General features: G+C 50.5%; 92 protein-coding genes, 1 tRNA gene and 1 pseudogene (1 of these 94 running past the window's edge). 36 read left to right on the forward strand and 58 right to left on the reverse strand.

Going from position 1 to position 115,343, the window contains the following annotated elements; translation table 11 throughout:
• A partial coding sequence (locus tag NATSA_RS13015) for a hypothetical protein (RefSeq protein WP_210513042.1) occupies positions 1–189 on the reverse strand: 189 nt, incomplete at its 3' end.
• A gap of 103 nt (positions 190–292) precedes the next feature.
• On the opposite strand from NATSA_RS13015, the gene NATSA_RS13020 reads away from it, so the two are divergent.
• A complete protein-coding gene (locus NATSA_RS13020; protein WP_210513043.1) occupies positions 293–1,792 on the forward strand; it encodes an acyl-CoA dehydrogenase family protein in 1,500 nt (499 codons plus the stop codon).
• A 64-nt stretch (positions 1,793–1,856) separates the two neighbouring features.
• Here the strand turns inward: NATSA_RS13020 and NATSA_RS13025 are convergent, their stop codons facing one another.
• Positions 1,857–2,309 (reverse strand): OsmC family protein, encoded by a 453-nt coding sequence (locus tag NATSA_RS13025; protein ID WP_210513044.1) that lies wholly within the window; start codon positions 2,307–2,309, stop codon positions 1,857–1,859.
• Positions 2,310–2,394: 85 nt separating this feature from the next.
• Here NATSA_RS13025 and NATSA_RS13030 point away from each other — a divergent pair, with 85 nt between their 5' ends.
• Positions 2,395–3,108: an SIR2 family NAD-dependent protein deacylase gene (locus NATSA_RS13030; RefSeq protein WP_210513045.1), complete on the forward strand. Its 714-nt coding sequence runs from the start codon at positions 2,395–2,397 to the stop codon at positions 3,106–3,108.
• 107 nt (positions 3,109–3,215) lie between these two features.
• A complete protein-coding gene (locus NATSA_RS13035) occupies positions 3,216–4,106 on the forward strand; it encodes an SGNH/GDSL hydrolase family protein (RefSeq protein WP_210513046.1) in 891 nt (296 codons plus the stop codon).
• A 46-nt stretch (positions 4,107–4,152) separates the two neighbouring features.
• Here the strand turns inward: NATSA_RS13035 and NATSA_RS13040 are convergent, their stop codons facing one another.
• From NATSA_RS13040 to NATSA_RS13065, 6 genes are all read right to left on the reverse strand, one after another.
• Complete coding sequence (locus tag NATSA_RS13040) at positions 4,153–4,776, reverse strand: hypothetical protein (protein WP_210513047.1); 624 nt, start codon at positions 4,774–4,776, stop codon at positions 4,153–4,155.
• Positions 4,777–5,114: 338 nt separating this feature from the next.
• Positions 5,115–5,810, reverse strand: a complete 696-nt coding sequence (locus tag NATSA_RS13045) for an SDR family NAD(P)-dependent oxidoreductase (protein ID WP_210513048.1) — start codon at positions 5,808–5,810, stop codon at positions 5,115–5,117.
• Between the two features lie 20 nt (positions 5,811–5,830).
• On the reverse strand, positions 5,831–7,168 hold the full coding sequence (locus NATSA_RS13050; RefSeq protein WP_210513049.1) for a M23 family metallopeptidase: 1,338 nt from the start codon (positions 7,166–7,168) through the stop codon (positions 5,831–5,833).
• Between the two features lie 152 nt (positions 7,169–7,320).
• Positions 7,321–9,342 (reverse strand): tetratricopeptide repeat protein, encoded by a 2,022-nt coding sequence (locus NATSA_RS13055; protein ID WP_210513050.1) that lies wholly within the window; start codon positions 9,340–9,342, stop codon positions 7,321–7,323.
• Between the two features lie 30 nt (positions 9,343–9,372).
• Entirely contained in the window at positions 9,373–9,915 is a 543-nt protein-coding gene (locus NATSA_RS13060; RefSeq protein WP_210513051.1) for a cob(I)yrinic acid a,c-diamide adenosyltransferase, read from the reverse strand.
• Positions 9,916–10,066: 151 nt separating this feature from the next.
• Positions 10,067–10,651 (reverse strand): IMPACT family protein, encoded by a 585-nt coding sequence (locus tag NATSA_RS13065; RefSeq protein ID WP_210513052.1) that lies wholly within the window; start codon positions 10,649–10,651, stop codon positions 10,067–10,069.
• A gap of 127 nt (positions 10,652–10,778) precedes the next feature.
• On the opposite strand from NATSA_RS13065, the gene NATSA_RS13070 reads away from it, so the two are divergent.
• From NATSA_RS13070 to NATSA_RS13090, 5 genes are all read left to right on the forward strand, one after another.
• On the forward strand, positions 10,779–11,114 hold the full coding sequence (locus NATSA_RS13070; protein ID WP_210513053.1) for a gamma-butyrobetaine hydroxylase-like domain-containing protein: 336 nt from the start codon (positions 10,779–10,781) through the stop codon (positions 11,112–11,114).
• A 6-nt stretch (positions 11,115–11,120) separates the two neighbouring features.
• Positions 11,121–11,741, forward strand: coding sequence for a TetR/AcrR family transcriptional regulator (locus tag NATSA_RS13075; protein ID WP_210513054.1), 621 nt, complete (start codon positions 11,121–11,123; stop codon positions 11,739–11,741).
• Between the two features lie 88 nt (positions 11,742–11,829).
• Positions 11,830–13,413, forward strand: a complete 1,584-nt coding sequence (locus tag NATSA_RS13080; RefSeq protein ID WP_210513055.1) for a TolC family protein — start codon at positions 11,830–11,832, stop codon at positions 13,411–13,413.
• A gap of 275 nt (positions 13,414–13,688) precedes the next feature.
• Entirely contained in the window at positions 13,689–14,765 is a 1,077-nt protein-coding gene (locus NATSA_RS13085) for an efflux RND transporter periplasmic adaptor subunit (RefSeq protein ID WP_210513056.1), read from the forward strand.
• Between the two features lie 67 nt (positions 14,766–14,832).
• Positions 14,833–18,651: an efflux RND transporter permease subunit gene (locus NATSA_RS13090; protein WP_210513057.1), complete on the forward strand. Its 3,819-nt coding sequence runs from the start codon at positions 14,833–14,835 to the stop codon at positions 18,649–18,651.
• A 97-nt stretch (positions 18,652–18,748) separates the two neighbouring features.
• On the opposite strand, the gene NATSA_RS13095 is transcribed toward NATSA_RS13090, so the two are convergent.
• The 5 genes from NATSA_RS13095 to NATSA_RS13115 all read right to left on the reverse strand — a co-directional run bounded on the left by NATSA_RS13095 (position 18,749) and on the right by NATSA_RS13115 (position 22,181).
• Entirely contained in the window at positions 18,749–19,111 is a 363-nt protein-coding gene (locus NATSA_RS13095; protein WP_419539894.1) for a PaaI family thioesterase, read from the reverse strand.
• A gap of 93 nt (positions 19,112–19,204) precedes the next feature.
• Positions 19,205–20,140, reverse strand: coding sequence for a PhzF family phenazine biosynthesis protein (locus NATSA_RS13100; protein WP_210513059.1), 936 nt, complete (start codon positions 20,138–20,140; stop codon positions 19,205–19,207).
• A gap of 32 nt (positions 20,141–20,172) precedes the next feature.
• Positions 20,173–20,955: an FKBP-type peptidyl-prolyl cis-trans isomerase gene (locus NATSA_RS13105; protein ID WP_210513060.1), complete on the reverse strand. Its 783-nt coding sequence runs from the start codon at positions 20,953–20,955 to the stop codon at positions 20,173–20,175.
• A 155-nt stretch (positions 20,956–21,110) separates the two neighbouring features.
• Entirely contained in the window at positions 21,111–21,968 is an 858-nt protein-coding gene (locus NATSA_RS13110; protein WP_210513061.1) for a Gfo/Idh/MocA family oxidoreductase, read from the reverse strand.
• Positions 21,969–21,998: 30 nt separating this feature from the next.
• On the reverse strand, positions 21,999–22,181 hold the full coding sequence (locus NATSA_RS13115; protein WP_210513062.1) for a PspC domain-containing protein: 183 nt from the start codon (positions 22,179–22,181) through the stop codon (positions 21,999–22,001).
• A 156-nt stretch (positions 22,182–22,337) separates the two neighbouring features.
• Here NATSA_RS13115 and NATSA_RS13120 point away from each other — a divergent pair, with 156 nt between their 5' ends.
• Complete coding sequence (locus tag NATSA_RS13120) at positions 22,338–23,918, forward strand: cryptochrome/photolyase family protein (protein ID WP_210513063.1); 1,581 nt, start codon at positions 22,338–22,340, stop codon at positions 23,916–23,918.
• A gap of 123 nt (positions 23,919–24,041) precedes the next feature.
• Positions 24,042–25,610 carry a hypothetical protein gene (locus NATSA_RS13125; protein WP_246481830.1) on the forward strand — a complete coding sequence of 523 codons (1,569 nt, stop codon included), beginning with the start codon at positions 24,042–24,044 and terminating at the stop codon, positions 25,608–25,610.
• Here the strand turns inward: NATSA_RS13125 and NATSA_RS13130 are convergent.
• From NATSA_RS13130 to NATSA_RS13195, 14 genes are all read right to left on the reverse strand, one after another.
• The gene (locus NATSA_RS13130; protein WP_210513064.1) at positions 25,605–26,465 is read right to left on the reverse strand and encodes a purine-nucleoside phosphorylase; all 861 of its coding nucleotides are present in this window, start codon (positions 26,463–26,465) and stop codon (positions 25,605–25,607) included. The two genes, NATSA_RS13125 and NATSA_RS13130, sit on opposite strands and share 6 nt — an antisense overlap.
• Positions 26,401–27,204, reverse strand: a complete 804-nt coding sequence (locus NATSA_RS13135) for an MBL fold metallo-hydrolase (protein WP_210513065.1) — start codon at positions 27,202–27,204, stop codon at positions 26,401–26,403. Before NATSA_RS13135 ends, NATSA_RS13130 begins: the two co-directional genes overlap by 65 nt.
• Positions 27,205–27,206: 2 nt before the next feature.
• Positions 27,207–28,145 carry a PhoH family protein gene (locus tag NATSA_RS13140; RefSeq protein ID WP_210513138.1) on the reverse strand — a complete coding sequence of 313 codons (939 nt, stop codon included), beginning with the start codon at positions 28,143–28,145 and terminating at the stop codon, positions 27,207–27,209.
• A 71-nt stretch (positions 28,146–28,216) separates the two neighbouring features.
• A complete protein-coding gene (gene rpe / locus NATSA_RS13145; protein WP_246481831.1) occupies positions 28,217–28,918 on the reverse strand; it encodes a ribulose-phosphate 3-epimerase in 702 nt (233 codons plus the stop codon).
• A gap of 33 nt (positions 28,919–28,951) precedes the next feature.
• Positions 28,952–29,866: a PASTA domain-containing protein gene (locus tag NATSA_RS13150; RefSeq protein ID WP_210513066.1), complete on the reverse strand. Its 915-nt coding sequence runs from the start codon at positions 29,864–29,866 to the stop codon at positions 28,952–28,954.
• A 24-nt stretch (positions 29,867–29,890) separates the two neighbouring features.
• Positions 29,891–30,937: a DUF5683 domain-containing protein gene (locus NATSA_RS13155; RefSeq protein WP_210513067.1), complete on the reverse strand. Its 1,047-nt coding sequence runs from the start codon at positions 30,935–30,937 to the stop codon at positions 29,891–29,893.
• Between the two features lie 46 nt (positions 30,938–30,983).
• Positions 30,984–34,700 carry a PD40 domain-containing protein gene (locus NATSA_RS13160; RefSeq protein ID WP_210513068.1) on the reverse strand — a complete coding sequence of 1,239 codons (3,717 nt, stop codon included), beginning with the start codon at positions 34,698–34,700 and terminating at the stop codon, positions 30,984–30,986.
• Positions 34,697–37,897, reverse strand: a complete 3,201-nt coding sequence (locus NATSA_RS13165) for a T9SS-dependent M6-like inactivated metalloprotease (RefSeq protein WP_210513069.1) — start codon at positions 37,895–37,897, stop codon at positions 34,697–34,699. Before NATSA_RS13165 ends, NATSA_RS13160 begins: the two co-directional genes overlap by 4 nt.
• A 37-nt stretch (positions 37,898–37,934) precedes the next feature.
• Entirely contained in the window at positions 37,935–39,050 is a 1,116-nt protein-coding gene (gene porV, locus NATSA_RS13170; RefSeq protein WP_210513070.1) for a type IX secretion system outer membrane channel protein PorV, read from the reverse strand.
• 48 nt (positions 39,051–39,098) lie between these two features.
• Positions 39,099–43,046, reverse strand: a complete 3,948-nt coding sequence (porU, locus tag NATSA_RS13175; RefSeq protein ID WP_210513071.1) for a type IX secretion system sortase PorU — start codon at positions 43,044–43,046, stop codon at positions 39,099–39,101.
• 230 nt (positions 43,047–43,276) lie between these two features.
• Positions 43,277–44,455, reverse strand: coding sequence for an acetyl-CoA C-acyltransferase (locus NATSA_RS13180; protein WP_210513072.1), 1,179 nt, complete (start codon positions 44,453–44,455; stop codon positions 43,277–43,279).
• 54 nt (positions 44,456–44,509) lie between these two features.
• Positions 44,510–45,124 carry a hypothetical protein gene (locus NATSA_RS13185; RefSeq protein WP_210513073.1) on the reverse strand — a complete coding sequence of 205 codons (615 nt, stop codon included), beginning with the start codon at positions 45,122–45,124 and terminating at the stop codon, positions 44,510–44,512.
• A 14-nt stretch (positions 45,125–45,138) separates the two neighbouring features.
• Positions 45,139–46,326: a cystathionine gamma-synthase gene (locus NATSA_RS13190; RefSeq protein ID WP_272491785.1), complete on the reverse strand. Its 1,188-nt coding sequence runs from the start codon at positions 46,324–46,326 to the stop codon at positions 45,139–45,141.
• Between the two features lie 245 nt (positions 46,327–46,571).
• A complete protein-coding gene (locus NATSA_RS13195) occupies positions 46,572–47,900 on the reverse strand; it encodes a tetratricopeptide repeat protein (protein ID WP_210513075.1) in 1,329 nt (442 codons plus the stop codon).
• A 500-nt stretch (positions 47,901–48,400) separates the two neighbouring features.
• Here NATSA_RS13195 and NATSA_RS13200 point away from each other — a divergent pair, with 500 nt between their 5' ends.
• A complete protein-coding gene (locus NATSA_RS13200; protein ID WP_210513076.1) occupies positions 48,401–48,781 on the forward strand; it encodes a RidA family protein in 381 nt (126 codons plus the stop codon).
• Here the strand turns inward: NATSA_RS13200 and NATSA_RS13205 are convergent.
• The 4 genes from NATSA_RS13205 to rplU form a co-directional block, all read right to left on the reverse strand.
• Complete coding sequence (locus NATSA_RS13205; RefSeq protein ID WP_210513077.1) at positions 48,759–50,879, reverse strand: M23 family metallopeptidase; 2,121 nt, start codon at positions 50,877–50,879, stop codon at positions 48,759–48,761. The two genes, NATSA_RS13200 and NATSA_RS13205, sit on opposite strands and share 23 nt — an antisense overlap.
• Positions 50,880–50,888: 9 nt before the next feature.
• Positions 50,889–51,551 carry a fumarylacetoacetate hydrolase family protein gene (locus NATSA_RS13210; protein WP_210513078.1) on the reverse strand — a complete coding sequence of 221 codons (663 nt, stop codon included), beginning with the start codon at positions 51,549–51,551 and terminating at the stop codon, positions 50,889–50,891.
• Between the two features lie 123 nt (positions 51,552–51,674).
• On the reverse strand, positions 51,675–51,929 hold the full coding sequence (gene rpmA, locus NATSA_RS13215; protein WP_210513079.1) for a 50S ribosomal protein L27: 255 nt from the start codon (positions 51,927–51,929) through the stop codon (positions 51,675–51,677).
• Between the two features lie 11 nt (positions 51,930–51,940).
• A complete protein-coding gene (gene rplU / locus NATSA_RS13220; protein ID WP_210513080.1) occupies positions 51,941–52,255 on the reverse strand; it encodes a 50S ribosomal protein L21 in 315 nt (104 codons plus the stop codon).
• A gap of 208 nt (positions 52,256–52,463) precedes the next feature.
• Here rplU and NATSA_RS13225 point away from each other — a divergent pair, with 208 nt between their 5' ends.
• A complete protein-coding gene (locus tag NATSA_RS13225; protein ID WP_210513081.1) occupies positions 52,464–52,730 on the forward strand; it encodes a hypothetical protein in 267 nt (88 codons plus the stop codon).
• Positions 52,731–52,832: 102 nt separating this feature from the next.
• On the opposite strand, the gene lexA is transcribed toward NATSA_RS13225, so the two are convergent.
• Positions 52,833–53,489 (reverse strand): transcriptional repressor LexA, encoded by a 657-nt coding sequence (gene lexA, locus NATSA_RS13230; protein ID WP_210513082.1) that lies wholly within the window; start codon positions 53,487–53,489, stop codon positions 52,833–52,835.
• 302 nt (positions 53,490–53,791) lie between these two features.
• On the opposite strand from lexA, the gene acs reads away from it, so the two are divergent.
• Positions 53,792–55,711: an acetate--CoA ligase gene (gene acs, locus NATSA_RS13235; RefSeq protein ID WP_210513083.1), complete on the forward strand. Its 1,920-nt coding sequence runs from the start codon at positions 53,792–53,794 to the stop codon at positions 55,709–55,711.
• Between the two features lie 112 nt (positions 55,712–55,823).
• On the opposite strand, the gene NATSA_RS13240 is transcribed toward acs, so the two are convergent.
• The 6 genes from NATSA_RS13240 to NATSA_RS13265 form a co-directional block, all read right to left on the reverse strand.
• On the reverse strand, positions 55,824–56,720 hold the full coding sequence (locus tag NATSA_RS13240; RefSeq protein WP_210513084.1) for a universal stress protein: 897 nt from the start codon (positions 56,718–56,720) through the stop codon (positions 55,824–55,826).
• A 63-nt stretch (positions 56,721–56,783) separates the two neighbouring features.
• Positions 56,784–57,659, reverse strand: coding sequence for a universal stress protein (locus tag NATSA_RS13245; protein ID WP_210513085.1), 876 nt, complete (start codon positions 57,657–57,659; stop codon positions 56,784–56,786).
• Between the two features lie 136 nt (positions 57,660–57,795).
• Positions 57,796–60,045: a patatin-like phospholipase family protein gene (locus tag NATSA_RS13250; RefSeq protein ID WP_210513086.1), complete on the reverse strand. Its 2,250-nt coding sequence runs from the start codon at positions 60,043–60,045 to the stop codon at positions 57,796–57,798.
• A 242-nt stretch (positions 60,046–60,287) separates the two neighbouring features.
• On the reverse strand, positions 60,288–61,343 hold the full coding sequence (locus tag NATSA_RS13255) for a 2-oxoacid:ferredoxin oxidoreductase subunit beta (RefSeq protein WP_210513087.1): 1,056 nt from the start codon (positions 61,341–61,343) through the stop codon (positions 60,288–60,290).
• A 107-nt stretch (positions 61,344–61,450) separates the two neighbouring features.
• Complete coding sequence (locus NATSA_RS13260) at positions 61,451–63,313, reverse strand: 2-oxoacid:acceptor oxidoreductase subunit alpha (RefSeq protein WP_210513088.1); 1,863 nt, start codon at positions 63,311–63,313, stop codon at positions 61,451–61,453.
• Between the two features lie 301 nt (positions 63,314–63,614).
• Positions 63,615–64,778 carry a 23S rRNA (adenine(2503)-C(2))-methyltransferase RlmN gene (locus NATSA_RS13265; RefSeq protein WP_210513089.1) on the reverse strand — a complete coding sequence of 388 codons (1,164 nt, stop codon included), beginning with the start codon at positions 64,776–64,778 and terminating at the stop codon, positions 63,615–63,617.
• Between the two features lie 329 nt (positions 64,779–65,107).
• On the opposite strand from NATSA_RS13265, the gene NATSA_RS13270 reads away from it, so the two are divergent.
• Positions 65,108–65,500, forward strand: a complete 393-nt coding sequence (locus NATSA_RS13270) for an ankyrin repeat domain-containing protein (RefSeq protein WP_210513090.1) — start codon at positions 65,108–65,110, stop codon at positions 65,498–65,500.
• 46 nt (positions 65,501–65,546) lie between these two features.
• Here NATSA_RS13270 and NATSA_RS13275 read toward each other — a convergent pair whose 3' ends face one another.
• The 5 genes from NATSA_RS13275 to NATSA_RS13295 form a co-directional block, all read right to left on the reverse strand.
• The gene (locus NATSA_RS13275; protein WP_210513091.1) at positions 65,547–66,368 is read right to left on the reverse strand and encodes an SAM-dependent methyltransferase; all 822 of its coding nucleotides are present in this window, start codon (positions 66,366–66,368) and stop codon (positions 65,547–65,549) included.
• Positions 66,365–66,853 (reverse strand): hypothetical protein, encoded by a 489-nt coding sequence (locus NATSA_RS13280; protein WP_210513092.1) that lies wholly within the window; start codon positions 66,851–66,853, stop codon positions 66,365–66,367. The genes NATSA_RS13275 and NATSA_RS13280 overlap by 4 nt, the downstream gene beginning before the upstream one ends.
• Positions 66,854–66,908: 55 nt before the next feature.
• Positions 66,909–67,616 (reverse strand): cytidylate kinase-like family protein, encoded by a 708-nt coding sequence (locus NATSA_RS13285; RefSeq protein ID WP_210513093.1) that lies wholly within the window; start codon positions 67,614–67,616, stop codon positions 66,909–66,911.
• A gap of 92 nt (positions 67,617–67,708) precedes the next feature.
• The gene (locus NATSA_RS13290) at positions 67,709–68,935 is read right to left on the reverse strand and encodes a hypothetical protein (RefSeq protein ID WP_210513094.1); all 1,227 of its coding nucleotides are present in this window, start codon (positions 68,933–68,935) and stop codon (positions 67,709–67,711) included.
• A 17-nt stretch (positions 68,936–68,952) separates the two neighbouring features.
• Entirely contained in the window at positions 68,953–69,207 is a 255-nt protein-coding gene (locus tag NATSA_RS13295) for a hypothetical protein (protein WP_210513095.1), read from the reverse strand.
• Positions 69,208–69,361: 154 nt separating this feature from the next.
• On the opposite strand from NATSA_RS13295, the gene NATSA_RS13300 reads away from it, so the two are divergent.
• The 5 genes from NATSA_RS13300 to NATSA_RS13320 all read left to right on the forward strand — a co-directional run bounded on the left by NATSA_RS13300 (position 69,362) and on the right by NATSA_RS13320 (position 74,547).
• Positions 69,362–70,534, forward strand: coding sequence for an anhydro-N-acetylmuramic acid kinase (locus tag NATSA_RS13300; RefSeq protein ID WP_210513096.1), 1,173 nt, complete (start codon positions 69,362–69,364; stop codon positions 70,532–70,534).
• Positions 70,535–70,536: 2 nt separating this feature from the next.
• The gene (locus tag NATSA_RS13305; RefSeq protein WP_210513097.1) at positions 70,537–71,442 is read left to right on the forward strand and encodes a UbiA family prenyltransferase; all 906 of its coding nucleotides are present in this window, start codon (positions 70,537–70,539) and stop codon (positions 71,440–71,442) included.
• An 84-nt stretch (positions 71,443–71,526) separates the two neighbouring features.
• A complete protein-coding gene (locus NATSA_RS13310; protein ID WP_210513098.1) occupies positions 71,527–72,129 on the forward strand; it encodes a thioredoxin family protein in 603 nt (200 codons plus the stop codon).
• Between the two features lie 70 nt (positions 72,130–72,199).
• Entirely contained in the window at positions 72,200–73,417 is a 1,218-nt protein-coding gene (locus NATSA_RS13315; protein ID WP_210513099.1) for an aspartate aminotransferase family protein, read from the forward strand.
• Between the two features lie 56 nt (positions 73,418–73,473).
• Complete coding sequence (locus NATSA_RS13320; RefSeq protein WP_210513100.1) at positions 73,474–74,547, forward strand: PA0069 family radical SAM protein; 1,074 nt, start codon at positions 73,474–73,476, stop codon at positions 74,545–74,547.
• Positions 74,548–74,582: 35 nt separating this feature from the next.
• Here NATSA_RS13320 and NATSA_RS13325 read toward each other — a convergent pair whose 3' ends face one another.
• On the reverse strand, positions 74,583–75,671 hold the full coding sequence (locus NATSA_RS13325) for a DUF4097 family beta strand repeat-containing protein (protein ID WP_210513101.1): 1,089 nt from the start codon (positions 75,669–75,671) through the stop codon (positions 74,583–74,585).
• Positions 75,672–75,871: 200 nt separating this feature from the next.
• Between NATSA_RS13325 and NATSA_RS13330 the strand changes: the two genes are divergently transcribed.
• On the forward strand, positions 75,872–77,941 hold the full coding sequence (locus tag NATSA_RS13330) for a TonB-dependent receptor family protein (RefSeq protein ID WP_210513102.1): 2,070 nt from the start codon (positions 75,872–75,874) through the stop codon (positions 77,939–77,941).
• A 108-nt stretch (positions 77,942–78,049) separates the two neighbouring features.
• Positions 78,050–79,000, forward strand: coding sequence for a tRNA modification radical SAM protein MnmL/YtqA (mnmL, locus tag NATSA_RS13335; protein WP_210513103.1), 951 nt, complete (start codon positions 78,050–78,052; stop codon positions 78,998–79,000).
• Here mnmL and NATSA_RS13340 read toward each other — a convergent pair.
• The 4 genes from NATSA_RS13340 to NATSA_RS13355 form a co-directional block, all read right to left on the reverse strand.
• A complete protein-coding gene (locus NATSA_RS13340) occupies positions 78,966–81,878 on the reverse strand; it encodes a zinc-dependent metalloprotease (RefSeq protein ID WP_210513104.1) in 2,913 nt (970 codons plus the stop codon). The two genes, mnmL and NATSA_RS13340, sit on opposite strands and share 35 nt — an antisense overlap.
• 14 nt (positions 81,879–81,892) lie before the next feature.
• The gene (trmB, locus tag NATSA_RS13345; protein ID WP_210513105.1) at positions 81,893–82,603 is read right to left on the reverse strand and encodes a tRNA (guanosine(46)-N7)-methyltransferase TrmB; all 711 of its coding nucleotides are present in this window, start codon (positions 82,601–82,603) and stop codon (positions 81,893–81,895) included.
• A 4-nt stretch (positions 82,604–82,607) separates the two neighbouring features.
• Entirely contained in the window at positions 82,608–84,332 is a 1,725-nt protein-coding gene (locus tag NATSA_RS13350) for a golvesin C-terminal-like domain-containing protein (protein WP_210513106.1), read from the reverse strand.
• An 80-nt stretch (positions 84,333–84,412) separates the two neighbouring features.
• A complete protein-coding gene (locus NATSA_RS13355; protein WP_246481832.1) occupies positions 84,413–84,967 on the reverse strand; it encodes a thioredoxin family protein in 555 nt (184 codons plus the stop codon).
• Positions 84,968–85,132: 165 nt separating this feature from the next.
• Here NATSA_RS13355 and NATSA_RS13360 point away from each other — a divergent pair, with 165 nt between their 5' ends.
• From NATSA_RS13360 to NATSA_RS13370, 3 genes are all read left to right on the forward strand, one after another.
• Entirely contained in the window at positions 85,133–85,882 is a 750-nt protein-coding gene (locus tag NATSA_RS13360) for a YjjG family noncanonical pyrimidine nucleotidase (RefSeq protein WP_210513107.1), read from the forward strand.
• A 30-nt stretch (positions 85,883–85,912) separates the two neighbouring features.
• Positions 85,913–88,162, forward strand: a complete 2,250-nt coding sequence (gene purL, locus NATSA_RS13365; RefSeq protein ID WP_210513108.1) for a phosphoribosylformylglycinamidine synthase subunit PurL — start codon at positions 85,913–85,915, stop codon at positions 88,160–88,162.
• A gap of 115 nt (positions 88,163–88,277) precedes the next feature.
• Positions 88,278–89,000 (forward strand): SDR family oxidoreductase, encoded by a 723-nt coding sequence (locus tag NATSA_RS13370; protein ID WP_210513109.1) that lies wholly within the window; start codon positions 88,278–88,280, stop codon positions 88,998–89,000.
• A gap of 314 nt (positions 89,001–89,314) precedes the next feature.
• Here the strand turns inward: NATSA_RS13370 and lat are convergent, their stop codons facing one another.
• Complete coding sequence (gene lat, locus NATSA_RS13375; protein WP_210513110.1) at positions 89,315–90,661, reverse strand: L-lysine 6-transaminase; 1,347 nt, start codon at positions 90,659–90,661, stop codon at positions 89,315–89,317.
• A 238-nt stretch (positions 90,662–90,899) separates the two neighbouring features.
• On the opposite strand from lat, the gene NATSA_RS13380 reads away from it, so the two are divergent.
• Positions 90,900–90,972, forward strand: a tRNA-Met gene (locus NATSA_RS13380).
• Positions 90,973–91,137: 165 nt separating this feature from the next.
• Here NATSA_RS13380 and NATSA_RS13385 read toward each other — a convergent pair.
• The 3 genes and pseudogenes from NATSA_RS13385 to NATSA_RS13400 all read right to left on the reverse strand — a co-directional run bounded on the left by NATSA_RS13385 (position 91,138) and on the right by NATSA_RS13400 (position 95,101).
• Positions 91,138–91,593 (reverse strand): annotated as a pseudogene (locus tag NATSA_RS13385) (SRPBCC family protein).
• Between the two features lie 59 nt (positions 91,594–91,652).
• Positions 91,653–94,547 (reverse strand): serine/threonine-protein kinase, encoded by a 2,895-nt coding sequence (locus NATSA_RS13395; RefSeq protein WP_210513113.1) that lies wholly within the window; start codon positions 94,545–94,547, stop codon positions 91,653–91,655.
• The gene (locus tag NATSA_RS13400) at positions 94,547–95,101 is read right to left on the reverse strand and encodes a sigma-70 family RNA polymerase sigma factor (protein ID WP_210513114.1); all 555 of its coding nucleotides are present in this window, start codon (positions 95,099–95,101) and stop codon (positions 94,547–94,549) included. Before NATSA_RS13400 ends, NATSA_RS13395 begins: the two co-directional genes overlap by 1 nt.
• Before the next feature lie 471 nt (positions 95,102–95,572).
• Here NATSA_RS13400 and NATSA_RS13405 point away from each other — a divergent pair, with 471 nt between their 5' ends.
• Complete coding sequence (locus tag NATSA_RS13405) at positions 95,573–96,100, forward strand: hypothetical protein (RefSeq protein ID WP_210513115.1); 528 nt, start codon at positions 95,573–95,575, stop codon at positions 96,098–96,100.
• Between the two features lie 188 nt (positions 96,101–96,288).
• Here the strand turns inward: NATSA_RS13405 and NATSA_RS13410 are convergent, their stop codons facing one another.
• Together NATSA_RS13410 and NATSA_RS13415 are read right to left on the reverse strand one after the other, a co-directional pair.
• Complete coding sequence (locus NATSA_RS13410; protein WP_210513116.1) at positions 96,289–97,950, reverse strand: electron transfer flavoprotein-ubiquinone oxidoreductase; 1,662 nt, start codon at positions 97,948–97,950, stop codon at positions 96,289–96,291.
• 6 nt (positions 97,951–97,956) lie between these two features.
• Positions 97,957–100,071 (reverse strand): FAD-binding protein, encoded by a 2,115-nt coding sequence (locus NATSA_RS13415; protein ID WP_210513117.1) that lies wholly within the window; start codon positions 100,069–100,071, stop codon positions 97,957–97,959.
• Between the two features lie 687 nt (positions 100,072–100,758).
• On the opposite strand from NATSA_RS13415, the gene NATSA_RS13420 reads away from it, so the two are divergent.
• Complete coding sequence (locus NATSA_RS13420) at positions 100,759–101,001, forward strand: hypothetical protein (protein ID WP_210513118.1); 243 nt, start codon at positions 100,759–100,761, stop codon at positions 100,999–101,001.
• Between the two features lie 200 nt (positions 101,002–101,201).
• On the opposite strand, the gene NATSA_RS13425 is transcribed toward NATSA_RS13420, so the two are convergent.
• Positions 101,202–102,077: a polysaccharide deacetylase family protein gene (locus tag NATSA_RS13425; protein WP_210513119.1), complete on the reverse strand. Its 876-nt coding sequence runs from the start codon at positions 102,075–102,077 to the stop codon at positions 101,202–101,204.
• Between the two features lie 178 nt (positions 102,078–102,255).
• Between NATSA_RS13425 and NATSA_RS13430 the strand changes: the two genes are divergently transcribed.
• On the forward strand, positions 102,256–102,399 hold the full coding sequence (locus tag NATSA_RS13430; protein WP_210513120.1) for a hypothetical protein: 144 nt from the start codon (positions 102,256–102,258) through the stop codon (positions 102,397–102,399).
• Between the two features lie 89 nt (positions 102,400–102,488).
• Here the strand turns inward: NATSA_RS13430 and NATSA_RS13435 are convergent, their stop codons facing one another.
• The 3 genes from NATSA_RS13435 to NATSA_RS13445 form a co-directional block, all read right to left on the reverse strand.
• Positions 102,489–102,869 (reverse strand): hypothetical protein, encoded by a 381-nt coding sequence (locus NATSA_RS13435; protein WP_210513121.1) that lies wholly within the window; start codon positions 102,867–102,869, stop codon positions 102,489–102,491.
• 171 nt (positions 102,870–103,040) lie between these two features.
• Entirely contained in the window at positions 103,041–104,210 is a 1,170-nt protein-coding gene (locus tag NATSA_RS13440) for a trans-sulfuration enzyme family protein (protein WP_210513122.1), read from the reverse strand.
• Between the two features lie 45 nt (positions 104,211–104,255).
• Positions 104,256–104,672, reverse strand: a complete 417-nt coding sequence (locus tag NATSA_RS13445) for an OsmC family protein (RefSeq protein ID WP_210513123.1) — start codon at positions 104,670–104,672, stop codon at positions 104,256–104,258.
• Between the two features lie 226 nt (positions 104,673–104,898).
• Here NATSA_RS13445 and NATSA_RS13450 point away from each other — a divergent pair, with 226 nt between their 5' ends.
• The 8 genes from NATSA_RS13450 to NATSA_RS13485 all read left to right on the forward strand — a co-directional run.
• Complete coding sequence (locus NATSA_RS13450) at positions 104,899–106,365, forward strand: sodium:solute symporter family protein (RefSeq protein WP_210513124.1); 1,467 nt, start codon at positions 104,899–104,901, stop codon at positions 106,363–106,365.
• Positions 106,366–106,381: 16 nt separating this feature from the next.
• The gene (locus NATSA_RS13455) at positions 106,382–106,834 is read left to right on the forward strand and encodes a GNAT family N-acetyltransferase (protein ID WP_210513125.1); all 453 of its coding nucleotides are present in this window, start codon (positions 106,382–106,384) and stop codon (positions 106,832–106,834) included.
• 2 nt (positions 106,835–106,836) lie between these two features.
• Complete coding sequence (locus NATSA_RS13460; protein WP_210513126.1) at positions 106,837–107,907, forward strand: alanine racemase; 1,071 nt, start codon at positions 106,837–106,839, stop codon at positions 107,905–107,907.
• Positions 107,908–107,945: 38 nt separating this feature from the next.
• Entirely contained in the window at positions 107,946–108,581 is a 636-nt protein-coding gene (locus NATSA_RS13465; protein WP_210513127.1) for a peptidoglycan DD-metalloendopeptidase family protein, read from the forward strand.
• A gap of 68 nt (positions 108,582–108,649) precedes the next feature.
• On the forward strand, positions 108,650–109,819 hold the full coding sequence (locus NATSA_RS13470) for an amidohydrolase (RefSeq protein WP_210513128.1): 1,170 nt from the start codon (positions 108,650–108,652) through the stop codon (positions 109,817–109,819).
• A gap of 114 nt (positions 109,820–109,933) precedes the next feature.
• Entirely contained in the window at positions 109,934–111,094 is a 1,161-nt protein-coding gene (alr, locus tag NATSA_RS13475; protein WP_210513129.1) for an alanine racemase, read from the forward strand.
• Positions 111,095–111,234: 140 nt separating this feature from the next.
• Positions 111,235–112,338, forward strand: a complete 1,104-nt coding sequence (locus NATSA_RS13480; RefSeq protein WP_210513130.1) for an efflux RND transporter periplasmic adaptor subunit — start codon at positions 111,235–111,237, stop codon at positions 112,336–112,338.
• A protein-coding gene (locus NATSA_RS13485) for an efflux RND transporter permease subunit (RefSeq protein ID WP_210513131.1) crosses the window boundary here: on the forward strand, positions 112,335–115,343 show its 5' portion. It continues 99 nt past the right edge of the window; the window shows 3,009 of its 3,108 coding nt (coding positions 1–3,009); it begins with the start codon at positions 112,335–112,337; the stop codon falls past the right edge of the window. The genes NATSA_RS13480 and NATSA_RS13485 overlap by 4 nt, the downstream gene beginning before the upstream one ends.

Below are 115,343 nucleotides of genomic sequence, written 5' to 3' on the forward strand. Positions count from 1 at the left end.
AGGTGGTCGCCTCATCTCTTTTTTTATCTTTACCCCCCTCAGCGGGGCGCTCAACGGTCCTCCATAACCACGGCGTCCCGCTTTTTTTTTATCCCAATCCCTGGCATCCTTTTGACGTTTTTTTTGTGGAATGTTTGTACCGAATTGATCGTTGTCTACAAAACGACAATTCAAAATGACAAATAGCATACAAATCAGTAAATTAGCTCTTTGTCACTGAAAAAAACAACCATTACAAAAAACTGTTTTGCAGTACACAAACCCACCAACTGACGTTACAGCGGAAAACAGGATGAATAACAATCAGGATTCTTCCTTCAGCCGTTTCATAAAAGAGTATGAAAATGTGTTGCACCGGGTCTTCCGGGATTCACAAAATCATAAAAAAGTAAGTCTCCACAGAAGCATACCTCCCATGTTGATGAGGGACATTATGCAGTGCAAGCCCCTGAATGTATTCATCGGAAAAGAACACGGAGGCTTTGGAGGCAATGTAAGTCAATGCCTCAAAATGCTTGAAGCATCCTCTTATGAATCCCTGCCGCTCTCTTTGATGATGGGGATCAACGGTGCCCTGTTTATCCAACCTGTAAGCCGGTATGCTGACAAAAAAGTAGCAAAAGATGTGCTATGGCAGTTTGTGAATGATCAGGCAATGGGCGGATTGATGATAACCGAACCTGGATACGGATCGGATGCCTTGCATATGCAGACTGCTTACCAGGAGGCACAGAATGGTTACAGAATCAAGGGGACAAAGCACTGGGCAGGTTTAACCGGATGGGCGGATTACTGGCTTCTTACGGCCAGAAAAAGGAAAAAAGACGGTACGCTTGCACGTGACATTGATTTCTTCATTCACGACAACAGAAACTCCGGAATTGAAGTTGAAGAATATTTCGAGAATCTCGGTCTCTATATGCTGCCCTATGGCAGAAACAGTATTGATGTCACCGTTCCTGCTGATTATAAACTTGATTCAGGCTCTACAGGTATAAAGCTCATGCTGGATATGCTTCATCGCAGCCGCATGCAGTTTCCCGGTATGGCAATGGGCTTTTTGCGAAGAATTGCTGATGATGCTCTAACGCATGTCACAAACAGAAGTGTCGGCGGAAAAAGTCTTTTTTCATATGACCAGGTTAAGGAAAGGATGGTAAGACTACAGTCATGGTTCACATCCTGTTCGGCTATGTGCGCCTATACCAGTGCGCATGCTCCGATATCCAAAAACCTGTCAACCGAAGACATTCCGGCAAATGCCATCAAATCGATTGTTACAGATATGATGCAGGATGCCGCCCAGTCATTTCTGCAGCTTACCGGAGCGCAGGGGTACAAACTGGACCATATGGCCGGACGGGGAATTATCGACAGCCGGCCGTTTCAGATATTTGAAGGGTCCAATGACATTTTGTACCAGCAGATAGCCGAGTCCTTTATCAAAAGGATGAGAAAAGCCAAAATATCGGTGCTCTATGATTATCTGAAAAGTTACGAGTTAACTCAAAAAGCATCTGAATATCTGGAAAAGGATACCAATATTTCTGTTTCTGCCGATATGGCCCAAAGAAAGCAGGTTGTTCTCGGCAAAATGCTTGGTTATGTCGTAACCATGAACATGGTTCTGGACCTGGGTGAAAAGGGATTTAACAATGAGCTTATCGGGAATACCCTGAATGTTCTTTCCGTGGAAATAAAGAAGTTTCTCAATGTTCTGCACGAACTGCCGGAATCATTTCCAAGTGAAGACATTGAGAGCAGTGCAAACTGGGCTGATTTCACCAGCTGATGATAACAGACCGCACACAAAGTGCAGAAAAAATACCATTCCTGAAACGTAATCCTCTTTACTACTATTTGCCGTTTAATACCTTTATTTCGTGTGTGATCCAGGCCCCGTGCTTAAGCATTTTGTGAACCGGGCATTTTCCTGCGATGACATCAAGCTTTTGTATGTGCTCAGCATCAAGATTTCCGGATACAGAAATAATAGCATGAATGAACCGGACTTTACCCTTGTCGATCATCTGAGGTTTATCCCTGAACCGTTCATCACTGTCTTTGACAGACTTTTTTTCAGCTTCAATCGTGATCTCAACACTTTCCAGGGGGATTTTTTTATGATCGGCATACATGCGGAGGGTTATGGAAATACATGCGGCCAACGCCGAATAAACCGCTTGTACAGGTGTTGGTCCCTGATTGTTGCCACCCAGTGATACGGGTTCATCCAGAATCTGAATATGGTCACCGGTTTCAATAGTTGTGAGATACTTTGGTTCCGGGTTGAGTTTGGACTTTATCATGTAGTTCGTAGCGTTTAAAAATGATTTTTTCTATTCTGACTGTATTATTTCAGTGTTATTTGCAATAATAATCATATATAAATATATGAATTTATATAATAAAGAAAAAGCCGTTGCATTGACAGGTGCAGGGATGAGTGCGGACAGCGGTATCACCACTTTCAGGGACTCCGGTGGCCTCTGGGAAGGTGTGGATGTGATGGAGGTAGCTTCGATTGAAGGTTGGAACCGGGATCCTGAAAAGGTTCTTGAATTCTACAATTCAAGAAGGAGACAATTGAAGGAAGTTCAGCCGAATGCAGGACACCTGGCTCTGAAACAGCTGGAGAAATACTATGATGTAACAATAGTGACTCAAAACGTGGATGATCTGCATGAGCGGGCCGGTTCTTCCCGAATAATCCATTTGCATGGTGAACTGACCAAGGCAAGACCCGTAAATGCGGATGGTCCTGTGAAAGATATTGGATATGATGATATAAAACCGGGTGACAAGGACAGTGAAGGCCGGCAGCTCCGGCCTAATATCGTATGGTTCGGAGAGATGGTTCCCATGATGGAAACAGCTGCAAGGGAAGTTGCCCGGTGTGATATCCTGCTTGTCATCGGGACGTCTCTGGCCGTTTATCCGGCCGCTGGTCTGGTAGATCTCACGCAGCCCGGCACTCCCGTATACGTCATAGATCCGAAGCAGCCGGAATTCAGGTTTCAATCCAATGTTACTTTTATTCAAAAAACGGCTGCGGAGGGAACCCCAGAACTGGTTCAGGATCTGATTAAGAAGAAAAAAGAGCATTGACCGGTTTCTGTACAACGGTTTACGGATTGGTACCGTTATGAAGTCCGGGATGAAATACTCCGTGATGATATGCGAATATTGAAAAACATTAAATCAATTCATTGGTAATGAAACAGGAAGAAAAAGAAGCGTTGCTCGAATATCTGGTCCAGTTTTCAAATATTGAAAAACGGTTTCCTTTATTTCAGGGCATCAAAGATGCTGAAGCAGTGGCCGACTTCATCGGTCTGGACTCAGATCAGTTTCAGAGTATAAGAAATCACTTTGATGAGCAGGCAAAAAAGGCTGCTGAAGAGATACTCAAAGACGAAAAAATGCTGGAACTGATTGAGAGCCTGCCAATTGAGGCGGATGCTACCATAGCGGTTGTAGGTGACGCAATTACGGATGACAGGCAGGGTTGGTTTCAAATATTCCGGAACGTACTTGAAATGGCTGTTCCGAAGGCAAATTACCGGTTTATCGATGCCAGTTTAGGTGAGTCATTATCTTCGGATGCACTCCGCAGGCTGGAACGGGATGTTATTGCCCATAAACCGGACTGGATATTTGTTGCACTTGGAAGCCAGGATGCACAACGGCTGCATTTGACAACAGGACGAACACTGGTTTCTCTTGCCGAGTTTTGGGAGAACATCAATGCCATTGAATCGGCTATACTTCAAAACTGCGACAACCCGCCTGTGTGGATTACTCCACCACCGGTCATATCCGAACTGATGCAGCAAATGCCTCTTCATGCCGGTGTCGTACTTGAGGAAGACCTGAAAGAGTTCAGGGAAGTGATATCGGGTAAATCCGGTTACATAGTAGATCCCGCCGGAAAACGCATGGGTTCACCACCTGATGCCTGGAATTTTCTCAATGACGGCTTCCATCCATCACTCGCAGGGAATACTGAGACCGTAAAAAGTATCATTAAAACATTTGCTGAAGCTGAGAAGCAGGATAAGGGAGAAAATGACGGCAACGAACCAGGCGGCCCGGATGACGGATAAACCGGTCACCGTTAATCTTCTCATTGCTGCATTGGATGTCATTTAGCTAAAGAGATATGCTGATACGGGTAAATTCAACTCCCAAACTGGTTTTACCGGTAATATCATTTCCGGGACTGAAATCGACTGACTGATACATCATGGGATTCAGAAGGCCGACAGCAAAACGATCTTTGTCATCTTTAAGCTGAATAAATCCGGCAGTTGCAGGGTTCGACATGCTGCCGGATGCGTTTGTATAGTCATCGTAAAAACTGTCATATCCGCTTTGCGAGCTGAGCACAAAGGCATCAAACAAACCGAATGCAAATCCGACCCAGGCTCCGGTAGCACTGCCAAATTGCACACCTTTGACAATTTTTGATTCTGTCATCAGACTTACAGCCGTCCCGACAATCGCACCGGTAGCAGCCCCGTAAAATGTATCCAGTAAAATAAGGGTGCCGGTTGTTCCGGTTGAACTTATGGCACCGTCGACGTAGTATCCGTCTCCGGCAGCCTGAGACCAATCGTAAAACCCGGTGCCAACACCCATAATGGTCCCCATGCCAATGCCGAACCGAAGGGGATAATAGTCGATGTCACTTTTGTTCTGCAATGCTATAGTTGCACCGCCAAGAGCCGCGCCGGTTACGGCACCTGTGAACGTATTGACAGCAACGATACGCAAAGGCTGTGATTCAACTGTCCGGACTGCGGTCAGAACAATCAATAAGAGAAGTAAAACGGGGAGGCTTTTTGAATTGAGCATGGTAAATAGTTATAAAAGTACTTTGAGGAGTGACCTTTGAGGAGTGACTGTTGGAATTTATTGAATTCACGGTTTATGCCAAAATAATCGAAGTCAATTGGCATCCTGTACACAAACTGCAACGACTATGCCATCCTGTTTGTGATCTTTTCAGAACAGGAAAATGGTTGCCGCAGCAATATATTGAATAATCTGCAATGCGGTGAAAATGATTCAGGGCTTGGTTCAGTTGCCGGAAGTGACGGGATGAACAGGGTTCACGGATCACCGGAAGTGACGGGAAGCACTTTGCCATTCATGAATTTGTGAGCTTTCATTGCAAAATCTCCGATATATTCACCGATGTCTTCAGGTTTCAGCGGTGCCTTTACGCCCGGAAAAGCGGCAGAGAACATTTCTGTCTGGACGGCACCCAGGCACAGGCAGTTGACAGAGATGTTATCATCCTTCAGCTCTGCAGCCATAGCCTCTGTCCAGATACTCAGTGCACCTTTACTGGTGCTGTAGGCCGACAAACCCGGGAATTTGGAGCTGCCCTGGTATCCCCCCATGCTTCCGATAGTGACAATGTGAGCTCCTTTTGCAAAGAAAGGAAACAAAGCGCGCAGCAAACGGACAGCAGACATGACATTCATGTTCCACATCGTATTCCAGTCATCATCGGTGAGTTCCATGAAGTTTTTTTTGATGAGACCGCCTGCATTATGAACAAGTGAAGTGATCTGCAGATTCTGATCGCGGACTGCATCCACAAGATTCTGAATGGAAGAGGAGTCCAGCAGGTCGCAGGCAACGGTTTCAATTCGTTTCGGTGCTTTGGACTTCAGTTCTTCTAGCCGGTCTTTGCTCCGGGCGACGGCCAGAACATGTTTTTTTTCACCTGCAAGATATGCTGCTGTTGCATATCCGATGCCTTTGCTTGCTCCTGTGACAAGAATGGTTTTTTGAGCCATATTGGACGTAGCTAATTGGTCTATAATTCAGTAGAGTCTTCCTGCGCGGGAGATCCGGAGAGAATTCCGGAATAACCGATATCTGGTGCGAATGCAAAAGGTCTTTGAATTACGGTATCCGGATCAATATCCATCCTGGTCAGCAAATCTTCTTTTCTGGAAAGAAATGCAACCCGGTGCTCCGTCTGAATCGGGTCTGCAGGGGGCAGGTCAATTCGCTGCGGATCAACGGGTTCGCCATGTTTCCAGAACCGGAAACAAAGGTGAGGGCCGGTAGCCGTTCCCGTCGCCCCGACGTAGCCGATTATCTGGCCCTGCTCGACTTCCGTTCCGGCGCTTATACCATCAGCAAATCGTGACATATGAAGGTATCCTGTTTCGTAAATACTGTTATGTCTGATTCTGACGAAGTTTCCGTTATTTCGTCCGTATCGGGCTGCGGTAACGACACCATCCCCCACGGCTCTGATGGGAGTACCCGTAGGAGCGGCATAATCAGTTCCGTAATGCGGCATATGGCGCCGGTGTACGGGATGATACCTGTTGTGTGAAAACCGGGAGCTGATACGATTGTATTCCAGCGGAGCGGCCATGAACTGACGTCTCATGGACTTCCCGTTTTCGTCATAATACTCATCCATTCCGTTTTGTCTGTAATGAAAAGCGTAATAATTGTTGCCCCGGTGATTGAATACGGCTGCTTTTATACGGCCAATACCGGTACGCTGTCCGTCTACATATTTTTCCTCAAAATAGACCTCAAAATGATCTCCCCGCTGGATACGGTAAAAGTCTACCTGCCAGGCGTAAACTTCGGCGAGGCGGTGTGTAAGCTGCTGATCAACACCGAGTGAGCGAAGTGCCTGATATAATGAACTGTTGATTTCCCCGCTTACCAGCCGGGTGCGTGTTTCCTGAGGTTTTGAACCCCTTTCGACACTAACGGAATCACCAAGCTCAAACCGGATGAAATCTGTGCTGTTCTCCTCATAAACAATATACCGGGGTTTTGCAGCCCCGCCGGTAGTGTCTGACTGAGTGTAAATGTGAAGAGGCCGTCCGGCGCGTATCCTTCGCACATCAAAAATTCCCGAGGAAGCCTGAACAATTTCATGCACGTTACGGGGTGTGAGTCCATTATTTCTGAGTATGAAAGACAGCGACTCATTTCTTCTGATTCTGTGAGTTGTGGCTTCCAGCTCTTTGTTGATCCCAAATACATCCAGTTCAGGCTGTATTTCAACTTTTTCAGAAACAGGTTCTGCCGTGTCTGAAGTGTCATAGCTGCTGTCATCTTGGAAATGGCAGGCATTCAATGTTACAATCAGGAGCAGTGATGGCAGAATAGCGCGATGCATAAAAATGTATAAGTTGCTGAGAGTTATATAAATGGAAATAACGTTTTAATCTTTTCCCGTGTTCCCGGAATATACTTTCAAAATACACAAAGTTGCATTACCGGAACAGTATAGTTACAAACTGATTTATTTTTTAACATCATCTGGTTTCATCACTGATTCTCAGGGGAATGCTGCTGTCTTTGCCGTTCAAGCTGCCACAACCATGAGTCCAGTCCGGGGAAGCCCGGCTGTACCTGTCTCAGTTTCATTGCTGTTTCGTAAGCAGTTTCAAGCTGGCCATTCATGGCCTGGGCGCCCGACAAGTTAAACATGGCCTGAACGTCTCTTTCATTAAATTCGAGGGCCTGTTCCAGAAGGGAAATTCCCCGTTCGTAGTTGCCGTCATTTACTTCGATGGAGCCGAGCATGCGCGCGTTGTAATTGGATGGCTTCATACTCCACGCTTTTTCGAAATGGGGCCGCGCCCGGTCGAAATCGTTCATGTACTGCAGAAGCAGGCGCCCTGCAAACTGATAGGGTGAATGGTTGTACGGCTGATCCCTTATAAGACCTTTGTATTCGCTGAGAGCCTTTTCAAAGGCCCCGTTTTCGGTGTAATATTCGGCGATACTCAGCTTGGCCTGATCCCATCTTTTGGCAGTGTGAACGACATCAAAAGCCACATCATCTATAAAACCCTCCGGCTCATAGCCGTAAGGGTAACCATACGGATCCGGTTCGTCTTTAAAGGGCCATCCACCGGTAAGAAGCTGAATTCTGTGGTATGCGATCCGGTCATCAAGCTCAGAGAGCTTCATGGCATCAAAATAGTGCTCCCAGTCGCGCAGCTCAGTTAATTCAAGTTCATTTTCCAATATTCCGCTTTCCGCAAATGACTCAAAAAAGGATTTTCCGATGTGAAAATATCCGGGCTGATTTGCATGAAGGTGCTCCAGCATGAAATCAAAACCGATAATACCGTTTATGCTGTTTGCCTGCAGGCTTTCATATGCCGGGACATAATGGGCATTGTGTATTTCTGCTTTCTTCCGGATGATTTCATTGAAAATTTCAGGTGCTCTGAACTTCAGGGCATCAAGGTCTTTGGCATATTTGAATTTTTCGTAAGCATCCTGATAGTTGCCTGCCTGATAGTGTTCTTTTGCCCTTTGAAAAACTTCTTCGGCCGGGGGATGCTTGTCAGAACGGATTGAAACGAAGGGTTTCTGATCTTTCAGATTGCTTGCAATGCTTGAGATGAAAACCGGAATATCATTCTTATCGAATCGTGACAAAATTTTGTCAAGATTGCTTTCAAACTGGTTCTTGCCGAGAAGAAAAGCGTCACTGTCGAGCGTGATGGTCTGATCCTGAACCATACGCTGCATGAGTGTTCCGTCACCGGCCGGAAGCCGTTCATCGGCCATTGTTGTTGCAATCCAACCTGAAACTGTTGCAATGAAATCCCGGATAAGCATGAATGTTTTCAGACGCTGCAGTCTGAGGTAGGTGCGTACAAATCCGGGGAATGCACCGAATTGTTCGCTGGATCCGACTCCGAGGGCACCGTAGTATTCATTGTGGCCGGTATATATGAAAATGGCATCGGGTTCTTGTGCGAGAATTTCGGGAATCTGATCGTACAGTGTGTAGGTATTGACCGCGGCAGCCCCGATATTCACAACCTCAATGAGCCGGCCGGGCATAACATCTTTCATTGCATCAGCTGTTACCCTGGAAAATGTGCCGTTAAAACCGTAGGGATACCCGGCAGTGGATGAACCACCCATGACAAATACCCGAAAAGAGGTGTCGGGTTTATCAGCAAGAAAGGCATCGTTGGAAAAACCGGGGAGGTTGGCTGTATTGAAAAAATAACGTGCATTGAAGTTTCTGTTAGGCAGTCCGTACTCACCTTTAAAGTACTCTTCCGGAAATTCGAAAAGACTGGTATCTCCCCTGTAGTTGAATAACCGGAGTGAGCTTTCAAGAATCACAAAAAACAGCACCGGAATCATCAGGGTAATGGCAAGAAAAATGAGCTTTTTCCTGCCATCGGCAGTTGGCTGCAGAGTTTCAATATAGGCAGCAATGTCGTCCGGGTCTGCCTTGATCTCACGTGCGAGCTGACCGGAACTTTTTTTTCTGTACTGCTCCCGGATGTAGTTTTTCTGTTTGTTGCTTAAGCCCATGCAGCTGAACCGTTAAAGCCTGTTGAAGTTTTAGGGTGCCTGCCATTTCACGTCATCGATTCTTTTTGCCTTATTCTGAAAGCGAGCCATCACAAAAAGCAAGTCGGAAAGTCGATTCAGGAAAATAAGAGCTTCCTGTGAAATAATCTCGGACTGTTTGCATGAAAAGCAGATTCTTTCCGCCCGCCGGCAAACGGTTCTTGCATGGTGCAGATAGGCGGAACAGGAGGAACCTCCGGGCAGGATAAAAGAAGTCAGGGGTTCAAGAGATTTTTCAAGGCGGTCGATGGATTCTTCCAGAAGAGACACCTGGTCGTTGCCAACACGTTGTACCCTGCTGCTTTTTTCAGGAGGTGTAGCCAGGTCGGCACCAAGGACAAAGAGCTCATTTTGCAGCTGATCCAGTAATTGTTCAATCTCCGGTACCGGATCTGCCGTGCGGGCTATTCCGATTATGGTATTGAGCTCATCAACAGTGCCGTACGCATCAATACGGGAGTGGTTTTTTGACACCCGCTGTCCCCCGAACAGGGAAGTTTCCCCGTGATCGCCGCTTTTTGTGTAGATTTTCATGTGTTTAAAATTTTGGATTTATATGGTCAGATGAACCGAAGGTCACGTAGTGAAATGCCATGACCGTATTTAATCATACGCCTGTTTGTCCGGGCGCCAGCCCGGTCATGGACATTTCATGTGTTTTAATTTTCCTTTTTCGTTTGGGATGCTATGTAACAGGAAGATACCGGTCTTCTTTTCTTTCAAACTCAATTCCAAGGTAGGAGTGATGTTCGAGCATACTCTGCAGATCATCAGTATGTTCAAAAGGACAACGGACTGTAATAGTTACAGTTTCAAGATATAGTTCATCTTGTTTTTTCATATTAAACCTGTTCATCATTTCCCGGATCCGGTTTTCCTGGTCGTATGGATACTCAATTCTGAACCCGGAATATAGTCCAAGTGTCTTTTTTCCGGAGTGTTGCACAGAGCGTAGTGCTGATTCTCTGTACGACTGAATAAGCCCCGCTTTGCCGAGTTTCGTTCCTCCGAAATAGCGAACCACGATTATCAGCACGTTGATCAGCTCCTCTGATTTGATGACACCGAGAATAGGCACACCGGCTGTTCCTCCCGGTTCACCGTCATCCTGCGCAAATTCCTCAGGGTGAAACGGGTTTACACGCCATGCAAAACAGTGGTGGGTGGCATAAGGATGCTCCTCCCGGACAGCCTTTCTTTTTCCGGTGATTTCATGCATGTCTGAAACGGGAAAAGAAAACGAGAAAAAACGGGATCCTTTTTCTGTCAAAACTCCTTTTCCAGCCTGTGTTATCGTTTTAAGTGTGTCAACCGGCATGAAAAAAATGAATTCTGAAGTGAGAATTTCAATAATAAGGCCTTATCTTAGTGTAATTTAGCAGATCGTGTCTAAGGCCATGGAAAAAAAGTATCAGATACAAAAGATAACGGTTAATTCCGAAACAAGAGAATTGCAGGTTGGCTGGGCTGACGGGCACCACAGCCGGTATCCGATGGAAGGTCTGCGTCGTGCCTGCCCGTGTGTTTACTGTCAGGGGGGACATGAAAATATGGGAAAAAAAGTGGATCCCGAAATTTTCCTGCAGCCATCGGGCCAAAATCGAACAATATCAAAAATTTCTCAGGTCGGGAATTATGCCGTTCAGATTATCTGGAGTGACGGACATCAGAACGGCATCTACCGGTTTGATGCATTGCGTGATATGTGCCCTGTGGAAAATGGTGTTTTATAACCGCAAATGTCAGATAAAAAACAAAAAATACTTGATGTGGCGGAGAAGCTGATAGCCGCTCACGGATACCGGAGTACAACTACCAGAATGATTGCCGAGCACGCCGGGGTGAATGTGGCCATGCTTGCCTACTACTTCGGGTCCAAAGAGTTGTTGCTCCGTGAACTCCTTGACAGGCATACGGCAGCCGTTAAAGAATTGCTTGATGTAATCAGCAGTGAAAAGGCACCTGCTGCGGAAACGTTCCGAAAGTTTCTGTTTTCCTATGTGGATTACTCCTTTCAGAATCCGCGTCCGGTAATAATTGCCATTCGTGAAATAGGTCTTCTTAATCAAAGACCGGAGATCATGAGGAACCTGCAAAAGACCATGCTTGAAGTCCATGGCATGTTTATTGAAGTTCTCGGGACTGCAATGAAAACCGGTGAGCTCCGAAACATTGATATTGAATTATCCGTATTAACGTTCAGCTCTACGATTGAGAGCTATGTGGTCAATGCCTTCATGTTTGATGAAGCGTTTCCGTTTCTGGGTATAGAGCAACGGTCACCGGATATCATGAAAGAAAGACTCAAGTCACATTTATCAATGCTGCTGGAAAATCTTATGAAAGAATCTGAAAGCTGAAACGTTGCTTCCGGAACGGATGTTAATCAATCGTTTGATAAACCCGGTTGGTTCGTCTTATCATTTTACTCGCACACATGCTATGTTATTGAAATCAAAAAAAATAGGGATAAAAGTCTGTCGGTCGGTTTTACTTTTTTCTTTTCTGCTGCTTGCAACTTTTTCAAACGCCCATGCTGACGCACGTGGTGATACGTTGTCACTTACGCTGGATGAAGCGGTCCGCATTGCCCTGGAAAACAACTTCGGACTTCGTGATGTTATGCTGGACCGGGAGATGGCCGATCAGCAGGTCCGTGAAGCCTGGGGCAGCGTTTATCCTCAGATTAATGCCACCGGAAATTTCACACGTAACGTGGTAACGGCCAATCCTTTTGCCGGTAGCGGAGCTGAAGATCTCTTTGCAGACTTCGGGGCTATCGGGTGGCTTCGCTACAATGAAGAGGCCCGGCTGGCCGGGGAAGAGCAGCTGACGTTTGAAGAGTTTCTTGAAAGGCAGAGGCAAGGGTACGAACAGGCGGGTATCACTCCGCCAACGGAAGAGGATGATCCCTTCAGTGTTGACAATCAGTTCTCAATGTCTCTCGGAATAACACAGACACTGTTTAACGGTTCGGCATTTGCTGCTATAAGAGGCGCTGAGCAATTTAAAAAACTGAGTGAAGATGCCGTTCACAGGGAGCGGCAGGTTGTTATCGACGAGGTGCGTCAGGCTTACTTTTCTGCATTGCTGGCCTGGCAGCAGGTCGAAGTCCTGCAAAAAAGTGTTGAAAGGCTGCGCAAGACTGTAGAAGATACGGAGCGAACCGTCGAGCAGGGGCTGGCCTCCAAATCGGAAAGGCTGAGCGCCGAGGTTGAGCTGGTCAATCTTGAAACGGAAATGATTGAAGCGGAAAATCAGGCGGAACTTGCAAACAAAAGCATCAATCTCCTGCTTGACCTGAGGGCCGACAAACCCATCAGGCTTGACGGAGACCTGACCATGACGGCTATGCAGCCGATTGGTGACATTCCCCTGGAAGAAGCTGTACGAATTGCCAAGGAACATCGTCCGGATCTTGAACAGGCTGAAGGGTTTATTGAAGTGAACAAGATCAACGAGCGGATAAACAGGTCTTCATACAAGCCAGTTGTCAACGCTTTTGCCAATATCGATTATGTGGGAAGGGTGCCTGACAACCGGACTATTATTACGCCGGATCCTGATGATCCTGACAACCCGTTCCGGTTTGAAAGTGAAACCCGAAGTTTTTTTGACGACACCTACTGGAACCCCAATGTTGCAGTGGGTATCAACATCAGCTGGAGTATTTTTTCCGGATTTCAGAACCGTGCCAGGGTTGAGCAGAGCAGGATAGATACCAGACGAAGCCAGTTGCAGTACGAAAATCTGACCAGTGCTGTCGAAATTGAGGTAGAGCAGGCGCTGAGAAACCTGAGAACGGCCGAACGCAGAATCACAAGTCAGGAACGTAATACCGAACAGGCTCAGGTCAATTATGATTTTGCCAGGACCCGTCTGCGTGAAGGTGTGGGGACAAGCCTGGAAGAGCGTCAGGCATCCATGCTGCTTGATCAGAGTCAGCTCAGCTATCTTGCTGCCATTCATGACTATCTGATTGCAGTCAGCAACCTTGAGCTTGCACTTGGTACTTCAGTGGATCAATTGTGATCAGCAATGAAATTAAACTTCGTACTCCGGGATTTGCCAGTCCGGCTCTTTGAGTATCTCTTATCATAAATCGAAAAATTTAAACACATGAAATACCCATGGCGGCTTACCGTCACACAGGAGCATGATTATAGCCAACATGGGTACTACATGTGACTTCAGAATCATAAATTATAAACACATGAAATACCCATGGCGGCTTACCGTCACACAGGAGCATGATTATAGCCAACATGGGTACTACATGTGACTTCAGAATCATAAATTATAAACACATGAAAGCATTAAAATATGTGACACCGTTATTACTTTTTTCATTCGTCTTATCCGCCTGTGATCAGAACGGTGATGAAAATAATAATGAGCAACAGCGTGCACGTGAAGTTGTTGTAGAGGTTCTTGATGTGGACCCCAGAGCCTTTGAGGAGCGTGTCCGGGTTACCGGGACCGTTGAAGCGCTTGAGGATGCGACCATATCGGCGGAAGTGTCAGGAAGAGTCCATACCATTGCAGAAAGGGGAACGACAGTAGAACGGGGGTCGGAGCTTGTGAGCCTGGATGACCGTGTCGTCCGGTCTTCACTTGAAATGGCCCGTGCCAATTTTGAATTTGCCGAAGACGCACTTGCCAGGCAGGAACCGTTGCTGCGGGATTCTATCATCAGCACCCTGGAATTTAATCAGGCCAGGTCACAGCGTGACCAGGCGAAGTCACAACTTGAGCAGGCTGAAAAACAGCTGGGTGACTCGCGCATTCAGGCTCCGTTCCGGGGACGTGTGGAGGAACGCATGGTGAAGTCCGGAGAGCTTGTCAATCCCGGAATGCCGGTTCTGAGGCTTGTAAATACCGACAAAGTACGCATAAATGCCGGAGTGCCTGAACGATATATCAATGATATCGACGAAGGGGCTGCTGTTACAATCAGTCTCGGAACTTATGGCAGAGAAGAGTTGAAAAGCACAATTCGTTATGCCGGAAGTGTCATCGTACCCGAGACTCGTACATTTCCCGTTGAGGTAGTTATGGAGAACACCGGGAGGTTGCTGAAGCCCGAAATGACCGTCAACTTGTCGATTGTCAGAGACTTTTGGGATGATGCACTTGTTGTGCCGCGAACCGCTCTTGTCCGGGATGAAGACGGGCTCCGCCTGTTTGTCACAACAGAAGATGAAAATGGAAGAAAAAAGGCGGAAGCAAGAAGGGTCAGGACCGGTGCAGCGTCCGGTTCACTCATTGTTATTGAGGAGGGCATTGAACCGGGTGATCAGGTGATCGTAACCGGTCAGACAAATGTCAGTGACGGTGATCTGCTGCGTATCCAAAACACACGCACCTACGACCATTACAAGTAATACGGCACCTCCATCTTTGTATCCATTTACTGCAACAGTTTTTCCTGCATAATATGTCTGATTTTACATGAAAGTAATAGAACAAGCAATTAAGAACAGGACGCTCATTGTAGTCCTTGCCGGCGTGCTCATCGTTTCCGGGCTCTATTCCTATATTACCATACCGAAAGAGTCGGCTCCGTCCATCGATATTCCGTTGTTCATAATTACAACGATATATCCGGGCATCGGTCCTTCCGACATCGAATCACTGGTGACCCAGCCGCTGGAGCGGGAGCTTCAGGGTATAGAAGGGGTCAGTGAGATCCGTTCTACATCGTTTGAGGGGTTCAGCAGTATTGTCGTGGAGTTTGATCTGGATGTCGAGAACATAGAAGCCAGCCAGCGGGTACGGGAGCAGGTGGACCTGGCCCGGTCCGAGCTGCCTTCAGACGCCGAAGAACCTGTGATCACCGAGTTTAATATTGATGATTTTCCGATTATGACGGTAAATCTTGGTGCCGATTATTCGATGGCACAGCTCACCCAGATTGCTGAACGCCTGGAGGACGAACTTGAGACGATATCCGGGGTTCGCGAAGTGGATGTTATCGGCGGACTTGAACGGGAGGTGCAGGTAAATGTGGCACTTGCCGCTTTGAAAGGTCATAATATCTCATTTCAGCAGATCATAGGTGCCATTCAGGGACAGAATGTGACGATCCCGGGAGGCAATGTGGATGTGGACCGACTGTCGTACCTGCTCAGGGTCTCCGGAGAGTTTGAACATCCGGATGAAATTGAGGACCTGGTGGTTTTTGCACCGCCTGCCGGCGGGGGTGGCGGTGACAACGATCAGCCCGCTCCTTTGGGCATGATATACATGCGGGATCTGGCCGAGGTGATTTATGGATTCAAGGACAGAGAGAGCTATGCCCGTCTGACGGCATACAAGGTTGAGGACGACAACGGCGATCTGATTCCGGTTCCCTATGAAGAAGTGGCTGAAAATCAGGTAGTCAGTCTGGATATCAAGCAGCGCTCGGGTTCGAACATCCTTGAAATATCGGAAGATGTAAACAGGGTGCTGGAGGAGTTCGGCTTTCCTTCCGGCACACAGATTGTTATGACCAATGATGCCAGCGAAGACATTCAGAACCTGATCAGCGATCTTGAAAACAGCATCATCAGCGGTATGCTGTTTGTTGTGCTGGTGCTGGTATTCTTTCTGGGTATACGCAATGCCCTGCTTGTCGGAACCGCGGTACCCCTGGCAATTTTTGTCGGTTTTCTTGTCATGACAATAATGGGGCTGACACTCAATTTTGTGATTCTGTTCAGCCTTATTATTGCACTGGGTCTGCTGGTAGACAACTCCGTTGTTATTGTTGAAAATATTTACCGTTTTCGGGAAAGGGGAATGGAACGTTTTGATGCTGCCAGGGAAGGTGCCAACGAAGTCGGCTATGCATTGCTGGCATCCACAGCTACACTGGTTGCCGCTTTCCTGCCCCTGCTTTTCTGGCCGGATATCATCGGGGAATTCATGAGTTATCTTCCCATGACCCTGATTATTGTACTGCTCTGCTCGCTTTTTATCGCGCTGATTATATATCCGTCACTGACCGGCTTTTTTGTCAAACTGCCGACAGAGAAAAAAAGGCGCAAAAGTCTGTTAACGAAAATATCCATATGGACCGGTGTTGTACTGGTTGCAGCAGTGGTAGGTCTGACAAACTACATCACTTTGATCGTAGGTATACTCATTGTTCTGTTCTTTGTTGTTACTTACAAGCTTTTTGTCAAACCATTGAGCGATATATTCACCGGGCAGCTGCTGCCTGCTTTTATCGAAGGCTATAAATCGTTTCTGACATGGATGCTCCAGCGCAATTACAAGGTGAGATGGGCATATTGGCGGAACATGTTCAGTCTTTCGGCATTCACGGCAGGATTTCTCCTGCTTGTTCTGAGCGGTGCACTGTCTCTTTTCCTTGGCGCTGCAGCGCTTCCGGTTGCCATTCTCGGTGGTATCGCTCTTGTGATCGGTTCGCTTGGTGTTATCTTGCATACGTTTGAATCAGTAATCCTTGGTGGTATTCGCAGTGTTATCGGCGGACTGGTAGTGGCAGTGGTATTTGCACTCACATTGTTTGGTTTCAGCTTAATGAGTGCGGAACTGACATGGCGTATTTTTCTGATAGTGATGGGTATTCCCGGGTTGGTCGTAGTGCTTGGATTTCTGGGAATGTTCCGTACACGCAAAAGCCCGATAATTCTCACCGATAACAGGTCTCGTCTGCTCAATTCAACTGTAGGCGCATTATTTGCCATACTGGTGGTCTTTTCTCTTGTACCTACCGGTGTCAATTTCTTTCCGGAAACCGACCCTAACCGTATCGACATCAACATCGAGGGTCCGCTGGGCATGAATATTGATGCCAGCAACGAGATGGTCAGGGAGATTCAGTCACGCCTGAACAGTCTTATTGATGAAAGTGATGATACACGGGGGAGCATTGAAAATGTTCAGGTTAATGTGGGAATTGCTGCAACGGGAGGATTCGGCGCCGGAATTCCAAGTCCGGAGCGGGCCCGAATATCGTTGAATATGGTTGATTTTGCCGACCGGTATGAGTCCAGCAGTGTTACCATGACAAAAATCCGGGAAGCCATCGGCGAAGTTCCGGATGCACTGATCCAGGTGGAAGGCCAGGAGATTGGGCCACCGACCGGTTCCCCTGTTAACATTGAGATATCCGGCGATGACTTCAGGCAGGTGGAACGCATCACCAGTGAAGTCAGGCAGAGACTGCAGGATGCTGAATTTACCGGGTCCATTCCCGGACTTGTAGATGTACGTGACAATGTCAGCGGCGGGCTGCCTGAGTACAATCTGAGGATTGACCATGAAAAAGCCAGAAAATTCGGACTCACACTTTCCGATATTGCCCAAACCGTGAGAATTGCTGTTAACGGACTGGATGCCAGTACGTTCCGCGACGGGGAAGACGAGTATGACATTGTAGTGAGACTGCGGGAAGAGGATCGTGATGATCTGGACAAGCTGCGTGATTTAACCATTAATCAGGCCGGAATGCAGGTTCCGCTGGTTTCTGTTGCCGATTTTGAAGAAGCAGCGGGACCCGGTTCGATATCACGTCTTAACCTGCAGCGTACGGCTGTTGTAGAGGCGGATGCCGCCGCCGGTTTCAGCGGGCCACAAGTGCTCTCTCAGGTTCAGGACTATCTTGCTGACTACCGCCAGGACCTGCCGGCAGGGTATACCATGGAGTATACAGGAGAGAGTGAAGATCAGGAAGAAAGCTTCAGCTTTTTGACGACCGCTTTGGTTATCAGTTTTGCACTTATCTTTCTGGTGCTGCTTGCCAAGTTCAACAGTCTGATCATTCCGTTCATAATATCCATTGCTGTCGGCCTGAGTCTGATCGGTGTATTCCTCGGACTGATTGTCACGCGAACCGAGTTCAATGTCATGGTTTTTGTCGGGATCATCAGTCTGGCAGGAATTGTTTGTATCAACAACATCGTCCTGGTGGAATATATCAAGCAGATGCTTGATTCCGGAAAGTCAAAAATGGATGCCATCGTTGAGGCGGGCGCCATCAGGCTTCGTCCCGTACTGCTGACAGCACTTACCACTATTCTTGGTCTGGTTCCGCTGACATTTGGTATAGACATTGACTATATCGGCTTGCTGACACAATTTGACCCTGCCTTTCAGCTTGGAACAGAGAGCACCCAGTTCTGGGGGCCGATGGGGATTACAATTATCAGCGGACTGATGTTTGCGACATTCCTTACCCTTGTTATTGTTCCCGTGATGTATTCGGTGTTTGATTCACTTTCAAAGAGTGTCGCAGAAGCGTACCGATCCAGGGACTGACGGGTGGTTTGACACATTGATGTCGGAGCGATATCTGGTGCGGATTCAGCAACAGATGCTTTTTCAGGAATTGCGGTCTGTGAGACGGACCTGATGGTCAGTGGTTCGACAGGATGGCGGTAGTGCATCTGCTGATGCAAACCAGCTCACTATCGTCATTTCGTATCTCTGTCTGCCAGACATGGGTTTTACTGCCATGATGCAGAATTGTGGCTGTTGCGTACACACTGCCTGTCCTTACGGGCCGAATATGGTTGGCATTGATCTCAAGTCCGACTGCTTTTTGATGATCCGTGTCGATGAGCATCCAGCTGCCCAGAGATGACACGGTTTCGGCAAGTGCAACCGAAGCACCCCCGTGAAGCAGTCCGAAAGGTTGTTTTACCGCCGGGCTGACCGGCATGGAGGCCTCGATGCATCCATGATCAATTCTGGTGATTCGGATGGATAAAGCTTCCATCAGTCCGGGCTGACCGATAGATGAAAGTTGTTCCCATTTATCTTTCAGGTCGTCGGCAATAATCATGAGGTGCCATGTTTTAGCGGGGCTTGATCAGAAACTGCCATCAGACTGGCCCCGCAGTCTCATATTGCCGTCTATCACTGTTATGGCTTCTCCAGCGATTTGTATAAGGGAAACCTTGCCGTCTTTAACGGCCATATTGACATGCACTATTCCGGGGCGTTTGATATTCTCACCCTGCAGCGCGCGGAAGGAGAAAACCTTCTTGTTTTTATCGAGAAATCCATTCTCCCACAGAAAAGCGGCCATAGGACCGTTTGCTGTTCCGGTAACCGGATCTTCCAGGATGCCCAGCGACGGGGCGAAAAATCGCATGACCCAGTCCTCGTCAAGATCACCGGTATCGGTGGTGACAACAGCAAATCCGCTCAGATCATGCCTGTCATTGAGCGTGCGAAGCAAGTGCTGGTTGGGTTCCAGCGTCTCCAGGCTTTCAAGATTCCGGACAGGCACGTAGCAAAATCCGTTTCCGGTAATCTGAGGTGCAACCTTTTGACTGAGTTCAATATCCGAGAGCCCGAGCGCCCCGCACAGATATCTGGTATCACCCGGATATGGGAAAAATTGGGGTACCGGAAGCGAAAATTTCACATAAGGCCTCAGGTCAAACCATTCCACGTCAACGGTAAGCACACCCGCCCGTGTTTCCACAAGAAAAGATTGCGGCTCATTTACCTCAAGGTCGAAAGCGCCGTCTTCAGCCAGTATGTGAAATGCAGCGACGGTTCCGTGTCCGCAAAGATCCACTTCCTGGGTAGGGGTGAACCAGCGCAATCTGAGATCATGGTTTTCATTTTCAGCAGGAAGTACAAATGTGGTTTCCGAGGCATTTATTTCCCGTGCGATATTCTGCATATCGGAGCTGCGCAGATGCTCCGCATCGGTAACCACACCCGCGGGGTTTCCGGAAAAAGGTTTGCGGGTAAAAGCATCAACCTGACGAAATCGAATAACAGAAGCAGGCATAAAAGTGTCTTATGAGCTTTATGTTCCGGCTATCAGTTGACAGAAAGCAGTTCTACGTCAAAAACCAAGGTAGCATTGGGAGGAATGACGCCTCCGGCTCCGGACTCACCGTATCCCAGCTCAGGCGGAATAACCAGCGTCCTTCGTTCACCAACGTTCATGTCGAGCAGGCCTTCATCCCATCCCGGAATAACCTGACCTTCTCCCACGGTGAATTCAAACGATTCGTCCCTGAGAGTGGAACTGTCAAACATGGTGCCGTCTTTCAGGAAGCCGGAGTATTCAACGGTAATCATGTCACCGGCTTCCGGTGAGGGGCCGTCGCCTTCTTCGTGGACAAAGTATTGCAGACCGCTTTCAGTGGATTCCAGTGCCGCATCATCATAGTCCCATGGTTGCGGAGGCTTGGTGATGGAAATCAGCTCAATATCCATGTATACATTTTCCCCGCCGGGGATGAACCCTTCGATTCCCTCATCACCGAATGCAAGATTCGGAGGGATTACAAGTGATCGCTTTCCGCCTTCACGCATGCCTATCATGCCTTCATCCCATCCCTGCATGGGAAGCTGTCCGGCTCCGACCTGAACAACGATGGGCTCATCACGTTCGTAGGTAGATTCAAAAACCTCACCATTTTCAAGTGAACCTTCAAAATGAATAGTCAGAAAATCCATGGATTCGGCCTCGGCACCGTTGCCGACTTCGGTGTCGGTGATCTCCAGTCCGTCATCTGTTACTGTGGTATCATTTCCGCAGCTCCAGGTAAAAAAGACCAGTGCAGCAACAATGTAAGAAAATGTTTGGTATCTCATGATCAAAAAAAAGTTTGAAAATTGTAAAACCGGGTTTGCATAAAGTTCTGGTAGAAGGATAGCAGATTTTCGGCCAATTTCATAGCCCAAAAACATTAGTACTTTATAACGCAGAAATCTGAAATAACTTGCTTTTATGGCAGGAGCCGCCACAACTACCGGTGTGAAAAACGATCCATTCTTGAGATCAGATGATCCAGTTCCGTGATTCCGAAAGCCGGTTTTTCTCCGTTTTGCACGCATCTGATAAAACGGGAAAGCAAGTGCTGTGCGGGTTCGCTGTAGTCGAACCGCATGATGTGAGGGGTTTTTTGCTGCTCATCTCCGAGCAGCCATTTCTTGACGATATGATCGTTGATCTGGCAGACGGCAGCCAACTTTTGTCCGATTGCAAAACGGGAGTGACGGTTCTCAAGACCGAAAGGGTTCATGAATATGGATGCGGAACTTCCGTTTCCGAACTTCATATGGAGAAGATGCATTTGCTGCTCCTGGTCATCAGCCAGGTTGCCGAATGGCAGGTCACCTTCAAGTTGTACTGGCTCGCTTTTGCACCATTCAAGACATATGGAGATCTCTTCGAGCAATATCCGGTTAAGGGTCTGCACGTCGGGCGTATGCTTCGGTCCGGACCACTCTCTGTGAATGTGAATTTTTTTCGGGGATGCAATATGGCTGAACAGCCACTGGGTTGCCGTGGAGTAGTATGACCACATGGCAAACATCACGACCATGCCGCTTTCTTCGGCAATATCAAGGCATGACCGGACATCAGCGGCGTTCAACGGAGGCGGAGCGACCCACAGAACATGGTAGCCGCTTTTGAGTGCATCCTGCAGCAATCCGGTCTGACGGCCGGGCTCATCGCCGCTTCCCGGAATGATAACGGCATCCACATGCTGCAGCATGCTGATCCGCGGAGTGATCACCACTTCGTGCACTCCTGCCGTGCGCCTGAGGTGTTGTTCCCAGGTTGCGGCCATACTGCCCGGACCAATGATCCCGAACTTCATAAATTAATGACTTGGTGAACGCCGGATGCATCATCTTGGCATGATTACAGCCAGTACCAGATACAACAGAGCGAAGGAACTGAAACTGAATATGGTTGCAACTATGAATATAACCCGGACAAGCGTGCTGTCCCACCCGAAATATTCGGCAATTCCTCCGCAAACACCAAACAGTATGCTGTCCGTTGCTGATTTTGTCAATCTCTTAGTCATGGTCATGATGGTATTTTTTATGGGTTGAGGATGGATTTACTTTTTTCATACGCCGGCAGAAGCGCTATGTTTCAGAAAAGTACAGGGAACGATACAATCCGGACTTTACTTTTGGCTTGTGATGTCCGCACACAGTATTATCAATCATCCCGTTTTGTGAGAAAACTCCTTTACATTCACCAGGATCAGCTCAATCTGAACTGTTTTCCGGAAGAGCTTTCTTCCGTGGATGCCGTTATCATGGCTGAATCGGTCGCCGATGCCTCCATCCTGCCTTTCCACAAGAAGAAGCTTGTGCTGGAATGGAGTGCACGAAGGCATTTTGCATCGGAACTTGAAAAGGATGGTTATGATGTTATTCTCAGCCAAACGGAAAAAACGTCAGCAGGTTTTCTGAGAGAGTATCTTGAAAGCCATCGCGATGCTTCAATTGTAATCATGGAGCCGGCGGAGTGGACGCCGAGAATGGAAATGATGAAACTTGCGGACGCATTTGGCGAGCGCATCCGGATCATCCCCAATACATTTTTTCTGGCAGATGCTGGATCCTGGACGGACACCGTGCGCAACGGCTACCGGATGGAGTTCTTCTACAGGGAAATACGTCGTCAGACCGGTTACCTGATGGATGACGGCAAGCCCGAAGGAGGGGAGTGGAATTACGATGACCGCAACCGGAAATCGCTGCCTGATGATGAGAACGTGCCTGAATCTCCCTCATTCACTCCCGATAAGATCACTCAGGAGGTGATGGCGGATGTCAACCGTCTTTTTCCCGATCATTTCGGGTCGACTGAGGGATTTGCCTATGCTGTCACAAGAAAAGATGCATTGCAGGTGTTCAGGAATTTTCTGGATGTCAGACTGGAAAACTTTGGCCCGTATCAGGATGCAATGGCCGACGGAGAGCCGTTTTTGTTTCATTCACTGATCTCGCCATATCTGAACATCGGTCTGCTGACTGCCCGCGAGGTTTGTGAGGCTGCAATCGAAGCATATGACGCATCCAAAAAGCAAAAAACAGACTCCGGCAAAAAGGGCGGGGGCAGCGATGGCAATGACGAAGGCGATGACAGCAAAACACTTCCCCTTAATTCGGTTGAAGGGTTTCTGAGGCAGATCATCGGCTGGCGTGAGTATATACGGATTTATTACGAAGCAATGATGCCTGATGTCCGGGAAGCCAATCATTTTTCTTACGGTGAGGAGCTGCCCGACCTGTACTGGTCGGCAGATACTGATATGAACTGCCTGAGTCAGGCAACCCAAAGTGTTTTGGATCACGGTTATGCTCATCATATTCAGCGGCTTATGATCCTGAGCAACTTCAGCAATCTCACCGGATCAGATCCGCGCCGGCTGCTGGACTGGTTCTGGTTTGCGTTTGTCGACGCGCATGAATGGGTGGTGCTGCCCAATGTTCTGGGTATGTCCACCTTCGCCGATGGTGGTGTGCTGGCATCCAAACCTTATGTCGCGGGCGGCAATTACATCAACAAGATGAGCAATCACTGCAAGAGCTGCCGCTACAATGTAAAAGCAAGGACCGGCGAATCTGCGTGTCCGTTTAATTATCTGTACTGGAATTTTGTCGACAGGGAACATGACAAACTCAAACAAAATCCAAGGATCGGGTTTATGATCCGCACCTGGGATAAAAAAGGGGAAGAAGAGAAACAGAATATTCGTGAACAGTCAGAGGTGTTTCTGGCAGAGTTGAAGAGGTATAATTCATAGCGTGCTATTGAATCCCGCAAATATGAAATTACCATGACCGGGTATGATTCCGGAGTGACAAAAGCAGTGTTAAACAAGATTGCGGCAACAGAGCAGTCATTAAAAATCGAAAAAGTTTTTCAGATGAAGAATATTAACAGTTTCCGAAAGAACGTCCGCATTGCCGGTCCGCACGACAGTTCGGCTCATTCAGACGGTAAAGCCCGGGCAGATACCGGGAAAAGCCGGGTAAAGATCGCCTCCAGACCGATTTCGGAGGGGGATTATGTGCTGTACTGGATGCAGATCAACCGCAGGCTTCAGTATAACTTTGCACTGGAGTATGCCGTTGCCTACGCCAACAAAACCGGCAAGCCGCTTGTGATTCTGGAAGGGCTGGCCTGCAACTATCCATGGGCATCGCAGCGCACAACAGCCTTCATCCTGGAAGGTATGGCCGAGCATGCCGCGGAACTTCCTGATGTGCAGTCGCTCACCTATATTCCTTTTCCGGAAAAAGAGCCCGGCAGCTACATGCGTCTGGTGAAGGACTTATGCCGCAATGCCGCTATTCTGATATCTGACGAATATCCGGTCTTTATTATGAGAGAACGAAACCAGCAGCTGCAGGAGGAGCTGGATATCCCGTTTCATACCATCGATGCCAACGGTATTATTCCCATGGCACTCTCCGAAAAAGCGCCCTATTCTGCCTTTGTTTTCCGGCGGATGATGCAGAAAAACTTTCTTGCCTGCTGGGAACAGCCACCGAATGCACATCCACTCAAAGGGCTGGCGGATCATGGCAGTCCGGGTTTGCCACAGGAAATTTGCAGCAAACAGGCAGCCGGATTTGAGCGTTTGAAGTCCGCAGAGAGAATCGCCTCATTTACTGCCGGATTGAAAGACCTGGATCAGGATATCGGGCCTGTTTCCATGACGGGAACGCGAAAGGCAGGGCTTGAGCGGCTTGATGATTTTGTCGGAAATGATCTTTTGCGTTATGATGATGACCGGAATGATCCGGATAAAGAGCGGACCAGCAGGCTGAGTCCGTGGCTGCACTTCGGAAAGATTTCGTCTTTTGAGGTGGTAAGCAAAGTGTTTGAAATGCAGCCGGATGGATGGGATGTGTCGGGTGTCCGGCCGGTTAACGGAAAAAGATCCGGTTTTTTCGGAGGGCACAGCGCTGCGGAATCCTTCCTGGATGAAGTCATCACCTGGCGGGAAACCGGGTTTCATTTTGCCTGGCATACGCCGGGTTATGACCAGTTTGACTCCCTTCCAAACTGGGCGCGTGAGACATTGTCGGATCATGCCGATGACCACAGGGATTATGTGTACTCGTACGAAGAGCTTGCCGCATCGAAAACCCACGATCCCATCTGGAATGCCGCTCAGACCCAGCTGAGGGTGGAAGGCCGGATTCACAACTATATGAGGATGCTCTGGGGTAAAAAAGTACTGGAGTGGACACCGGATCCGCAAACGGCACTGGCTTACCTCATTGATTTGAATAACTACTATGCCATTGACGGAAGAGATCCGAACAGTTATTCCGGGATTTTCTGGATATTCGGCCGATTTGACAGAGCCTGGGGGCCGGAGCGTCCGATATTCGGAAAAATTCGGTACATGAGCAGCGAGAGTGCACGCAAAAAAATCAAACTCGACAATTATTTGAAAAGGTACTCCGGAACATCAATATTATGACATGCTCCCGTAGATGGGGCTGTTTTCATCGGACATGATTCTGGAGATCAGTGCGATGATGTCTTTTTCCCTCAGGGTTGCCGCCTCTTTTATCTCGCCATGATCCAGTTTTTCCTTGCTGACACCGGTGGCCTGATTGGTGATAAGTGAAATCCCGAGGCAGGTCATGTCAAGCCGGAGTGCTTCATTCAATTCCGCGGCCGTAGACATTCCCACTGCGTCGGCGCCCATGATGCGGAATGAGCGGATTTCCGCTTTGGTTTCATAACTTGGTCCCTTTGCATACAGATAAGTGCCGCGCGTTACTGCAATGCCCTCTTCGGCGGCCATGTGAGTAATCCGGCTCACCATTCTGTCGGCGGCGTAGCGTTTGTTGATCGGGCTGTTATGGGGACTGACAGATATCAGCGGATACAGCAGATCATCAATAAGCATCAGATCACCGACCTGAAAGCGGGTGTTGATTCCACCGGCGGCATTGGTTACCAGAAGGGAGTTGCAGCCCAGCGCTTTGGTGACCCGGACGGGAAGGATGGTCCGTTCAAAAGGATGGCCCTCGTAGAAATGAAATCGCCCGGACCAGGCCAGTATCGATTTTTTGCCCAGCTGACCAAAATGCAGCGCACCGTCATGTCCGGCAACACTGGTTTCGGGGAAACCGGGGATTTCAGAATAGGGTACCACCACACTGTTTTTCAAAAAACCGGTCAGGGCACCAAGGCCGGAACCGAGTATGATGGCACAGTCCGGTTTGCCGATACCCTTTTCCTGAAGCAATGCAACAGTTGTGTCAGGAAGCGTTGCCGAGACGTCCTGATGTGATGTGCTGTATGTCGTATCCTTTTTTGCTGTCATACCCTGTTAATCTCAAAATGGCTCCGTTTCCACCGTGATACGTCAGAATAAAGTACTCTTCTTGCAGTGCCATTTGCAAATACTTATTTCTCATTTCCTGACTTTTCGCTCCGTCGAAGTCAAATTTGGCTGAAAACTTCCGGTTGACGGCTTCCGGACGTCCGAGAACATCTCCGAGCATCATGGCTTTGCCTTCCGGGCCGTCATAAAAAATACCCTGATGATAGCGGGTATGACCGCCGATGGTTTTCATTTCAATCTGATCTGTTCCGGGAGATTCCTCGTCAGCAAACCGGAGCTCTGCATGTGTTTCCAGAAACAGCGCCCACCGGGAAGTGGCATCGTGCCCTTTTTCCTCTGCATTTGCCACAAAACGTCTCCAGTCTTCACCGGAAAGCCAGATTTCAGCATTTGGAAAGGTCAGCGCAAATGCTCCGAACTGCTCATGAAGCAGTCCGCCGATATGATCCATATGCAGATGGCTGAGAAAAACCTGCTGAATATCATCCGGGGCAAGTCCGTGCTCTTCCAGGTTCCGGTTCAGCAGTTCGTAATGATCGAGGGGGCCGAACGGACCCGGCCCGGCATCAATAAGAGCCGTAAGGTTATCATTGTGAATGAGAAAAGGATTGAGAGCCAGTTTCAGGGCACCACGTTCAGGCTGGTCGCCCGGATCTATGGGCACAAATTTCTCGTCCCTGCCGACAGAGAAGGTGCCCTCATGAAGAGATGCAATCATGTTTACTTTTTATCTTCGTAACGTTCGTAAGCCTCGATGATATCACGGATCAGTTTATGACGGACAACATCATTCTGATCAAGGTAGACAAATGAAATGCCTTTGATTTTTTCGAGGATATGCTGAATGGTCATCAGCCCGGAGTGCTGGTTTTTGGGGAGGTCGGTCTGGGTCAGGTCGCCGGTGATGATGGCTTTGCTGTTAACGCCAAGACGGGTCAGGAACATTTTCATCTGCATTTGCGTGGCGTTCTGGGCTTCATCCAGTATCACAAATGCATTATTGAGGGTGCGGCCGCGCATGTAGGCGAGCGGTGCTATTTCAATGATGTTCTTGTTTATATTCATTTCCAGCTTGTCGAAATCAAGCATCTCCTCAAGGGAATCGTAAAGCGGTCTGAGGTAGGGGTCAATTTTGTCCTTAAGGTTGCCGGGCAGGAAACCCAGGCTTTCACCAGCTTCAACTGCGGGCCGTACAAGAATGATCTTTTTTACCTGGCGTTCTTTCAGTGCGCGAACGGCCAGCGCCACCGATGTGTAGGTCTTGCCGGTTCCGGCAGGGCCAATGGCAAACACGATGTCATTTTCGTTGGATGCCTTGACGATGACTTTCTGATTTGCGGTGCGGGCCGATATGGGTGTGCCCGTGGTGGTATAGAGCAGTGTTTCATCGGGCGAAATGGTGACCTGGCGAAGCATCCGGTCACTCTTCTGCAGCGAGAGCAGGGTTGAAACATCATTTTCGGTTACCGCTCCGTTCCTTCTCGCAAGCCGGATGAGCTCTTTGATGATGGCTTCAATGCCTTCAAATTGTTCCGGCGGACCGGTGACTTTTATTTCGTTGCCGCGGACGGTAAGTTTGCTCTCAGTATAAGCTTCATCGATTTGTTTGAGGATTCGGTCCTGCAGTCCCAGTACCACAACCGGATCCACGCTGTCGATAAATATGGATTTTGTTTCGAATTTTTCTGTATGCGTTTCGATAGGTAAATGCAGTTGTTTTGAGTTGACGGTTATACATAATCAGAACGATAAGAAGCACCTGCAGCATTCCGTATTGCATCCACTTCAGAAGCAATATCAGAGCTTTTGAATACGCTGCTTCCTGCTACAAGAACGTCAGCACCTGCGGATGTAATATCTGATGCATTGGATCGCGACACCCCACCGTCTACTTCAATAAGAAATGACTTGTTCAGCTCCTGGCGCATGAGCCGCAGGGCCCGCAGACGGTCATAGCTGAACCGGATGAATTTCTGCCCCCCGAATCCGGGATTGACCGTCATCAAAAGCACCAGATCGGCATCCTCAAGCGCAGCGCGCAACGTACCGAGTGCCGTACCCGGATTGATGGCAACACCGGCATGACATCCGAGTTCATGAATGGACTGCAGCGTTCGGTGCAGATGCGGGCACGTTTCGACGTGAACGGTAATCAGATCAGCCCCGGCTCTGGCAAAATCGGCTATGTAGCGGTCGGGATCTTCAATCATGAGGTGAACATCCAGAAAAACATCGGTTGCAGATCTGACGGTTTCAACGACATCCGGCCCGAAGCTGATATTGGGCACGAAGTGTCCGTCCATGATATCACAGTGGATCCAGGGTGCCCCGCCGTCAACCGCCTGCCGGATATCATTTTCAAGATGGAGGAAATTTGCTGCAAGAATGGATGGAGCAACAACAGGCGGTGATGTTTCATGCATGGATTTCATTGCAGTTCTCGGTGAAGAATTAATGTTTGATCATTACTCACGGGGATCGGGAGGGAGATCATCCTGCTGATCATCTTCAAAATCATCCTCTTCTTCCGGGTCAAAATCATCTTCCTGATCGAATTCATCATCCTCTACTTCCCCCGACTCGTCAATGATGACGGGACCGGTTTCCTCTTCTTCATCCTCTCCGGCGCTTACGGAAACGACCAGGTCGATGGCGGTTCCTTCGTAAACGGAGGGCTCGTCATCCGGATGATAACGTAAAACGGTGTTTGGAGTCACCTGATCTGTTGGCTGAAAGTCAATGGTTCCAACCCTGAGTCCGGCCTCGCGAAGCTTGTTTTGTGCCTCGGTCAGATGCATGTTGGAAATATCGGGCACATCAACCATGTCGCTGCCAAGTCCGTCACCAACAACCAGATCGACAGTTGTGTTCTGGTCGACTTCCCGTCCTGACGGTACGGATTGTCTCAGGACACTGTTCCGGAATGGCGATGACTCATGCGTCACATTGCCGACCTGCAACCCGGCGTTCTGGAGCTGGATAGAGGCGTTTCTCAATGAGAGATTTTCCACATCCGGTACGGAAACCGTTGGTGTGGCCAGCGTATTAATAGTGATGTATACTTTCCGCTGCGGCTTGACGATCATTCCAGCTTTAGGTGTCTGGTCGATGACATAATCCGGCGGAAAGGCTTCGTTTGAGCGTTTTGCGGCAAGTTCGTATCGCAGACCACGTGATTCCAGCCTTTCTTTGGCCTCTTCAAGGGGCATGCGGCTGATATCAGGCACAGAAATCCCGTGGCCGTACTTGGTATAGGCCGGCATGATAACTCTGTCCATCGCAATAAGGGTAACCCCGCCGAACAGGATGAGTCCGGCAAGCAGATAGTAGAGTTTGCGGTCAGTAATAAAGTCGAAAAAGAATCGGAATATTTTTGTCATTACAGTAAAATTACTCGCTTTTTTTTAAAAACGGTAATTAAATCCAAATGTTGGGCGCAATCCGTATTCCATGGATGCGGTGGGCTGCATGCGGGCGCGGCGCAACTGCTGGGTGAAATAGGCATCGAATGCCGCTACAAAATGGTTGGCAATCAGCAGTTTGAGCATGTTTCTGGCCGTGTTGAGCTCGGTGTTGAAATCGTATCCGATCTGTGCGTGGTACCAGAACCTGTCGGTCATGACTTCGTCATCAATGTCATAGGGACCGGCGTTGTCCCAGTCCCGCCAGCCGGGACCGTACTGAAAATACTTGCTGATCAGCTCATAATATTGCTGGGACCCGTAATCGGGGAGAGTATGGGAAAACGCATTGTTGTTTTCGTACAACGTTTTGCGTTCCGCGTCACGAAGTGTTTCGATATCGACCATGGGCCAGTCGTGATCGATGTTGTAAATGGGCCAGTTGTCCGGCTGGGACCCGAATTCATCCTTGTACTGCTCGTATTTTTCCACACCATGTTCGGTCAGCAGATCGGAAAACTCAAAATCAAAGTCGGCGGCATAGCGGCCGTGTTCGTCGGTTAAGTAGTGGGCATATTTGACCACACTCCAGTGATCGTGCGCGTAGTCCTGGTAATACCGCTCGCCGTCTCTGCCGCTGTTTTCATAATGCAGGTAGACGCCGATGGCCGTGGCCTCAACGGCAGCAAAGATGGCCGTTTTCCACCACTGACGATTGGCAGCCTGGCCGAGTCCGGGCAGTACAGCCGAAGCGAGAAACGCATAACCCGGGCGCGTGCTGATGGACTGCATGAATCCGGAATTCCATCCATTATCGTGACTCATATCATCACTGGTTATGTAGCGCGGACCCGGCAGCACCGGCGAGGGACGAAGGTCTGCCCGGCTTACAGAAGGCTGCTGATCATGTTCTAATGCCGCAAATTGTTCCGGTGTTCCGTCAAGCCCGGATAAATCATTATTTTCACTCAGAAATGCTCCGCTCTGTGCCTGCAGCACCAGAGGTGAGAGGGATATCAGAAGTATTGCGGCTGTCAGTGACTTGAACATTGCAATAAAACGTTTGGCTGGTTGTAGAAGTTATAGCATGTACTGATTAAAACTCAAAATCGAACAGAAGACCAAAGTTGATCAAAAGCCGCTGTCCGTAATCAACCGTTCCGGTAGGTGTTTCTGTAATAAACGCTTCCGGAAGCTGTAGTTCGTATGAATTAAATCCATACGCACCGCTGATGTAGAAACTTGACGGGAAGAAGTAGTAAGAGTTCATGCCGACACGAAGTTCGGCACCGACTCCGGTCTTGATATCGCTGCCGATATTCAGCGGACCGCCCCACGCATTACCCGCTTCAGCAAACAGACGAAGGAACACCTTGTCGAGGGTTAACCGCCCCTGCTGTCTGTAAATGCCGGTTTTCAGCGGAACGAACCAGGATAAGGTGGAAAAGGCTGTCGTGTTGCCGCCGAGTGCAAAATAGGGATAACTGCGCATACCTATCATACCGCCGATATAATCGAGATAGAAGTACTCATCCGGACCGCCGAAATAGGTGAAAAATCGTGAGCGCAGATTGAAACGCTGGTCTTGCCAGTCAAAGCCAACCCTCAGGTCAGCCTCGACCGAGTGGTTGTCATATTCATTATAAATCGGGATCAGGGTGCCGTCCCGTATGTCGTAGGAATCAAGCAGTTCGCTGGGAGAGTAGCTGTACCGAAACAGACCGCGCCATCCGGTCGGAGCGATATCCCCGTGCCGGTCGGGCAATGAGAGGTCGAAAATCCATGCGGCTGTCCAGGTTGAACCGATATAGTATCTTGCCGTTGATCCGGAAACTTCTTCGCGGAACTCCCGCGAGACAAACGATTCCGTCTCAACGCGGTAGGGACTGTAGTAGTAGCCCAGCTCCACAATGCTCCACTGGTTGATTTTGCTGATGAGGTTCACCTCCGCCTGCCACATGTTGTAGGCAATGTCGGTTGATGTGGTATCCGGAAGGCAGGATGTGCAGGGAAATTCTTCGATCTGAAGGCCGTCACGAACATTTCTTCTGATGTTGAAGAAGGAAACGGATACCGTTGGTGACCAGTGGCGTTCGATAAAAGGAATGCCCCTGTATTCCGCCTCGAGAAACAGGTCACGGTCGAGATTAACAAGACGGGAGGGCTGGAAAAAGTTGCTGATACCGTCACTGGAACGGGATCCGGGGCCGAACAGTGCCCCGCCGAAAATGCTGAAGTTTTCACGCATCTCCCGCGAAGCGAAATAGGTTCCCACCTTGAAATCACGCCAGAGATTGCTTCCGAGATCGGCGAACTGTGCGTCTCCGAGCAGCCGTGAGTTTCTCCCCTCAAGACGGGAATAGTTGTCGAAACGAATTACCGGATAGAACTGAAATGTGGTAAACTGCTCGTCGTAGCTGTAAAAGCTCCGGTCGGATGAAGAACCGCGGGTGGACAGATCAAAATGATAGGTACCCGTATCGGCTACGGCACTTGCCGTTTCCGGCAGAGGATCAATATCGGTATCATCAAAGTCATTCAGAAATGAAAGTCCGCCTGAACCGGCAGAGGGTGTCTGCGGGCGGACATCTTCTGAATGTTCAGGTGCAACATCCATGCCGTTTCGGGCCGGTTCTGCGCCGGTGCGGGAGTCTGAAACCCTGGTTGCTTCATCAGAAACATACCTTCCTGAGTAATCGTCATCCGGGAAATCCGATACGGTGGCTTTTGACAGATCCAGCACAGCGATTTTGTATCCCTCAGCATCGTATTCCGAGTAGGCTAGCTTGTCTTTTTCGGGATGCGGGTGCGGCATGAAAGCGCCGCCGACGACATTGGTCAGCTGCTGTTTCTGTCCGTTTTCAAGTGACTTCCGGTAAATATTAAATACACCGTCAGGATCGGCACTGTAATACAGCCATCGTCCGTCGCTGCTCACAACCGGATTGCGGTAATCGGTTTTTGCATCTGTCAGCACGGGCTCTATAGCGGATACGCTTCCGGCCATGTCATCCGGAATGGTCAATTTGTAGATACCCCGCTGGGCTTTGTCGGAATAGGAAATGTAAATCGTATTGCCGTCAGGGTGCCATGCCGGCCGGTAGAGCTGCTCGCCGTGGCGGTATTCGGTGAGGCGTATAAGGGAATCAGCTTCGATGTCGTAGAGGTGAAGATTGACGGAGCCATCCTCGATCTTGCCGGTGGCAATGAACTTGCCGTCCGGACTCCAAACCGGATCCTGAAGCCGCCGGCTCTGCGTGAGCTGGCGCGATTCGCCTTCTTCCGAATCAAAAATGTAGATGTCGCGGTAGCGTTCGCCGTATTTGTTCAGCCGCGCACGGCTGTATGCAATTTGTTTCCCGTCAGGCGAATAGCTGAAAGATGTCTCCAGCCGTCGCAAGGATGTTGCCTGCAGGTGACATTCACTGCTGTGTCCATCGTGTCCGGTCAGATGCGCCCGGTCTGATAAGTTGCGCATCGCCCGGCTTCCGGCCGGTCCGGAACCTCTCCTGCTTTGCTGCCGGATAAAGGAGCCGCTTTGATCCATAACATGCTCTCCATGGCCATGGTGGCTGTGGGAAAACGAGGACTCAGGATTTTCAAACAGCTCCGCCTCGAAACCATCCCATTCATCTTCTTCTTCAGAATCCAGCTTCTTAAAGAAGAGACTGGCAATGGCGCCGTCGTTGAATTTGTTGGACAGGTAGGCAATACCGTTGCCATCGGGGTGGAAGGTGGGATAAAAATTGAAAAAGCCGTCCGGTTCGATTATTTCCCGGTGTTCCGGGTCGGTATCCCTGTTTTCGGCAAAATGCTCATACTGCACTCTGCGCTCTTCAATCCAATCCTCAAAAACCTGGCGGCCATCCGTTCCGGTAGCGTTTTTTATCGCCTTGCGAACATCATAGACACCACTTTGACTAAATTCTCTGGTAATATCGGCAATAGACTCTTCACCGAAACGATCAGCCAGGTAGCGGGTGAAATCGAACCCCTGATTGTAGACAAGCTCCCGCTCAAGTGATGTCTTTGAATCAAATGTCCCCATTTTTTCAAGGCTGAGATAGCTTCCGTCAAGAATGCGGGTGCGCAGAAGCATGTCCCGGTGAGAATCCCAGTCATCATAATAAATTTCTTCCCGCATATACTGAGCGGTGCCTTCTGCCAGCCATGCCGGCATGCTGATACCGGAGAGCGGGTAAGTGATGATTCCGCTTGGAAAACCGTACAGGACATCGGGCCTGCGCACATCTTCGTACGAAAGCCACTGGACATATGTGGCAGGATGGCGCCTGCTCTGTTTCATGGATGCCTGCAGCTGTACAATATGTGTGAATTCGTGCGTGATGACATTCCGCAGCCAGTTGTGTGTTCCGCGAAGGGGGGTGTCGAGTGATGGAAGCCAGATTTCGATCTTGTTGTCATAAAAGAAGGCCGCACCGTTGGAATAGTCCAGCCGGTCGATGATCAGTATGCTGACTTTGTGCTCAGGTTCATGGCCATAAAGCTCTGTAATCGGTTCGTACACTTCTTCAGCAATCCGGGATGCCACCTGGGCAGGTCGGCTGCTGCCTTCCTGAAAATGAACCAGGAAATGGTCGCTCTCGATGGTGTACCAGTCGAGATGGTTCTGAGGATAGTCGTAGAATGCAGGGTTGCGCTGAGCTTCGGCCCGGAATGCGGAAAGGGTGATCAAGGCAGCGGCGAACAGCACAAAAAGGGCACGGGCGGACAACAACGCCCCCGGCCTGAAGGCTGTCCCGGTACATATCCTTTTCAGCGGTATGACATCAGTGTTTGTTGCGAATTTCAATGCGTTACCACAATTTTTATCATTTTCGTTTCCGACTCTCCGCCGCTTCTTGCGCGGACACGGGCAAAGTAGACACCGTTACCCCAGGAGGAGGTGTTTAGTCTGATCTCTTCGGGACTTCTGCCACGTGAATCCGTTTGTGTCTGATAAACCGTCGACCCGCTCTGGTTGATCACCGTAATATCGACAGAGGCGGGTTCGGATGTTTCAAAACGGATGTGGGTGTGATCATCAGCCGGATTCGGCCAGTTGTAAGTTTCTTTCTCATTGAGGATACCGAATGCATCCCGCTCTGATCGTTCCCTATCCATGTTGCGACCGGCTTTGTTGCCGGCCTGCATGCCATAAACACGCCCCCAGGCAATTTCGCCGGCTTCAGGAAGATCCCATACCCGCACTTCGCCGGATGGTGCAACGGAAAACAGGCGATTTCCGGTAATGAGCAGCGGATGAGGCTCCAGATCGTTATCATCGGACAGGCTCCCGGCTGTCAGCGGAAATCCTTCCACCCGGTTCATCCAGCGGTCGTAGGCGTGGATGGTCATGGTCAGACTGTCAACGGCAGCTGCCACAAGCTCCTGATGGCCGTCGCCCGTAATATCCGCAAAAAGGGGCGAGCCTGTAAAACGGCTTTGTCCCGGGGCCCGGACCGGAAAGTAATCAAGCTGTCCGCCATCACGGTAATAACCGTAAATCCGGTTTGTCTCCGGGTCAGTAATAAAAAGATTCAGTGATCCGTCACCGTTGAAATCGACAAGCGAGGGCCAAGAAATTTCCGATGACTCATGAACCGTTTCAACATCCCACTCGCCGCCCGAAGACATATCCATGAGCGACAAACGGTCGTCGGTCAGAATAAAAAAGGAGGGGCCGGAGCTGCCGTCAAACCGGATATTGCCGACATATTTTCGTTTTGAGCCGCGCTTATCACCGCGCAGGTCGTAATGGAACGAACCGTCAGAAATGACGACCCTGTCATCCTCCAGTTCGGCGTAAATTCCGTCTGTCTCCCCGCTTTTTTGAACGGCTGGCCCGTCGTCTGTGAGCACGACGCCATCGGCATCGAATGTGAGCGGCGTGAGATCGGCGCGATAGCTTCCGTCATTTTCACGGCTGACAAGCCCCGGACCGAACGGGCGGCCTTCGAGCACCCATGATGAAACCCAGTCACCGTTTTCCAGTGTCCAGGAGCGGATGTCCTGGCTGCTTTCGGCCGGCTCCGGCGGCATTTGTCCGGACAGCAGTTGGTTGCCATCAATTACAGGCGATGACGGAAAAGGGTGTTCCAGAAAACGATAGTCTTCTTCACTGTCTCCGGCTGCAATGATGTAAAAGCCGGATGGTGACGGTATCATCAGTTCGTCGGGCCCGTCATCAATCATATCGGCCAGCCAGACAAGTGCTGAGGGAAACTGCGCTGATCCGGATGGGTGTCCGGCAGATTCCGGCAGCTCCGGAAACGAAGGTGAGACGGGATCGGTCAGATCTCCGGCAACGGAGCGGGCATAAAAATAGGCCTCCGGTATGTTGTCGGAGAAATCGTAGAACTCAAAATGGGATGGGCTGCCGAGGTTGCTTTCGTTGGATGGACGAGTATCCGGACCGAACCGGTTTTCGTAAACCACAATACTGTCGCCGGCGGTGGTGATGACGGTAAAGTCGTTGCCCGACCACCAGAAGTCAAAGGCGTGGCCGTTTGTGAAGCGGTCCTGCCCGGTTCCGGGGGAGCGGCCGATGTCCCTCGCACCGTCTGCCTCCACTACCTGAACCCCTCTTCTGTCGGAGTTGGCGTTGACGCGGTTATCATCCAGAGTACTGCGGATCACGGCATTATCGATATGCCAGATGAGCATGCCGCCGTTCAGAATCCGGTCGGTGTCTGCATCGGTATCATCATCGGTGCTGATATCAGGTCCGCCGGGAAGGCTCCAGTCGAAGTTGCTGACGTTCACAATCACGCCCGGTTCGAGGATCTCATCATAATCGGAGGCATCGAACGGATCAAAGCGCTCATCATCAGGTTCAACCGTTCTGGTCACATAATTTCCGTCGGGTGTCCGGATGGTCAGTTCGAGCGCTTCATTTGAAGGGTTTCGATGGCGGTTTTCCACGAGGAAGTGCTCGTCGGAAGAGATCGCGTGGCGTGCGATGCTGTTTTCTTCCCGCAGGGAAACGGCGGGAAGCCGGACGGGCTCTTCGGTATCAAGTGTGATATCAAAGGGTTCCTGCCATCCGAGATGGATCTTTTCCCATGCGGACGGCTCCGGAGGGAACAGACCGAGATAGGAGAAAATGGAGGCTCCGTCCATCAGACCGAAACGCCCGATGGCCGAGGCTCCGCTGTCGGTATTGAACAGGTCGGGCAGACCCAAGAAGCTGCCGATATTGGCGACCAGCAATCCGTTGATGGAGAGCTCAAGGACATATTCATCCCCGGCGATATCTTCTCCGGTCCGCGACTGGGTCTGCGGCAGAAGAGCGGTGTTAGTGACTTTGAGATCAGGTTCACCGATATCAAACCCGTCGAAACCGGGTTCATCAAGCAGGCGCTGAAAGGATTGCGGTCCCAGGTAAACCGAGGGGATATCCTGAGGCGTTTTGTCGAGTGTGGTACCCATGAGTTCGATATTCCTGCCGGAGCCGGCATGAAATACAATAAACATGGTTTTATCGGGGTCGTGGCCGGACAGATCGGGCACAGTACCGGGACTGACACTGGTCCAGGCATCGCGTGCCAGGTTGGCCAGCTTGAAATTTTCTTCGTCTGTCTCTCCGGTGGGAGAGTAGGCGCTCATGGGCTCATCCAGCTGAACAATCTCCGGGAGCACTTCCCAGGTAACATCCAGTTTGCCGCCGGATACCGTGTTAAAATAGTTTCGGGCAAATTCCAGGCGGGCTTCAAAATAGCCTTTGTCGTGCGGGAGCGGATCGATTACGATATCATGGCGTTCCAGAAAGTCCAGTTCGAAGGTGCCGTCCCCGGTAGTGAACCGGTTGTCGTCCTCCTGAAACTCCACCATAACGGCAACGATGTGAATGGTACCGGATGCTCGTGCTTTGGCAGCAGTTTCATCAGCAGAATAGTATGGAGCTGCAAGCAGGTAATCAGCAGGCTGGTCAGCAATGGCAGAAAGAGGAAAAAGCAGAAGCCATGACAGCAGGGTCAGGCTTCCGCTTTTCATCAGGAGACGCGACATTCGGAATACTGGCGGTTGCAGGTTTTGAAAATAATTATCAGAAGCTCAGCAGAGCGGTAAAGCGCAGGGTGTTGGCCAGCGGATGCTGTTCTTCGAGTGTGTAAATATAGCTGAAGTCAACACCAAACATGTTGTAGCGCAGACCTGCACCGAAGGTAAGAAATTCCCGGTCGCCGTTGTTGGGTGACTCGTAGAAATAACCGGCACGCAGAGCAAACAGATTGTCATACCAGTACTCGGCCCCGACTCCGATCATGATTTGCTCGCTCAGAGGGACATCAACGTTGTCAAGCGAGTTGTGCCAGGTATCCCATGAGTTGAACAGAGCTTCGATCGGATTCATGGCAATGCCGTCTTCATCATTGCGGGCCATGATCTTGGAAAAGTCATTGGTAATGGTGATGGTATTGAAGCCGTCGCTGTCAATATCCATTTTATATGCCCAGCCAACCCTTAGCAGTGTAGGCATCGGGTCTTTCTGCTCTTCATCGGTGTACTGAATGGACGGTCCGAGATTGGACAGATTCATCCCTGCACGCACCTGGGCGGCCCGGTTGCCAACCGAAAATTCATTTGACCGGTACAGTGCCGCAAGATCCAGACCGATACTCGTTCCGTTTTGAGCCGTCTGTCCGCTCACATCTGTTCCTTCCGGAACCAGGTTGCTGTATACGTACCGAAGGCCGGTTCCCAGCGAGAAATTATCGTTGAGCTTGAAAGCGTAGGAGAGTCCGAAGGCAAGGTCGTAACTGGAGAATGTCCCCAGTTCCTGACCTGTTTCGTCGGTTCTGACCTGCTCGCCGAGGTTGAGGTATGTAATATGTCCGCCAATGGATCCGATACCTTCAACATAGTAGCGGCCGGATACATAGTTGTAGAACATGTCGACATCAAATTCCGGCAGCCAGCTGGAGTGCGTCAGACTGAACTCGTGTCCTTCCTGGAAGGCAAGTCCGGCCGGATTCCAGAATACCGCACTTGCGTTGTCGGCAAGGGCAACACCGGCATTCCCCATACCAGCGGAACGGGAGTCCGGTTCAATCTGCAGGAACGGAACGGCGGTTATAGCTACCTGGCTGTAGCTGATGCCGGGGGCAAGCAGCAACAAAGCTGCCAGGGCAATAGAGTAGATGTAGTTCTTTTTACTATGCATGGTAACGATTGTTCTTGTTTGGAGAGTGAAATAAAAAGTTCGCAAAAATTATCGTAATATCACAAGCCGCTCGATCTGATCCTTTCTTTGACGACCACTGTCGGTTTCAGCCTGAACCTGTACATGATACAAATATGTACCTGTGGCCAGACGATGCTGGTCATCATCGCGGCCATGCCAGTCAATTTTAACCAGATTCCCGCCGGTGATATACTGTTCGCGGCGGATAGTAGTGACCGGCTGTCCACTTAACGTATAAACCCGGATATTAATATCCAACGGCACACCGGGTTGATTGTGTTCAAACACAAAATGTGTGAAGTTGTGCATGGGATTGGGATAGTTGTAAACATTCCGGATCTGCAGCTCTTCACTTTCCAGTACTTCGAAAGTGATTTCAGATTCGCCAAGGTTATTGAAAACATCCCATGCACGCACTTTCAGGCGGTAGTGACCCTCTTCCAGGCCGCTGAGCGGATATTCGATCCTTCCGCTGGTAAAATCGTCAAGGTTGCTCTGATAAAACTCATTCAGGGTTATGGTCCGGCGGTTAGAGGCATCGTCGAGGTCTTCCAGTATTGCGACGATCTCGTGGCCGACACCGGCACCTGTCGTGTTGATTCCGGATTCATCCTGAAGAAGCACAATGAGCTGCGGTGAGTCGTTAACTACGCCTCCGTCGGCAAAAAGCTCGTCGTTCATGTACACTTCAATATCCGGACCATCTCCGTCATCTTCGGCATCCGGATTTCTGCCACGGATGCGGAATCCGGAACCGGAACCTACGGCATCAGCATCCTGCTTTCGTGCGTAAACCTGCACTCTTCCCGGATCGGCAGAATAGGAGACGTCTTTCGGAATGATAAATTCACTCTGGAACTGCCCGCCGGTTACAGAAACCCGGCCGCTGAACAGGGCATCGGTCTGGACAAAATAGCCGCAATCATCCAGATAGCAATTGCCGGCGGCGACCCAGTCGAAATCAGGATAACTCACAAGGCGCCGGGCATCGAAAACCCGGACATTGGCTTCACCGTCAAAACCGGTGTCAACAGATCCGTCAGGACGGCTGACCTGCCCGCTTACCGAAACACGGTCCAGGGCGCGAAGTTCAATGAGCGAATCGGATGCTATTTCCTTTCCGTTGATGTGAGTCAGATCAATTTCGGTTTCCGGGAAACCTATCCGCATCGCGGGATCGCCTAGCAGGATGAATTTCCGGGCATTGAAGTCCGATCCGGCCGGATAATATTTGGTTTCCCTGAAAATGTCGCCAAGCCGTCTGGGCCGGCCGTCTTCGTCGCGGCGGGTCATTTCACGGGTAAGGGCGATGTTCAGACCGAAATTCAGAATTTCGGGATTAGGGGAGGTATAAACGACACGGGTAGTAGTAAATGCGGCGATCAGTCCGCCATCCTGATGGAGCAGCATTTTTTCAGCGCCGGAGTTTTCTTCCGTATCGTCAAATCTGCCGAATGAACAGGTTGCCGTCACCATGATGGTGAGCCGGTCCCGGTTGTTCAGCTTGCTGATATCATCTGAGGTGAACAGCCGCTGATCTGTGAGAAACTGCTCGGCTCCGTGTCCCGAAAAATTCCAGACCAGTGTACCATCATTGATGCGGTCAACCATGGCCTGGGTGGCCTGGGGTACTCGCTGACCGGCACTTGTATTTTCCGTCGGATAGGAAATCTGGTAGATTTTTTCCATCCTTACCCCGGTTTCGTCCTGGTCGATGACATCGGCAGTTCCGTCGGCATTCAGGATGTGCAGATCCCGGTCATTGCTGCTTCCGGCCTGGTGGTCGTCTGCGATGAATGTGAACAGGCTTTGCCAGTCACCGCGGTTGCGGGGATCTTCGTAAGCCTTGATTTTATCGACCAGCAACCGGGCTTCTTCGGTAGTCTGTATGGAGAGTCGGCCTATGCCTATGTCCAGAAGATTCAATGGATTGTCGGGGCTGCCGTTTCTGGGCCAAAGGCCTTCATCATCACCCATGAAGCCAAAAAAGTCATCACTGCCATAGCTGTTGGTGCGATGGACGGATTCTTCACTCTGATAGGTGAAGACATGGTTCTGCATGTTGGGGTTGCGGATGACCCCTTTGTAGTCATAGGTCGCTCCTCCAAACAGGAGCAGGTACTCGGGCCGGGACCGTCCGGCATCGCCTCCCCTGTCATAAAGGTGCTTCAGATAGTCACGAATCGCGACAAAATCGGGCACACCGCCATTGAATTCATTGAATATCTGCTGCTGAGTGACAATAACAGGTGTCAGTCCGTCACGGTCACTGCGGTAATCGGCAAGGCGCTGCGCTTCATCGAGAAAATCCTCGGCTGTGATGATGACATAGTCCGGATAACCGGATGGATTGCGGATGTCCTGAGTGGGTATAGATTCCCCCTGCCCGGGCGTTTGAAAGCCGGATCGTGCTATGAACCGGCGGTCGCGGTCGGAATAATGTGTCACTGAGTAATCATCGCCGGAGGATGTGACAGTCAGCTTCACGGGGTTGACCGGATCGGTTATGTCGAGCACGACGGGTTCATCGGAAAAACCGGTCATTTGATAGCGAACCAGACTTCCGTCTCCGTCATCGGGCGGATGAAAAAGGAGCTTGTTACTTCTGGCCTGCAAAGCACGATCGGCTCTGATGCGAATCCATTCCACCCAGCCGCGGGAAGAGCTGCTGGGGTTTTGGAAGGTGGCGCTGATGGTGAGCACATCATTATCCAGAGAAAAGCCCTGGAATGTGTGGCGCTGGTCGCGTACCTGGGCGGACAATCCGGTTGCCCGTGTCAGAGAGGTGATGCTGTTGATATTCAGCACGGGCATGCCGGAACTGCCATTGACAGTGAAGGAGAATTGTGACTGGGATGTTGACCGGGCTGCCATCGAAACCCAGACATCCAGGTCCGATCCGTCACGATATCCGGCCAGTGTGTCGGAGAAAATGGTCCGGGAAGGCGAACTGGCGGGGTCGAAGGACTGGCCGAACCACTGCGTGCCGGATTTGATCCGGGATTCCGATTTTTCGCGATCCTCTTCAAACCACACAAAATCGCGGAATTCGCTGACGTCCCGGGTCGGCTGGCCGGAGGGCTCTTCAGCGGACAGCCGCATGCCGGGCTCAGATCCGACAGTCAGAAACACATAATTATCGTTGGTGAAGGGGTGGAGCCGGTGCTCAAACTGATTTTGCTGTTCATTGAAGATCACCTTGTCGGGCCCGTTGGCAAAAAACTTCACACGGTCGCCTTCATCAAAGGATCCGTCAGATTCCCCTCTGACAATGATGGGAATTTGTGCCAGTTCCGGTCTTGGGGCGCTGTTCAGATGCGGCAGTTCATAGCCCGGCGTGGTCCAGACCTGAATGTTCCGGGGATCAATATTATCGGTGTTGATTCCAAGGGCATCCAGATAATCGATGTCAAGAGCGTAGAGGTCATCTTCAGGGACGGGGATTTTGAACCAGTCGCCAGATGAGAGAGGGTTGTCAGGGGTGTCGGCGACATCAGCAGGCTGATATTCCTGCCGTAGCTGCGGTTCATCGGAATCTTTGTATACACGGATGCGCAAATGGCGCAGAACCTGGAAGTTCAGGCTTTCTTCTTCGTTCTGCCGGGCAATGTGGATAGTGAGCGGCGCCTGCATTTTACCTCTTGTGTACCCGGGCTGTCCGGTTTCGATGACAGGCGTATCGCGTCCTTCAATCATCAGCTGGCCGGGATTTTTGGCGTAATGCAGCTTGCTGGAATCGGCAGTGACCGGCACTATTTCCTGTTCCATGACCCGGTACCGCGCCTCCCCGTTCTGCCAGGGAACCATCACCATTTCCGGAGCAGTAATGAGAAGCTTGTCGTTTTTTAATTCATACTCATCGAACTCGGGAGTCTGATGCACTTTCCGCAGGTTCTGCGCATCAGCGACAAGCCCGAATAACAGGAGGAGCAGTAACCCCGTGCTGGCTGCTATGGAATATTTACGAATTGCCATGAAACAGTCGTGCGCTATGAGCGCAAAGAAACAAAAAGATGGTTATTGATATATGAGGGCAAGGATTAACGGTTCAAATCTTCATTAGCATATGAAAAAGCAACCTTTAGAGCAGAACCGGCAAAACCTGTGTGCAGTAACCACTGATGCAATAGGCAATATCGTTTTATTGGAAATTTGATAAATAAATTACGTCCGGAAGATGTTAAAGTCAATGATGTGCTGCATATTCATATCAATTCTGTAATTATTGCCGATGCCCCGCCGCCGCCGTTGCAGATAGCAGCACAACCCCGTTGTTTTTCATATCTGCGAAGGGCATGGATGAGAGTGACAAAAATTCGTGCTCCGGAACATCCGACCGGGTGACCCATGCTCACAGCACCTCCGTGGACATTAACAATGTCCGGATCCAGATCAAGAAGTGCCATATTCGCCAGTGCTACCACGGAGAAAGCTTCGTTGATCTCAAACAGACCGATGTCACCGGATTTGAGTCCGGCCCTGTCCAGTGCAGCCGGTATGGCTTTCGAAGGTGCTGTGGTGAACCATTCGGGTTCCTGCGCGGTACTGGCATGACTGAGAATCCGGGCAACCGGGGTCAGATCCAACTGTTTTGCCTTGCGTTCGCTCATCAGCAGCACCGCAGCCGCTCCGTCACTGATGGGCGATGCGTTTGCCGCTGTGACCGTGCCTTCCTTCTGAAAGGAGGGGGACAGTTTCGGGATTTTGTCAAAGTTTACACGATCCATTTCTTCATCATCACCGATGACTTCGGCACGGGTTCGTCCTTCACGTATTTTGACAGGTGTCACTTCTTCATTAAATGCGCCTTCATCACGGGCCCGGCGCGCCCGGCGGTATGACATGGCGGCATAGTTGTCCTGTTCCTCGCGGGAAATGTCATATTTTTCAGCGCATTTTTCAGCGAAACGGCCCATGTAGGCATGGGTGAAGGCATCACAAAGACCATCGCGGATGATGCCGTCCTGCATGTCCGTATGACCCAGTTTGTTGCCGAACCGGGCACTGTGGACATAGTACGGAACGTTGCTCATGCTCTCCATGCCACCGGCAACCACAACATCAGCATCGCCCGTCTGAATCTGCTGAGCGGCATACATTATTGCCTTCATTCCGGAGGCGCAAACCTTGTTGACGGTTGAGGAGGGTGTTTTATTTGAAAGTCCGGCTTTCAGAGCGGCCTGACGTGCGGGCGCCTGACCGACACCGGCCGAAAAGACATTGCCCATGACCACCTCATCTATTACATCAGGATTGAGGCTGTTGTTTTTGTAAAGTGCTCCTATGGCAATGGCTCCGAGTTCAGGTGCGGTAAGTGATTTCAGTTTGCCGCCGAATGAACCCATTGGCGTACGGCTTGCATCAATAATGACTACATTTTCCATTCAGATGTTTGACGGTTTTGTTGATGTGAACCGGGACCTCACATTTACATATCTTTAAATATCGGATTCATCACGCCAGGATACAAGCCTCCAGTCAGCGGTACTGTCAGAGCGTGTGAGGCGGAAGCTCGCCGACCCGTCACTGCGAAGCGGAGGTTCGGACGGGGAAAGAACAACACTCAGATTGAACCTTCGGATGACTTGCGCTTCGGCCTGGTCTTCCTCGATGACTTCCTGGGTGATATTGTTCCAGCGCACGTTAATATCGTAGCTTTGGGAGAACATGTTGTAAGTACTGTTCATTTCTTCCGAACGCCCCCAGGTGACATCTACATTTCGCTCATCATCGCGATAAGTAAATGTGAAATCGGGGTGGATAAGCGGTCCGTACAGCGATGTGTCACGTAGTTCGTAGGCTTTTTGAAATCGCGTGTAAAACCCTTCAATAGTGGATGGATCACCCAGAAGTTCGGCAAACGGATCACCTTCCAGCTCTCCAGGGGCGAAAGGGTTGTTGCACCCGGCGGTAAAAACCGGGAGCAAAAACAAGCAAAGGCATATGTAAATCCGGCGAGGGGTCATGGGAAGATGCTCATAGAGCCGAATCAGAAGGTGTTCAGACCGTGTCTTTTCAAAGGTAACTGCCGCCCTGATCAAGATCAACAGCATGTGCGCGGACAGGGCTACAGACTATCAAAAGCGGAATCAAGGTCAGCTATGAGATCATCAATGTCCTCAATGCCGACAGATAACCTGATGAGCGAGTCTTTGAGTCCTGCTTCTTCACGAATGTTTTTCGGTATGGAGGCATGGGTCATGCTTGCGGGGTGGCTGATCAGAGACTCCACACCACCCAGGCTTTCGGCAAGTGTAAACACCGAGGTGTTGCTCATGAACTTTTCAGCACTCTCCTGGTCATCACTTTTCAGGCTGAATGAGACCATCCCCCCGAAATCACTCATCTGCTTTGCAGCAATTTCGTGTCCCGGATGATCACTGTGCCCGGGGTAGCGGACATCACCCGTCATGGGGTGGTTGCGTAGGTAATCGGCAAGCGCACGTGCATTTTGGCATGATCGCTCTACCCGCAGTGAAAGCGTTTTGATTCCCCTCAGTGCAAGGTAGCAGTCCATCGGCCCGGGGACGGCACCTGTGGTTTTCGTCTGAAATGTGAGGTTCTCATATATCTCATCGTTGCTGGTGCTGACTGCTCCGCCGATAAGATCGGAGTGCCCGCCAAGATACTTCGTTGTGGAATGGACAACGGCGTCAGCGCCCTGGTTTAATGGTTGCTGAAGTGCCGGAGAGGCGAACGTGTTATCGACAACCGTATAAGCGCCATGATGTTTTCCCAGACCGGCAATTCCTGCAATATCGGCTATTTTCAAGAGGGGATTGGTAGGGGTTTCTACCCACAGCATCCTGGTATCCGGCGTTATGGCTTTGCCGACATTATCAACAGACCGCATGTCCACAAAGCTGAAAGAAATTCCGAAAGGTTCAAAAACCTCTTTGAACAAGCGGTATGATCCGCCGTACAGGTCATTGGTAGCGACAACATGATCGCCGGGGCGCAGCATTTTCAGGAGGGCATCCATCGCGGCGCAGCCCGATGCAAAAGCACAGGTGCAGCGGGCATCTTCAAGCCCGGAAAGCAGGTTTTCAAGTGCCGTACGGGTGGGATTGGTAACCCTGGCATATTCGTGCCCCTTGTGTTTGTTGGGTGCCTCCTGGGCGTAGGTGGATGTGAAAAAAACAGGAGGCATCACAGATCCTGATGTCTCTTCGGGTTTTTGTCCGGCGTGGATGGTTTTTGTGTTGAATTTCATGTGTTTATAATTTGTGATTCTGACGTCACATGTAGTACCCATGTTGGCTATAATCATGCTCCTGTGTGACGGTAAGCCGCCATGGCATTTCATCTGTTGAAAATTTTCAATTTATGTAGTTCCCAATTTTCGGTTGTATCTGTTGCAAATTGAAGCAGAATGGCAAAAAGGTTCTTAACAAAAAGAAAAGCCCGGCAGTTTGGAAGCTGCCGGGCTTTTCAGATTATCTGTCAGATGTCAGCTCATGTTATGAGTACTGGTGACATCTGCAACAGGAGGAGAGTCAATCAGAGTCCTGCACGCTCCTGAGCGTCCTGAGCCTCTTCTTCCATCCCGAGGTTGGTATAAATGCGGAATAGTGAACGCCAGTGCTCCGGATTGTCAGGCTCCAGTTCGGCCGCTTTTTCGTAATGCGGCAGTGACTGCTCCAGATATTCCTGAGCCTGTTTGTCAAACTCGTCAGCTTCATCCATGTCGTCAGTCATGTTTCGCTTATCCTGCATGACAGCCGCGCGGTTCTGATACAGAATTCCGAGTGTGGCATGGACATCCGGGTTTTCAGGATCCTTTTCAAGGGCAAACTGAAGCTCTTCTTCTGCTCTGTCGGAGAAACGGAATGATTCCTGAATCAGGTCATTAGCTTCTTCCTGTTTCCGGTCCAGCTCAGCCAGCATGTCTTCAACTTCCTGCTCATCAGCATCAGGTTCTCTGGCCTTGTCCCTGATTTCACGACTCATGTCATACATATCATCGTGTATCTCCCGGATCTGATCGTCGATATCCTGCACCATCTGGTAGACCTGGGTAGCGTATACCAGCCGGTACTGCGGATTTTCGGGATCACGGTCAATCAGCTCCCGGACCACCTCAAGTGCCTTGTCCGTATCACCTGTTCTGAGGTAGGCATTGGCAAGCTCCTGAACAATTTCGATCTCATCCGGATACTCATCACGTGCTTCAGTCAGGATCTCAATGGCTTCATCGTCACGGTCACCTTCCATTAGATAAAAGGCAAGGCGGTAATAATTGAACAAGTCGGCTTTTTGCATATCATAAATGATATGACGGGTGATGCGCTCGGCTTCTTCGAGGTCACCCAATGCAAATTCGACCTCAGCCAGGAGGTTAAAGCTTTGGACACTGTCCGGGTTGATGGTTGTGGCATTTTTGAAGTGATGCCGGGCCAGCTTCAGTGAGTCTTCATCGGAACTGATAATGTCGTCAGTCAGAGGCTCAACACCTGAATTGTGCTCATATCCCCAGGTTTCAACAAGGATTTCATCCAGGTTGTCGGCTTCGTCACTGGAAATCAGCTGGTCTTCATAGCGCTCTCGCGCTTCCATGAAGTATTCACGCGCTTTTTTGTAATCCTCAACCCGCTCATCTGCCGGCTTTTCAGCAGCTATGGAAGCATAAGCAACCGCCATGTAGTAATAGCCGTCACCATTGTCAGGGTCGCTGTCAATAGCTGCCTGGGCAGATTCGATGACTTCCTGATAGTCTTGCTGTACCAGTGCCAGCCGGGCCGACTCAATGTTCGGGTCCGTTGCGCATGACCAAACCATCATCATCAGGGCAGCAGCAATAAGTGCTTGTGGAAAAAATTTGGTTTTCATGTGTTTAAATGTTTGGATTTATGTCGTCACATGTAATGTCATGACCGTATGTAATCATTCGCCTGTGTGTCCGGGCGCCGACCCGGTCATGTTCATTTCATCTGTATGTGCTTTTCTGAGTTATTTAATCTGTTGAGATGTGCGTTAGTATCCGATGCCGAAGCATGCCGGATATGAACAAAGCATCATTTCAACTGATTTTTGTTTGTAGTTTTGTTGTTTTGAAAGTTTTTATTAAGACCGTACTTCTGATTTTTCAAATGTGAAAAATTTAATCAATACTGTAATGTAAAATTATCAAAAATATAGTAGTATATGATACGGAATCCAAAGCAACTATAGGTTGAAGTTACCGCAACAATGCAACACCTGTAACTGACAGGGGATTAGCCCGGTCTGTTTCAGGATGCATAACTGCTGACGTGCTGGGTAAAGAATCAGATCTCAAACCCGGTACATGTCACTTCAATGAAAAATAACGTCACAGGCCATTAATCATTATGTCAAAGCATACCGTTACTACCCGAAGAGCACCGGCAGCTGTAGGACCATACAATCAGGCAGTGGTTTATGACCAGTTGGTTTTTTGTTCCGGCCAGATCGGTCTTCTTCCTGATTCCGGTGATATGGCCGGTCAGGATGTTTCATCGCAACTGCATCAGACCATGAAAAACCTTGGTGAAGTGCTGAAGGCAGCTGGTTCCGACTGGAACAAGGTGATCAAATGCACGGTTTATCTGTCGGATATGAAGGACTTTGCAGAAGTAAATGAGATTTACGGCCGATATTTCCCGGAAAATCCACCTGCAAGAGAAGCTGTTGCTGTTAAATCACTTCCCAAAAATGCACTGGTGGAAGTCAGTTGTATCGCACATCGCTGAAAGTTTTTTCCGTTGTGTTGCCGGCATTGTCTGATATCCGGACACGCAGCTCGTTTACCTGCTCCGGACGGAAGCCCGGCAGGTGAAACCGCAGCAGTTTTTTTTCAGGGTCATATTCTGCGATACCCCGCTCTCCGTTTACTTTAAAAACAGCAGACCGGTAATTAATACCCGACTTTTCGTCATTTACAGATACCGTTGCAAAAAACTCGTCAATATGTGACCACTTGCCAATCGATGGCGAGGTAACCGAGGGAGCAGCTGTGTCAGCTTTCAGAGTATATTTGCCTCCCGAATTTATCGAGGCAACAAGTACCGACTGATCCGGGTCTTTGATGGATGCAACATGGCTTGAATTTCTGTTTCCGGAATTAATCCGGTACAGACCCAGTCCGGGTATGTTGCGCAGGGTTTGATCCAGATGGATGCGGACAGCGGCCGGACGCCGGAATGGTTTTGAATCCGGGAATAAAGCAAACGCGGGATAATCGGAAGCAAGTCCGATAGTCACAGGTTCGAAAAAAGAACCCTCCGGAAAATCTACAGAAACACGCATATTCCCGGAGTAAATGGTAGTTCTTTGCTCCGGATAGATTCGATTCAGCTTCCAGGACTGCTCACCTGAGGACAGGAGCATGCGTGAGCTTTTGTCCAGGGGGACGCCACTATTGCCCCGGATTACGGTTTGTTCATCAGAAAAGGATCCCAGCGGCCGCAGCGAGAGTACCTGAGCATCCTCTGCGAAGTCATTGTCTAATTCTCCGGAAGTGCCGCCACTGACTGTGTTTTTCAGGCGTACCCAGTTCTTGTTCCAGAAAAGATTTTCAGGAATCCGTGGGGGCTGGTGATTTGTAAAACCGGCCACGTGTGAACCGGCATTTACAATTTTTCCGGGCCGGTTGCTATCTGCAGCAAAAACAGCAGCACTATCGGAAACATGTGAGAAACGAGTAGCGCCTCCTGCTGACTTTGAAGTGCTTTGGATGTAGCCGTCAGGGAAATCAGTGCGGACAACCGTACCGGCATCACCCGGAGTATCGGATGGATCCTCCACTTCAAGTACCAGCCGCGCACGGGACCGGTTCCCGAAAAAATCCGATGTGTAAATTGTTATGTCATGCCGCCCCGGTGGGAGATCCAGTTTCCCGGAATGGCCGGTATCCTTATAAAAAGGGAGGTTATTGCCGTTTCTTACGTAAAGTCTCTGATACCCCTTTCGCTCAGTCCGGAGAATTGAGAAGACCCTGTCGACAAACATCTGCCGTGTCTGATCAAATGAGAAACTGTCAACGCGTGAATGAAAGTAGCGTTCGTCGTTGACATACATTTCAAGTTCGTAAACAGCGTGGACATTATTGGATCCATCTGCACGGTCAAATACATTGACAGCCAGTCCGATCTCCCCGGTTACATTATGATGCCCGAAATCAAACCAGCCGTCTCTGAAGGCAGGGCGCACTCTTCTGATCCCCCCGTTTGTTCCTGAAATGCTGCTGTTGAGGCCAAGGGGTTCAATGGCCAGACCCGAAAAACGCGGCGGGATGGTGTCATCAATTTCAATGCCTGCAAGCAGCGGATTGAACGGGCGTCCTTCAGGTGACCTGAGTTCAAAATGCAGATGCGGCGGGCCGACGCCGGTGGATCCGGACCAGCCGATTTGTTCGCCTCTGCGAAAGGTTATGCCATAATCTTTCAATACTTTGTCAAAATCAAAGGTATATTCGGGCAGCCGCAGGGAATCAACCAGTTCACGGATTTCCGGATGGAAGTCTTTAAGATGGGCATACAGTGAGTAAGAGCCGTCATCGTGTTTGAGATAGATGACATTTCCATATCCGCTCGGACTTACACCCACCCGGTACAAAACTCCGTCACGCGTTGCAAATATGGGGTATCCTTCATGACCCCATGTACCTATGTCCATTGCGGCATGAAAATGAGCGGATCGTGTTTCACCAAATGAGGAGGACATGTACCTGCTGGCATTGGTAGGCCAGAAGTAGGAAACGTCATCGTCCAGGAAAGCCGGTCTTTCCTGGCCTGCAGCGTTGGTCGCAAAAAACAATCCGGCAAATATGACAAGTAAGGCAGGGCGCATGGCGGCCAGTCAGTTTTCAAAAGCGATGATGACATCAAGGGTGATCAGCCCTTGCTGAAGCTCTGCATGAAGGTGGTCACCCGGATGCAGCTGCCCGACACCTTCCGGTGTTCCGGTGAATATCAGGTCTCCGGGTTTGAGAGTTACATACTTTGAGAGCGTAGCTATCAGCAGGTCAATTGGAAACAGCATCAGAGAAGTATCGCCGGTCTGACGCCGTTCTCCGTTAACTTCAAGGGAAAATGAGATGTTGTTCGGATCCGCTATCTCTGCGGCTGAAACGAAGGAACTCACCGGAGCGAACGTATCGAGGCTTTTGGCAAGGAACCATGGGTGTGACTTTTCTTTAAGTTCAGTCTGAATATCCCTTGCGGTGACATCAATGCCAACAGCATATCCGGCAATGTGTTGCAGGGCTTCTCCGGCAGGAATGTTTTTGCCTTCCCGGGATATGGCTGCAACGACTTCGGTTTCATAATGCGGTTCTTTGACAAAAGCAGGGATTACCACATTGCCGTCATAGCACAAACTTGACGATGATTTGGTGAATATGACCGGCCGTTCAGGAACCGGATTGTTCAATTCCCTTGCGTGTGCCGCATAGTTGCGGCCTATGCAAAAAATATTTCCCGGCTGGAGGTCCGGCAATCCCGGTAAAGAATCTGTATTCATGGCTTACAAATTGCAGAAAGGCAAGTTTGAGAACGGATAATATTAAAGAATGGCAAAAAAAAAGCTCTAATGAAAGTGGTCATTAGAGCTTTTAATACCTGTTGAAAACGTCTTAAAGCGGAATCAATTGGCCTCAACAGAAACCGTTCTGCGGTCGTTTCGCCCTTTGCGGAACATGACAGTTCCGTCAGCCATAGCGAAAAGGGTGTCGTCTTTGCCAATGCCGACATTGGTTCCGGGATGGAATTTGGTTCCACGCTGCCGGACGAGGATGTTGCCGGCTTTCACGGCTTCACCGCCAAAGCATTTCACACCAAGTCGCTTGGATTCTGAGTCACGACCGTTTTTTGTTGATCCGCCGCCTTTTTTATGTGCCATAATTCAAGGAGTTAAGCGGTTATTTTTTCAATTAAAATTCGGGTAAGATGACGCCGGTGTCCGCGGGTGACCTGATAGCCTTTGCGTCGTTTTTTCTTGAAAACGATCATCTTGTCACCTTTGGTATGGTCAACGATTTTGGCCTGAACTTTGGCTTTTTCCAGAACGGGTGTTCCAACGTTTACTTTACCGTTTCCGTCTGAAGTTAAAAGCACCTTGTCCAGGGTGATTTTTTTGTTTTCATCGGCTTGCTGCCTGTCAACAAAAATCACATCCTTTTCGGCAACTTTGTATTGATGCCCACTTATTTCAACAATCGCGTACATGTCTGTTTTCCTACTGTTCTTGTCAAAAACTGGATTTTATTAAGAATACAAATATAAGACTTTGTCAGGAAGAATGAAAAGTAATTTTCGGGGTATCGTGACATTTGAAAAATAGCCGGAGTAGTGTAACTTTGGATTCGGGAAGAAAATCAGCGATCATCTTCCGCCTGCATCATCCAATCACCCCTGTTTTGAATTAATATAGCTTATGAGTACGGAGAATCAAGATAAATCAAAACAACTGCCTGATTTGCACAGACAGGCTTTTTTAATCAAGAACCGGAAGCGGCTGCAGCATGATGGCGGACGTGCATGGATCAAAGATGGTCAGCTGCATGAGGCGGTAAAAGGGGTAAATGTATACATTACACGCGGAAAATCCCGGGAGGAGATGCTGAGAGGCAGCGGCAGAGAAGTCATTGAGAGAAAGAAAGGTGAGCTAATCAGCAAAACGAATTCCCTCAGAAAACTCTGAAAGCCCCGCGGTCTTACGATGCTGCCGTTTCAGGTTATAACGCCCGGAGCCGTGCTCACAGCATGGTGGAGCCGGCCGGCCCGATGCATCAGCCGGTTGATATCAGTTTCTCGTGTCCGTATCAGTTTGCTTGAAGATGCCGGATCTGTTTACATGTCCGACATATTTTCCCAGTACACGAACTTCTTCGAAAACGTCAGGCTCAATGATGATATCCTGATACTCTTCATTTGCCGGTTTTAACTGCAGACCGTTCTTCCCGTAAAAAATCTGTTTCAGCGATGTCTCGCCATTGTACAGTACCGCTCCGATATCTCCGTTTTTGATGTCATCATCTATGAGAAGGACGAAGTCGCCGTCGTGTATGTTGGCATCTTTCATGCTGGCGCCCGAAACGCGCAGCGCATACATTTTATCGATATTGGGGAACAGATATTCCAGTGTGATGGAGCCGAGGTTGGCTTCAACGGCCTCCTGAAGTGATCCTGCTGCAATAAGGCCGCGTACGGGGATTCCCGTTTCAGGGATGCTGTCCGCGGTATCGAATTCGGGAGCAAGTTCATATTCATCATCGTCTGTTTTGATGAGATAGCCCTTCTTTAGCAGCGCCTGGAGATTTTGTGTGACACTATTCGGCGATTTGAACCGGAACTGCTCGGCTATTTCACGATAGGTAGGCCAGATACCATGTTCTTCCTTGAAGGTTACAATGTAATCAAAAAACTGTTTCTGCTTCCTGGTCAGTTGACTGTTATCCATATCGCTGAGATCACTGTGATGAAGTATGTGTACGAAGTATGTGCATAATACAATAAAAAAAGACAGCGTGCAACCGGATGTAAAAAAAATATGGATCAGGGTGCAGCTGAGCTGCTTTACCGTTCAGGTAGTCCGGATTCATCCCGAATGATTATGTATCCATCGGTATTAACCGGATCGGCATCGACCGGAAATAAAGTTTGAATTCCTGTCCGACATAAGTTAAAATAACATCTGCATAAAGAGCTGCATTTTAATTGAATGAACGCAAGCAACTGATAATCAACTAAAAGGAGTTGTACATGGCCAAGAGTACTCAGAAAAAGACAAACAGTAGCAGTAACGGAGAGCTTGTATATCCTCCGAAAGAGATCGTTAAGCAGGCCAATGTGAAAGATTATGATGCTGTATACAAACGTTCGGTAGAAGATCCGGAAGGTTTCTGGGCTGAGGAAGCCAAAAAGCTGCACTGGTTCAAAAAGTGGGACAAGGTTCTGGATGACAGCAACAAGCCGTTTTACAAGTGGTTTACCGGCGGAAAAACCAACATGATCAGCAATGCCATAGACCGCCATCTGAAGACGTGGCGGAGAAACAAGCTTGCGCTGATCTGGGAAGGTGAACCCGGCGATCTCAAAACCATGTCATACCATGCACTGAACAGGGAGGTTTCCAAATTTGCCAATATCCTGAAAAGCATGGGTGTCAAAAAGGGTGAAATTGTGACCATATACATGCCCCAGATCCCGGAGCTTGCCATAGCCATGCTCGCGTGCGCGAAAATCGGTGCCGCACATAGTGTTGTGTATGGCGGATTCAGTGTGGAGGCCCTGGCTTCACGGATTGACGACTCTCAAAGCAGGGTGCTGGTTACTGCTGACGGCGGATGGCGCCGCGGAAAAATCACTGATCTGAAGGGTATTGCCAATGAGGCCATGAAGCGCTCGCCGACCGTTGAGGTCTGCATAACCGTCAAACGCACCGGGCATGAAGTGTATATGGAGAATGACCGTGACTTCTGGCTTCATGATCTGCTGGCCCTGCCTATTTCCAGTCCGAAATGTGATACCGAAGTCATGGATGCCGAAGATATGCTCTTCATTTTGTACACGTCAGGGACAACGGGAAAACCCAAAGGGCTTTTGCATACTCATGGCGGATATGCTGTGTATACGGCCGCTACGCATCGTTACGTATTTGATATAAAGGATGAGGACCGGTGGTGGTGCGCCGCGGATCCGGGATGGATTACAGGTCACAGCTACATGATTTACGGTCCGCTGATTAACGGCTCTACGGTGATGATGTATGAGGGAGCGCCCAACCATCCCTATCCCAACCGTTGGTGGAGCATGGTGGAAAAGTACGGCATCAATATTCTCTACACATCACCGACAGCCATCCGCGGTCTGATGCGTTTTGGTGAGCAGTGGCCTGCTCGGCATGACCTCAGCTGTCTGCGGCTTCTGGGTTCCGTCGGTGAACCCATCAACCCGGAAGCATGGAAATGGTATCACAGGGTTATCGGGAATGAGAAATGTCCGATCATGGACACGTGGTGGCAAACCGAAACCGGCGGCTTCATGATTTCGCCCCTTCCGGTTACACCCCTGAAGCCTGGCTCGGCAACCAAACCGTTTTTTGGCATTGAGATAGCTATTGTGGATGAAAAGGCCAAAGAGGTAAAAGCCGGTGAAGAAGGAAATCTCGTCATAAAAACACCGTGGCCCGGCATGGCCCGAACCATATACGGTGACCCCGACCGCTTTGTGGAAACGTACTGGAAAGAGTATGAAAAGCAGGGATGGTACAAGGCCGGCGATTCTGCGAGAGTGGATGAAGACGGATATTTCTGGATTATCGGCCGGATCGATGATGTAATCAAGGTCAGCGGATACCGTCTGGGTACTGCTGAAGTCGAGAGTGCCCTCGTGAGCCACCCGTCGGTTTCAGAAGCGGCGGCAATTGCGCTGCCTCATGAAGTCAAGGGGAATGCCATATACACCTATGTGATACTTAAACAGGGAGTGAAAGGGGGCAAGAGCCTGGAAGAGGAGCTCAGGCAGCACGTGAGTGATGAGATCGGCCCGATCGCCCGTCCGGAAGTGGTTCAGTTTCTGGATTCCCTGCCCAAAACCCGAAGCGGGAAAATTATGCGGAGGGTACTGAAGGCCCGGGCCATGGGTGTTGATGAAGGTGATTTGTCAACCCTGGAAGAGTGATCCTCCGGCCGTTTCGCCTGCGAAAGAAAAAAAGCCATCCCGTCATACTTTCGGGATGGCTTTTTTAATACGCTGAAAGAGAATACCCGTCAGCTAACGGGGGGCAGAGACTTCAGGATTTTTTATCCGCTCCTTTCAGACGGCGTGGATTAACTGTAAACACCGCATTTTCTACGTGCCGGACCACATTGGATGCGGTACTGCCAAGGCGGAGATACTCAAGGCCGGTACGGCCGATGGTTGCCATGATCACCAGATTATATTCGCCCTTGTGCACTATCTTGGTGATCTTTTCGTGAATAGAGCGCTGTGTGGAGACCACATCGGTTTTCACAAGATCTTTCATATCACTGAAGCGCTCTTCAACCAGCTCCCTCATTTGCTTCTTTTTGGTATCGGTGGCAGCCTGAATTTGCGGAATACTGCCAAACTGCTCAAAACTGACGACATGAATGATATCCAGCCGGGCTTTGGAAGCTTCTGCGATACTCCTGGCAAAGGGAACCGCCTTGAGCGAATATTCGGAAAAGTCTGTTGTCAGCAGAATTTTCTCAAGCGGAGCGATACTGGATTTTTCCTCGACAACAACCACCGGTACCGGAGCAAACCGGATAACTTTTTCTGCGACCGAGCCCATGATCAGCCGTGAAAATCCGGTACGGCCATGGGTGGTCATAACGATCAGATCAAAGTTTTGGGCAGCTTCAATTATGGCATCTGCCGGGTTGCCAACCTGGATCATCCCTTTGTTCAGAAACTCGGAGTCTACATACTGGCTTGCTTTCTGATCAAGCTTGGCAGCAAGCTTTTTTTCAAGCTGCTCGTGGTCCTTGAACAGTTTTTCCGATGATTTGGAAGTCTCCGGGATATCCACATCACTCATCGAAACATAGGAGTGAAACGGGGTGATGGCGCCGTCAAACAGTTTTGCAAAGGTTACGGCTGATTCCAGCGCTTTGTAGCTCAGTTCGGAAAAGTCAATGGGGACAAGGATATTTGCGTTTTTCATATCAGTAAAAGTTTAGTGATCATCGGATTAATACATAAAAAAACCGGGAGTTGACGCCGGGTATTATTGATTCGGTATCGGATTGAAACTGAGAACGGCGGTTTTTACATGGCGAAGTACGCTCGAAGCGGTACTTCCCAGCATCATATAGTCGAGGCCTGTCCGGCCGATGGTAGACATGACCACAAGATTGTAAGGCCGGGATTTCGTCAGGCGCGATATTTCTTCGTGAACCGATTTCTCGGAAAAGATAACTTCCGTGCGAACCTGCTGCTCAAGATCCCCAAGATATTTTTCCGATAACCGGGCGAGCCTGTCTTTGCGCTCCTTGCTGTCATGCTGCGCCTGTGCCAGAGTATCAAACTGTTCATAACTGACAATATGCACCAAATCGATGCGGGCTCCTGTTGCTTCTGCAAACTCGGCTGCCGGCTCAAATGCGTATATGGAATTGTCGGAGAAGTCTGTCGTCAGAAGGATACGCTCCAGCGGCATTAGCCGGCTTTCCTTTTCCAGCACGAGAACAGGGGTGTGCGAGGTTCTGAGTACTTTTTCACAAACCGATCCCAGAATCAGCCTGGAGAATCCGGTTCTTCCATGACTGCTCATTACGATGAGATCAAAATCTTTTCCGGTCTCGGTAATGGCACGTGCCGCATTTCCGATTTTTACAACCGGTTCATCTCTGTAAGGCTCCTCAACAAGTTCGGATGCGACCTGCTCAAGTTTTTTGTACAGTGTTTTTTCAAGTGTTCGTAGGTCCGCTTCCGGACTGGTCTCGCCCATATAGTAAAATCCGTCAAGTTCGTTGACCTGCATGTAGGCATGAAAAGGGGTGACTTTACCGTCAAACAGTCCGGCTATCGCCGATGCATTGGAAAAAGCAAGTTTGCTCAGGTCGGAAAAGTCGGTGGGGACCAGAATACGTGGATTTTTCATAGGCGGATGTCCTTGATGTATAATGTGCTAATGCAATGTAGCCAATCCATGGATATCCGACAAGATGCTTGTGCATATTGCAGCAGAAAAAATGACAGCCGGTTACTGATTTTATTGTCATTTTCAAACCATGATTTCAGGGGATATCCCGGAAATTCAGGCCGATCTGAAACTCCAGCAATACGGTGTTCTGCCTGCTGCCTGAAAGAGCCACCTCAACAGGGCCGAGAACAGTATCCCAGCTCAGCGCGGTAGTCCAGCCCCATAATAATGATTTGTCGAACACGTCAAAATTGAGATTATCATATGTGTTTCCGGCATGAACACCGATGGTGGCATAAAAATTGGAGTAAAGATGATAGCGGCCGGCGATTCCTGCGGAAAGAATGTTGTTTCCGGTAACCGAATCTTTTTTGAATCCGGGAAAATCCTGGTATCCGCCGGCATAAAACCGGTAGTGCAGCGGGATATTGTCGCCGAAGGTATAGCCGCCGCGGATGGTATGGATCAGAGCCAGCGGGGATATGACCCTGTAGTGTCCGGTCCACTTCCCGGATATCCGGCCGAAATGATCTCCGGGAAGGAATTCGGCCGAGTAGTCTCCCCGGACTCTGAAATTCTGACCGCTTCTCGGTAGTACTGATCGGTCAAGGTTGTCAAATTCAATCTCTCCGGAAAGCAGATGCAAGGTGTTCCATCTTTCAGGTACATCAACGACTCCTACACTTTCAGTGAGATTGAAATGTTCAAGACGATATCCGAAGCCGGCCCGGAACACAGAGCCGTAAAGCGGTCCGATCAGACCTTCAGCATAGAAAATATCTGTGCGCAAATTCGCCAGCCTTCGGTCGTCATCATAAACATCAATTTCACGTTCGCGGAATCCGCCCGCTGCCTGAAAGGCCAGGCGCGGTTCCAGGCCAATGTAGTTGAAATATTCTCCGCCCAGTTTGGCTTCGTGTCCGATTCGTGATGTGACGCGGGCCGTTGAGGCGGGATGCAGCAGATTCCTGAAGGTGGTGGTAAACAGCAGAGAGGGACCCAGCGTGTTGTTGTGGAAGATTCCGACCTGGAAGGCATTTGAAGTTTGCTCTTCCAACATCAACACCAGGTCAGCATAATCGCGGTCGCCGGACCATTCCAGACGATAGTTGACACTTTTAAAGCGCTGCATGCCGTGCAGCCGCATCAGCCCATCGCTGAGTGTTTCTTCGTGAACAGTAGTATTGCTTTCAATCTGAAGCTTGGAGAGGATGTGCTCTTCGGGAACGGTTTCCAGACCCTCAAAAGAGATGTTCCGGATGTTCAGTGTGGATGTCATTTCGTACGGCGGAATCTCTTTGACTACGGAATCGGAAAGGTGCCTTTCCTGCCGCTGGTGTTCAATCGTATCGGCAAGAGCTTTAAGTTCATCCATTCTTGCCCGGGCGGCATTTTCGCCTTCCATGACAATGTCTTTGACATCACCGAAACCAAGAGTAGAGAATTTTTGCAGATCAGGGCGAATGACGAAATCAGCCAGCTTTTCCTGCTCCAGCATGTATGACCGAATGCCGACAGAAATGGTCTGGGTCAGAATATCAGACAAGTTTCGCAGATCATGGGCAAGTCTGAGGTCGGAGCTCGAATTAACAGCAATTACCAGATCAGCACCAAGATCAAAGGCTTCTTTGACCGGCAGATTGTTTACAATGCCTCCGTCAACCAGGTAGCGGTCGTCGATCCAGACAGGGTCAAAAATGGACGGGATCGACATGCTTGCACGGATGGCATTGGGCAGGTATCCGCTGTCCAGTATGACCTGCTCGCCTGTTTCTATGTCAGCGGCAATGCACAGAAACGGACGTGGAAATGATGTAAAGTCAACAACGTCATGATAGTTCCAGGTCAGACGGGCCAGCCGGTTGAATATGTGATTGCCGGAAACCAGCCCGGTTGGCAGATTGATCTTCCGGCCTTCAAACGGGAATGTCAAATTGAAAATTCCGTCATAGGGCTTTTCTTCCATGGGAAGGTGCTTGCGCTCTATCCGTTCCTCGAACAGGCCGCGCCAGTCGGTTCTGTACACCTCCTCTTCCAACTGCGAGGTGCTGTAACCTATGGCGTACAGCCCTCCCACGATGGCCCCCATGCTGGTACCCGTTACGACATCAATGTGAATGCCGGCCTCTTCGAGTACCTTGATCACACCTACATGGGCCAGTCCGGCAGCTCCGCCGCCGCTGAGTGCCAGACCCACCACAAAATCTTTGTCAGTGGAGTCACGATCAGAACCGGATATTGAAATCGTGCCGGTCTCCTCCGCCGGGTGAATCCCGGTTTGTCTGTGGTGCGGTCCGTGGCTGGCAGCTGAGAGGCAATCTGCTGAGAAAAAAGTCAGTAACATCAGGAACAGTCCGGATAGAGGCAATAATCTTGTCATAGCTTGTCAAGCCACATTACTTTTACTAAGGAGTTTATAACCATACACCGCCCGGAAGTCAGTTGCCCGTATATACGTAGTACCACCTGTATTCAGACAATACTGTCTGCTGCAAAAGCGGCACCAAAACAGCACAATACAAAAGCGGCTCAATAGCAGCACCAATAGCGGCATAAAACGAAAACGGCAGAAGTACCTCTTTTGAACTACTTCACAACCCAGGTCTCTTCGCCGCCAAGCAGCTCATCCAGGTCACCTTCGCCTTTCCTGTCGTAAACCTCTTTGGTCTGTTCGCTCAGAAGATCTTCATAGGTCGGCCGGTCTGCCGCAAGAAATACACCAAACGGTCTGGGGAGTCCGCCTTCTTTGGTGTTGTCATCAAACAGGGTTGTCAGCAGCCATGCCTTGTTGTAATCCTTCTCATCGTGAATCCAGAGATCATCTTTGGAATACTGACCGTTGCCAAGTTCGACTATTTCGGGGTGCAGTCCGTCAAGACGGATACCATAGGCATCATTTTTCCCGAATACAAGAGGCTGATCCTGCTCAAGGTACAGTGTTGTATTGTCGCGTACGGCTTTGTCGGTGTATGGACTGAAAGCGCCGTCATTGAATACAATGCAGTTCTGATAGATCTCCAGCAGGGAGGTGCCATGGTGCTCATGGCTTCGCTCCAGCATGGCCTGCAAATGTTTGGGGTCCCGGTCCAGGGTTCTCGCAAGAAACGTGCCGTTGGCTCCCAGGCCCAGTGCCAGCGGATTGAACGGGGCATCGAGGGATCCCATCGGAGTCGATTTGGTCACGTGACCCTGGCGCGAAGTCGGGGAGTACTGCCCTTTTGTGAGGCCGTAAATTTCATTGTTGAAAAGCAGCACATTGATATCCAGATTACGCCGCAGGAGATGAATAATGTGATTGCCGCCTATGGACAAGCCGTCACCATCGCCGGTTGCAACCCAGACACTCAGCTCGGGACGGGCAGCCTTGAGGCCGGTTGCAATGGCCGGCGCGCGCCCGTGGATGCCGTGAATGCCGTAGGTGTTCATGTAGTAGGGGAACCGGGAGGAGCATCCGATTCCTGCGATAAAAACGATATTCTCAGGTTCCACGTCCAGCTTCGGCATGAGGTTCTGAACCTGTTTCAGGATGGTGTAATCTCCGCAACCGGGGCACCACCGCACATCCTGGTCGGATGCGAAATCTTTGCCTTTCAGTTCAGTGCCGTTTCCTTTGGTTCCGTTGACTGTTTTTTGACTGCTCATAATGTTCAGATAGTTCAGTAGGTCAGTAAATTAGTGTGATTGGTGAAGCTGCCCGGGGGATAAAGCTGCAAATATGGCAGATCCGGGGCGGCTTCAGAGATTCCCGGTTACCCGGTACACATTTCCACAATTTTTGTCTTCAGTTCGGCAACCGTGAAAGGAACACCGCGTACACGGTTGTAACCTTCAACAGGCAAGAGGAACTGATCCCTCAGTATTTTGGAAAGCTGTCCGCGGTTGATTTCCGGCACCAGAATCCGGTCAAAACGTCCGAGGATATCTTTCAGGTTCTTTGGAAACGGACTCAGATACCTCAGATGGATGTAGGAAACATCGTGCCCGTCCTCAAGTGCTTCCGTTACGGCCGATTTGATGGATCCGTATGTCGAACCCCATCCCACGACGAGCAGTTTGCCGCTGTCGGTGCCTTCATCGATTTCCTGATCCGGGATGAATTTTGCGATGTTATCTCGTTTTTTCTCCCGGAACTCGGTCATCATGTGATGATTGTCGGGATCGTAGGAGATATTTCCGGTTTCATGTTCTTTTTCCAGACCTCCGATCCGGTGGGCAAGTCCCTTCGTGCCGGCTACAGCCCATGGGCGCACCAGGTTTTCGTCCCTTTTGTAAGGAAGGAACGGCGCGCTTTCCTGACCGTTGCCGCCATCAGCCGGCTTTTCCTGTTTTACATTGACGGGCTTGAGTTTGGATGTGTCCGGCAGTTTCCACGGTTCGGCCCCGTTGGCGATATATCCGTCGGTCAGCATCATAACCGGAATCATGTGCTCAACGGCGAGACGGCACGCTTCATAGGTGACATCAAAACAGTCGGCCGGGGAAGATGCGGAAATTATTGCAACAGGACATTCGCCTGCTCTTCCGTAAAAGGCCTGCAGCAGATCAGCCTGTTCGGTTTTAGTCGGCAGTCCGGTTGAGGGGCCGGCCCGCTGCACATTGACGATCACAAGCGGAAGCTCAAGCATGGTCGCCAGTCCGATGGCTTCACTTTTCAGCGCCACGCCGGGACCCGAGCTGGTAGTAACTCCAAGATGTCCGCCGAAGGAAGCGCCGATGGCAGATGTAATTGCGGCAATTTCATCCTCGGCCTGAAACGTACTCACATTGTAATTCTTCAGTCGTGACAGGCCGTGCAGAATTTCAGATGCCGGTGTAATCGGGTAGGAGCCGAGAAACAGTGGCAGATTGGATTTTTTTGCCACTGCAGCCAGGCCCAGCACGATGGAGTCGTTGCCGGTGATATTCCGGTACGTGCCGGGCTTAATTGGTGCGGCTTCTACAGTATAGCGTTCGCTGAAAATTTCAGTGGCGATGCCATAGGTAAAACCGTCATTAAGGGCTTTGATATTGGCTTCGGCAATCTTCGGCTTGTTTGCAAACTTCTTCTTTAGAAACTCAATTGTTGAATCTGTGGGACGGCTGTAAAGCCAGTAGACCACACCAAGGACAAACATGTTCTTGCTCCGGTCAATTTCCTTGGTGGTCAGGCCGGTATCTTTCAAGCTTTCTCGGGTCATCTTTGTGACGTCAATTTCAATCACCGAGTAACCGGCTTCTTTGGCATCCTGAATGGGTGTTTCTTCGGGGGCATATTTTGCCAGTGAGAGATCCTTTTTACCGAAACCATCGGTATTTGCAATGATGATTCCGCCGGGTTTGAGGAATTTCAGGTTGGCTTTCAATGCAGCGGCATTCATCACAACCAGAACATCACACATATCACCGGGGGTGTGAATCGGCTTGCTTCCGAAATGGATCTGAAATCCGGAAACGCCATGCACCGTACCGGCCGGAGCCCGTATTTCAGCGGGGTAATCGGGAAAAGTGCTCAGGTCATTGCCGGACAATGCCGTTGTGTTGCTGAACTGTGATCCTGTTAATTGGATTCCGTCACCGGAATCTCCTGAAAACCGGATCGTAACTTCTTTTTTTTGTTTTTCTGTAATACTCATGTTCTTACGTCGCAGCGACGGTTTGGCGGTTATGGGTAATGCGATAAAGCCCGGATTCGACTTCCGGACTTCTAAAAAGCGCGATGAATAAAATGGAAAAGAGCTGTTTTGGTCTGTCGGAAAGGCAGGTATTGCACGGATGCAGGATGAATTGCAGGGGAGAGAAATGTTCTAATAATGTCAATGCATTCACGTGCATCCCTGAATTAATTATGCCTTTATATTCTATTAAACAATTGCAGAGCAAAAAACAAGTAAAAACGTAAAATTATGTCACTTTTTTAACGCTTTTGAGGTTAGTTTATTCCGGTTTTCCGGACGGGTGCTGCTCCGGTTTGCCGGACCGTAATCCGGAACCGTGTCTCATGGACATGGATACACGGTCATTCTCACTGAATACTTTCAGCTGGCCACAACCCGCTTCAATGTCTTCTCCATAGCACCAGCGGGTGTCGGTATCAAAACCTGCCCCGGTCAACACATTGCGGAAAGTATTCCATCTTTCCCGCTCCGTACGGGTCATACCGGATTCGGATACATCGTTATACATAATCAGTGTTATGCCGGCGCGGATATTGCGGAGATAGGAGGCCAGGTTTTCAGCATCCTGCTGCCGGTCATTTACGTCTTTCATGAGCAGGTACTGAATGGTGACAGTCTGGCCGGTTTTTCTGTTGTAGTAGGACAGCGCTTCGCGGATTTCCGCCAGGCCGAGACGTGCGCTCACCGGCATGATCTGGTAACGGGTCTCCTGATCTGCAGAGTGAATGGAAACGGCCAGTCTGACTTCGGGGTGATCGTCGGCAAGCATGCGAATCTGCCGGAATAATCCGACTGTCGACACGGTGATCCGGCCGGCGGGGGGACCCGGTGCGGCGTTGTCGTTTGTAATGGAGAGTGCCTCGGAAAGGGAGCGGTAATTATGCATCGGCTCACCCATTCCCATGAAATATAAATGAGTCATGCCGCACCCGAACTCATCCCGGATAATCTTTTCAGACTCCCTGATCTGATCCAGCAATTCCAGGGTCGAAAGATTGCGGTGAAAACCCATCTTTCCGGTAGCACAAAAGGAACATCCGAAAAAGCATCCGATCTGTGAAGAGATGCTGGCAGATACTTTATCCAGCGTTCCGTTATTCCATTCGGGAATGATAACTGTCTCGGCAAGATGGCCGTCATGAAGTTTGAGTGTAAGCCGCATGGAACCGTCCCGGCTTTTAAGCAGCCCCTGAGATCCGGAAGAGGGAATGATCAGGGATTCTTCAAGAGTGTGGTACTCATCGCCGCTGAGACCGGGTATGTCACGGATATCTCTGATCCCTTCAAAGTAGACAGATTTGTATATGACGCTACGCGAGCCGGCCGTAATGCCGATATGCCGCAGAAAATCGTCCCATTCGGTCAGGGATATTTTATTAATGTCGACAGGGCGCCTGTGAAGTAGATGCTCCGGGGAGGTCATTGGGGTCGGACGGGATATTCCGTTGTTGCTGCAATTAATGTAAATGATATCATAAAAAAGTATGGCAGTGTGCGGGCGAAGCAGATGTCAATAGAAAACCCGGTTTTCCGCCATTTCTTTGGCATCAGAATAATTATAATGAGACTTATATGCAATAAAAACCTGCAGAAAAACCAAATCCGGAGCAGGGAAATTTTCAGTTTTGCACACCGTTTTGAAATGGAGAGCAGTCAATCATCTTTTGTCTCAACTTCCGGTTGCAAACGGTGATTAAATCTGTTACAATAAAAATACCACTGAACTTTAAACACTAATGTGTGAGGGTGCTTATGAATGAAAAAGAGCTTCTCGATGCCGCCGAGAGCGGTGACCTGTCAACCATTCGCGGGCAAGTTGACGATGGTGCAAATGTGAACACCATGGATGCAAACAAACGAACCATGCTGCTGAAGGCTTCAAAGCATGGTCATATCGAGATTGTCAAATTTTTACTGGAAAACGGAGCCGATGTGAATTACAGGGATAACCGCGGAACAACCCCTGTCTATTGGGCTGCCAGCCGGGGACACAAAGAAATCGCAGAACTGCTGATAGAGCACGGCGCTGTTGTTACGTATTCCGATGACAGGCGCTGGACCGCCATGGATCACGCCAAGGCCAACGGAGACAAAGAAATGGTTGCAGTACTGGAAGAGGCACTAACAACTAGTAAAACTGCCTGATTGATGCGAATAGTGGCAGGTCAGGCCTGAACAGGCAAATTTTCTATTATTTTTTAACCCGCTTGCGCTTGTGAGCGGGTTTTTTTTGTTTTTGAGCACCGGAAAAAGCAGGCCGGCTTGTGCCTTTTTTTTCTGCAAGAATGAGGAAAATCGCCGGCTTGTTATCAATGTCAATGGTTTCTGATTTCCAGTCGCTTATTCTCCGTGTGATGATCTGCTCTTCCGGCAGCGTCAGGTTAACTCCCGCAGACAGCAGCGTATCCGGATCAAGTTCGGTTCTCAGCTCTTCCAGCAACTGATTGTTCCGGAAGGGGGTTTCCATGAAAATCTGCGTAATGTTTTTCCGGGCTGATTCGGTCTGCAGGTGGCGTATCTTTTCGGTCCGCTCTCTGCCAGGCTTCGGAAGATACCCGTGAAACGTGAAAGACTGCCCGTTGAGTCCGGATGCCATAAGGGCCAGCAGAACAGACGACGGACCCGTTAGCGGCACGACACGTATGCCCGATTCATGGGCCAGCCGGACCAGTTCGCTTCCGGGGTCCGCTACTGCCGGACACCCCGCTTCGCTTATGATTCCGGCATTTACTCCATTTTTCAATACGGACAACATCTCAAGCAGATCCTCGCCGGGAGTATGCTTGTTCAGTTCGTAAAACCGGCATTTATAATCGGGAACAGGATGCTTCAGCCATCGTAAATAAGAATTGGCCTGCCGGATTCGCTCGACAAAGAATGCATCCAGAGAGTGTACCACAGAGATGACATGCTCGGGAAGCACCCTGTTTACCGGATCCTTTCCCAGAGGTGCCGGTATCAGGTACAATGTGCCTGCATCAGAATCAGTACCGGTATGCTTGTCTGAAGTCATGAATCAATAATTTCAAATTTCTGTTCCGGGTCTTTTCCGCCAATTTTCCGGGATGCAAACCGATGGGCGGTGAGTGCAATAAAGAAAGTGATGATGATGGCAACAAGCAGAACCGCAAGATTGACCAGGACCATCTGCTTGTGGAAATCATAGATGGGAACCAGGACAACCGGCTGATAACTGTTTTCCATAAAGCGTATCGGCATCATTTCAGAGGCCTGCAGCTGGGCGGCGTTCTGAATAGGCTGGGAAAGCTTCCGGGTGATTTCCTCACCGTCATCCGTCTCAAAACGCACGGTAATGCTTCCGTTGGTTTGTGCGGCTATTTGTTTGATCTCGAAATGGACGATATCTGCCAGATAGCTTTCGCCCTCCTCCCAGGTTTTGTCGAGTCCGTAGTAGACGGCTCCCATGTGGACAGCCATGCCGAAGAGATAGAGTGGCAGAAGCCAGAGAAGATACCAGAGGTACGTCAGTTTATGCATGAATAAGAATAAGAAAGATGTTGCGTGATGTGACGAAAGTATGCCCGTTGAAGTGTCACTTCACTTCGGGCAACATATTACGCAACACCAAAGCATGGTATATCAATTCCGTGATCATGGATGCATCAAACTTGCTGTTGTCAATAATAAGGTGATAGTGGTGGGGGTCACGGAGGTCTTTTCGGGTAAACTCGTAGATGAACTCCTGCCGCTCCGTATCGTTTTCCCGGATTTTTTCACGCGCTTCCGAATCGGTAATATCAAGCAGCTCTGATACACGCTTTACCCTGAAGTCCATGGGCGCCCGGAGCCGGATGTGCAACGCGTGGGGGATGTCGGATGCGAGTATTGCCGCACCGGCACCCAGAATTACCGACCGGCCTCTGGTGCTCAGCACTCTGATGGTTTGTCCCAGTTTTTTGTATTGCTGAACGTTGATGGGCTTGTGCGACAAAATCTGCTCAATGTACTGATGCAGTTTGTTGCGTTTTTCATCGCTGATAATGTCTGCCAGGTCGCTCTGCAGCGCATCTTTCTGGCTGATTTCCTGGATCAGTTTGCGGTGGAAAAGTATCCAGGGGTAATCTTCCGTACTCAGTTTTTCTACCAGACTTTGGGCAACGGGAACACCTTCACAGCCGAATTCTCTCGATATGGTAATGCAGGGAAACTGATGTTTCTGAGTTCTCCGCTCACCGATTCCCAGTGATTTCAGCTGAGCTGCAATATCCCTGTCGATTTTTTGAGGCAGGTTTGAATACATATGGATTTTTGTCTGGTTGAGTGTTATTGGATGCAGTAATCAGCAGGAGTTGGTAAATCAATATTCAATGGTAAGTTAGGAAATATCTCACTTCACTGTAAATATAACGTATGTGATTCTGATCCGTTATCTTCAAGCATCCGGAAAGCACGGTTTTGCATGCTGCTGTCATACAGCATCCTGTTATGAAAATCCCGGATCATGAAATTGCTGTTCATGTGAAACCACAATCCGGCCGGAATATCGGTTATCATGATGACCTGTACGCGTAGCGGCTGTTCATCATCTGCCGGTCTGGCAATACTCCATCCGTTCATGTAGCCCATACGTTCATCAAACTGTGCTGCGAATTCGGTAACGTGTGGCTTCATAAGCCGGTCCTCGACTGGAGTGAACAGCATCTTCCGGAGGCTGCGGCTGATATCTTCGCTGATAAAACCGCCGGTCCAGATTTTTGACAACAAACCGGCAAAACGGTCCGGCTGAAGGCGTGGATAGAGACCATGCAGGTCCCGCTGATCCTGAAACGCGTCAACGGATTTTTCTTCTACCGGTTTCGGATCGTTCCACTGATCTCTTGCCACTGCAACGGCCTCATTCAGCAGATCCTCCCGGTCTTTATCATGCAGTTCCGACAATATCCCGGAAAGAGTACGCGTCTCTGTCTGATTTAGTGCCGTCATCCGCAGGCCGAACTGGGGCACAGGAGGCTCGATGAGTTCACCGCCATATTCCGAGGCCAGCTCAAAAATGTACTCCTCTCCAAGCCGGAAAAAAAGATAGTCAGCCACTGCGGGGTCATTTGAAGTGACCAGATAAGATACAAGCTGCTGCAGTGACGGCCCGGACTCATGCTCATCCGCCCAGCTGGTAAATTTGCGCTGATGGCGTCTGTCAATTCCGGGTATATAAAACGGCTGCAGTTTTTCGGAGTCAACAGGTGAACCGGGATCAATTTCACCGTTCTGCTTTTGTTCAGCGTAGGCAACAAGAAGAAAAATGTTGTTGAGTGTCCCGCCCGGCACAATGCGGTGCGAACCGTGCCGGATTTCAACCGGTGTTCCGGAGTTTTCCGGGCTGTCATGGGATTCGTTCATGTCAACCGGCCCGGAAAACAGCGCCGCGTGATCCGGCTGTTCCGCCATGAACTCAATAAGTCCGCCAAGGGAATAGGTCTTCTCCACCCACTCGCTTCCTTCAAGAATAGCAGCACGGTTTTGAAATACCGATATAAACGTATCCCGGTTAATCCAGAAAATTGATCCGACAACCAGGACGGCCGCGCCAAGGAAAACCAGCAGAAATTGGATGATTCGCATAGATGATGTGGTAAATGTTAATCGGTCATAGGCAACAACACGATTTCTTCAAAATCCAGTTCGCTGTTGTCAAAAACCGGTTCCGCTTTTTTCCCGATTTCCTCATCGTCGAGACGGGCGATACTCTCAAGCTCGATAAACAGCGTTTCCGAGGGTTCGTCGTAGTACCATCGCGATCTTCCTTCTCCAAACTGGCTGTTCAGTTCTGAGATCAGGTTATTGATATCATCCTCAAATTCTTCCGGCGCATTCGGGTTAAATTCGTCACTCATTCGTTTTGATTTGTAAGGTCATTATTTTTGAGTTATGATAGGGGCAGCAGGAATGCAAATCAATCGGGTCTTCATTTTTCCATAACAGACCCATTGATTGCGAAATTATTTCAGATTGCGAAATTATTTTAACAGGTTAGAGGAGTAACGTATTATGAATCCGATGCTGAACAAACTCCGGGAGATGGCCGAAAGCAAAGAGCGCAGAATCATAGGTCTGATGTCGGGTACTTCGATGGACGGACTGGATATTGCACTTTGCCGGTTTCGGGGCTCGGGAGCTGAAACCACATTTGAACTGGAACATTTTGAATCGGTCGAATATCCCGAAGATGTCAGGGAACAGCTTATCTCATTTGCCGTTGCAGAGTCGGTCAACCCGGAGCTGATATGCATCTGGCATACAAAACTGGCGCATATCCACGCCGGTTATATCAATAGCATGATGAAAAAACGGGGATTGGGTCCGGCCGACATCGATCTTATTGCCAGTCATGGACAGACTGTATATCATGCACCGAGGCACAAACACGGGATGGAGGACATGCCCAATGCCACATGGCAGATCGTTGACGGTGATCACATCGCCGTACTGACCGGAATTACGACCATCAGTGATTTCAGACAGCGGGACACCGCCCGGGGCAATGAAGGCGCACCGCTTGCTGCGTACGGGGACTATCTGCTCTTCAGTCATCCGGAAAAACATCGTGTGCTGCTGAATATCGGCGGAATTTCCAATTTTACCTGGCTTCCTGCAGGGAAAGGTGCGTTCCCGCCTGTCAGTTATGATACGGGTCCGGGAAATACACTGATCGACGCCGCCACAAGAAAGCATTTTTCCGGTATGAGTTATGATGTGGGCGGCGGACTTGCAGCCAGAGGAACTGTACACGATGAACTCTTGTCCCTGCTGAAAGCACATCCGTACTTTGAACGCCCGGCACCGAAAACAACCGGTTTCGAAGTGTTCAATCTGAACTGGGTTGAAGAGTGTATCGAAGATCTTGGTCTGGAGCTCAAAGCCGAAGATCTTCTGGCAACACTTACACGTCTCACAGCAGACACTGTTGCCGGTGAAATCAGGAAGGCCATTCCGGATAATGAAAAAGCCGAAGTGTGTGTCAGCGGCGGCGGTGCCTACAATGATACGCTTATGGCCATGCTTGCCCGGGCGCTGGATCCCGTGCCCGTCCGCAACAGCGAAGATCTGGGCGTCAGTCCGGATGCCAAGGAAGCACTTTTCTTTGCGGCACTTGCAAATGAACTGGTTTGCGGTGAGGATACCAGACTGCATCTCGGAAAAATTTCGCTGCCGGACGTATGACAATGACAGCTCAAAACGGGCATCCGGTACACGCTGGCAAAAATGACACATCATCACTGCTTCGCCAGTGTGCCTCCTTCGGCATGCATTTGCGCTGGCACTATCAGGTCGGCATCCTCTCCGGGGGCTACCTTCTTGGCGGCCTGGTTTCCGGCATGCAGGAGCCGGCGGATTTCTGGTTTCACTTCCTTGTCATTCACTTGCTGCTGTTCGGCGGCGCTACGGCTTATAACTCCTTTTGGGACAGGGATGAAGGGCCCATAGGCGGGCTCCGGAACCCGCCGGCACTGGCTGACTGGACCCGTCCTGCCTCTGTGGCCCTGCAGTTTTCGGGCCTGATTCTTTCCATCCCCATTGGATTGATATACGTGGTCTTCTATGCGTTGAGCATGCTTCTGTTCTGGCTGTACAGCCATCCGTCCACCCGGTGGAAGGGGCATCCCTGGCTGAGCATGCTGGCTATCGGTGTCAGCACGGGGACCAATTCCGTGATATTCGGATACCTGGCAGCCGGGGGTCCATTGTCGGTATATATCATTTTGCCGGCTGCGGGCGCTGCCCTGATGATCCTCAGCCTGTATCCGATATCCCAGATATATCAGCTTCGGGAAGATAAAAAAAGGGGCGACCGGACCTACGTAGTAGTCAATGGTCCGGGATCGGTACTGCCATTTTTTTTGATGACGTTTTTTCCCGGAGCGGGTATGATCACTGCCGGATTCTATTACTTCATACCGTCACTGGCTCTGATGTTTGCTGTCATTGCACTGGCAGCGGGATTTGTGCTTGCCTTGCACATCCGGAAACTGAAAGGTGACCCGTCTGAATATCCAAGGGTTATGAAGATGAAGTATCTGTCGTCACTGCTTTTTGTGATATTTCTGGCTGGTGCGATCTTTTTTGGTTAAGATGTGGTTATTCAGGTGGTCATTCTTGAATATTTGCAGTAGTTTTTCCTCCCACTTTACAGTACAAAAAACAATTATTCCAATATGGCAAAAGTGATAACCCGGGAACACATTGACCGGTCGATGTCCTATGCGGCATTTCGTGACCTTATAAACAGTCTGCTTATTGAGCGTAAAACCACCGGCGAAAATCAGTCGAAGCAGCTGGTTCAGTATACCAGGCTGAACGCCCGGCGTATGGACAGGATGGACAAACGCACTGAGATCATCCCCGAGCTGCTCGAAGAACTTATGGCGATCAGGGAAAATCAAATCTGGCTGGGGCTTGCAGAAGCCTGGTGCGGTGACGTCCCCCACAGTATCCCTCCGATGGCCAAGATGGCTGTATCGGTCCCGAAAGTGAGCATGAGATTACTGCTGCGGGATGAAAACCTTGACGTCATGGACGCCTATCTGACAAACGGAAGCCGGTCTGTTCCCAAAGTAATTGCACTCAAAGAAGATACGCTTGAAGAACTGTGGACATGGGGGCCCAGACCGGAACCGGCGCAGAAGTTGTTTGAAGAACTCAAAGCCAAAGGCGAGTCGTATGATGTGATCGCCGAAGAACTGCAGAAGTGGTACAATAAGGACAAGACACTGACCCTTCAGCAGGAAATCCTTGAGCGGGTCCGCAATGCCCGGTAGACAGGGCCGGACCACGATCAACAGCTGAACCCTTTCGCGGAAATTCCAATGCAGGAGGAGCTGCATCACTATGGCTGATCATTCCCCGGACGCACATTCACCGCAAAAAAATGCATTCCAGAGGCATATCGCCCAAACCAGTGATGCGCCACTGGGACTGGAGATAGAACGCGCCGAAGGGGTGTATCTGCATACGCGTGACGGACGTGAGATAATTGACTTTATTTCCGGGATTGCCGTGAGTTCGCTGGGACACGGGCACCCGGAAGTGGTACGGGCCGTTCAGGAGCAGGCTGCCAGACACATGCATGTGATGGTGTACGGCGAGTTTGTGCAGGATACCCAGTCGGCGCTCGCCGCCCGGCTGACTTCACTGCTGCCCGGATCTCTTGACCGTGTCTATTTTGTAAATTCCGGTACCGAAGCAAATGAAGCCGCTCTCAAACTGGCAAAGAAAGCCACCGGACGTCACCGTTTTCTGGCATTCCGCGACGGATATCACGGTGATACCCAGGGCTCGCTGAGCGTTACCGGCAGAGATGTTTACCGCAAGCCCTACGAACCTCTGCTTCCGGACGTGCACTTTTTTGATTTCAATTTACATTCTGTTCTGGAGTCTGTTACAGAGGATGTTGCCGCTGTTATCCTGGAGCCGATTCAGGGCGAGGGCGGAATCATCCCGTCGGATCCGGACTGGCTGCAGGCACTGCGAAAACGATGCTCCGAAACCGGCACTCTGCTTATATTCGATGAGATACAATCCGGATTCGGCCGGACCGGCAAACTTTTTGCTTTTGAGCATTACGGAGTTGTGCCGGACATTCTGACGATGGCCAAGGCCATGGGAGGGGGGATGCCGCTTGGCGGCCTGGCAGCCTCATCCCGGTTGTTTGAAGCCTTTATGTATGACCCGCCTCTCAACCACGTTACCACCTTCGGGGGACATCCGGTCAGCTGTGCCGCTGCTGATGCAGCTTTGCGCGTTCTTGTCAGGGACGGCTGGATGGAGCGGGCGCACCGTATTGAAGAGGCTGCCAAAGGGATTCTGCAGGGACCGGGTATTGATGCCGTCAGAGGAAAGGGAGCAATGCTTGGTCTGCAGCTCACCGATTCCGGATTAACACGAAAAACGGTGCAGACCTGCATGGAGCGACACGGCATTCTTCTTGGCTGGACCCTCCACTCCAACACCCTTATCCGCCTTGCACCACCGTTGATCATTGATGAAGCGCTGCTTGCAGAGACGCTGACAACCATCCGGGACACAGTTGCCGCATGCGCGGATTAAAACCGGCAATGGAAAGCACGCTTTGATATATGTGCAATATGTGTTAGATTGTGTTCATGACGAACAAAAATGCCACAGGATCAGAACACCGTGCCATCCGGGGCCGTGGCACCGCATCCAATCCGGCCAACCGCTTTGCCAGAATGGAAGTGGAGCCGGACCCGGAATATTCAGAGCAGGGCATATCCCCCAAAACCCGATTCTATCATGACGATGCCAAAAAGGTAATCGCCGTCAACGACAGTCCGGATGTGCCTTTTGAAGCCAGCGTAAACCCCTATCGCGGCTGTGAGCATGGCTGCGTTTATTGTTATGCACGTCCGTTTCATGAATATCTGGATATGTCGCCCGGACTGGATTTCGAAACAAGGATCATGGTCAAGAAAAATGCCGCGGCGCTGTTGCGGAAGCAGCTTCAGCATCCGTCCTGGAAACCACAGACCGTCTCTGTGAGCGGGGTGACCGATCCCTATCAGCCTGCAGAGCGCAAACTGGGTATAACCCGGCAGTGCCTGCAGGTCCTTGCCGAATTCCGGAACCCTTTTACCATTGTCACAAAAAATCATCTGGTCACCAGGGACATGGACATCCTCCAGGAAATGGCCCGGATTCACGGGGTCAGGGTGATGATCAGCCTGACAACACTCGATCCCGATCTGACCATGCTGATGGAACCGCGCACAACCCGCCCGGCCGGCAGGCTCAAGACCATATATGAACTTTCAAAAGCCGGAATACCCACAGGTGTGCTTTTTGCTCCTGTTATTCCCGGCCTGACCGATGAAGAACTTCCTGCAATGATCAAGGCTGCAGCGGATGCCGGCGCTGCCAGCGGCAATTATGTGCTGCTGAGACTGCCGGGAGCGGTAGTGCCTCTTTTCGAGTCGTGGCTGGAGCAGCACTATCCGGACAAAAAATCAAAAATCCTGAACAGACTGAAGTCACTCAGGGGTGGTCTGCTGTATGACAACCGGTATGGATACAGAATGAGCGGTCAGGGGGCCTATGCTGATCAGATCAGTCAGTCGTTCAGAATCGCTGCCCGGCGCTACGGCCTGGATGATGCCGGAGAGCCGCTTTCTGCAGAACATTTCAGAAGAGTTCCCTCCCAGGGAGAGCTGGGCCTCTAGCAGCGAAACGGCGCTGAAATATACCAGCGTCGCAATCAGTAGTAATCCAGCCGGACGCCCCCGCCTGTCGTTTTGATATCCACCGGAACACCGCCTCCCTTAACTGTTCCCGAGAGACTCCGCTGTTCCATCAGTCCGTCCAGATCGTCCAGGTTATTTTGTATGGATGATCCGCGTGCACGTATGTCAAGCCCCTGATGATCGGGCAGTTTCACCGATATGGGGCCGCCGCTCGTTTCCAGCGTCAAAAACTCACCAATCTCCGGGATGCCGGCATCGATGGGGCCGCCGCTGGTTACAGCTTCAATAGTGCCTGACACGCTGCGCAGTGTGATCGGGCCTCCGGATGTACGCGCTTTGAGATTGCCCGTGGCATCAGAAACGGTAATTCCCCCGCCGCTGGTACGTGCCGTCATGTCGCCGGTTATTCCCTCCAGGCTGATCGGACCACCGCTCGTTCTGGCCAGAAGCGTTCCCGAAATATTCTGAGCATCAATGCCGCCTCCGCTGGTCACAAAAGAGACATCGGCTGACAGGTTGCGTCCGGAGACCGGTCCGCCGCTGGTTTTGGCGCGGATCCGGGTATCGGAAGGTACCAGAACCTGATATGAGACGGAAACAGACGGGCTTCTCCGAAACCATCTGCTGTCTGATGTGACCTTGGAGAAAACTTCAACAACCGATTCATCCTGATTGATGGTGATTTCAACCGGAGCCTCATCGGTATCTCTGAGATATTCCCTGTTTTTCCGAACGATAAAATCGACCACTATTTCGTCGTGCTGATGGGAGTCGATGTCGATGAATCCCCCGGAGGTTTCCAGCGTAAGTGCTGCAGGGGTATCCACACTGATGGTCTCGGTCAGCCATACCGGTTTGTCATTATCACCGGCGGCCTTTGATGCAAGTGCGGGAATAAGTGAGGAAAAGAAGCCGGGCATGAATATGGCAAAAAAGAACAACCCCGCTGTAGCGGCAAGAAGCAGCATTTTTGGTCTGGAATATCTTTGATTCATCTGTCTGAAGTTTTTATTTGTGATGTCACCTGAACCGAAGGTCACGAAGTGAAATGCCATGACCGTGTTGAGTTGTGTGCCGGTCTGGCCACGTGTCATCCTCGTCATATTCATGCCTGATCACGGTGGCGGCCGGTTCATATAATCATATACGATACATTTTTTTAAAAGTTATACTGAACTGACAGGGACAATCAGCTGTTTGATGGAGTATGAAGCAGTATATCTGATTTGTGCCATTCTGAGCTGCATCATTCAGAATTCAGACATCCATCATTTTGTGACCTTCAGAAATAACCAACCTGCCCATGCTATTCAGATACGTTCTTTCTCTTGTTTTAATGCTCGCCTTCACCATCCAGACTGCTCATGTATCAGCACAGAATGCATTCCCGGAGCCGGATACCCTGCAATATGAGCTTTCAGAAATCGAAATCCAGGCCTCCCGCGACATCGAAACCGAATCCAGCGCTCCTTTTTCTGTGAGTGTGATGACACGTACGCTGGAAAGCCAGCTGAGCGAGCCGGGTTTCAGTCTGGATCAGGTTGTACAGGATGTCCCGGGATTATGGATCAATGACCGCCAGAATTACGCGCTTGGTGAACGGGTTTCCATCCGCGGAATGGGATGGCGCACCGCCTTCGGTGTCCGGGGTATTTATGTGCTGATGGATGATATACCGCTTACGGTTCCCGACGGGCAGACGGTCATGGATGTGCTGGATCCGGCCATGATCCGCCAGGCGGAGGTGCTCCGCGGTCCCAGTTCGTCCTTCTGGGGCAATGCAAGTGGCGGCACCATGGTAATTTCAACCCGGCCGGCAACCTATGAAACCGGGCTGAATGTCCGTACTTACGGGGGCGCCCACAATACATACAGCGCGCAGGTGAGCGGAACCCATCAGGAAGGCCCGAGAGGCTATAATCTCAATGTATCCTACCTGAACCGTGACGGATACCGTGATCACAGCAGTCACACGGCGCTGCGTATGACCGGTCATATGCACTGGCAGCTGCAGGATGACCGCGACCTTCAAATCAGCGGGGCCTTTGTGGATGCACCGGACACTCGTCATCCCGGGTCGCTGAGCCGTGAAGATCTGGATGACGACAGACAGCAGGCAGCCGGACTTTTTGAAAATGCATCAGCCGGAAAAATCTGGAGACAAGGCCAGCTCGGTATGACACTCCGGTCGGTGAGCCGGATCGGACAGGTGCAGGGAACCGTGTACGGACTGGCCCGTTCGCTGCACAATCCGCTGCCGTTTGCTGATATCGAGGTCGACCGTCTGACCGGAGGCACCCGGCTGTCCGTTACAAACGAGTTCCGGTTTCTTCGATGGGGCGTCGGGATGGATGCCGCCATACAGTCAGATGACCGCAGAAACTATGATTATGTCGATATGGATCAGTTCGAGCGGGGTGACATCGTCATCGACCAGCAGGAAACCGTGATTAACGGAGCCTTGTTCGGCCGGGTCGGTACAAACTGGGATCACTTTAACATCTCCGGCGGGATGCGTTTTGATGCCATCCGTTTCGACAACGACGACCGGCTTCAAACCGGTGGCGAAGATGTATCCGGTGACCGGACCTTCACATCAGTGAGCCCGTCTGTCGGATTGTCCTGGAAATCCGCTCCCGGACTTGCCTACGTCAACTACGGCACGTCATTCGAAACCCCGACCACCACAGAGCTTGTGAATCGCCCGGATATGACCGGCGGTTTCAATCCGGATATCGAACCCGAGCGGTCCCGGAGTCTGGAAGCCGGATTTCGCGGCGGATGGTCGCCTCTGCAACTGCGGTATGACGTCGCCGTTTTCCGGATGAATGTGCGGGATCAGCTGGTCAGTTTCCGGACCGAAGAGGGCGGCGACCGTGATTTCTACCGAAATGCCGGTAAAACCCGGCACGATGGCGTCGAAATATCGGCGCGATGGCATCCTGCCGGCTGGATATCACTGTCGGGAAGCTACAACTGGAGCCATTTCACTTTCAGGGAGTCGGTTGATACCGAACAGGTTACATTTGTCAGCGGAAACCGGCTTCCGGGTATACCGGAGCACCGGCTCGTGACCGGGCTGTCGCTTACACCCCGTGACTTCCGCATAGATCTCACGGCAGAGTTTCTTGACTCGTACTACGTCGACAATGCCAATACAGAGAAAAACCCGGGCTATGAGGTGGTACATGCCAAACTGTCACACAACGGTTTGCCACTGGCTGAGAATTTATCGATACAGCCCTTCATCAAGATCAACAATGTCACAGACGTCCGCTACAACAGTTCGGTGAGCATTAATGCCAATGCAGGACGGTACTACGAACCCGCACCCGGACGTTCCGTCTATGCAGGATTTAGTTTGCGTTTGTAATCTGACGTGACGTTTTCGCACGCTGTTTTTTATCTTGTCATTTTTACAGTCACCGGTGCCGGCGTGACTGTCCTGAAACAGCGTGCAACCATCGGATAAAACGGCAGGATGAACCAAAAGCCCTATAACGATTATTTCAACTATCTGAAATCGCATTTCGGAGCAGTTACCTACAAGGTATCGGTTGACGGAGGTTTTACCTGTCCGAACATCGATGGTACCGTGGCCACGGGCGGGTGCACCTACTGCAATAACCGGAGTTTCATTCCTTCGTACCTGAACCGGAAGGATTCCATCAGAAAGCAACTGGACCACGGGGTGGAATCCCAGCGCAAACGCTATGGCGCTGAACGGTTTCTTGCATACTTTCAGGCATATTCCAATACACATGGTGATGTCGGCTTACTGGAGAAAAAGTACCGTGAAGCTCTTGAGCATCCTTCTGTAAACGGGCTGGTCCTGGGGACAAGGGCAGATTGTCTTTCCGGTCCGGTCACAGCACTACTGGAGAAACTGGCCGAAGAGACCTATGTGGCTGTTGAGATTGGTATTGAATCGGTTTACGATGAGACGCTGAGCCTTATCAATCGCGGGCACGATTTTGCCGCTGTCCGGGATGCCTGTGACCGGCTGACCGGCCGGGGAATTCACATCGGCGCGCATCTGATTCTCGGATTTCCGAATGAAACCAGGAAGCAGTGGCTTGACAGCGCGCGCATTGTATCCGGCCTGCCGCTGGAGTATCTGAAAATCCACCACCTTCAAGTGGTCAGGGGGACCGAGCTGGCGCGACAGTACCGTCAGGAACCCTTTGACCTGTTTTCGTTTGAGGAGTGGGTGGAGCTGGCCGGCGATGTTATTGAGCGGCTGGATCCGGATATCGCCATAGCCAGGATGTCAGGCAGCGCTCCCCCGGATCTGCTGATAGCGCCACAGTGGGGGCGGAAAAAGCATCCGGAAGTAAAACAGCATGTGATGAACACCCTGCGTGAAAGAGGTTCCGTGCAGGGTGCCCGCTATTCCGCTACTTCACCAGCACCATCCGCTCCGTCCGTGTAAAGCTCCCCGCCTGAAGGCGATAGAGGTAGACTCCGCTCGCCAGACCGGTTGCATCGAACTGAACTTCATATTCGCCCGGAGCCTGATTGTCGTTAACAAGGGTGGCCACCCGCCGGCCCTGTACATTAATCACGTCAAGTCGTACATCGGAGCGTTCGGGCAGGGTGTACGATATGGTCGTTGAGGGGTTGAACGGATTGGGATAGTTTTGTCCGAGATTGAATTCAGCCACCATTTCACCCGGATCCGCCGACACGGGAGCTCCGGAAACTTCGTATTCGACAGGCACGATAATTTCGGAGTTGTCACGGTCATTGGTACGGATTACCAGATCGAATTCATAGGTTCCGTCAGCAACGCCGTCTGCCATGACTTCAAAAGTGATATCCCGCTGGTCACCGGCAGCGATGCCGCCGGATGGTTTCCGGATCTGAAACCTTGGAAAGTCTTCATAAGGAAGGCTGACAACATGAAAATTGTCGATATCAAAAACTTCATCGGTGTGATAATTGGTATGGGCCAGCAGAATGGCTTCAGGTGTGCTTCCGCCGTAGAGATCGCCTTCAAAAATGGGCAGGCCGTCAATTAAATAAGTTATTTGCCGGTTCAGCGGATCGATTTCAATCTCAAGGTTGAAATATTCATCGGGTTCGTAGGTGGCGCCGACATCAAAAAAGTCATTGCCCTCCTCTGTGATACGGTCACGGATCCAGATTTTTCCCTCATCAAACCGGAGCCAGGTGGTTACCATGTTATTGGTGGCATCATCCATGATAACATGAAACTGGTTGTCGGATTCGAGCTCAGGCAAATGCAGGTCCATGGATATGGTAAATCCCTGGGATACCAGAGAACCGGTGAACGGCGCTTCAACACCCGTAAGGCTGCCTTCGTCAAGGGAAGTGACCGGAGTGAGCCGCAGGTTCATGTCGCCCGTAGTCGGATTGTCATGCGTAATGGTGAATTCATTACTGGTTTCCCGGGGGAAGGAGGCCCATTCGTTGGAGACGGTGCGCTGTGTTTCGTTTCCAAGCAAGCGGGTAAAACCGAAATTTGTGCTGAGAATGGTATTGGATACACGACCGCTTCCGTTATCGGCTACCCCGGGAAGTGTTTTCCCGGACGCAGTACCACCTGAAAGCCGGTCGTCTCCGGATGAAACAAAAGGAACGGATTTGCTTTGATATTCCGGACGGTCCGTATGCCGTATCAACTGCTTTCCTTCGGTTGTAAGAGCCGGATAGGAACTGCTGATCACAGGACGCCCGGGCCCTTTGACCGGCTCACCTGCGGCGACCGGCCGGGTTCCTCCGCCAGACCCGGCAATTTTGACCGGCGGCTGCAGGGCTTCAGGATAAGAGACGTCGGCAGTCCAGTACAGTGTGCCCGTACCGTTATTGGAAACCGGCACAGAGATTTCACGGACATATTGAAAATCCCCGTCAATGACAATCAGCCCGTCATCAACATCGGCTTCTGGCGGGTCGACCTGAGTTGGACGGTAATTGGCCGCAATATTGCGGGTGTAGAGCATGTTGCGGACATTGTCGGCCGGGGCATTGCTTCCGCTGTAGCTTCCGGTCTGAGTACCCTGGTACCGGACATCCGGACTGGAAAAGTAGGGGATCCGCTCATCTCCTTCGGCGTATGTCATGACCGTGGTATACCGCCGGCCGTCATCTCCGGTGAATCGCCATCCCGTGGCGTAGCTGAACAGGCCTCCGAAAATATTTGCTGCCGCCCGCTCCTGATTCCGGCTGTGCTGATTGCCCAGGTTGTGGCCGATTTCATGGGCAAAAGTGTAGGTGTTGGTCATCTGCCGCACGGCATTGACCGAAAAGCCAAGCTGCGGAGTACCGGCCGGATTGGACATCAGAAATGCGATGCCTCCCACATCAGAAATGTCAGCGATCAGCGATACCAGATCGGCACCGTACTGATCACGGGCCGAATGCACGGCATCCATGTAACCGTCATAGTCCGATCCCCAGGGATTAAAGCCGGATGAGGCCGTCAGCCGGTACAGATCCTCACTCGTATCATTTCCCTCTTCCTCATACGTGGTCTTCATCTGATGAGCGACCCGCAGCTCAATATTCGCACCGCTGTTGTCCATGGTCTGCTGGGAAAGATTCATCATTTCAGAGAGGACCAGCTCAATGCTGCCTTCGTTTTCTGCGGCCCAGGTTTCCGCATCTTCGGTATAGACCAGCAGGATGTCAATCGGCACGTTGTTCTCGCCGACATCCGATGCGATATCAAATGCAGGGAAAAGACGGCTTTGACTCATGGGATCGTCATGATGGTGACTGTGTGCCGGGTCGGACAGTCCGGAAAAGTTGTCATCCACACCGCATTCGAGAATCTGCTCCTGGTCGGGATTCCGGAACTTCCAGATGTGTTCACCATATGATCCCGGGGCGGACTTTTGCATGGATTGCGATGCCGGGAGTATCCGGTAGGACTCACCGCTGCTGAAGCGGTCGACTTTACCGAGCATTTGTCCGTTACCGAAGGAAAAGGTCATCTGGCTGTACGGGTCATCCACATGAACCGCCCGCACCGACTGAATGCCACCGATAAATTCCGAAACGGCGGTGATTTCAAAAGATTCCTCAGTGCCTTGCTGCACCGGAACGCTGATCACATCTCCCTTTTTGAAAGTGCGGCTGGTCAAATCATCGTTAAGTGATATGATGGCGGCATCACCCATTTCCATCTGCTGCTGAAGCTGTTTTTGCTGTGTGAAGCGGAACAGTTCATTGCCGCCGGATGATGCTGCCGTTGCCGGCAATGCAAAAGGCAGTGTGCATAAAACAAGCAGCGTGAAAAGACGGCTGGTCGGCCGCGAAGGGCAGGTACCTGAAAATCGTGACATCTGAAAGGAGTAGTTTAGGTGAGTTGATCCAATTCCGGCCGGTTGAAGTCCCGGATAGAGTCATTCAGCCCGAAGGCGATGTATTTGATTGATTTACCGGAGTTAACATGCTTTTTTTCATAGTAGGTCTGAATACGAAGCGTCTCCGGTATTCTGTCTGAACCATAAATATCCGGAATCACGTTCCTTACAGGCAAGTTAAAAATTTTTACAACATCATGTGTAAAATCAAAGAGACGGTCACTGTCCGTTTTCAGGTGGATGGTGCCGTCAGGCTGTAAAAAGCTGTAATAGCGATTCAGAAACTCCGGATGGGTCAGTCGCTTGCGCCTTCTGTTTTTTTTCAGAAAAGGATCCGGAAAGGTTATCCATATCTCTTCCACCTCTCCCGGGGCAAAATAATTTGCAATGTGGTCTATGCGGGTTCGAAGGAAATGGACATTGCCTAGCTCCCGCTCCAGTGCATGACGGGCACCTTTCCAGATACGGTCTCCCTTAATGTCAAGCCCCAGGAAATTCCGGTCAGGAAAGCGTTCGGCCAGACCTGTGGCATATTCACCCTTGCCGCATGCCAGTTCGAGGGTGATCGGGTTGCTGTTGCCGAAGACTTCCTTCCAGTTACCCCGTACGGGGGCATGGTCCCCGTGACGGTAATGATGCAAACTGGATACATTTGGAAGACTCAGGATATCCTGATAACGCTGAAGCTTGGTACGACGAGGCATTATACTACTTTATCAGTAACATGTGTCTTTGCATCCGGTGTTCACTGCTGGAGATTTCGTAAATGTACATTCCGCTCGAGATACTGCCGGCATCAAAGGTGACCTGATGCCTGCCCGGGCCGAAACGACGATCGGCAAGGGTTTCGATCAGCCGCCCGAGACTGTCATACACCCGAACCCGCACATGATCCGATTCGGGCAGGTAGAACGGAATACTGGTTACGGGATTGAACGGATTGGGATAATTCTGACCCAATTTCATTTTATCCGGGACATCCGATCCGTCTTCGTCAGTAAGAGCACCCTCGGCGCCGGTGGTCTTGACTTCGCCTGTTTTGATCAGCCGGATGGCATCAGCCACTACAAAACTGGTCGGTGATGATCCGGTCGCATCGTTGGAGATGATGATATCATCCTGTCCGGCACCGCGGAAATAATAGGTTCCAAGCGTGTTCCAGCGCGATCCGTCCGAAGACTGATCGACCCGGACCGTGTCCACACCGTCGGCGTGATGGATGATGTAGGGGGTGTTTTCAGCCCGGTTGAAAGCAGCCACCCACCACGCGGCAACTTCATACTGATGCCAGGGCTCCAGGTCGGGTACGTATGTGGCGGTTTCATTTCCGTCGTCTGCCTCTGCGATCAATGATTTGGATTCCCCGTAATATCCTTCGTTGGCCGATTCAGACCATCCATCGGTGAGTGTCACGTTATCCATTTCGGTATCAAGGATGACGGCATCCTCCGGCTCGGTCATATCGTCCGGCATTTTGACCGAATCAGCCGGTACAACAGCCAGAATGGAAGGGATCTGCCGGTTTACGAAGGGCGTGTTGACCAGTTCGTCGCCGACAGTCATGTGCGTTGATCCGCCGCCGTCGAGGTTCAGCGCCTCATGGCATTCCAGGTCATACAGCACATCCGCCAGCTTGTCAAATGCCATGCCGGGGTTTTCATTGGCCACGAATAGCAGGGCGCGGTCGTCTTCGGTATAGCAGACGGCGGTCCGGGCGCGGGTTTCGTCGAATTCACCGACACCGCCCCAAATCAGCTCCTCGGTGAATGTGATATTGATTTCACCGTCTTTGATAAGTACAGGTCCGCCACCCATTCCTACCAGCAAATCTTCAATGGGAGAACCGTCGTCGCGGGACGGACGCGCAGCCGGTTCGCCTCGTTCGTTAGGCACGGGTTCCGGAAAGCGGTAGAGATCGGAAAATCTGGGAGTGAAATGATAAATCCAGTCCACGCTCATGCTCCGGTCTTGCATTACTCCGAAGTGACCGCGGGTGATGTAGTAGGTCCGGCCGTCCCGTGACAGTGTCTGCGGATTCTGTGAGCGGATGTCGCCGTCGGGATAGATGACTGTGGAGAGCGATGTGCCGCCGGAAAAATAGCCGCTGTTGATGGCTGCAAGTGAGCCCACCTCACGTGAAAATGACGGAAGACCCTGCGTGGTGGAAAGATAAGGGTGCAGGGCCAGCTCCTCACGGGTCATGTCCACTTCGACGTACCATGCTTTCAGATTGTCCTCGTTGAATATCCGGAGACCCTCAGGCATGTCATAATCATCGGTGATTTCGACCCAGTTGTAACCGGACTGGGTGGATGACCGGTCCGGTTGGGCAGCAAGAATGGATGGAATGAGGAGAATGCACAAGAGCAGCTTCACAAAGCAGATGTTCGCAGACAGCGGAACAAAACGTCCAACGGTATGAGAATGGGCCATGATTTATTTCATTTGAACTTTGTTGAATGACAGGGGTATAATTGGTCAGGCAGCAGAAAAAACGGGCGCGGGTGTGCCTTTCAGGATTTCCACTTGATGTTGCATCCGACAGATGGCTTCTGGTCTTCCGAAGGTTTTTCTCCCTTCAGCAGCGCGTCAAATGCAGCCTTGAGATCAGAACCGGTAACGGGTTCGTCGTTGCCGGGCCGGCTGTCGTCAAACTGACCCCGGTAGACCAGTTCCAGGCTGGCATCATACAGGTAAAAATCAGGAGTGCAGGCCGCATCAAAACGCCTGGCCACCTCCTGGGTTTCATCGAACAGATAGGGGAAACGGTACCCGAACGTTTCGATGTCCTCCGCCATGCGCTCGGGTGCATCATCCGGATAATTTTCGATGTCGTTTGAATTGATGGCAACTACACCTGTTCCCTTTTCGATGTATTCGGCGCTAATTTCGGCGAATTTTTCGCGGATGTGCTTGACAAACGGACAGTGATTGCAGTAAAAAACGACCAGCAGACCGTGTTTTCCGGCAACCTGATCACGGCTGTAAAGGTTGCCTTTGGGATCGGGCAAAGTAAAGTCCGGAGCCTTGCTTCCGAGTTCAATCATATTGGATGGTGTTCGTGCCATATAACTAATTTTTTTGAGGTTTGGCAGCAGGCATTTCCATGCGTTCCTGCCAGTTGGTTTCAGGATTACTGCTGATCCTGCAAATTCTTGTTACCAAAGATAGTTTTTTTATGGAAAGGTTGCTCAACATCTTATTTTTAAGCTTTTGCACATTGAAGAAATCAAATGCGTAAAACACCGTCACCGAACAGCAAGGGTAAACAGAACTCCGGGCGAAATGACATGAGCGGAATCAGCTTTATTTATTTCGACCTTGACGATACCCTGATAGATCACAAAAAGGCTCAGGACCGGGCGCTTGCTGACCTTTGGACCCGGTATCCGGAATTGCAGAGTTCCGGGCCCGAGGTGCTCATTTCCGTGTATGCCGGAGTTAACAACAAGCTTTGGCATGTTTATCGGAACAGTGGCATTGGTCAGAACGAGCTCAAACGGATACGTTTTGAGAAAACCTTCTCAGAACTGGGTGTCAGGGGACTGGACTGGCGGGAGGCCGAGGCCGCATATATGGAGTTCTATCAGCGGCACTGGGAGTGGATCGATGATGCCAGGGAGGTATTTACCGATCTTGCTAAACGGTATCCGGTCGGAGTGCTGACAAACGGTTTCAACGATATCCAGAAAAAGAAATTCGAACACTTTTCGTTGAACCGGTATGCCCGGGAGCTCATCGTTTCCGAGCAGACGGGATATCTCAAACCGGATCCCCGTATTTTCCAGTATGCCGCCGATCTGGCCGGATACCCGCCTGAGTCATTGCTCTACGTCGGCGACTCTCACTCATCGGATATTGAAGGCGGCAGCCGCAGCGGATGGAAAACCGCCTGGTATGCAGTGGACAAGGAACCGGTAGAAGACTCTCCCGCCAACTTGATTTTTACCCACTTCTCCGAACTGAAGAAAGCGCTCACCTGATCACAATATTTCTTATCCATAATTTTTGTTATGTCAACACTGCGATACACCGAACCTGAAATTACGGCTGACCTTGTCAGTGAACATGGTCTCACCGAAGAGGAATACCAAAAGATTTGTGACTATCTGGGCCGCAAGCCAACATTTACCGAGCTTGGAGTCTATTCCGTGATGTGGAGTGAGCACTGTTCCTACAAGAATTCCATTGCCGTAATCAAAACATTGCCGAGAAGCGGGCCCTCTCTGCTGGTGGGTGCCGGAGAGGAAAATGCCGGACTCGTGGACATCGGCGACGGGCTGGCATGCGCATTTAAAATTGAGAGCCACAATCATCCGTCCGCCGTGGAGCCTTATCAGGGTGCGGCGACCGGAGTTGGCGGAATTCACCGGGATATTTTCACCATGGGGGCCCGGCCGGTTGCCGCTCTGAACTCTCTGCGTTTCGGTTCGATGAGCGAGCCGCGGGTCCGTTATTTGCTCGATGGCGTTGTCAGAGGTATTGCAGACTACGGAAATTCTTTCGGTGTGCCAACCGTGGGCGGCGAGATCTATTTTGATAAAAGCTATGAAGGCAATCCGCTGGTCAATGCCATGAGCGTAGGTGTGGTAAAGCACGGAGAAACCGCATCGGCCATCGCCGAGGGAGTCGGAAATCCGGTTATCATTGTGGGAGCATCCACCGGCCGGGACGGTATTCACGGAGCCACCTTTGCCTCGGAGGAGATCAGCGAGGCCAGCGAGGCCAAGCGTCCGAGTGTTCAGGTCGGAGATCCGTTTACCGAAAAGCTGCTGCTTGAAGCCTCGCTTGAGGCCCTAAAAACAGGAGCGGTCGTCGGCATTCAGGATATGGGCGCTGCCGGTATCAGCTGCTCAAGCTCGGAAATGAGCGCCAAAAGCGGGACCGGAATGCATATTGACCTGGACAAGGTCCCGCTTCGGGAAGAGGACATGAGCGCCTATGAAATCCTGTTGTCGGAAAGCCAGGAGCGCATGCTGATTGTTGCCGAAAAGGGCCGGGAGCAGGAGGTCATGGATGTATTCGAAAAATGGGACCTGAATGCCGTGGTTATCGGATCTGTGACGGATAACGGTTGCGTTACCTATCTCAGGGACAGTGAGGTCAAAGCTGAAATACCGGCCGACAGCCTGGTTCTTGGTGGCGGCGCTCCGGTTTATATCCGGGAGACAAAAAAGCCGGCATACCTCAAGGATACTGCCGCCGCGGATCTGTCGGACTATAAGGATGCCGGCAATATTGAGGAAACCATGCTCAGGCTGCTCGACTCTCCGAATATTGCATCCAAAAGATGGGTTTACGAACAGTATGACCATATGGTGCGGACCAACACCGTGACCCGGCCCGGTCCGTCTGATGCCGGTGTAGTGCGAATCAAAGGGTCGAAAAGAGGTCTGGCCATGTCCACGGACTGCAACGGCCGGTACGTCTATCTCAATCCCAGAAAAGGCGGACAGATTGCCGTTGCCGAGGCCGCGCGCAATGTGGTCTGCACCGGAGCAAAACCGGTTGCTATTACCAACTGCCTGAATTTCGGAAACCCCTACAAACCCGAGGTGTACTGGACGTTTAAAGAAGCGGTCGGCGGCATGGGTGATGCCTGCAACGTTTTTGAAACACCGGTAACCGGAGGCAACGTCAGTTTTTACAACGAAAATCCGCGGGCAGCGATCTTCCCGACACCGGTAATCGGCATGCTGGGGCTTATCGAGGACTGCGATCAGCACACGACGGGAGCCGGATTTCACAGTGACGGTGACATCATCCTGTATACCGGAGCGCCCCGGAACGGGATAGGCGGAAGCGAATATCTCGCTTTCATTCATGGAGTTACGGCAGGTGATGCGCCCGAACTTGATCTCGGCTTCGAGTTCAGGCTTCAGCGCAGCATCCTGAAGCTGATCCGGGACGGGATGGTGGAATCAGCCCATGATGTTTCCGATGGCGGACTCGCGGTTTCGCTCATGGAAAAAGCCATTTTCTCAGGGAAAGGGGCGCAGATTAAAATGAATGTGCCGGGAGAGAGTATCACGGAACATTTTTTCAGCGAGGCGCAGTCGGGCATTGTGATTACAGTCAAGCCCGGAAACGAAACCGTTGTGACGTATACCCTGGAAAAGGATGGAATTCCGGCAAGTGTCATCGGGAAAGCCGGAGGAGACCGCCTTGTGATTGAAGGAATTGCGGATCTCAGCGTTTCAGAAATGCAGGAGCGATATGAGCGTGTCATTCCCGATGCAATAGCCCGGACGCAGACCGTTTAAAACTATTCTGCTTATGACATACTCTCTGGTTTTCCTCCGGACGGCGGCAAGGAACCGGGATCGTTGTCTTTGTGTTGTGGCTTCTTTAATAACCCGAACCCAACACAAAACAACTATGGAAGACAAGGTAGTCGTGATCGCAGGCGGAACCGGTGGAATAGGAAGTGCCATTGCCCGGCTTTTTTCAAAAGCGGGAGCACATATTGTACTTGCAGCAAGAAACAGGGAAAAGGCAGACGCCATTGCCTCTGAAATCAACGAATCAGGCGGAAAAGCCTATGCCACCGACCTGGACGTCACCGACATGTCCTCGGTCTACAAGATGACCGATAACGTCATCAAGGAGCTCGGGAAAATCGATGTGCTTATCAATGCATTCGGGACGGGCATGATTAAAGGAATTATGGATGTGGATCCCAAAAAAGCCCGGGAAGTTGTCGATGTAAACGTAAACGGGACGATCATGGTTACGCAGGCTGTGCTCAGACACATGATGAGTGAAAAGTCGGGCAAGGTTGTCATGTTCCCCGGAATTCTCGGCAAGCATGTCATGCGCAATTCATCCGTCTATTCGGCCAGTAAATTTGCTGTTGCCGGATTCACCAAAGCACTTGTAGAAGAAACTACAAAGCGCTTTAATATCGGGTACTCGCTGCTGTATCTCGGTGGGGTATCAACTGATTTCTGGGAAAATCCGGAAGTAGATATGAAGGTGCAGGCTGATAAAATGCTCGATCCGGAAGAAGTGGCCAAAGCTGTTTATTATGCTGTAACCCAGCCGGCTCCGGGAATTCTGAACGAGATGGTCATTCAGCCCGATTCTCATCAAATGGTATAAACCCGGAATTCAGATGGTTTAGCCCCCGGGTCAACAGCTTTGGACCTTGATCGCCCGGTCTGCCCGAACCTGTAAATATTACAGGCAAGGCAGGCCACTTTCGCAATGCTCACGCAATGGCCTCTGATGTGCAATTAATCCGGAAGGATAAACCATGGAGGCAAACCGCGAGGCAAAATCAGGGAAGCAACCAGGGAAGCAAATCCGGGTCAGGAAAAAAACGGCACAAGCTGTTGGGCCTGTGCCGCTGAAAAACAATGCTGTCTGAAAAGAGAAGCAGGGGTACGATGACAACGCTTCTCTATGGCAAGAGATCAGGTGCGAGGGACCTGATCCCACGATTCGACAATAGACTTTCGGATTATGTCCATTCCTTCATCTATGTGTTCTTCCTGTACCGTGAGCGGGGGACGGAATCGTACCGAATGAGTGCCGCACGGGAGCATCAGGAGACCGTGGTTGAAGGCGGATTTCAGGAAATGCGCACGCATTTCGGCATTCGGAAAGTCGAACGCGCACATTAATCCGCGGCCGCGGACATTGTTGATGTGATCAAATTCTCCGGTCAGCTTACCAAGGTGCTCCAGCAGATAGCTTCCGGTTTTGGCCGCATTGTCCACAAGGCCATCTTCTTCAATAATTTCCAGGTATCTGGTAAACCGGACCATGTCGACAAGGTTGCCGCCCCATGTCGAGTTGATCCGCGAGGAAACTTTGAAGACATTGGTATCCACATCGTCGATGCGGTTGTTTGCAAGAATTCCGCAGACCTGAGCCTTTTTGCCAAATGCCAGGATATCAGGCTGGACATAATGCTCGTGAGCCCAGAACTTTCCGGTCAGGCCGACTCCGGTTTGCACCTCATCGTGGATAAGCAGTGCTTCGTGCCGGTCTGCAAGATCGCGAAGCGCCTGATGAAACTCGGGGCGGAAATGATTGTCGCCGCCTTCGCCCTGAATAGGCTCGATGATAATTGCGGCAATATCGTCCTTGTACATCTCAAAATAGCACTCGGCCTGGGCGATGGCTTTCTTTTCTGCCTCAACGACCTGCTCCGTGTTCTGCTGATCCATCGGAAAGACCATTTTGGGATTGGAGATACGCGGCCAGTCAAACTTGGGAAAATACGCGACCTTGGTCGGATCCGTATTGGTCAGCGACATGGTGTACCCGGTTCTCCCGTGAAAAGCTTCATCAAAATGGAGGACCATATGGCCTTTCTCCTTGCGGTACCCTTTCTGGAAATTCTTTTGAACCTTCCAGTCAAATGCTGTTTTCAGGGCATTTTCCACGGCGAGTCCGCCACCGGCAACAAAAAATGCTTTCGGCATGGATTCCGGAATTCCAACACGGGAAAACGTCTCCACAAACTCCGCCATCTCAACGGTATAGGCGTCGGAATTTGACGGGTTATGCAGGGCTACCCGGCCGATCTTTTCCAGAAAAGCTTCGTTCTCGACCATTTTCGGATGGTTCATGCCCATTGGATTGGAAGCAAAAAAAGTAAAGAAATCCAGATAGGTGCGGTTTCCGTTGGAATCGTGGAGATAGGGTCCCTGGCTTTTGACAAGATCGAGGACCATGTCAAAACCGTCAGCCAGCATATGCCGGCCAAGAGTCTGCCGGACCGTATCGGGTGTAATGGCTGTTTTGTGCGTCATGAAGCTCTGATTTTTGGATGCGGATTTACAGTTTCGGGAATTAATACTGGTGTCTCCGTGCACGGTGATGCGTGTGCTTTCGGGAAATGGCTGTTCATATATAGTGAGGGTTTGGAAAACTACCAAATACTCACATCAGTACCAAAAAAAGCCGATAATAATTCCGGTATTTATGCATTACTATTACAGATGGTCTTGACTCTGGCAATAATACAGTGTATATTTAAAATCTTGCAACTGCGGGGTGGAGCAGCTGGTAGCTCGTCGGGCTCATAACCCGAAGGTCGCAGGTTCAAATCCTGCCCCCGCCACTATGAGGCTTGTAATCCATTGGGTTGCAAGCCTTTTTTGCTTCAGGAGGGATTGTCCAGGTGTTCGTATTTTTCGGGGAAGGGGGGCGTAGACTTCCCAAATGTTGCAGTGCCTGAACGGGAATTCCACCTTGCCGCCTACATGCGTCTCTGCATCGCCGGCAATTATTCGCCCCAGGCGTCCTCCATCAGGTCGAACCCCTGCTGCCAGCCCTTTTCGCTTTCAGAGATAGCTCCCTCCGGCAGTTCCCTCAATTCCGCAGCGATATCCTTCCCGCTTTGGACAAAAGTTAATTTGCTTCCGCCCACTCCGTCAGGTACAATATCAATGGTAACGATATCACTGTTTGGGGAAAACTGCGGCATGGCAATGGTGTACTTCAGGCGCTGCGGACGTTCCGCCTCGAGATACTCCCCGGTCATAGTCAGCGTTGTATCTCCTTCTTTACGTGAAATAGTCTATCTTCCGCCCACTCTCAGATCGATATCAAATTCGGTATCGTCCGTCCACCACACCGCCATGGCTTCGGGTTTGGTGAAGGCGTCAAAAATGATCTCCGGTGCTGCGTTGAATGACCGAACAATTTTTAGAGATCGGGATTCTGTGGTATGATCGTCCATATGCTTTTAGTTCTGGTTGTTATTTGCAGCCAGTGCCGTATCCAGGGCATCCAGCTAACTTAAAGCACGAAGTCAGTGAACATATCGGTGCCTTGCCGGTCAGGTTCCAGGAGCTTCCTGAAGGGCGGATAATCATAAAGGGATTCAAATGCAAGATCGCGGTGGACTCCTATTCCGAATGATCTTCCCTGTTCGAACGACTTTTTAATCAGTGATACAGCTTTATTCTTATTACCCAGTATGGCATTAATCCGTGCCCTGTAATAGGTATGGTTGCCGTAAAGATAACTGGCATTAACGTTGCGCAATGATTTTTCAACTTGCAGTGCTTCTTCCTCATTCTCCTTCATGGCAGCAAGTACACCAAGTGCACCCTTATATCCGACATTTTCCGGGTCTTCACTAATCAGCTTTTCATATATGGCATAGGCTTCCTCCCATTGTCTTGCATTATAGAAGGCACTTGCAAGTGCAATTTCATTTTCCGGTTCATTTATTTCGAACCATGCAACTGCCCGCACTGCAGTTTCCATTGACTCATTCTTAAATCCGTGTGCACGGAGTTCGAATGCTGCTGTGAGCAGCAAGTTACCGTAAGAACCTCGTGAAGGCTCATCGATAGTCTTGCTTTTAAGGATCACATCCTCAAGCTGCTTTATTTTTCCCATGGCTGCAAGTGCTTCAACTTCGCGGTATCTGAAAACCAGGTCTTCGGGAAAAAAATCCATTCCCATCCGGGCCGTTTCAAGCTGTTTCTCATATTTTCCGAGGCGATGATAGGCTCTGGAAAAGGTGCTGAACCACAACAAGCCGCCCGGAGCATCCGCAATAAACCGGTCTTCCATTTCAAAGCCCGAATAAGTGTCGATGGTAATCTGAGGCCGGTTAATGCTCAGCGCATGGCTGCCAAGCAAATAGTTTGCCAGCTGATTCCGTGGGGCAAGGTTCTGCCACTGAAGGGCAGTTGCTGTAGATGCCTGCCTGTCACCCTCCATGCGATGCAGGCTGAAATCCAGATAGTATTCATTGTATGGAGACAATCGGTCCCTTTCAGCATCCACATGTCTGAATAGTGAATCTGCTTCCGCATATTGCCTCGTCATCAGATATGACCAACCTTTAAACAAAATGGCCTGCATGAAGTCAGGATCGACTTCCAGGGCTTGCCTGAAGTGTTCGACTGATTTATCAAAATCACGATGGAAATACTTCAGCCCTTCCATATAGTGAGTATATGATTCATAGTCCGGTGGGTTAGCGAAAAACTCCAAATCAAACCCGGGATATACGTGAATGGACAGTACACTCAGGATTTTTTGCTGAAGATCATTAATGACCTTCATAGGCTCGTTTATCGGTCCGCGCAAGCGGTCAAGTGAAGCAATCACATTACTGTCATGTGCATCAATGATCTCTGTTTCAAATACAATATCGCTGCCAATCCGAATAAACCGGCCCGATACCAGCACGGAAGCGTTGGTGCGTCCGGCCAGGTCAACGAGCCGTAAACGGTCTTCAAGTCCGCCGCCAACCAGTTCCTCTTCAGCAATCAATTGTAAAGTGGTCATTGTTTGCACGGCATCCGTCACGCCGGATTGAAGAAGGCCTTCCGTGATCCAGTCTGAGGCTGTTCTGCCGATCGGGTCAAGTGAGGAGTCTCCGGTGCGGTTCTCAAAGGGTACGACAAGCACCCGGTCTGAAAGCTCCGGTACACTCGCAGTCGGCAGCAGATGATTTGTGTGCTGGAAGAAAACGATGCCGGCAATGATTATGAGCGCGGCCAGGGTCAGATATACAGCCGCCTTGCCAGTCAGCTGATGGATTGTCAAATTGCCCGCAATGCCATTCTTTACTTTTTGATGTTTGTTATGCCGGATGGTGCTTGCCGCATCTTGCGAAGCCGGATAATTATCGGCTTGCAGTGCTTTTTGAAGTGCTTGAAGCGCGGAAATCAGGTCTTCCGCATGTTGAAACCTTTCGCTAGCGTCTTTTTCAAGACAACGGGCAATGATAATGTGCAGTTCTGACGGAATATCACTCCGGTGTTCTGTAACCGGTTTGGCTTCATCGTGAATAATAGAGTGGACAACCGCCGTTTCGTTCTCGCCCTGGAAAGGAAGCTGTCCTGTCAGCAACTCGTACATAACCACGCCCAGAGACCACAAGTCAGTGCGGTTATCAACATGTTCACCGCGGGCCTGTTCCGGAGCCATGTAAGCCGCAGTACCGGGACGATGGCCGGTTGTAAGTCCGGTACCGATGGCTTTGGCAATGCCGAAATCCAGGATTTTCACTGTACGGTCCGGTGTGAGCATCAGATTGGCGGGTTTGATGTCACGGTGAACAAGATTCTGGTTGTGTGCGCTACCAAGCCCCCGGGCTGTTTGTATTGCGAAATCCAGGGTTTCATCTGCCGGCAAAGGACCGTTTTTTTCCAGACGATGCTGAAGTGTTTCACCGTCGTAGCAAGCCATTGCGATGTAGAGGATTCCATCGGTTGTTTCATCGGCCTCATATATGGTACAGATGTTGGGATGATCCAGGGATGCAGCAGCCCTGGCCTCCCGAAGAAACCGGTTTTTAGCAAGGTCACTGTGCGCCCAGGCCGGTGGTGGAAACTTAATAGCAATGTCACGCTGAAGGCGTGTATCCCTGGCGAGCCAGACTTCGCCCATACCGCCTGCACCGATAAATTCCTTTACCAGAAAAGGTCCGACCTGCCTGTTTTCCATGCGCTTTTTCCCGAATTCTTCAAATGCCAGCTGACGCAGTTCTTCAACCGGCTGTTCCGGAAGTTCTGAGTCAGTATAGGCCCGGAGAAGATCATTAACCTCTTTCAGAAGCACGCGGTCCCCTGCACAAGCCTTCTCAAGCCAAGCCTGGCGTCTGGTTTTATCAACTTCGAGTGCCCCGCTAAAGAGCTTCGTTATTTGTTTCCATCGGGAGCCGTTCATTACTGCAGTTCGTTCTTCAGCCAGGCACTTGCTATCTGCCAGTCACGGTGAGCGGTCCGTTCGGAAAGGCCGAGAGCTTCAGCAGTTTCCTGCATATTGAGCCCGCCAAAAAAACGACACTCCACCACTTTGGCACGGCGTTCGTCCATTTCCGCCAGACGGTCAAGTGCTTGATGGATGCTCAGCAGCCGGTCTAAATTGACATCTGCTGCCGGTTCTTCCTGGCCAAGGGATATTCTGTGCCGATGGCCGCCCCGTTTTTCCCTTTTTTTCCTGGAGGCGTAATCCACCAGAATATTCCGCATGATTTGAGATGAAATTGCAAAGAAATGTCCGCGGTCTTGCCAGTCGATGCGGTCAAATTTTAACAGTTTCAGATAGGCCTCGTGAACCAGTCCGTTGGTACTGAGAGTGTGACCCGGATTCTCTCCGCGCATACGTCCATGAGCCATTTCCTGAAGTTTTTCATATACGACAGGTATCAGTTTGTCCAGTGCATCGCTGTCGCCGGATGCATAATCCTGGAGTAACTGTGTTATTTTCAGCGGCTCCATGTCCGATCACCTGTCTCTTGTTTGTAATGTCCTGATGTACCACAAAGGGAGAGAGGTTATACTCACGGAACACCCCTCATTAGTGGTTTCTAAATTTAATAAAAACAAAATAATGCGCCAAATCAAGAAGGGTCGCCACTTATGGGTGTAGTAATTATTCTTTTTCTGTGCCGTGACCCTGTTCCGCAGACCATGTGGACTAACGATGACCAGACGTGATCAAGGATACACAATATCATGGTTATATGATGTCATGTGAATTCATCCTGACCTTCTTAATGAAAATTTTAAACAGATGTAATACGGGATGGCAGATATACTGAGCGATTGAAGCTTAAGTCATTGAAAGCGGCTGAAAATGAAACCGCTTTGAAATGAACTTAAGAATCAAAAAAAACCAAAGCCATGTATACTTTATCACATATCCAATTCAAAACTCTGTTATCCACGATTACTGTTGCAGGTCTGTTCTTGATTTCCTGCGATAACGTAACAGATTCATCATCAACTGAAGGATCAAATACCGGATTTGATGTCAACAAGAACATTGTGAGTGTCGGTCCGGCAGACAATGACGGAGCACTTTTGTTTGCCGGTCGTACAGAACCTTCAAGGAGAATCGGTAATCCCGGCGATTTCTATCTCAATTTGAGTACAGGCCATCTGCATGGACCCAAAAATAATCAGCAATGGGAAAATGTGATCCATGATCTCTCAGATCCTGAACTTGAGAGGATGGAGATAGAGTCAGGGAGCAGCGCCGGTATGAGAGAATATAAGGATTCCGGGAATAACGGTATTACCGTTAATCGGATACATACCGGCCGGAAATTTCCGGGTGATTCCCTGGGTTCGCCGGGTGATTATTTCTTGAACACATCCGGATACAAGCTTTTCGGACCCAAAACCAGTAATGGCTGGGTAGATTCAGTGAGTCTTGAAGAGCTGGCAGATGAGCAGGCAGAAAACGAACAAAATTCATCAGAAAACCGTCTGTGATCGCGGCATTCCGAAGGTCCCGCAAGAGCGGAGTTCTGGGCAGTAAAATGCATGTAACCCGGTTGAAAAAAACTTTCGCCCGTGACCTCAGGTGAAAGCAAAGGCCTTGCCCATACTCAGGGCAGGGCTATTATTTATCATCCAGTCCGATACGTTAGAAGCATAAGGAGCAGACATAAGAGCTCTTTTCACATCCTTTCATATCTCGGGCCGCCGCTGCCTTCCGGCACGGTCCACAGGACATTCCCGTAGGGGCATTTTTGCTGGCAGCATTTGCAATGCAGGCAGTTGGACGGATTTGCTGCTTTAAGCCTGCCGTCAATCATTTCGTAAACACCGGCCGGACAGAACGTCAGACAGGGGATCTCATAGTGCTCCCGGCATTCCTCATTGCAAATGTCATGGTCATGTATACGCACATGGTTGGGCTGCTCTTCGCGGTGTTCCGAGTAAGCTTTGGCCACAAAGGTATCCCTGTCGAACAGTTTGTCGGTCTTGTACTTGTAATGCCGATGTTTCAGTGTCCGTGAGTCATCTTCCACGTCAATATGCGGCAGAATTTTCCCGATGGCGCTGAACGGGGCGCCCATCAGCAAGCCGAATTTCGCGATCATCTGCCGGTAGTTTTTCGCCGACCGCATTTCTTTGCCGATATTGCCATTATCCACCAGCTCCGTATACCGGGCGGCCGCCCTGGCCGGCTCACTGGTGTTGTCACGTACGGCCCGGGCTGCAAGGATCCCGGACTCTATGGCATTATGCAGGCCTTTGATCTTCAGCATGTTCACAAAACCGGCGGCATCGCCCAGTATCATGGTGTTATTTTTCCCGATCTCTCCGTGTTCCGCCCTGGGGATCGATGCCGGTCCGCCTTCCGGTATCATTTTGGCGCCGGCTTCCGCAACCACGCCGTCTTCTATATATTTTCGCACGAACTTGTGCTTTTTGAAGTTTGCAAGCGCCTGCTGAGGAGAAAAATCATGATATTTCCAGTCCAGACCGACAATGATACCGACGGCTATATGGTTCTTTTCAGCGGTATACATGATTCCGCCTCCAAACATATCCGGACCCGTCATGGGAGTCCACAACGGATATCCCATGGTATGGACCACTCTGTTGGCACCGAACTGTTCGAACTGTTCGTCGCTTACCCTGATCAGCTCTTTGACTCCGATGGAGTACAGCTGGGGACTCTTTCTTTTGAGTCCCGCTCTTTCGATGAATTTTTCTGTGAGCAAACCATCAGCCCCTTCCGCAAGCAGAATGAAATCGGCTTTAATTTCTTCCCCTTCTGCAAAATTGGGTTGTTTGTTGTGCTCATGGTCTTTTCCCTGGTCTACCAGTTTTAAACCTTTGACACTGTGGTCATCTGCCAGCAAAATGTCTTCAGCGGCAAATCCAGTCAAAACTTCCACGCCTTTCTCTTCGGCGATTTTGCTGAGCCACGAACACAATTGGCTGATGGAGACGGAGTAGTCCCCTTTGTGGAGCATCTGGCCGAGGTCGAGCCGGAAGATTTTTGCCAGTTTTACGGCAGATATGACATTCATGGAAAACGTGTCGCCCATGAAGAGCATCATGTCATCGTCTTTGATCGGCGTGCCGAGAACGGTTTTCGCCGCTTTGGTATCCTCCCAGCCTGGGGAGGCCTGGTCAAGCAGTGTTTTCAGCGCATCGATTTCCAGGACAGCGCCGGACAGATTGTGGTTGCCGGGTGCCGCTCCCTTGTCAATGACGCAAACCTCCAGATCCGGATTTTCGATTTTAATCTTGATACCGGCTGCAAGTCCGGCCGGACCGGCGCCCACGATCAATACATTGGTTTTGGAATAATTTTTATCGCTCATAACTGGTCATACCTCTACGCTGTTCTTTTGATGTGCAAGTTTATCTGCCAACTGAGGTATTATTTTTTCGGCCTTGGCCACCATGTAATAATCGCAGTGCTCGAAGACCGGTGCCGAAGGGTCGCTGTTGACCGCGATGATCGTTTCGGAATTGGCAACCCCTATCATATGCTGTATGGCACCCGATATGCCGAAGGCCAGATACATTTTCGGCCCCACGGATGTTCCCGTCTGTCCCACCTGGTGTCCGCGGTCAATGAAGCCCTGCTCTACCGCCGCTCTGGATGCGCCGCGTTCCGCACGGATACCAAAAGAATCCTGCAACGCATTACACAAGGTTCCGATGTAATGCTCGAAGTTTTCCCTGCTCAGCAATCCTTTGCCACCGCTGACGATGACATCAGCATCCAGATCAGCCCCGCTCTGGCCATATCCGGTACTGATGATGTTCAGGCTGATATCCTCATCGCTCAGCCCGGCTTTGAAACGTATGAGCTCACCCTTCCCGGAATAGTCCATCACCGGTTTTTTCATTACACCCGGGCGGACCGTCGCCATCTGACAGCTGGAATCCTGGGTGCAGATGGTTGCCATAATATTTCCGCCCAGTGCCGGACGGGTCTGCATCAACACGGCGATTTCCCCTTTTCTCGATTTGTCCTTGATTTCGAGCTGCGTGCAGTCCGCGGTCAGTCCGCAGCCCAGGCGGTATGAGATCATGGGTGCAATCACCCTGCCATGAGGTGTCGCAGCAAAAAGAACGATCTGGGGTCGATATGTTTCTATGCAGGAGGATATCGCTTTCCGGCAGGCCAGGGGGTCGGAATCCCCGAGCAGCGGATCTTCAATCAGGTAAACCTTGTCGGCTCCGGAAGCATACAACTCCTCTTTCAGGTGTTCCACGTGATGTCCCGCCAGCACAACCCCGACGTGCACATCCAGCGAGTCTGCAAGCTTCCGGGCTTCGCCGGTGAGTTCCAGGGTTCCGGCATGAAGGCCGTCCCCGGATTGTTCGGCAACGACCCATACATCACCCTCATACATGGGCCCGACGCATTTGAAGCCTTCGATCAATTCCCTGACAGCTCTGGCCGGCAAGGTGCCTTTGCACTCTTCGACCAGTTTTTCGGTCAGTTCATCGGTAATTTCATCGGGACGGGCAACCCCCGTCTCCTTCAGTTTTTCCGCAAGCAATGCGAAATCATTTACATCCTTCTGCTTGCCTTCATGGCTTCGGTCAAACGGGTTCGACCGATGGACGGGCAATTCATAGGCCTTTTCACCGCTTTCCTCTTTCGCAGATTCCTGCTGATTTGTGCCATCAAGACTCTTTGAGATGATTTCAGCAAGTGCACCGACGTCTTCGATTTTCTGCTGTTTCCGTGTTGTTTTTTCCGGTGGGAATACCTCAATCACATTGGTCTTGGAGCCTTTTGACCCGATGTACGGTGCCTGGATATCGTCATTTGACCAGACAGTAAGCTTGAAATCCCTTGCCCACCGGGTTCTTGTGAAAGCAGCATAAAGCGGATACTCAAAATCGGCCACGGTCAGCACCGCGGGTGTGCGTTTCAGCGTCAGCTTCTGGCTTCCGCCGGAGATGATTTTGGTGAAGATGAATTCACCATTTTCATACTGGCATTCGGTAAGGTTTGCTGCACAGCTGATCTGAAGTTCTTCGGCTACCTGAGCGGGAACCTGAGCAGTATCACCATCCACAGACTGCATACCGGCTATGACATAATAATTCTCATCTCCTTCAAATATCTCCCTGACAATTTTTCTGATCGAGCAGGCAAGCGGGTTGGCTGTTGCATAGGTATCGGCTCCCCCAAGAGGACGGTCCGTCAGCAAAATGGCCTGGTCGGCACATCTGCCAAGAGAATAGCGCAAAACCTCCTCTGCCATGGGGGGTCCCATGCTCAGGGCTATGATCTGACCCACGGAGTCCTTTGATTTACGGCGCATGTCGTGGGCAAAAGCAAGCGCTTTGGTATCCAGCTCATTTATGGTGCTGGCCAGTTTGTTCCTGATGAGGTTTCCGGTCTCGGGGTCAAAGGCATTATCGGTGATCTTGCTGACATCAGGTACCTGCTTGACTAATACAATGTAATTTGGCATCGTAGTCTTCCCCCTTAGTCTGTTTTATGGCACTAGCGGCATCAATATCACATTGCTGCACAGCTGACTGTAATAACTTCTGCTGGTGTGACTTTTGGTGCCCGTCTAATAAATTTGCTGCCCTTAACACCAATGTAACAGATTTGGAATAAAAAAAGCATATAAAAATGCAGAAGGTGGATTCTGGCAGACAAAGCTACTGCAGATTTGTTTCATGACATATCCAGCTGAATCATATTGTAAGCCTAATATTATTATTTGCTTTTGGCAAGGCGTATCGGTTATTTACAGTGTCGATGTCGCGTGGATCAACACCATGTCAGACAGGATAATGATTGAGTTCGTGAATTTTTTTCCAACCGTCTCTGTTTGCCAATGCGTGATAGTACTAAATAATCGGGATGTTTTAGCTATGTGTTTATGAAATACAAAATCCTGCTCTTGATATTATGTTGCAGTTTTGCTGCAAGTTCGGCCCTCACTCAACCGGCTGGCACTTATCAGGAGCAGCTTTTTGACAGTACGTCTTGGAACATTGCATATCCAACCGGCATCGTATCGGAACATAGTTTGCGCTTGCCTTATGTTGCATCAATCCCGTCAGTAAACTATGCGTTCCGGCAGCCTCGCTCCCCGTTTGCTGCAGATATTTTATATCGCAACCGAAACATACCGCCCCGACCTGGATTGTCATATGGTGACAAGGACGGATTTCACGAAATCACATTTGTTCCTTTTGATGCATCCGTTATTCAGCCTGCGACGTTGTTTGATCACCCCGGATCCCGGGTCGTGCTTCATCTCGGGCAATCCTATCTGCACCGGATCACCGATTTTGACCCCTTCCAACGGCACCTGGACTATCGCGGTTTTTCACCCCGCAATATTTCGGAGTTTGAAAACCAGATTGACCGGTTCCGTATGCACTGATTCCGTAGTATTCGACTATTCCGGTGCGATTTTTGGAACATGACATCAGCTGTGTAATTTTTCAATTGATGCACTGATTTCCATGATTCCAAAATGCACTGTCCCTCAAGTGATCACTATTTTTGCTGTTACTTTATTAGCGGTAGCCTGGGGAATGGTTATTGGAGATATGGCATCACATTCCCTTCAGATCACCTTCCTCAATTGGCCAGCCTTCCGGGATCCACAAAATGATACCCTTCCTCGATCAGCTCTTCGAGAATCAGGGGGAGTGCCGCAAGGCTGACGGGCAGGTCGTGGATGAGAATGATGCCGCCATCCATCATGGCATTGACCGTTCGCCGGGCGATTTCCGGACTGTTTTCTTCGATGTCTTCATCTTCCGGATACACCCAGTCGTACGTTCCGACAGACCATCCCATGTTCATCATGCCGTGGGCAGCAGCGACAGAATCGGAAGCGGGAGTGGAAAGCCCGTATGGCGGACGAAAGTAAGCGGGCTTGTAATCGAACTTCTCTTTGAGCCATTCATTGACGCGTGTAATCTCGTCAATGGTTTGCTCGCGGTTGAGCCGGATAAGGCTCCGGTGATGCCAGGTGTGATTTCCGATCTGATGCCCATCTTCCAGGATTTTTTCGACCAGATGAGGATTTTCCTCGCTCAGGTCACCGTTAATGAAAAAAAGTGCCCGGACGTCAAAGTCATCCAGTACCTCAAGGAACCCGGCTGTCGTTTCTTCATTCGGAACATCATCGATGGTCAGCAGCACAAGTCCGTCCGTATGCCCATCCGAAACGTTCCGGACCTGCCAGTAAATGGACTCGATGTAATAGTATTCGTCCGGATCATCATCCGGATTGCCGTTGTTATCGGCCTGGTCCGTCTGAGCAGAAAAAACTTCTTTCTGGAAGGGAGATTCCGGCCGGGACAGCCAGTCCATTGACGATGCGAAACCTGGCATCGAAACGGTAACCGGCGAAGTTGTTCCGTCCGGCGCGGCGTCGGATTTGCAACCCGATGCCGCTAATACAGACAAGGCTGCAACTGTCGAAAGGATAAAAACGAATCTTGTCATCCGTTTAAAATTTCATTTTGAAATGCCAGCTGTAAAATGATAGGTATAAAAATGCTCTCATACAAAGAAACCGGATCAGGCGGGATGAAAAGGTAGTTTCCAGGTAGTTTTCCTTTTTGAAAAGATAATGTTGCAGTGAAGTATCGTTGCAAAAGGAGGTTTCACGAGGAGGGTTCACATGGAGGGTGCAGGAAATCGCGATGATGCGGACAACTGGCGAACCGGAATAGTGATGAAGATACTTTCCCAATTTGTGATGAAAAGCCGAACGCGGTGGAAGCGGGGAGGGGAGCTGACGGGCAAAAAAAAAGCCGGATGTTGAAATCCGGCTTTTTTCATTACAAATAAAGAGTAATGGTATGCAGACTGCACGGCTGATGCCGTATAAATGGCACCGGCCAGTGACCGATGTTACATCTCTTGCTGCATCTCCATCTGGATCTCCTCATAGAGCCTCTGGAATTCCTGCTGAAGCCCGGGATCCGCCTGGATATCCATGTTTATCTCCTCATACTCATCTATACTGAGTCCTTCTTCTTCAAGAAGGTTTTCAAATCCTTCCATATCGGTCTGCGGATCAATCTGATCACGCTGGGCGATGACATTCACCCGGACGAAACTTTCAAGGTCTTCATCCGAAACGTCAACATCTGCTCCCATACCTTCCTGATCTGCCGGCATTTCCTGCTCGTCAGGCATAGGCTGCTCTTCGCCCGGAGGCGGCTGCTCTGTTTCACAGGCCGATACCAGAAATGCAATAAGTACGACACTTACTGAGAAAAATCTCAACATGATTGTACCTCAATTTTTTTATTAAAGTATAATTGAAGGCTTTTTGCCTTTATTTGAAGAACGTCATGCTGTTTCAGAAGATTTTCAGCACAATGCTTTTTTAACTTCTTTTGAAATATTAAAACATATTTCTGCAAAAAATGAAACAAGGAATGGCGGATTTTACAATTTCTAAAGCTGATCAAGCGCCTGGGCGACGTCATCGATAATATCGTCGATATGTTCCAGGCCGACGGATATCCGTACCAATCCGGGAGTTATGCCCACCGCCAACCGTTCTTCTTCGGTCAGTTTGGAATGCGTCGTGGACGCGGGATGGGTAACAATGGTGCGGGTGTCACCGAGATTGGATGAAAGTGACAGCATGCGAAGCTTGTCAATGAACAGGCGTGCGCCGGAGTAACCGCCTTCCGGATGAAACACCAGAACACCACCGCCCTGTGCCATCTGCTTTTTTGCAAGTTTGAATTGCGGATGAGAGGGGAGAAACGGGTATCTGACCCAGGAAACGTTTTCGTGTTTTTCAAGAAAGCCTGCAAGATGCAGGGCATTGGAACAGTGGCGGTCCATCCGCACGGCAAGCGTCTCCAGACTTTTCGACAAAACCCACGCATTGAACGGAGACATTGCCGGACCCGCGTGGCGCGCAAAAAAACGAAGCTTTTCTATGAGGTCTTCTCGTCCTACAATGATGCCGCCCAACGTCCGGCCCTGTCCGTCAATGAATTTTGTCGCAGAATGGATGATCAGGTCGGCGCCGTACTGCCCTGGTTGCTGCAGGTAAGGTGTCGCAAAGCAATTGTCCACATTCAGGATCAACTCATGCTTTTTTGACAAGTCCGTCGCTTTCTGCAGATCCAGTATGTCAAGACCGGGGTTCGAGGGCGTTTCGAGAAAGAACATCCGGGTTTCCGGGCGCAGGGCTGGTTCCCAGCTCCCCGGATCTGTGATATCAACGTAGGTATGGGTGATATTCCACCGCGGAAGCAATTCGGTCAGAATCTGATGGGTAGACCCGAATACAGACCGGCCCACCAGAATGTGATCCCCGCTGTCAAGCAGTCCGACCAGGCTGGAAAAAACAGCAGCCATGCCGGATGCCGTGGCGATGCCATCGTCAGCTCCTTCCAACTCACAAATTTTCCGGATGAATTCGTCTGTGTTGGGATTGCTGTAGCGGCTGTAGACATTTCCTTCCGTTTCATTGGCAAACAGCTCCCTTCCGTGCTCGGCAGAGTCAAATACAAAGCTGGATGTCAGATAAACCGGTGAGGAGTGCTCCCTGTTCTGAGAGCGCTCTGTCTGTGTCCGGATTGCGTTGGTTTCAAATTTTCTGCCCATATCGCCTTCTGTGTTCTTTCTGAAAAGATAATGCCTTCTTGCGGGTCACTGTTCAATGGTGAAATCCCAGGTGACTTTCGCTGTTTTTTCAACGATTTTTGTGACCGAACAGTAGGTTTCCATGGACAGGCGGATCGCACGCTCCACCTTTTTTTGATCCAGTTCGCCTTTAAGGTAATAATGCACATGGATGTCTGTGAACAGGGCCGGAGTCTTGTCCTTTTCCCGTTCGGCATTCACTTTTATCCGGAAATCACTGACGGTCTGGCGCTGCTTTTTCAGGATATCCAGGACATCCATGGAGCTGCAGCCTGCCAGGCTCATCAGAAGCACTTCCATGGGTCTGGCCCCTTTGTTCGACCCGCCGATCTTCGGTGCGCCATCCATTTCGATGCGGTTGCCGGTTTCATTTTCTGCTTCCAGGTGAAACGCATTGTCTATACGCCTGATATTTATTTCCATATATACAGCCTTTTGTTGTAGTAAAGAGTTCGGTTGAAGATAACGATATCCCTGCTTCAATGGGAATCGGATGCAGAATTGCTATTGCCTGTAATAATAATAATCTTTACACCGTTCTGAACTCCTTTTTAAATAACAATGAAGGCGATTTGAGGTCATTTGCAGCCGATTCCTGTCGTTTTTATATCCGGCATTGTGATATGCCGAATTAAAAACAAAAAATTCAATGAATCCTGTTGATTTAACAGTTTTTGTTCTTTACTTCCTTGTAGTTCTTGGCATTGGCGTCTTTTTCTACTTTCGCAACAAAGGGGCCGACGAGTACTATATCGGCGGACGAAAAATGGGCTACTCGCATGTGGGCCTGTCCGTTGTAGCCACGGATGTCGGCGGCGGCTTTTCCATCGGACTGGGCGGACTCGGGTTCGTCATGGGCATTTCGGGCTCGTGGATGCTGTTCACCGGTTTGCTTGGAGCCTGGCTTGCTGCCGTGCTGCTGATCCCGAAGGTAAAAAACCTGTCGACAGAAAAAGGGTTTTACACCATGCCCGAAGTGTTCAACCACTTTTTCAATGCCAGGGTGGCTTTGCTGGCCGGAATCATATCGGCAATCGGATACGTCGGTTTCAGCAGCTCGCAAATGCTGGCCGGGGCAAGACTTGCTTCGGCATCATTTGATGGTGTCAGCCTTGAAGCGGCACTTTACATCATGGCCTTCATCATCATCGTCTACACGGTGATGGGAGGGATCAAGGCGGTCATCTACACCGACACATTTCAGTGGATACTGCTTCTGGGCGGTCTGATTTTCATCGGACTACCCATCGGTTACATCTCAATCGGCGGCATCGATGCCATCCGTGAAACCGTGGATCCGGAAATGCTCACGCTGACCAACATCAGCTGGCAGCAGTTTGTCAACTGGGGGGTTACTATCCTGCCGATATGGTTCGTCGGGATGACGCTCTACCAGAGGATTTACGCAACCCGAACGGAGAAAGAAGCCCAAAAAGCCTGGTATCTGGCCGGCCTGCTGGAATGGCCGGTGATGGCATTCATGGGTGTGCTGCTCGGCCTGTTTGCCAAGGTGGCTGCAGATCAGGGCATGTTTGCCTACATGGGATATGAAATGGCCTCTGAAATGCACCAGGAAGAAGGATTGCCGATGCTGCTTCGTACCGTTCTGCCTGTGGGTCTGATGGGGCTGATGATGTCTGCCTATTTTTCTGCCATCATGTCGACGGCCGACAGTTGTCTGGTGGCGGCGTCAGGAAATGTCACCACCGACATCATCGAAAAAGTCTTTGGCATTGATACCTCCAGGATATCCATGATCCGCCTGTCGCAGCTGGTGACACTCGCGCTGGGACTGCTGGCTTTCATGCTGGCCGCGGTTTTTGACACCGTCCTTCAGATTATGCTGTACTCTTACGCATTCATGGTTTCGGCACTGCTGGTGCCCATTATCGGCGGTATCTACTGGAAGCGCAGCAGCAATGCCGCCGCCTTGTGGGCCATGATTGTCGGCGGGGTTCTCACGCTCGGGCTGACCATCTTTTCCGACAAGGATCTGCCCTTCGAGGTGCCGGTGCAGTTCACCATCCCGTTCGGGCTGGATCCGATTATTTTCGGATTGTCAGCCTCACTCATTGTATTTGTAGGGTTTTCCTACTTGCTACCTGATAAAAATTAATTATATATATTTAAGTATGACACCAACATTTTCCATTGAAACCATTACCCCGGAAAATTACCGGCACGCTTCGTTCTCTCCGGATGATATTGCAGATTTTCTGTTCAATCATCTGGATCAGTTCGGTGATCCGCGTGACCAGATCATGAAATGCCTCGAATATGCACTCGGCATTCAGGAAAGCAGGCGGGGCTTCATACTCGCTGCTCACGAGGACGGCAACATACTGGGGACGGTAGTCGTTTGTGAAACCGGCATGGCCGGATTTGTTCCGGAAAATCTGCTGGTCTACATCGCTGTGGACGAAAATACACGCGGCCGCGGCATCGGAAGGCATCTGATGGACAAGGCAATAGAAACTGCGGACGGCGATGTTGCACTTCATGTCGAGCCCGATAATCCGGCGCGCCGGCTCTATGAACGCATCGGTTTTACCAGCAAATATCTTGAAATGAGGTTTAATAAGTAGTTATGGCCTATCTTAAACTTTACCGCGACAAACTCAAACACAACTTCGAACATCTCAACAAGGTCTTCAAAGAACAGAATATTGAGTGGGGTGTTGTCACCAAGCTTTTTTGCGGAAATGAAGACTATATCCGCGAAGTGATCAACCTTGGTGTCCGCGAAGTCCATGACTCCCGTGTCAGTAATCTGAAGGTCGTCAAAAACATCGACCCGGATGTCCAGACGGTCTACATCAAACCGCCCCCAAAGAAGTATATCCGCGAAATTGTAACGTATGCGGATGTCAGCTTCAACACGGAGCTGGAGACCATCCGCCTGCTTTCGAAGGAGGCGGAAAAACAGGATCGCAAGCACATGATCATTATCATGATCGAAATGGGCGATCTGCGTGAAGGTGTGATGCGGGATGAACTGATCGATTTTTACGGTGAGATTTTCAAACTGCCAAATATCGAAGTCATTGGTCTTGGCACCAACCTGAACTGCCTGCACGGCGTCATGCCAAGCTCCGACAAGCTGATTCAGCTGGCACTGTACAAGCAGATCATTGAACTCAAATTCAACCGCACCATCCGGTGGGTATCCGGCGGCACGACGGTGGTGCTGCCACTGGTGCTCAGGGGCGATCTGCCCGAAAGCGTCAACCACTTCCGGATCGGCGAGGCTCTGTACTTCGGTATTGACCTGTTCAGCAATGAAACTATTGAAGGGATGGAGCCTTCGGTTCTGGAACTCTACACCCAGGTGATTGAAATACACGAGAAGCCACTGGTGCCCAGCGGGGAACTTGCCGCAAATCCGCAGGGTGAAACCATGGAAATTGACGAGGATCTTTACGGAAAAACCGCATTCCGTGCTATTCTGGATATCGGCTACCTCGACATCCAGCCCGATTTCCTCATTCCCAAGTCCAAGGACATCGAAATTGTGGATGCCAGTTCCGATATGCTCGTTGTGAATGTAGGTGAAAATGAGAGCGACCTGAAAGTGGGCGACATCGTCAGTTTTCAGCTGAAATATGTCGGCGCGCTGGGACTAATGAACTCCAACTACATTGACAAGGTTATTGAATAAAACACCCCGGTCCGCCGGAATACGCACAAAATGAGCTAATGAGTGATTCAGCACACAAAAAGTCCGGTTTTCACCCGGTTATCGATGTCGGGGATCAATGGAATGTGCTGGATCTGACGGGCGGATACAACCCGGATGTCATCTCTCTCAACCCGCCGTCGATCGGCCGCTACAACGAAAAACGGTCCGGAATGTACACCACGGAATTGTTCGGCGGTGTGCGGCACATACATGTCGGTCTTGATATCTGGGTGCCGGCCGGGACTCCGGTTTACGCTTTCGCGGATGGAGAAGTGCTCTTTTTCCGCGATAATAATCATCCGGGTGACTATGGCCCCACGATTGTTACGCGGCATCAGCTGCCTGCCGCCCTGTTTCGTGAAAATGCAGGCAAAAGGGAGGAAATTCTGGTCTATGCCCTGTTCGGCCATCTGTCGCGCGAGTCGCTTGACGGGACAAATGTGACCCGGGGGATGGCATTCAAAAAAGGCGATATTCTTGCCCGCGTCGGTGATGATCTGGAAAATGGCGGATGGGTACCGCACCTGCACTTTCAGCTTTCCCTGGAACATCCGGCTGAGCCGGATATGCCCGGGGTGGTATCTGAAGAGCAGCTGGAAGAGTCGTTGAAGCGGTTCCCCGACCCGCAACTTGTTCTGGGAAGATATTATTGAGTCAGGCCTCCGGTGATGCTGTACCACCGACGGCGCACAGGCGCCGAAAAAATTACACCGGCCAATACATGAACACAGGATATATGACAAAAGCGGAAATTCGCAAAAAACTTCATCAGATAGCTGAGACGGCGCATAACGAAAAGGAAACGGCAGCATTTGTGGCCGGAATCCTGCGCAAAAACGGTGTCATTACCGGTCTGACAGAAGGCATAGGCGGACACGGCCTGCTGGCCGAAATCGACAGCGGAAAGCCCGGTCCGGAACTGCTATTCCGGGCAGAACTGGACGCACTTCCCATTCCGGAGACCATAGAACTGGCCCACAGCTCCGGGAATCCGGACGTTGCTCACAAATGCGGTCATGACGGACACATGGTAATTTTGCTGGGCCTTGCAGAGGAACTTGGCCGGCGTCCGCTGACATCCGGCAAGGTGTATTTGCTTTTTCAACCGGCGGAGGAGACCGGAGAGGGCGCGCAGCGGATGCTGGAAGACAAAAAAATGTCCGGCGTTTCTCCCGACTATGTTTTTGCACTGCATAACATTCCGGGGTATCCGGTCAATACGGTTCTGCTCAGGGATGATGTATTTGCCGCCGGCTCGGCCGGATTGATTGTGCGGCTTACCGGCAATACGGCTCACGCGGCACATCCTGAACAGGGGCGCAGTCCGGCATCCGCCGTGGCTTCGTTAATACATGACTGGCAAAGTCTTCCGCAGAATACCATACCATTTGACCGCGCCGGTCTGCTTACGGTCATCCATGCCCGGATTGGTGAACCGGCCTTCGGTACGACGCCGGGCCATGCGCAAATCATGTCGACCATCCGGGCCCACGAATCCGGAGATCTTGATCTTCTGTGCGACAGGGCGCTGGATTTTGCACGCAGCGAGGCCGGCCGCCGGAACCTGAAGCTCGACTACGAATGGACAGAAGTATTTCATCCCACCCGGAATCATCCGGAAGCGGTCAGCATGATCGAGCAGGCGGCACGCCGCCTTCAGGGGCAGAAAAAGGAGGCTGAAGTTGCCGGCATCATCAGGCTGTCCCGTCCGTTTTCATGGTCGGAAGATTTCAGCCGTTTTACCGATCGCTTCACCGGGGCCATTTTCGGACTGGGAGCCGGCGAAAATCATCCTCACCTGCATGATTCCAATTATGATTTTCCCGATGAACTTCTTGATACCGGGATGATGTTATTTGCCGGTATCATTGATGATGCCGGTCTGAGATAGTATGGGTTGATTTATTTCAAAAAATCACAGTGATTTTACGCATATTACAAGCCGGTATTTGAATTATTAGGGGATTCGTCCCATTTCCAGTCACTGTCGAATCGTTCTGCCAGCATGTTTCATACCTCATACATTGAAGTCAGCAAGTCGGCGCTGCAGGCTAACCTGCAGTTTCTGAAGGAACTTGCCGGACCTGATGTCCGGTTCTGTTCGGTTGTCAAAGGCAACGCATACGGGCACGGTATTGAACATTTCATACCGCTTGCTGAGGAGTGCGGAGTCGACTATTTCGGTGTCCACAGTGCCGATGAGGCGCTTCGCACGCACATGGTCAAGCGCAACAGCTCGCATGTCATGATCATGGGGATGATCGAGGACGAAGAGCTCGACTGGGCGGTCGAAAATGACATTTCGTTTTACGTATTTGAGTTTGAGCGTCTGGAAGCAGCGGTGAAAGCGGCAAAAGAGCAAAAAAAGAAAGCCCGGATTCATCTCGAGCTGGAAACGGGGATGAATCGCATCGGCTTCCACTGGGAAGACCGCGAAAAGCTGGTGTCATATATCAAAGAGCATGGTGAACACCTCCGCGTACAGGGGGTAAGTACACACTTCGCCGGAGCCGAGAGCATTGCCAATTATCTGCGCATTCAGAACCAGATCGCCAATTACAACCGATATCAGTGGTACCTGAGAAAGAAGGGTGTCCGGGCGGAAATCAGGCATACCGCATGTTCTGCGCCGCTTGTATCCTATCCGCAAACCAAAATGGATATGGTTCGCATCGGAATTGCCCAATACGGATACTGGCCCAGCAAGGAGACGTATATGCAGTATCTGACCCGGGATGATGTCCGTCATATGACCGAAAATCCGCTCCGGCAGATCATCAGCTGGAAAACCAGCATTATGAGTCTCAAGAATGTCCGCGCAGGGGATTTTATCGGTTACGGCACGGCCTACCAGGCAACTGATGATATACTGATCGCAACGGTTCCGGTGGGCTACTGCCACGGTTTCAACCGGAATTTGAGCAATCTTGGAAAAGTACTTGTGCACGGCCGCCGGGTACCGGTAGTCGGAATGGTGAATATGAATATGCTCATAGTGGAGGTGTCTCACTGTCCGGGCGTAAAGCGCAGAGACGAAGTGGTCCTGGTCGGCAGCCAGCGCGACAACCGCATAACAGTATCATCATTCAGTGATATGACTAATGATGTCAATTACGAAACGCTGGTAAGGCTGCCCAGGGAAATCCCCCGTTTCATCATTGACTGAGCCGTTTCCTGCATTCCCGCCATTCCGGCCGGCAAAACTAATTCCTTTCGTCAAGAAACCAATTGGAAGTGGCATGTGTTGTAAAATACATGCTGTAAATAAATCCACCTCCATTTGATAAATATCGGATGAACCCCGTCTTGAAAAGATCACTGTTTGCGGGCATTGTGTTGCTTGCAGCCGGTCTGCTGCTCTGGATCAGGCTTGACGCCGGGAGCCCGGCCGATGAGGAACAGGATGCTGCTCCCGAAAGAGACCGCAGCAGTGTAAAAGTAGATGCGTTTGTTGTCCACCCGGAACCGTTCCGTGAGACCGTAAGAACCACCGGTGAAATATTGTCCGATGAGGAAGTATACATCAGGCCGGAATCATCCGGGCGCATCACCGGAATACACTTTGATGAAGACAGCGAAGTGCAGGAGGGTGAACTGCTGGTTTCCCTGAATGATGCCGAACTTCAGCAGGAAAAACGGCAGGTAACCTATGAAATCAATCTTGCCCAAATCCGCGAACAGCGGCAGAAAGACCTGCTCCGGCGCAATGCCATCGCCCAGGAAGATTACGACGTGGTGCTCAATGAGCTCAATACGCTCAAGGCACGCCGGGATGCGCTGCAGGCACGCATCGACAAGATGGAAATCCGTGCACCATTTGACGGGATTATCGGGCTTAGGGAAATCAGTATGGGCTCTTATGTGACTCCCGAAAATGTGATCACAAGCCTGCAGAAAATCGATCCGCTCAAAATCGAATTTTCCATTCCCGAGCGATACCGGTCCATGGTCAGCCGCGGACTTGCCGTCCGGTTTCAGGTGGAAGGAAGCGATAACAATACCGAAGGTGAAATTTATGCCATTCAGCCGCGGGTGGACCGGGAAACGCGGACGCTGCGCATGCGGGCCACGGCACCCAATCCCGATCTGCAGCTTTTCCCCGGTGCGTACGCCAGGGTAGAGGTTGATCTGAGTGTCACCGACGATGCCCTGCTGGTCCCGTCCGAAGCGCTTGTGCCCGAACTGACAGGATACCACGTATTTGTCTATTCGGATGGAGAAGCGAAACAGAAGCAAGTGGAGCTCGGCACCCGGACCGACCGGAAGGCTCACATCCGCAGCGGACTTTCACCGCGAGATACGGTCATAACAACCGGACTTCTCCAGATCCGTGACGGTATGTCAGTGCATCTGGGAGAAACCACGGACGATATCGATGAGGAAATCGACGGGGAGGTCACAGGGTTATGAGTCTTTCAGCTGTAAGCATCCGCCGGCCGGTGCTCGCTTCGGTAATGTCGATTGTGATCGTACTTTTTGGCATCCTGGGATATAACAGTCTCGGCGTAAGGGAGTATCCCTCCGTCGATCCGCCGATTATTACCGTTCAGACCAACTATGCCGGTGCCAATTCCGAGGTTATCGAAGCTCAGATAACCGAACCTCTTGAGGAGCAGCTGAATGGTATAGCCGGTATCCGTACCATGACCTCCGTAAGCAGGGAGGGACGCAGCACCGTAACCGTTGAATTTGATCTGGACATGGATCTCGAAGCCGCAGCCAACGACGTGCGTGACCGGGTATCGCGTGCCGTCAGGCAGCTGCCTCCGGATGTCGACAATCCCATTGTCTCAAAAGCCGATGCCGACGCCAGTCCGATTGTCTTTCTGAATGTGCAGAGCGACTCTCACAACCTGCTTGATCTGAGCGACATCGCCAATGTTTCCTTTAAAGAACGGCTGCAGACAATTCCGGGGGTGAGCGAGGTGCGCATCTGGGGAGAAAAAAAATACTCCATGCGTCTGTGGCTGGATCCGGTAAAAATGTCAGCCTACAACATCAGTCCGGTTGATGTGCGTGATGCCCTGGACCGTGAGAACGTAGAGCTGCCCTCAGGGCGCATTGAGGGGTTCTTCTCGGAGCTTACCGTACGCACGCTCGGCAGGCTGGAGACGGCCGAAGAATTTAACCGGATGATCATCAAGGAGAATGACGGAACGGTTGTAAGGCTTGAAGATGTCGGCAGGGCCGAGCTTGGCGCCGAGAACATGCGCACCATACTGAAAAGGGATGGCATCCCCATGGTTGGAGTGGTGCTGATCCCCCAGCCGGGCGCCAACAACATTGCCATTACCGACGAATTTTACAAGCGGGTCGAGGAGATTGAAGCCGATCTTCCCGAGGGCATATCGACCGGTATCGGGTTTGACACAACCGAATTCATCCGCGACTCCATAGGCGAAGTGCAGCAAACGATCATCATAGCGTTCTTGCTGGTGGTCATGATCATTTTCCTGTTCCTGCGCGACTGGCGGACCACCATAATTCCGGTTATCGTCATCCCCATTGCCATTATCGGCTCATTCTTTATCATGTTTGTGGCCGGTTTTTCGATTAATGTGCTGACCCTGCTCGGACTGGTGCTGGCAATCGGACTGGTGGTTGATGATTCCATTGTGGTGATGGAGAACATCTATGCCAAAATTGAGCAGGGCATGGAACCGACAAAAGCGGCACTCAAGGGGGTCGGCGAAATATTCTTTGCCGTCATATCCACCACCACTGCACTGGTTGCGGTGTTTATGCCTGTCATCTTTCTTGAAGGTCTGACCGGACGGCTGTTCCGTGAATTTGGTGTGGTTATGGCCGGAGTGGTCATCATTTCATCATTTGTGGCGCTGACGCTATCGCCCATGCTGTGCTCCCGCATACTCAAGCAGCGGAAGAAGAAAAACATTCTCTACCGGGCAACAGAACCCTTCTTCTCCTGGCTGAACAGGATTTACCGCGATTCACTCAACACCTTCATGAAGGTAAGGTGGATGGCCTTTGTCATCATGGCCCTGGCCGGTGCCGGAATGTTCCTGTTCTGGACACTGCTGCCCTCGGAACTGGCGCCGCTGGAGGATCGCAGCAGGGCACGTGTAAGTGTTTCCGGTCCCGAAGGAGTGACGTTTGAATACATGGATCACCACATGGATCGTATGATCAGGGGTGTTCAGGATGAATTTTCGGAAATCGATGCCATTATATCGGTGACATCGCCCGGTTTCGGGGCGGCAAGTTCGGTCAACTCCGGCTTCATGAACGTGATACTTTCCGACCCGTCTGACCGTGACCGCTCACAGATGGAAATTGCAGACCGCATGACCGAATTCCTGCAGGATTATACAGCAACACGCAATTTTGTGTCGCAGGATCAGACCATTGGCCAGCGCCGCGGAGGGCTGCCGGTGCAGTACGTACTTCAGGCGCCCAACTTTGAGCGGCTTGAAGAGATGCTGCCGAAGTTCATGGATGCTGCGTCCGAACGATCTGAATTTGCGGTGGTCGATGTAGATCTGAAATTCAACAAGCCGGAAGTGGAAATGGATATCGACCGTGACCGGGCCCGGCAAGTCGGCGTTTCGGTCCGTGACATTTCTGAAACCGTGCAGCTTGCCCTGACCGATCAGAGGCTCGGATTTTTTATCATGGACGGCAAGCAGTACGAGGTTATCGGTCAGCTGAATCGTGAAAGCAGGGGATCTCCCGAGGATTTGCGCAATCTTTATGTCCGGACAAGCAACAACTCCCAGATCCAGCTCGACAACCTGGTCTCGCTCAGTGAGCGTAGTGCACCGCCCCAGCGTTTCCGGTTCAACCGGTACGTCTCCGCTACGATATCGGCCGGAATGGCTCCCGGATACACCCTTGGTGACGGTATTGATGCCATGGACGAAGTAGCCGGAAGTGTGCTGGACGAATCATTCCGGACCGACCTGGCCGGTCCCTCCCGTGATTTTGTCGAAAGTGCGGACAGCCTGTTTTTTGCCTTTGTTCTGGCAATTGTTCTCATTTATCTGGTGCTCAGCGCTCAGTTTGAAAGTTTTCGTGATCCATTCATCATACTGTTCACAGTTCCCCTGGCGGTCTTCGGTGCATTTTTTACGCTCTGGTACTTTCAGGAAACGTTCAACATATTCAGTCAGATAGGTATCATTATGCTGATCGGACTGGTATCAAAAAATGCCATTCTGATTGTGGAATTTGCAAATCAGAGAAAAGCACAGGGCATGGAACTGATGGATGCCATTACGGATGCCGCTGCCGTTCGTTTTCGTCCTATTCTTATGACCTCCCTGTCCACGGTGCTCGGCGTGACCCCGATCGCACTTGCCCTGGGAGCCGGTTCGGAAAGCCGTATTGCGATGGGCCTGGCAATTATCGGAGGACTGATTTTTGCAAGTATTCTGACCCTTTTTGTTATTCCTGCC

This window comes from Natronogracilivirga saccharolytica (genome assembly GCF_017921895.1).
Classification (GTDB): domain Bacteria; phylum Bacteroidota; class Rhodothermia; order Balneolales; family Natronogracilivirgulaceae; genus Natronogracilivirga; species Natronogracilivirga saccharolytica.

Bases quoted from the DNA above. Each gene is read 5' to 3' on its own strand.
- NATSA_RS13020 (WP_210513043.1), top strand. From the start codon at position 293: ATGAATAACAATCAGGATTCTTCCTTCAGCCGTTTCATAAAAGAGTAT.
- NATSA_RS13025 (WP_210513044.1), bottom strand. From the start codon at position 2,309: ATGATAAAGTCCAAACTCAACCCGGAACCAAAGTATCTCACAACTATT.
- NATSA_RS13030 (WP_210513045.1), top strand. From the start codon at position 2,395: ATGAATTTATATAATAAAGAAAAAGCCGTTGCATTGACAGGTGCAGGG.
- NATSA_RS13035 (WP_210513046.1), top strand. From the start codon at position 3,216: ATGAAACAGGAAGAAAAAGAAGCGTTGCTCGAATATCTGGTCCAGTTT.
- NATSA_RS13045 (WP_210513048.1), bottom strand. From the start codon at position 5,810: ATGGCTCAAAAAACCATTCTTGTCACAGGAGCAAGCAAAGGCATCGGA.
- NATSA_RS13050 (WP_210513049.1), bottom strand. From the start codon at position 7,168: ATGCATCGCGCTATTCTGCCATCACTGCTCCTGATTGTAACATTGAAT.
- NATSA_RS13055 (WP_210513050.1), bottom strand. From the start codon at position 9,342: ATGGGCTTAAGCAACAAACAGAAAAACTACATCCGGGAGCAGTACAGA.
- NATSA_RS13060 (WP_210513051.1), bottom strand. From the start codon at position 9,915: ATGAAAATCTACACAAAAAGCGGCGATCACGGGGAAACTTCCCTGTTC.
- NATSA_RS13070 (WP_210513053.1), top strand. From the start codon at position 10,779: ATGGAAAAAAAGTATCAGATACAAAAGATAACGGTTAATTCCGAAACA.
- NATSA_RS13075 (WP_210513054.1), top strand. From the start codon at position 11,121: ATGTCAGATAAAAAACAAAAAATACTTGATGTGGCGGAGAAGCTGATA.
- NATSA_RS13085 (WP_210513056.1), top strand. From the start codon at position 13,689: ATGAAAGCATTAAAATATGTGACACCGTTATTACTTTTTTCATTCGTC.
- NATSA_RS13090 (WP_210513057.1), top strand. From the start codon at position 14,833: ATGAAAGTAATAGAACAAGCAATTAAGAACAGGACGCTCATTGTAGTC.
- NATSA_RS13095 (WP_419539894.1), bottom strand. From the start codon at position 19,111: ATGGAAGCTTTATCCATCCGAATCACCAGAATTGATCATGGATGCATC.
- NATSA_RS13100 (WP_210513059.1), bottom strand. From the start codon at position 20,140: ATGCCTGCTTCTGTTATTCGATTTCGTCAGGTTGATGCTTTTACCCGC.
- NATSA_RS13105 (WP_210513060.1), bottom strand. From the start codon at position 20,955: ATGAGATACCAAACATTTTCTTACATTGTTGCTGCACTGGTCTTTTTT.
- NATSA_RS13110 (WP_210513061.1), bottom strand. From the start codon at position 21,968: ATGAAGTTCGGGATCATTGGTCCGGGCAGTATGGCCGCAACCTGGGAA.
- NATSA_RS13115 (WP_210513062.1), bottom strand. From the start codon at position 22,181: ATGACTAAGAGATTGACAAAATCAGCAACGGACAGCATACTGTTTGGT.
- NATSA_RS13125 (WP_246481830.1), top strand. From the start codon at position 24,042: ATGAAGAATATTAACAGTTTCCGAAAGAACGTCCGCATTGCCGGTCCG.
- NATSA_RS13130 (WP_210513064.1), bottom strand. From the start codon at position 26,465: ATGACAGCAAAAAAGGATACGACATACAGCACATCACATCAGGACGTC.
- NATSA_RS13135 (WP_210513065.1), bottom strand. From the start codon at position 27,204: ATGATTGCATCTCTTCATGAGGGCACCTTCTCTGTCGGCAGGGACGAG.
- rpe (WP_246481831.1), bottom strand. From the start codon at position 28,918: ATGAAATCCATGCATGAAACATCACCGCCTGTTGTTGCTCCATCCATT.
- NATSA_RS13150 (WP_210513066.1), bottom strand. From the start codon at position 29,866: ATGACAAAAATATTCCGATTCTTTTTCGACTTTATTACTGACCGCAAA.
- NATSA_RS13155 (WP_210513067.1), bottom strand. From the start codon at position 30,937: ATGTTCAAGTCACTGACAGCCGCAATACTTCTGATATCCCTCTCACCT.
- NATSA_RS13165 (WP_210513069.1), bottom strand. From the start codon at position 37,897: ATGTCGCGTCTCCTGATGAAAAGCGGAAGCCTGACCCTGCTGTCATGG.
- porV (WP_210513070.1), bottom strand. From the start codon at position 39,050: ATGCATAGTAAAAAGAACTACATCTACTCTATTGCCCTGGCAGCTTTG.
- porU (WP_210513071.1), bottom strand. From the start codon at position 43,046: ATGGCAATTCGTAAATATTCCATAGCAGCCAGCACGGGGTTACTGCTC.
- NATSA_RS13180 (WP_210513072.1), bottom strand. From the start codon at position 44,455: ATGGAAAATGTAGTCATTATTGATGCAAGCCGTACGCCAATGGGTTCA.
- NATSA_RS13185 (WP_210513073.1), bottom strand. From the start codon at position 45,124: ATGCTGTTGATCTTGATCAGGGCGGCAGTTACCTTTGAAAAGACACGG.
- NATSA_RS13190 (WP_272491785.1), bottom strand. From the start codon at position 46,326: ATGGGTACTACATGTGACGTCAGAATCACAAATTATAAACACATGAAA.
- NATSA_RS13195 (WP_210513075.1), bottom strand. From the start codon at position 47,900: ATGAAAACCAAATTTTTTCCACAAGCACTTATTGCTGCTGCCCTGATG.
- NATSA_RS13200 (WP_210513076.1), top strand. From the start codon at position 48,401: ATGTCAAAGCATACCGTTACTACCCGAAGAGCACCGGCAGCTGTAGGA.
- NATSA_RS13205 (WP_210513077.1), bottom strand. From the start codon at position 50,879: ATGCGCCCTGCCTTACTTGTCATATTTGCCGGATTGTTTTTTGCGACC.
- NATSA_RS13210 (WP_210513078.1), bottom strand. From the start codon at position 51,551: ATGAATACAGATTCTTTACCGGGATTGCCGGACCTCCAGCCGGGAAAT.
- rpmA (WP_210513079.1), bottom strand. From the start codon at position 51,929: ATGGCACATAAAAAAGGCGGCGGATCAACAAAAAACGGTCGTGACTCA.
- rplU (WP_210513080.1), bottom strand. From the start codon at position 52,255: ATGTACGCGATTGTTGAAATAAGTGGGCATCAATACAAAGTTGCCGAA.
- NATSA_RS13225 (WP_210513081.1), top strand. From the start codon at position 52,464: ATGAGTACGGAGAATCAAGATAAATCAAAACAACTGCCTGATTTGCAC.
- lexA (WP_210513082.1), bottom strand. From the start codon at position 53,489: ATGGATAACAGTCAACTGACCAGGAAGCAGAAACAGTTTTTTGATTAC.
- acs (WP_210513083.1), top strand. From the start codon at position 53,792: ATGGCCAAGAGTACTCAGAAAAAGACAAACAGTAGCAGTAACGGAGAG.
- NATSA_RS13240 (WP_210513084.1), bottom strand. From the start codon at position 56,720: ATGAAAAACGCAAATATCCTTGTCCCCATTGACTTTTCCGAACTGAGC.
- NATSA_RS13245 (WP_210513085.1), bottom strand. From the start codon at position 57,659: ATGAAAAATCCACGTATTCTGGTCCCCACCGACTTTTCCGACCTGAGC.
- NATSA_RS13250 (WP_210513086.1), bottom strand. From the start codon at position 60,045: ATGTTACTGACTTTTTTCTCAGCAGATTGCCTCTCAGCTGCCAGCCAC.
- NATSA_RS13255 (WP_210513087.1), bottom strand. From the start codon at position 61,343: ATGAGCAGTCAAAAAACAGTCAACGGAACCAAAGGAAACGGCACTGAA.
- NATSA_RS13260 (WP_210513088.1), bottom strand. From the start codon at position 63,313: ATGAGTATTACAGAAAAACAAAAAAAAGAAGTTACGATCCGGTTTTCA.
- NATSA_RS13265 (WP_210513089.1), bottom strand. From the start codon at position 64,778: ATGACCTCCCCGGAGCATCTACTTCACAGGCGCCCTGTCGACATTAAT.
- NATSA_RS13270 (WP_210513090.1), top strand. From the start codon at position 65,108: ATGAATGAAAAAGAGCTTCTCGATGCCGCCGAGAGCGGTGACCTGTCA.
- NATSA_RS13275 (WP_210513091.1), bottom strand. From the start codon at position 66,368: ATGACTTCAGACAAGCATACCGGTACTGATTCTGATGCAGGCACATTG.
- NATSA_RS13280 (WP_210513092.1), bottom strand. From the start codon at position 66,853: ATGCATAAACTGACGTACCTCTGGTATCTTCTCTGGCTTCTGCCACTC.
- NATSA_RS13285 (WP_210513093.1), bottom strand. From the start codon at position 67,616: ATGTATTCAAACCTGCCTCAAAAAATCGACAGGGATATTGCAGCTCAG.
- NATSA_RS13290 (WP_210513094.1), bottom strand. From the start codon at position 68,935: ATGCGAATCATCCAATTTCTGCTGGTTTTCCTTGGCGCGGCCGTCCTG.
- NATSA_RS13295 (WP_210513095.1), bottom strand. From the start codon at position 69,207: ATGAGTGACGAATTTAACCCGAATGCGCCGGAAGAATTTGAGGATGAT.
- NATSA_RS13300 (WP_210513096.1), top strand. From the start codon at position 69,362: ATGAATCCGATGCTGAACAAACTCCGGGAGATGGCCGAAAGCAAAGAG.
- NATSA_RS13305 (WP_210513097.1), top strand. From the start codon at position 70,537: ATGACAGCTCAAAACGGGCATCCGGTACACGCTGGCAAAAATGACACA.
- NATSA_RS13310 (WP_210513098.1), top strand. From the start codon at position 71,527: ATGGCAAAAGTGATAACCCGGGAACACATTGACCGGTCGATGTCCTAT.
- NATSA_RS13315 (WP_210513099.1), top strand. From the start codon at position 72,200: ATGGCTGATCATTCCCCGGACGCACATTCACCGCAAAAAAATGCATTC.
- NATSA_RS13320 (WP_210513100.1), top strand. From the start codon at position 73,474: ATGACGAACAAAAATGCCACAGGATCAGAACACCGTGCCATCCGGGGC.
- NATSA_RS13325 (WP_210513101.1), bottom strand. From the start codon at position 75,671: ATGACGAGGATGACACGTGGCCAGACCGGCACACAACTCAACACGGTC.
- NATSA_RS13330 (WP_210513102.1), top strand. From the start codon at position 75,872: ATGCTATTCAGATACGTTCTTTCTCTTGTTTTAATGCTCGCCTTCACC.
- mnmL (WP_210513103.1), top strand. From the start codon at position 78,050: ATGAACCAAAAGCCCTATAACGATTATTTCAACTATCTGAAATCGCAT.
- NATSA_RS13340 (WP_210513104.1), bottom strand. From the start codon at position 81,878: ATGTCACGATTTTCAGGTACCTGCCCTTCGCGGCCGACCAGCCGTCTT.
- trmB (WP_210513105.1), bottom strand. From the start codon at position 82,603: ATGCCTCGTCGTACCAAGCTTCAGCGTTATCAGGATATCCTGAGTCTT.
- NATSA_RS13350 (WP_210513106.1), bottom strand. From the start codon at position 84,332: ATGGCCCATTCTCATACCGTTGGACGTTTTGTTCCGCTGTCTGCGAAC.
- NATSA_RS13355 (WP_246481832.1), bottom strand. From the start codon at position 84,967: ATGGCACGAACACCATCCAATATGATTGAACTCGGAAGCAAGGCTCCG.
- NATSA_RS13360 (WP_210513107.1), top strand. From the start codon at position 85,133: ATGCGTAAAACACCGTCACCGAACAGCAAGGGTAAACAGAACTCCGGG.
- purL (WP_210513108.1), top strand. From the start codon at position 85,913: ATGTCAACACTGCGATACACCGAACCTGAAATTACGGCTGACCTTGTC.
- NATSA_RS13370 (WP_210513109.1), top strand. From the start codon at position 88,278: ATGGAAGACAAGGTAGTCGTGATCGCAGGCGGAACCGGTGGAATAGGA.
- lat (WP_210513110.1), bottom strand. From the start codon at position 90,661: ATGACGCACAAAACAGCCATTACACCCGATACGGTCCGGCAGACTCTT.
- NATSA_RS13395 (WP_210513113.1), bottom strand. From the start codon at position 94,547: ATGAACGGCTCCCGATGGAAACAAATAACGAAGCTCTTTAGCGGGGCA.
- NATSA_RS13400 (WP_210513114.1), bottom strand. From the start codon at position 95,101: ATGGAGCCGCTGAAAATAACACAGTTACTCCAGGATTATGCATCCGGC.
- NATSA_RS13410 (WP_210513116.1), bottom strand. From the start codon at position 97,950: ATGAGCGATAAAAATTATTCCAAAACCAATGTATTGATCGTGGGCGCC.
- NATSA_RS13415 (WP_210513117.1), bottom strand. From the start codon at position 100,071: ATGCCAAATTACATTGTATTAGTCAAGCAGGTACCTGATGTCAGCAAG.
- NATSA_RS13425 (WP_210513119.1), bottom strand. From the start codon at position 102,077: ATGACAAGATTCGTTTTTATCCTTTCGACAGTTGCAGCCTTGTCTGTA.
- NATSA_RS13430 (WP_210513120.1), top strand. From the start codon at position 102,256: ATGGAGGGTGCAGGAAATCGCGATGATGCGGACAACTGGCGAACCGGA.
- NATSA_RS13435 (WP_210513121.1), bottom strand. From the start codon at position 102,869: ATGTTGAGATTTTTCTCAGTAAGTGTCGTACTTATTGCATTTCTGGTA.
- NATSA_RS13440 (WP_210513122.1), bottom strand. From the start codon at position 104,210: ATGGGCAGAAAATTTGAAACCAACGCAATCCGGACACAGACAGAGCGC.
- NATSA_RS13445 (WP_210513123.1), bottom strand. From the start codon at position 104,672: ATGGAAATAAATATCAGGCGTATAGACAATGCGTTTCACCTGGAAGCA.
- NATSA_RS13450 (WP_210513124.1), top strand. From the start codon at position 104,899: ATGAATCCTGTTGATTTAACAGTTTTTGTTCTTTACTTCCTTGTAGTT.
- NATSA_RS13455 (WP_210513125.1), top strand. From the start codon at position 106,382: ATGACACCAACATTTTCCATTGAAACCATTACCCCGGAAAATTACCGG.
- NATSA_RS13460 (WP_210513126.1), top strand. From the start codon at position 106,837: ATGGCCTATCTTAAACTTTACCGCGACAAACTCAAACACAACTTCGAA.
- NATSA_RS13465 (WP_210513127.1), top strand. From the start codon at position 107,946: ATGAGTGATTCAGCACACAAAAAGTCCGGTTTTCACCCGGTTATCGAT.
- NATSA_RS13470 (WP_210513128.1), top strand. From the start codon at position 108,650: ATGAACACAGGATATATGACAAAAGCGGAAATTCGCAAAAAACTTCAT.
- alr (WP_210513129.1), top strand. From the start codon at position 109,934: ATGTTTCATACCTCATACATTGAAGTCAGCAAGTCGGCGCTGCAGGCT.